At 73.3% G+C, this 115,343-nt stretch carries 99 protein-coding genes and 1 pseudogene (2 of these 100 cut by a window edge); 50 read left to right on the top strand and 50 right to left on the bottom strand.

The features are described from left to right. The 3 genes in view from H7X46_RS18115 to H7X46_RS18125 are tightly spaced (at most 7 nt apart) and all read right to left on the bottom strand, a layout consistent with a single transcriptional unit that may run on beyond the window. Positions 1 to 407, bottom strand: partial view of an alpha/beta hydrolase gene (locus H7X46_RS18115; RefSeq protein WP_186360528.1) — the 5' portion only. Its footprint begins 532 nt before the window's first position; only the first 407 of its 939 coding nucleotides appear in the window; its start codon is at positions 405 to 407; its stop codon lies beyond the left edge, outside the window. 7 nt (positions 408 to 414) lie between these two features. Further along, positions 415 to 1,197 (bottom strand): SDR family NAD(P)-dependent oxidoreductase, encoded by a 783-nt coding sequence (locus H7X46_RS18120; protein WP_186360529.1) that lies wholly within the window; start codon positions 1,195 to 1,197, stop codon positions 415 to 417. Further along, on the bottom strand, positions 1,194 to 3,173 hold the full coding sequence (locus H7X46_RS18125) for an NAD(P)/FAD-dependent oxidoreductase (RefSeq protein WP_186360530.1): 1,980 nt from the start codon (positions 3,171 to 3,173) through the stop codon (positions 1,194 to 1,196). Before H7X46_RS18125 ends, H7X46_RS18120 begins: the two co-directional genes overlap by 4 nt. Before the next feature lie 158 nt (positions 3,174 to 3,331). Between H7X46_RS18125 and H7X46_RS18130 the strand changes: the two genes are divergently transcribed. From H7X46_RS18130 to H7X46_RS18150, 5 genes are all read left to right on the top strand, one after another. Next, on the top strand, positions 3,332 to 4,891 hold the full coding sequence (locus tag H7X46_RS18130) for a long-chain fatty acid--CoA ligase (protein ID WP_186360531.1): 1,560 nt from the start codon (positions 3,332 to 3,334) through the stop codon (positions 4,889 to 4,891). Positions 4,892 to 5,055: 164 nt separating this feature from the next. Then, complete coding sequence (locus H7X46_RS18135) at positions 5,056 to 5,319, top strand: hypothetical protein (RefSeq protein WP_186360532.1); 264 nt, start codon at positions 5,056 to 5,058, stop codon at positions 5,317 to 5,319. Between the two features lie 27 nt (positions 5,320 to 5,346). Beyond that, positions 5,347 to 7,380, top strand: coding sequence for a hydantoinase/oxoprolinase family protein (locus tag H7X46_RS18140; protein ID WP_255426162.1), 2,034 nt, complete (start codon positions 5,347 to 5,349; stop codon positions 7,378 to 7,380). Between the two features lie 11 nt (positions 7,381 to 7,391). After that, positions 7,392 to 9,347 carry a hydantoinase B/oxoprolinase family protein gene (locus tag H7X46_RS18145; protein WP_186360533.1) on the top strand — a complete coding sequence of 652 codons (1,956 nt, stop codon included), beginning with the start codon at positions 7,392 to 7,394 and terminating at the stop codon, positions 9,345 to 9,347. Between the two features lie 50 nt (positions 9,348 to 9,397). After that, positions 9,398 to 10,921 (top strand): class I adenylate-forming enzyme family protein, encoded by a 1,524-nt coding sequence (locus tag H7X46_RS18150; RefSeq protein ID WP_186360534.1) that lies wholly within the window; start codon positions 9,398 to 9,400, stop codon positions 10,919 to 10,921. Position 10,922: 1 nt separating this feature from the next. Here H7X46_RS18150 and H7X46_RS18155 read toward each other — a convergent pair whose 3' ends face one another. Then, complete coding sequence (locus H7X46_RS18155; RefSeq protein ID WP_186360535.1) at positions 10,923 to 11,696, bottom strand: SDR family NAD(P)-dependent oxidoreductase; 774 nt, start codon at positions 11,694 to 11,696, stop codon at positions 10,923 to 10,925. A 121-nt stretch (positions 11,697 to 11,817) separates the two neighbouring features. On the opposite strand from H7X46_RS18155, the gene H7X46_RS18160 reads away from it, so the two are divergent. Then, entirely contained in the window at positions 11,818 to 13,830 is a 2,013-nt protein-coding gene (locus H7X46_RS18160) for a helix-turn-helix domain-containing protein (RefSeq protein WP_186360536.1), read from the top strand. Positions 13,831 to 13,842: 12 nt separating this feature from the next. Here H7X46_RS18160 and H7X46_RS18165 read toward each other — a convergent pair whose 3' ends face one another. Next, positions 13,843 to 14,547: a TetR/AcrR family transcriptional regulator gene (locus H7X46_RS18165; RefSeq protein ID WP_186360537.1), complete on the bottom strand. Its 705-nt coding sequence runs from the start codon at positions 14,545 to 14,547 to the stop codon at positions 13,843 to 13,845. Between the two features lie 156 nt (positions 14,548 to 14,703). Next, a complete protein-coding gene (locus H7X46_RS18170) occupies positions 14,704 to 15,825 on the bottom strand; it encodes a CaiB/BaiF CoA-transferase family protein (protein WP_186360538.1) in 1,122 nt (373 codons plus the stop codon). Positions 15,826 to 15,967: 142 nt separating this feature from the next. Here H7X46_RS18170 and H7X46_RS18175 point away from each other — a divergent pair, with 142 nt between their 5' ends. After that, positions 15,968 to 17,218 carry a TetR/AcrR family transcriptional regulator gene (locus H7X46_RS18175; protein ID WP_186360539.1) on the top strand — a complete coding sequence of 417 codons (1,251 nt, stop codon included), beginning with the start codon at positions 15,968 to 15,970 and terminating at the stop codon, positions 17,216 to 17,218. Here H7X46_RS18175 and H7X46_RS18180 read toward each other — a convergent pair. Genes H7X46_RS18180 through H7X46_RS18210 form a run of 7 tightly spaced genes read right to left on the bottom strand, consistent with a single transcriptional unit; the run spans position 17,166 to position 24,134 of the window. Then, positions 17,166 to 18,722 (bottom strand): AMP-binding protein, encoded by a 1,557-nt coding sequence (locus H7X46_RS18180; RefSeq protein WP_186360540.1) that lies wholly within the window; start codon positions 18,720 to 18,722, stop codon positions 17,166 to 17,168. The genes H7X46_RS18175 and H7X46_RS18180 overlap by 53 nt on opposite strands. After that, complete coding sequence (locus H7X46_RS18185; protein ID WP_186360541.1) at positions 18,712 to 19,560, bottom strand: enoyl-CoA hydratase/isomerase family protein; 849 nt, start codon at positions 19,558 to 19,560, stop codon at positions 18,712 to 18,714. Before H7X46_RS18185 ends, H7X46_RS18180 begins: the two co-directional genes overlap by 11 nt. A gap of 52 nt (positions 19,561 to 19,612) precedes the next feature. Beyond that, the gene (locus tag H7X46_RS18190; protein WP_186360542.1) at positions 19,613 to 21,175 is read right to left on the bottom strand and encodes a long-chain fatty acid--CoA ligase; all 1,563 of its coding nucleotides are present in this window, start codon (positions 21,173 to 21,175) and stop codon (positions 19,613 to 19,615) included. Positions 21,176 to 21,190: 15 nt separating this feature from the next. Continuing rightward, positions 21,191 to 22,312 carry an acyl-CoA dehydrogenase family protein gene (locus tag H7X46_RS18195; RefSeq protein WP_186362748.1) on the bottom strand — a complete coding sequence of 374 codons (1,122 nt, stop codon included), beginning with the start codon at positions 22,310 to 22,312 and terminating at the stop codon, positions 21,191 to 21,193. Between the two features lie 26 nt (positions 22,313 to 22,338). Continuing rightward, a complete protein-coding gene (locus H7X46_RS18200; protein ID WP_186360543.1) occupies positions 22,339 to 22,770 on the bottom strand; it encodes a MaoC/PaaZ C-terminal domain-containing protein in 432 nt (143 codons plus the stop codon). Next, entirely contained in the window at positions 22,770 to 23,204 is a 435-nt protein-coding gene (locus H7X46_RS18205; protein WP_370588837.1) for a MaoC family dehydratase N-terminal domain-containing protein, read from the bottom strand. Before H7X46_RS18205 ends, H7X46_RS18200 begins: the two co-directional genes overlap by 1 nt. 30 nt (positions 23,205 to 23,234) lie before the next feature. Beyond that, a complete protein-coding gene (locus H7X46_RS18210; protein WP_186360545.1) occupies positions 23,235 to 24,134 on the bottom strand; it encodes an SDR family oxidoreductase in 900 nt (299 codons plus the stop codon). Positions 24,135 to 24,596: 462 nt separating this feature from the next. Here H7X46_RS18210 and H7X46_RS30780 point away from each other — a divergent pair, with 462 nt between their 5' ends. The 3 genes from H7X46_RS30780 (at position 24,597) to H7X46_RS18225 (ending at position 28,630) form a co-directional block, all read left to right on the top strand. After that, positions 24,597 to 26,039: an OB-fold domain-containing protein gene (locus H7X46_RS30780; RefSeq protein WP_186360546.1), complete on the top strand. Its 1,443-nt coding sequence runs from the start codon at positions 24,597 to 24,599 to the stop codon at positions 26,037 to 26,039. Further along, entirely contained in the window at positions 26,036 to 27,229 is a 1,194-nt protein-coding gene (locus H7X46_RS18220) for an acetyl-CoA acetyltransferase (protein ID WP_186360547.1), read from the top strand. Before H7X46_RS30780 ends, H7X46_RS18220 begins: the two co-directional genes overlap by 4 nt. A 72-nt stretch (positions 27,230 to 27,301) precedes the next feature. After that, a complete protein-coding gene (locus H7X46_RS18225; RefSeq protein WP_186360548.1) occupies positions 27,302 to 28,630 on the top strand; it encodes an MFS transporter in 1,329 nt (442 codons plus the stop codon). A gap of 49 nt (positions 28,631 to 28,679) precedes the next feature. On the opposite strand, the gene H7X46_RS18230 is transcribed toward H7X46_RS18225, so the two are convergent. The 3 genes from H7X46_RS18230 to H7X46_RS18240 form a co-directional block, all read right to left on the bottom strand. Continuing rightward, positions 28,680 to 31,016, bottom strand: a complete 2,337-nt coding sequence (locus H7X46_RS18230) for a CDP-alcohol phosphatidyltransferase family protein (RefSeq protein WP_186360549.1) — start codon at positions 31,014 to 31,016, stop codon at positions 28,680 to 28,682. A gap of 61 nt (positions 31,017 to 31,077) precedes the next feature. Next, positions 31,078 to 31,839 (bottom strand): FkbM family methyltransferase, encoded by a 762-nt coding sequence (locus tag H7X46_RS18235; RefSeq protein WP_186360550.1) that lies wholly within the window; start codon positions 31,837 to 31,839, stop codon positions 31,078 to 31,080. A gap of 19 nt (positions 31,840 to 31,858) precedes the next feature. Then, a complete protein-coding gene (locus tag H7X46_RS18240; RefSeq protein ID WP_186360551.1) occupies positions 31,859 to 33,229 on the bottom strand; it encodes an amino acid permease in 1,371 nt (456 codons plus the stop codon). Positions 33,230 to 33,402: 173 nt separating this feature from the next. On the opposite strand from H7X46_RS18240, the gene H7X46_RS18245 reads away from it, so the two are divergent. Continuing rightward, positions 33,403 to 34,728 (top strand): MFS transporter, encoded by a 1,326-nt coding sequence (locus H7X46_RS18245; protein WP_186360552.1) that lies wholly within the window; start codon positions 33,403 to 33,405, stop codon positions 34,726 to 34,728. A gap of 15 nt (positions 34,729 to 34,743) precedes the next feature. Here the strand turns inward: H7X46_RS18245 and H7X46_RS18250 are convergent, their stop codons facing one another. Beyond that, positions 34,744 to 36,879: a molybdopterin-dependent oxidoreductase gene (locus H7X46_RS18250; RefSeq protein ID WP_186360553.1), complete on the bottom strand. Its 2,136-nt coding sequence runs from the start codon at positions 36,877 to 36,879 to the stop codon at positions 34,744 to 34,746. A 205-nt stretch (positions 36,880 to 37,084) separates the two neighbouring features. Here H7X46_RS18250 and H7X46_RS18255 point away from each other — a divergent pair, with 205 nt between their 5' ends. Continuing rightward, a complete protein-coding gene (locus H7X46_RS18255) occupies positions 37,085 to 38,065 on the top strand; it encodes a helix-turn-helix domain-containing protein (RefSeq protein ID WP_186360554.1) in 981 nt (326 codons plus the stop codon). A gap of 15 nt (positions 38,066 to 38,080) precedes the next feature. On the opposite strand, the gene H7X46_RS18260 is transcribed toward H7X46_RS18255, so the two are convergent. From H7X46_RS18260 to H7X46_RS18270, 3 genes are all read right to left on the bottom strand, one after another. Further along, on the bottom strand, positions 38,081 to 39,313 hold the full coding sequence (locus H7X46_RS18260; RefSeq protein WP_255426165.1) for a DUF418 domain-containing protein: 1,233 nt from the start codon (positions 39,311 to 39,313) through the stop codon (positions 38,081 to 38,083). Positions 39,314 to 39,432: 119 nt separating this feature from the next. Further along, positions 39,433 to 40,476: a hypothetical protein gene (locus H7X46_RS18265; RefSeq protein ID WP_186360555.1), complete on the bottom strand. Its 1,044-nt coding sequence runs from the start codon at positions 40,474 to 40,476 to the stop codon at positions 39,433 to 39,435. After that, positions 40,476 to 41,189 (bottom strand): DUF4253 domain-containing protein, encoded by a 714-nt coding sequence (locus H7X46_RS18270; RefSeq protein ID WP_186360556.1) that lies wholly within the window; start codon positions 41,187 to 41,189, stop codon positions 40,476 to 40,478. Before H7X46_RS18270 ends, H7X46_RS18265 begins: the two co-directional genes overlap by 1 nt. A 720-nt stretch (positions 41,190 to 41,909) precedes the next feature. Between H7X46_RS18270 and H7X46_RS18275 the strand changes: the two genes are divergently transcribed. From H7X46_RS18275 to H7X46_RS18285, 3 genes are all read left to right on the top strand, one after another. Further along, the gene (locus H7X46_RS18275; protein WP_186360557.1) at positions 41,910 to 42,251 is read left to right on the top strand and encodes a cupin domain-containing protein; all 342 of its coding nucleotides are present in this window, start codon (positions 41,910 to 41,912) and stop codon (positions 42,249 to 42,251) included. A 26-nt stretch (positions 42,252 to 42,277) separates the two neighbouring features. Beyond that, positions 42,278 to 42,619, top strand: a complete 342-nt coding sequence (locus H7X46_RS18280; protein ID WP_186360558.1) for a DUF488 domain-containing protein — start codon at positions 42,278 to 42,280, stop codon at positions 42,617 to 42,619. Positions 42,620 to 42,695: 76 nt separating this feature from the next. Then, entirely contained in the window at positions 42,696 to 43,013 is a 318-nt protein-coding gene (locus tag H7X46_RS18285; protein ID WP_186360559.1) for a PE domain-containing protein, read from the top strand. Positions 43,014 to 43,076: 63 nt separating this feature from the next. Here the strand turns inward: H7X46_RS18285 and H7X46_RS18290 are convergent, their stop codons facing one another. The 3 genes from H7X46_RS18290 to H7X46_RS18300 form a co-directional block, all read right to left on the bottom strand. Further along, complete coding sequence (locus tag H7X46_RS18290; protein WP_186360560.1) at positions 43,077 to 43,511, bottom strand: TIGR03618 family F420-dependent PPOX class oxidoreductase; 435 nt, start codon at positions 43,509 to 43,511, stop codon at positions 43,077 to 43,079. A 49-nt stretch (positions 43,512 to 43,560) separates the two neighbouring features. After that, complete coding sequence (locus tag H7X46_RS30400; RefSeq protein ID WP_186360561.1) at positions 43,561 to 43,941, bottom strand: transglycosylase family protein; 381 nt, start codon at positions 43,939 to 43,941, stop codon at positions 43,561 to 43,563. Between the two features lie 294 nt (positions 43,942 to 44,235). After that, on the bottom strand, positions 44,236 to 45,441 hold the full coding sequence (locus H7X46_RS18300) for an MFS transporter (RefSeq protein WP_370588838.1): 1,206 nt from the start codon (positions 45,439 to 45,441) through the stop codon (positions 44,236 to 44,238). Between the two features lie 122 nt (positions 45,442 to 45,563). Here H7X46_RS18300 and H7X46_RS18305 point away from each other — a divergent pair, with 122 nt between their 5' ends. Continuing rightward, a complete protein-coding gene (locus H7X46_RS18305) occupies positions 45,564 to 46,061 on the top strand; it encodes a hypothetical protein (protein ID WP_186360563.1) in 498 nt (165 codons plus the stop codon). A 72-nt stretch (positions 46,062 to 46,133) separates the two neighbouring features. Here H7X46_RS18305 and H7X46_RS18310 read toward each other — a convergent pair whose 3' ends face one another. After that, complete coding sequence (locus tag H7X46_RS18310; RefSeq protein ID WP_186360564.1) at positions 46,134 to 47,954, bottom strand: NAD(P)/FAD-dependent oxidoreductase; 1,821 nt, start codon at positions 47,952 to 47,954, stop codon at positions 46,134 to 46,136. Positions 47,955 to 48,140: 186 nt separating this feature from the next. After that, entirely contained in the window at positions 48,141 to 48,968 is an 828-nt protein-coding gene (locus H7X46_RS18315) for a hypothetical protein (protein ID WP_186360565.1), read from the bottom strand. A gap of 88 nt (positions 48,969 to 49,056) precedes the next feature. On the opposite strand from H7X46_RS18315, the gene H7X46_RS18320 reads away from it, so the two are divergent. Genes H7X46_RS18320 through H7X46_RS18330 form a run of 3 tightly spaced genes read left to right on the top strand, consistent with a single transcriptional unit; the run spans position 49,057 to position 52,973 of the window. After that, positions 49,057 to 50,928, top strand: coding sequence for a hypothetical protein (locus H7X46_RS18320; RefSeq protein WP_186360566.1), 1,872 nt, complete (start codon positions 49,057 to 49,059; stop codon positions 50,926 to 50,928). Between the two features lie 35 nt (positions 50,929 to 50,963). Beyond that, positions 50,964 to 52,199 carry a DNA polymerase IV gene (dinB, locus tag H7X46_RS18325; protein WP_370588839.1) on the top strand — a complete coding sequence of 412 codons (1,236 nt, stop codon included), beginning with the start codon at positions 50,964 to 50,966 and terminating at the stop codon, positions 52,197 to 52,199. Positions 52,200 to 52,250: 51 nt separating this feature from the next. Next, positions 52,251 to 52,973: a Clp protease N-terminal domain-containing protein gene (locus tag H7X46_RS18330; protein WP_186360568.1), complete on the top strand. Its 723-nt coding sequence runs from the start codon at positions 52,251 to 52,253 to the stop codon at positions 52,971 to 52,973. A 6-nt stretch (positions 52,974 to 52,979) separates the two neighbouring features. Here the strand turns inward: H7X46_RS18330 and H7X46_RS18335 are convergent, their stop codons facing one another. From H7X46_RS18335 to H7X46_RS18360, 6 genes are all read right to left on the bottom strand, one after another. Continuing rightward, the gene (locus tag H7X46_RS18335) at positions 52,980 to 53,423 is read right to left on the bottom strand and encodes a cyclopropane-fatty-acyl-phospholipid synthase family protein (protein ID WP_186360569.1); all 444 of its coding nucleotides are present in this window, start codon (positions 53,421 to 53,423) and stop codon (positions 52,980 to 52,982) included. Continuing rightward, complete coding sequence (locus H7X46_RS18340) at positions 53,420 to 54,856, bottom strand: wax ester/triacylglycerol synthase domain-containing protein (RefSeq protein WP_186360570.1); 1,437 nt, start codon at positions 54,854 to 54,856, stop codon at positions 53,420 to 53,422. Before H7X46_RS18340 ends, H7X46_RS18335 begins: the two co-directional genes overlap by 4 nt. Next, entirely contained in the window at positions 54,849 to 56,324 is a 1,476-nt protein-coding gene (locus H7X46_RS18345) for an HAD-IB family hydrolase (RefSeq protein WP_186360571.1), read from the bottom strand. The genes H7X46_RS18340 and H7X46_RS18345 overlap by 8 nt, the downstream gene beginning before the upstream one ends. Beyond that, on the bottom strand, positions 56,311 to 58,680 hold the full coding sequence (locus H7X46_RS18350) for a glycerol-3-phosphate 1-O-acyltransferase (protein WP_186360572.1): 2,370 nt from the start codon (positions 58,678 to 58,680) through the stop codon (positions 56,311 to 56,313). The genes H7X46_RS18345 and H7X46_RS18350 overlap by 14 nt, the downstream gene beginning before the upstream one ends. 88 nt (positions 58,681 to 58,768) lie before the next feature. Further along, a complete protein-coding gene (locus tag H7X46_RS18355; RefSeq protein WP_186360573.1) occupies positions 58,769 to 60,178 on the bottom strand; it encodes an aspartate aminotransferase family protein in 1,410 nt (469 codons plus the stop codon). Between the two features lie 87 nt (positions 60,179 to 60,265). Further along, entirely contained in the window at positions 60,266 to 61,333 is a 1,068-nt protein-coding gene (locus H7X46_RS18360; protein WP_186360574.1) for a glycosyltransferase, read from the bottom strand. 155 nt (positions 61,334 to 61,488) lie between these two features. Between H7X46_RS18360 and H7X46_RS18365 the strand changes: the two genes are divergently transcribed. Continuing rightward, entirely contained in the window at positions 61,489 to 61,911 is a 423-nt protein-coding gene (locus H7X46_RS18365; protein ID WP_186360575.1) for an ATP-binding protein, read from the top strand. 65 nt (positions 61,912 to 61,976) lie between these two features. After that, positions 61,977 to 62,159: a hypothetical protein gene (locus tag H7X46_RS18370; protein ID WP_186360576.1), complete on the top strand. Its 183-nt coding sequence runs from the start codon at positions 61,977 to 61,979 to the stop codon at positions 62,157 to 62,159. Between the two features lie 13 nt (positions 62,160 to 62,172). On the opposite strand, the gene H7X46_RS18375 is transcribed toward H7X46_RS18370, so the two are convergent. The 3 genes from H7X46_RS18375 to H7X46_RS18385 form a co-directional block, all read right to left on the bottom strand. Continuing rightward, complete coding sequence (locus tag H7X46_RS18375; RefSeq protein ID WP_370588840.1) at positions 62,173 to 62,814, bottom strand: vitamin K epoxide reductase family protein; 642 nt, start codon at positions 62,812 to 62,814, stop codon at positions 62,173 to 62,175. After that, on the bottom strand, positions 62,811 to 63,461 hold the full coding sequence (locus tag H7X46_RS18380) for a thioredoxin domain-containing protein (RefSeq protein WP_186360577.1): 651 nt from the start codon (positions 63,459 to 63,461) through the stop codon (positions 62,811 to 62,813). Before H7X46_RS18380 ends, H7X46_RS18375 begins: the two co-directional genes overlap by 4 nt. A gap of 77 nt (positions 63,462 to 63,538) precedes the next feature. Then, a complete protein-coding gene (locus H7X46_RS18385; protein ID WP_186360578.1) occupies positions 63,539 to 63,856 on the bottom strand; it encodes a hypothetical protein in 318 nt (105 codons plus the stop codon). Positions 63,857 to 64,016: 160 nt separating this feature from the next. Between H7X46_RS18385 and H7X46_RS18390 the strand changes: the two genes are divergently transcribed. Beyond that, positions 64,017 to 64,502, top strand: a complete 486-nt coding sequence (locus H7X46_RS18390; RefSeq protein ID WP_186360579.1) for a cupin domain-containing protein — start codon at positions 64,017 to 64,019, stop codon at positions 64,500 to 64,502. Between the two features lie 9 nt (positions 64,503 to 64,511). Here the strand turns inward: H7X46_RS18390 and H7X46_RS18395 are convergent, their stop codons facing one another. Together H7X46_RS18395 and H7X46_RS18400 are read right to left on the bottom strand one after the other, a co-directional pair. Further along, entirely contained in the window at positions 64,512 to 66,866 is a 2,355-nt protein-coding gene (locus tag H7X46_RS18395) for an acetyl-CoA acetyltransferase (RefSeq protein WP_186360580.1), read from the bottom strand. A 32-nt stretch (positions 66,867 to 66,898) separates the two neighbouring features. After that, positions 66,899 to 67,498, bottom strand: a complete 600-nt coding sequence (locus tag H7X46_RS18400; RefSeq protein ID WP_186360581.1) for a TetR/AcrR family transcriptional regulator — start codon at positions 67,496 to 67,498, stop codon at positions 66,899 to 66,901. A gap of 87 nt (positions 67,499 to 67,585) precedes the next feature. On the opposite strand from H7X46_RS18400, the gene H7X46_RS18405 reads away from it, so the two are divergent. The 4 genes and pseudogenes from H7X46_RS18405 (at position 67,586) to H7X46_RS18420 (ending at position 73,077) form a co-directional block, all read left to right on the top strand. Then, on the top strand, positions 67,586 to 68,716 hold the full coding sequence (locus tag H7X46_RS18405) for a nitronate monooxygenase (RefSeq protein ID WP_186360582.1): 1,131 nt from the start codon (positions 67,586 to 67,588) through the stop codon (positions 68,714 to 68,716). Between the two features lie 67 nt (positions 68,717 to 68,783). Then, positions 68,784 to 69,785 (top strand): methyltransferase, encoded by a 1,002-nt coding sequence (locus tag H7X46_RS18410; RefSeq protein WP_186360583.1) that lies wholly within the window; start codon positions 68,784 to 68,786, stop codon positions 69,783 to 69,785. A gap of 6 nt (positions 69,786 to 69,791) precedes the next feature. Then, positions 69,792 to 70,922: pseudogene (gene mgtE, locus H7X46_RS18415) on the top strand (magnesium transporter); the annotation flags it as partial. 232 nt (positions 70,923 to 71,154) lie between these two features. Next, on the top strand, positions 71,155 to 73,077 hold the full coding sequence (locus H7X46_RS18420) for an HNH endonuclease signature motif containing protein (RefSeq protein ID WP_186360585.1): 1,923 nt from the start codon (positions 71,155 to 71,157) through the stop codon (positions 73,075 to 73,077). Between the two features lie 1,832 nt (positions 73,078 to 74,909). Here H7X46_RS18420 and H7X46_RS18425 read toward each other — a convergent pair. Continuing rightward, complete coding sequence (locus H7X46_RS18425; protein ID WP_255426166.1) at positions 74,910 to 76,706, bottom strand: amino acid permease; 1,797 nt, start codon at positions 76,704 to 76,706, stop codon at positions 74,910 to 74,912. A 140-nt stretch (positions 76,707 to 76,846) separates the two neighbouring features. Here H7X46_RS18425 and H7X46_RS18430 point away from each other — a divergent pair, with 140 nt between their 5' ends. After that, positions 76,847 to 77,500 (top strand): GPP34 family phosphoprotein, encoded by a 654-nt coding sequence (locus H7X46_RS18430; RefSeq protein WP_186360586.1) that lies wholly within the window; start codon positions 76,847 to 76,849, stop codon positions 77,498 to 77,500. Positions 77,501 to 77,530: 30 nt separating this feature from the next. On the opposite strand, the gene H7X46_RS18435 is transcribed toward H7X46_RS18430, so the two are convergent. Continuing rightward, positions 77,531 to 79,393 carry a primary-amine oxidase gene (locus tag H7X46_RS18435; protein ID WP_186360587.1) on the bottom strand — a complete coding sequence of 621 codons (1,863 nt, stop codon included), beginning with the start codon at positions 79,391 to 79,393 and terminating at the stop codon, positions 77,531 to 77,533. Positions 79,394 to 79,644: 251 nt separating this feature from the next. Between H7X46_RS18435 and H7X46_RS18440 the strand changes: the two genes are divergently transcribed. Then, the gene (locus H7X46_RS18440) at positions 79,645 to 80,421 is read left to right on the top strand and encodes a tetratricopeptide repeat protein (RefSeq protein WP_186360588.1); all 777 of its coding nucleotides are present in this window, start codon (positions 79,645 to 79,647) and stop codon (positions 80,419 to 80,421) included. A 15-nt stretch (positions 80,422 to 80,436) separates the two neighbouring features. On the opposite strand, the gene H7X46_RS18445 is transcribed toward H7X46_RS18440, so the two are convergent. After that, on the bottom strand, positions 80,437 to 81,048 hold the full coding sequence (locus H7X46_RS18445; RefSeq protein WP_186360589.1) for a TetR/AcrR family transcriptional regulator: 612 nt from the start codon (positions 81,046 to 81,048) through the stop codon (positions 80,437 to 80,439). 137 nt (positions 81,049 to 81,185) lie between these two features. On the opposite strand from H7X46_RS18445, the gene H7X46_RS30785 reads away from it, so the two are divergent. The 6 genes from H7X46_RS30785 (at position 81,186) to H7X46_RS18475 (ending at position 87,159) form a co-directional block, all read left to right on the top strand. Then, complete coding sequence (locus tag H7X46_RS30785; protein WP_186360590.1) at positions 81,186 to 82,346, top strand: acyl-CoA dehydrogenase family protein; 1,161 nt, start codon at positions 81,186 to 81,188, stop codon at positions 82,344 to 82,346. 25 nt (positions 82,347 to 82,371) lie between these two features. Next, positions 82,372 to 83,118, top strand: coding sequence for an SDR family NAD(P)-dependent oxidoreductase (locus H7X46_RS18455; protein WP_186360591.1), 747 nt, complete (start codon positions 82,372 to 82,374; stop codon positions 83,116 to 83,118). A 2-nt stretch (positions 83,119 to 83,120) separates the two neighbouring features. Continuing rightward, on the top strand, positions 83,121 to 84,305 hold the full coding sequence (locus H7X46_RS18460) for an acyl-CoA dehydrogenase family protein (RefSeq protein WP_186360592.1): 1,185 nt from the start codon (positions 83,121 to 83,123) through the stop codon (positions 84,303 to 84,305). Between the two features lie 38 nt (positions 84,306 to 84,343). After that, complete coding sequence (locus H7X46_RS18465; RefSeq protein WP_186360593.1) at positions 84,344 to 85,804, top strand: class I adenylate-forming enzyme family protein; 1,461 nt, start codon at positions 84,344 to 84,346, stop codon at positions 85,802 to 85,804. A gap of 11 nt (positions 85,805 to 85,815) precedes the next feature. Further along, positions 85,816 to 86,622, top strand: coding sequence for an enoyl-CoA hydratase/isomerase family protein (locus H7X46_RS18470; RefSeq protein WP_186360594.1), 807 nt, complete (start codon positions 85,816 to 85,818; stop codon positions 86,620 to 86,622). A gap of 138 nt (positions 86,623 to 86,760) precedes the next feature. After that, complete coding sequence (locus H7X46_RS18475) at positions 86,761 to 87,159, top strand: hypothetical protein (protein WP_186360595.1); 399 nt, start codon at positions 86,761 to 86,763, stop codon at positions 87,157 to 87,159. 17 nt (positions 87,160 to 87,176) lie between these two features. Here the strand turns inward: H7X46_RS18475 and H7X46_RS18480 are convergent, their stop codons facing one another. The 4 genes from H7X46_RS18480 to H7X46_RS18495 are packed head-to-tail and all read right to left on the bottom strand — an operon-like array spanning position 87,177 to position 90,723. After that, positions 87,177 to 87,953 (bottom strand): TIM barrel protein, encoded by a 777-nt coding sequence (locus tag H7X46_RS18480; protein ID WP_370588841.1) that lies wholly within the window; start codon positions 87,951 to 87,953, stop codon positions 87,177 to 87,179. Continuing rightward, a complete protein-coding gene (locus H7X46_RS18485) occupies positions 87,950 to 88,840 on the bottom strand; it encodes a sugar phosphate isomerase/epimerase (protein ID WP_186360596.1) in 891 nt (296 codons plus the stop codon). The genes H7X46_RS18480 and H7X46_RS18485 overlap by 4 nt, the downstream gene beginning before the upstream one ends. Then, the gene (locus H7X46_RS18490; RefSeq protein WP_186360597.1) at positions 88,837 to 89,832 is read right to left on the bottom strand and encodes a Gfo/Idh/MocA family protein; all 996 of its coding nucleotides are present in this window, start codon (positions 89,830 to 89,832) and stop codon (positions 88,837 to 88,839) included. Before H7X46_RS18490 ends, H7X46_RS18485 begins: the two co-directional genes overlap by 4 nt. 15 nt (positions 89,833 to 89,847) lie before the next feature. After that, a complete protein-coding gene (locus H7X46_RS18495; protein ID WP_370588842.1) occupies positions 89,848 to 90,723 on the bottom strand; it encodes a sugar phosphate isomerase/epimerase family protein in 876 nt (291 codons plus the stop codon). Between the two features lie 179 nt (positions 90,724 to 90,902). Between H7X46_RS18495 and H7X46_RS18500 the strand changes: the two genes are divergently transcribed. Then, a complete protein-coding gene (locus H7X46_RS18500; RefSeq protein WP_370588843.1) occupies positions 90,903 to 91,949 on the top strand; it encodes a LacI family DNA-binding transcriptional regulator in 1,047 nt (348 codons plus the stop codon). Here H7X46_RS18500 and H7X46_RS18505 read toward each other — a convergent pair. Then, positions 91,924 to 92,694 carry a GntR family transcriptional regulator gene (locus tag H7X46_RS18505; RefSeq protein WP_370588844.1) on the bottom strand — a complete coding sequence of 257 codons (771 nt, stop codon included), beginning with the start codon at positions 92,692 to 92,694 and terminating at the stop codon, positions 91,924 to 91,926. The two genes, H7X46_RS18500 and H7X46_RS18505, sit on opposite strands and share 26 nt — an antisense overlap. A gap of 195 nt (positions 92,695 to 92,889) precedes the next feature. On the opposite strand from H7X46_RS18505, the gene H7X46_RS18510 reads away from it, so the two are divergent. From H7X46_RS18510 to H7X46_RS18525, 4 genes are all read left to right on the top strand, one after another. After that, a complete protein-coding gene (locus tag H7X46_RS18510; RefSeq protein WP_186360599.1) occupies positions 92,890 to 93,861 on the top strand; it encodes a substrate-binding domain-containing protein in 972 nt (323 codons plus the stop codon). Between the two features lie 63 nt (positions 93,862 to 93,924). Beyond that, entirely contained in the window at positions 93,925 to 95,004 is a 1,080-nt protein-coding gene (locus H7X46_RS18515) for an ABC transporter permease (protein WP_186360600.1), read from the top strand. Between the two features lie 7 nt (positions 95,005 to 95,011). Then, positions 95,012 to 95,827: an ATP-binding cassette domain-containing protein gene (locus H7X46_RS18520; RefSeq protein WP_186360601.1), complete on the top strand. Its 816-nt coding sequence runs from the start codon at positions 95,012 to 95,014 to the stop codon at positions 95,825 to 95,827. A gap of 15 nt (positions 95,828 to 95,842) precedes the next feature. Further along, positions 95,843 to 96,856, top strand: coding sequence for a Gfo/Idh/MocA family protein (locus tag H7X46_RS18525; protein WP_186360602.1), 1,014 nt, complete (start codon positions 95,843 to 95,845; stop codon positions 96,854 to 96,856). Here H7X46_RS18525 and H7X46_RS18530 read toward each other — a convergent pair. Continuing rightward, positions 96,853 to 97,863: a LacI family DNA-binding transcriptional regulator gene (locus tag H7X46_RS18530; protein WP_370588845.1), complete on the bottom strand. Its 1,011-nt coding sequence runs from the start codon at positions 97,861 to 97,863 to the stop codon at positions 96,853 to 96,855. The genes H7X46_RS18525 and H7X46_RS18530 overlap by 4 nt on opposite strands. 134 nt (positions 97,864 to 97,997) lie before the next feature. Here H7X46_RS18530 and H7X46_RS18535 point away from each other — a divergent pair, with 134 nt between their 5' ends. Genes H7X46_RS18535 through H7X46_RS18545 form a run of 3 tightly spaced genes read left to right on the top strand, consistent with a single transcriptional unit; the run spans position 97,998 to position 101,089 of the window. Beyond that, the gene (locus tag H7X46_RS18535) at positions 97,998 to 99,179 is read left to right on the top strand and encodes a phytanoyl-CoA dioxygenase family protein (RefSeq protein ID WP_186360604.1); all 1,182 of its coding nucleotides are present in this window, start codon (positions 97,998 to 98,000) and stop codon (positions 99,177 to 99,179) included. Positions 99,180 to 99,212: 33 nt separating this feature from the next. Continuing rightward, positions 99,213 to 100,217, top strand: coding sequence for a Gfo/Idh/MocA family oxidoreductase (locus tag H7X46_RS18540; protein WP_186360605.1), 1,005 nt, complete (start codon positions 99,213 to 99,215; stop codon positions 100,215 to 100,217). Beyond that, positions 100,214 to 101,089 (top strand): sugar phosphate isomerase/epimerase, encoded by an 876-nt coding sequence (locus H7X46_RS18545; RefSeq protein WP_186360606.1) that lies wholly within the window; start codon positions 100,214 to 100,216, stop codon positions 101,087 to 101,089. The genes H7X46_RS18540 and H7X46_RS18545 overlap by 4 nt, the downstream gene beginning before the upstream one ends. 39 nt (positions 101,090 to 101,128) lie before the next feature. On the opposite strand, the gene H7X46_RS18550 is transcribed toward H7X46_RS18545, so the two are convergent. Further along, positions 101,129 to 101,884, bottom strand: coding sequence for a GntR family transcriptional regulator (locus H7X46_RS18550; protein WP_186360607.1), 756 nt, complete (start codon positions 101,882 to 101,884; stop codon positions 101,129 to 101,131). Between the two features lie 123 nt (positions 101,885 to 102,007). On the opposite strand from H7X46_RS18550, the gene iolC reads away from it, so the two are divergent. The 8 genes from iolC (at position 102,008) to H7X46_RS18590 (ending at position 111,226) form a co-directional block, all read left to right on the top strand. Further along, positions 102,008 to 102,967: a 5-dehydro-2-deoxygluconokinase gene (gene iolC, locus H7X46_RS18555; protein ID WP_186360608.1), complete on the top strand. Its 960-nt coding sequence runs from the start codon at positions 102,008 to 102,010 to the stop codon at positions 102,965 to 102,967. Between the two features lie 5 nt (positions 102,968 to 102,972). Then, the gene (locus H7X46_RS18560; RefSeq protein WP_186360609.1) at positions 102,973 to 103,887 is read left to right on the top strand and encodes a class I fructose-bisphosphate aldolase; all 915 of its coding nucleotides are present in this window, start codon (positions 102,973 to 102,975) and stop codon (positions 103,885 to 103,887) included. Then, entirely contained in the window at positions 103,884 to 104,780 is an 897-nt protein-coding gene (iolB, locus tag H7X46_RS18565; protein WP_186360610.1) for a 5-deoxy-glucuronate isomerase, read from the top strand. Before H7X46_RS18560 ends, iolB begins: the two co-directional genes overlap by 4 nt. A gap of 2 nt (positions 104,781 to 104,782) precedes the next feature. After that, positions 104,783 to 106,690 (top strand): 3D-(3,5/4)-trihydroxycyclohexane-1,2-dione acylhydrolase (decyclizing), encoded by a 1,908-nt coding sequence (iolD, locus tag H7X46_RS18570; protein WP_186360611.1) that lies wholly within the window; start codon positions 104,783 to 104,785, stop codon positions 106,688 to 106,690. Positions 106,691 to 106,701: 11 nt separating this feature from the next. Then, on the top strand, positions 106,702 to 108,237 hold the full coding sequence (locus tag H7X46_RS18575; protein WP_186360612.1) for a CoA-acylating methylmalonate-semialdehyde dehydrogenase: 1,536 nt from the start codon (positions 106,702 to 106,704) through the stop codon (positions 108,235 to 108,237). 189 nt (positions 108,238 to 108,426) lie between these two features. Beyond that, positions 108,427 to 109,887: a sugar porter family MFS transporter gene (locus H7X46_RS18580; protein ID WP_186360613.1), complete on the top strand. Its 1,461-nt coding sequence runs from the start codon at positions 108,427 to 108,429 to the stop codon at positions 109,885 to 109,887. Next, positions 109,884 to 110,066 (top strand): hypothetical protein, encoded by a 183-nt coding sequence (locus H7X46_RS30790; RefSeq protein ID WP_186360614.1) that lies wholly within the window; start codon positions 109,884 to 109,886, stop codon positions 110,064 to 110,066. The genes H7X46_RS18580 and H7X46_RS30790 overlap by 4 nt, the downstream gene beginning before the upstream one ends. Continuing rightward, entirely contained in the window at positions 110,063 to 111,226 is a 1,164-nt protein-coding gene (locus H7X46_RS18590) for a Gfo/Idh/MocA family protein (RefSeq protein ID WP_186360615.1), read from the top strand. Before H7X46_RS30790 ends, H7X46_RS18590 begins: the two co-directional genes overlap by 4 nt. Here the strand turns inward: H7X46_RS18590 and H7X46_RS18595 are convergent. The 4 genes from H7X46_RS18595 to H7X46_RS18610 form a co-directional block, all read right to left on the bottom strand. Beyond that, entirely contained in the window at positions 111,221 to 112,423 is a 1,203-nt protein-coding gene (locus tag H7X46_RS18595; RefSeq protein WP_186360616.1) for an RNA polymerase sigma factor, read from the bottom strand. The genes H7X46_RS18590 and H7X46_RS18595 overlap by 6 nt on opposite strands. Before the next feature lie 10 nt (positions 112,424 to 112,433). Continuing rightward, on the bottom strand, positions 112,434 to 112,775 hold the full coding sequence (locus tag H7X46_RS18600) for a YciI family protein (RefSeq protein ID WP_186360617.1): 342 nt from the start codon (positions 112,773 to 112,775) through the stop codon (positions 112,434 to 112,436). A 29-nt stretch (positions 112,776 to 112,804) separates the two neighbouring features. Further along, a complete protein-coding gene (locus tag H7X46_RS18605; protein ID WP_186360618.1) occupies positions 112,805 to 113,203 on the bottom strand; it encodes a VOC family protein in 399 nt (132 codons plus the stop codon). A gap of 131 nt (positions 113,204 to 113,334) precedes the next feature. After that, positions 113,335 to 115,343, bottom strand: the 3' portion of a protein-coding gene (locus H7X46_RS18610; protein WP_186360619.1) for a cytochrome P450. Its footprint extends 223 nt past the window's final position; only the last 2,009 of its 2,232 coding nucleotides appear in the window; its start codon lies off the right edge, out of view; the stop codon is at positions 113,335 to 113,337.

The following is a 115,343-nucleotide window of genomic DNA, read 5'->3' on the forward strand; positions in this document are numbered from 1 at the left end:
GCCCACTCGATCGCATCCGTCGTGTCGTCGACGGCGGCGGGGAACCGGTGCCGCGGAGCGCGCCGGTAGTCGACGACGACCACCACCAGGCCCAGCCCGGCGATGTCACGGGCGAGTCGCCGGTGGGTGCTCGGTGCCCCGAGCACCCACCCGCCCCCGTGCAGGTACACCAGCACCGGGAGTGGTCCGGCGGTGGCGGGCCGGTAGACGTCCGCGGTGACGTCCCACCCGGCGACCTGCCGGATCGGGACACGGCGGCCGACGAGGAGGCCGGCGTCGGCGTTCTGGTTCGTGTACGGGTCCGCGGCCGCCAGCACGTCGAGCGCCGTGCGGCCTGCCGGTGGGGCCAGGGTGGTCTGGAACCGGAGCAGGTCCGCCGGGAGCAGGATGTCGTCGGGAGCGGCCATCAGCGGGTCATCGCTTGTCGGGGACACCGCGGTAGGTCCGCCACGTCGGCGCGACGAGCCACCCCGCGTCGACGGGGAGGTTGATGCCCGTGATCGCCGAGGCCGCGTCGGAGGCCAGGAAGCACACGGCGTCCGCGACCTCCTCGGTCTGCACCATGCGTCCGAGCGCGGACGACTCCATCAGGTTCGACGGGTCCCGCTGCCCGTCGTCGATCTGCTCCTGCAGGAGCGGGGTGAGCACGTACCCGGGTGACACCGAGTTCACCCGGACGCCGGAGCGTCCCCACTCGGTCGCCAGGTCCGCGGACATCGCGATGACGGCGGCCTTCGCGGGCGTGTAGGAGTGCAGCGGCATCGACCGCATGCCGGCGATGGAGGCGATCGTCACGATGCTCCCGCCGCCCCGCACCGCCATCCTGCGGCCCACGGCGACCGCGCAGAGCCACGTCCCCCGCAGGTCCACGTCCTGGACCCGGTCCCAGACCGACTGCTCCAGCTCCTCCGGCGGGTGCGGGGGCTGGGTGATCCCGGCCGAGGTCACCAGCACGTCGACCGGACCGGCAGCCTCCTCGGCCGCCGCGACCCCGGCCGACACCGACGCCTCCGAGGTCACATCGAGCTCGAGCGCGTGCCCCCCGACCTCACCCGCGATCTCGCGGGCCTTCGGCACGTCGATGTCGGCGACGACCACCGATGCCCCGGTCGCGGCCGCTCGGCGGCAGACGGCCGCTCCGATGCCGCTCGCGCCACCGGTGACGAGCACGACGCGCCCGGCCAATGTGGAGTTCATGAGACCGCTCCGATCCGTTCGCGGGAGCCGACGTGGAACTCGGCGAGGTCCGGCTCCCTGGTCATGTACCAGTAATCGATCAAGCGCCACGGGGTGTTGGTCACGACCCGCCCGGCCGCGTTGCGGTACCAGGTCGACATGCCCGGGTGCGTCCAGATCATCCGGGAGTGGGCCTCGTCGACGCGCTCGTTGTACGCGGTGCAGACGTCCGCGCGGACCTCGACGCTGTCCAGCCCGGACTCGATCATCCGGACGAGCAGGCGGGTGATGTACCCGACCTGGCACTCGGTGTGGAAGATGACGCTCCCCCCGTGCCCGAGGTTGGTGTTGGGCCCGTAGAGGAGGAAGAAGTTCGGGAAGTCGGGCACCGAGATACCGAGGTGGGCGTAGGCGTCGTCGTCGCCCCAGATCTCGCGGAGCGAGCGACCCGATCGGCCGCGGACGTCCATCGGGTAGAGCATCCGCCGGCTCTGGAAGCCGGTCGCCAGGACGAGCACGTCGGCCTCGTGCCGGCTGCCGTCGGCGAGGACCAGGGTGTTGCCCTCGATCTCCTGCACCCCGGCCGTCTCCAGGGAGACGTCGTCGCGGCGGAGGGTCTCGAACCAGCGGTTGTCGATGAGGATCCGCTTGCCGTAGGGCGGATAGGTCGGCAGCACCTTGTCGAGCAGCTCGTCCTCGTGCCCCACGATCTCGCTCATCAGGTGCTTCACCAGGAAGGCCCGGTGCTTGTCGTTCGTCCTGTTCACCGCCCGATCCGGATGCGGCCAGTCCGGATCGATCTGCAGGGTCGGGTGGAGCTTGTCCTGGTACATCCACAGCAGACGGAGCCGGTACCACGCTGCGTACCAGGGCACCTGGTCCATGAGCAGCTGCGTGGCGGGGCTGAGCTCGCGGAGGTAGTTGTCGTTCGGGACGGCCCACTGCGCGGAGCGTTGAAAGATCGTCGTGTGCGCGGGTGTGCCGGCGATGGCGGGGACGATCTGCATCGCGCTGGCACCGGTACCGAGCACCGCCACGCGCTTGCCCGTCAGGTCGACCTCGTGGTCCCACCGGGCACTGTGGAACACCGGTCCGGGGAAGTCCGCGAGCCCGGGGATGTCGGGCCGGGCCGGCCGGTTGAGCTGACCGACCGCGCTGATCACCACGTCGGCACGGATCTCCTCGCCGGCGTGAGGATCGTCGGCCGGACCGTCGCCCTCCGCGGCGGGTCGCACCGTGACCCGCCAGTTCCGGGCCTCGTCGTCCCAGACGGCGGCCGTGACCTCCGTCCGGAACCGGATGTGCTCCAGCAGGCCCCGGTCCCGTGCACATCGCCGGAGGTACTCGAGGATCTCGGGCTGTTTCGCGAAGTAGCGGCTCCAGCCGTACTGCTGGGCCCAGGAGTACGAGTACAGGTGACTCGGGGTGTCGACGCCCGCTCCCGGGTAGGAGTTCTCCAGCCACACCCCGCCGACCCGGTCGTGCCGTTCGATCACGGTGAACGGGATGCCGAGTGCCTTCAGGGCGGCCGCGGCGCAGACACCTCCTTCGCCGGCACCGATGACGACCACGTGGAGATCCTCGCGGCGAGCCGGTGGCTCGTCGCCCGGCCAGGACGCGGAACGATCGACGAACCCGCCCTCCTCGGCCAGTGCCGGACCGTACTCCGGCGGCACGGTCTCACCGAGGGACAAGGACAACCAGTCGACGATCTCGTCCTGCCCGGGCGGTGCACCGGGTTCCAGAGCGCCGTCCCGCACCGCGGTGAGGACGTCGAAGGCACGCTCACGCACCTCGCGCCGGCGTTCCTCGGGCAACCCGGCCGAGTCGTTGTCGTTGGTCGCCACCGTGCGGCTGGGGCGGTAGGGGCCGTCCAGCCACGACCGGTCACCGGTCAGGTGCGCCAGCACGAGGAGCAGTGTCGGGATGTTGGCGTCCTCGAGCGCCGCTCGCAGCTCACCGTCCTGCGCCGAGATCGTGCGCGTCGTTGCCGTCATGTCGCTCCCTGTCTTGTGAACCACCGCGGCCCGGGCCTAGGCTCGGCATGATTTCATAGAACGATTGGTACACGAAACCCCGCGGCGGTCACAAGCGCGCGGCCGCCACCCGCACAGGGAGGTGCGATGCCCACGCCCGTCCACCGCGAGTACGGCCGATGACCGACCCGGTCCTCAACCTCGCCACCGTCCTGGACCACAACACCGCGCGACGACCTCGGCAGGTCGTCCTCACCGATGGCGACCGCCGGCTGACCAACGAGGAGCTGAGCGAGCGGGTCCACGCCCTCGCGGCCGGGCTCGGTGCGGCCGGGATCGGCCGGGGCGACGTCGTCGCGGTCCTGCTGTACAACCACGTCGAGTTCCTCGAGACCGTGATCGCCGTCAGCCGGCTCGGCGCCGTGCTGCTCCCCCTCAACTACAGGTTGGCCGCCCAGGAGTGGTCGTACATCCTCGGCAACGCGGAGGCCGCCTGCCTGGTGACCGAAGCGGAGTTCCTGCCCGCCGTCGAACCGGTCCTCGGCGGCCTTCCGGCCCTGCGGACGAGGGTGCTGCTCGACGCGGCACGCGACGGCTGGCCGGCCTATCGCGATCTCGTCGACGCGCACCGCGGCGCCCGCGTCCCGATCGCGGAGACGCGCGCCGACGACCTGCACCGGCTGATGTACACCTCCGGGACCACCTCGCGCCCCAAGGGGGTGCAGATCACCCACGGGAACGTGGCGTGGAAGAACTTCGCCCACATCATCGAGTTCGGCCTGAACCGCGACGACCGGACGCTGGTGTGCGGCCCGCTCTACCACGTGGGGGGCCTCGACCTGCCGGGGACGGGAACCTGGCACGCCGGCGGCGCGATCGTCCTGCTCCGGCGCTTCGACGCCGCCGAGGTGGTCGACACGATCGAACGCGAACGTCCGACGGTCGTGTGGCTCGCGCCGGCGATGATGATCGCGATCCTGCAGCTTCCCGGCGTCGCCGCACGGGACCTGAGCTCGGTCCGACTGATCATCGGCGGCGGCGAGAAGATGCCGGAACCCCTCGTCCGGCACGTGCTCGACACCTTCCCCGGCGTGTGGTTCGCCGATGCCTACGGGCTCACCGAGACCGTGTCCGGGGACACCGTCAACGACGCCGGCCACATGCTCGACAAGGTCGGGTCGGTCGGTCGGCCGGTTCCGCACCTGGAGGTCCGGATCGTCGCCGACGACGGCACGGAGGCCGGGCCGGGCGAGGTCGGCGAGATCGCCCTGCGCGGCCCGAAGGTCACCTCGGGCTACTGGCGCGACCCGGAGGCAACCGCACGGTCGTGGCGTGACGGGTGGTTCCACACCGGGGACGTGGGCCGACTCGACGACGACGGCTACCTCTACGTGGAGGACCGCAAGAAGGACATGATCGTCTCGGGCGGCGAGAACATCGCCACCCCGGAGGTCGAACGCGTGCTGTTCGAGCACGCCGACGTCGTCGAGGCCGCGGTCGTCGGCATGCCGCACGAACGCTGGGGCGAGGTCCCGCGCGCCTTCGTCGTCCTGCGGCCCGGAGCCGCTCCCGACCCGGCCGGTCTCCGCACCTTCTGCCGCGAGCACCTGGCGCGGTTCAAGGTGCCGGCCGAGTTCGTCGTCGTGCCCGAACTCCCGCGGACACCGTCGGGCAAGGTCCTCAAACGGGACCTGCGGGCCGTCCCGTCCGCGCAGCGGACCGACGCCACCGGCCCGTGACGGCTGTGGGCGGGAACCCCACCGTCGCGCGGTCAGGAGTGGGTGATCTCCACGTGGTCGCCCGCCGACCGTGCGGCCTATGGTCCCGATCACACGGCCGCCCCAGGGGGCTGTCGTCTTTCCCACCGGATGTCCACGCAGCGACGCGTGCGGAGGAGGTACTCGTGAGCGAAGCCCGATCAGCACCCGCCCCGGGAATCGACGTCGAGCGTGAGTCGGTCACCGCGGACGAGCTCGCGGAGCTCGGCGTCGACCTCGCCGACCACCCCGGTTCGACCGCGGCCGACTTCAAGCGCTACCCGGTTCTCAGCGAGGGTGGCTGGTACGTCGTGGTCAAGCACCAGCCGACGCTGACCACGGTCGACAAGCGGAAGTGGACCCTGCTGGGTCCGGTGAAACTCGTCTCCGAGGGCCTCCACTTCTCCTGAGCCACACGGTCGAGAGGACGACACAGCATGAGCATGATCGGAGTCGACGTCGGCGGGACCTTCACCGACGTGGTGGTCATCGAGGACGGTCGGATCACGACCGTCAAGGTCTCCACCGACGTGCACAACACCCACCTCGGCGTGCTGCAGGGGGCCGAGGAAGCCGGTGCCGGCCGGGCGACCGTCTTCAACCACGCCAGCACGCACGGCCTCAACGCCGTCATCACCCGCAAGCTCCCCAAGATCGCGTTCCTGACCACGCTGGGACACCGCGACATCATCGACATCGGTTCGAACTATCGCCCTCTGACCGCGCTCACCGACGCCGGCTGGCGACGGGGCTTCGGGGACGCGGCCCGGCCGCTGGTGCCGCGCTACCTGCGGCGGGGGATCCGGGAGCGGCTGACCGCCGACGGCGGCGTGCTCATCCCCCTCGACGAGGAGCACGCCCGGGCCGAGCTGGCGGTGCTGCGCCGCTGCGACGTCCAGGGCGTTGCCATCTGCCTGATCAACAGCTATGTCAACCCCCACCACGAGGAGCGGCTGCGCGAGCTGGTGCGCGACGAGCTCGGCGACATCCCGGTGTCGATCTCCAGCGAGACCTCGCCGCTGGCCAAGGAGTGGGCCCGCGCGTCGACCACCACGATCGACGTGTTCATGAAGCTGATCTACGGCGACTACACCCGCAAGCTCGGCGACGGACTCCGTGACCTGGGCTTCTCCGGCAGCTTCAACTACGCGAACTGCGCGGCCCAGCTCATGGACGCCGACATCGCGATGGAGCAGCCCTTCGAGATCGTGTTCGCGGGCCCGGCGGCGGGCACCGTGGCGAGCGCGCACTTCGGCACCCTCATCGACCGCGGCAACCTGCTCTGCGCCGACGTGGGCGGGACGTCGTGCGACATCAGCATGGTCTCCGGCGGCAAGCCCTACGTGAACTCCACCTTCGTCCTCGAGGACGACCTGATCGTCAATGCACTGTCCAACGAGGTCGACAGCATCGGCGCCGGCGGCGGCAGCCTGGTCACCATCAGCCCGCGCGGCGGCGAGGTCCTCGTCGGCCCGGGCAGCGCGGGCGCCGACCCCGGTCCGGCGTGCTACGGGAAGGGCGGTACGCAGCCGGCCACGACCGACACGCTGGTCATGATGGGCGTGATCGACCCGGCGTCCTTCGCCGGTGGCCGCCTCACCCTCGACCCGGCCCTGTCCCGGCGGGCGTTCGAGGACCTCGACACCCCGCTCGGGTTCGACCAGCGTGTCCGGTACGCGTTCAACATCGGGGTCAACAACGTCGCCGAGGGCATCACCAACATCGCGATCAAGCACGGGATCGATCCGCGCGACTACAGCCTCGTCGCGTTCGGGGCGGCAGGCCCGATGCTGCTCCCGGCCTGCCTGGACCTGGTCCACGCCCGCGAGGTCATCGTGCCCCCTCACCCCGGGCTGTTCTCCGCACTGGGCCTGGTCAGCACCGACCAGGTCTACGGCGACAGCCGCAGCTCCTACCTGATCCTCGACGACTCCGCGGCCGAGGCGGTGAACAAGGTGTACGGGCAGATGGAGGACGAGCTCCGTGCCCGCTTCGCCGACCGCGGCGTCGACGTGGAGTTCGTGCGCAGCATGGACGCCCGGCTGGCCGGACAGACCTGGGAGACCCCGTTCGTCTCGGTACCCTCCGGAGAGATCACCCCGGAGAAGGTCTGCGAGATGATCGAGAACTTCCACCAGGTCTACGAGTCGCGCGCCGGTAACCGCTTCGACGGCCTCCCGGTCCAGGGCGTGACCTACCGGGTGGAGGCGGTCATCACGGCCGACAAGGTCGACTACCCCAGGGTCCCCGCCGGCGACGGTGGCGTGGTGGCCCCGGAGTCGACGTTCGTTCTCCGCTACCTCACCGACGAGCCGATCACCGCCGGCCGCCACCGGCGCGAGTCGCTGCGTGCCGGCGACCGGGTCGAGGGGCCGGCCGTGATCCACGAGGCGCTCTCCACCACGTTCATGCTGCCCGGCCAGGTCGCCGTCGTCGGCGAGTACGGCGAGCTCCGGATCACCAGGGCCTGAGGAGGACAACCATGACCGACAACGGCGAGACCCGGATCCGCGATCTCTCCGACGCCGAGTTCCATGCGCGCTACTCGTGCGACCGCTACACCGCGACGGTGCTGTCCAACCGGATGCGCTACATCGTCGAGCACATGTGCACCAACCTGCTGCACCACGCCTTCTCCGGCATCCTGCGGGACTGGTACGACTTCGCCGCCACGATCTCCGGGCCGAAGTCGACCAACTACTCGATGTCCACGGTGTCCAACAGCCTGGTGCTCTTCTCCGGCGCCATGGAACACGCGGTGCGCAACGCCGTGGAGGAGTTCGGCATCGACAAGCTCCGCCAGGGTGACGTGCTGATGGTCAACGATCCCTACCGGGCCGGCAACCACGTCAACGACATCTGCTTCATCCGCCCGGTCTTCCACGACGGCGAGATCGTGACATTCGTGGCACTGCGCGCCCACCAGCTCGACATGGGCGGCGTCGTGCCCGCCGGCTTCTCCGCGGTCAAGAAGGACGTCTACGAGAACGGGCTCGTCATCCCGCCGATGCTCATCTACCGGGACGACGAGCCCATCGACCACGGCTTCCACCTGATCTTCGACAACGCCAGGTACGCCGCGCTCCTGCTCCCGGACATGATCACGATCTACCAGAACCTGCTGCTCGGCGAGCGGCTGATGCGCGAGAGCATCGAGCGCTACGGCGTCGAGGCCTGGCTCGGCGGCATCCGCTACAGCGTCGACGTGCCGGCCGAGTCGATGGCCGAGGCGATCGCCGCAATCCCGGACGGCGTATACACCGGCGGTGACCTGGTCGACGCGGACGGGATCGACGACACCCGCGAGTACGAGATCAAGGTGACGATCACCAAGATCGGCTCGCACATGGAGCTCGACTTCAGCGGGACCTCGGAACAGGCGCGGACCAGCATCAACTGCGGCATGTTCGACACGCTGACCGCCGTGGGTATCGCCCTGAAGTACATGCTCGACCCGACCACGCCGTTCAACTCCGGCGTCTACCGCAACGTCGACGTCGTCGTGCCGCCCGGCACCCTGATCGGTGCGACCCCGCCCGACGGTGCTGTCTTCATCTACTGGGAGGCCTCGCAGCCGGTGCTGCTCTCGGTGTTCCGAGCGCTGCAGGCGGCGGTCGGGGAGGACGCCGTCGCCGGCGACTACGGCTCGCTGTCGATCCACAACGGTCACGGGGTCACCGAGGACGGCACGCCCTGGGTCACGGTGGCGCAGTGCGGCGGCGAGCACGGCCCGTGGGGTGCCACCAAGCACGGCGACGCCGACTCCTACAACGCCATCTACCTGGCCAACAACCTCGACCCGGCGACCGAGGCCATCGAGTCGGACCTGCCGATCGTCGTCCTCCGCAAGGAGTACGTGATCGACTCGGCCGGGATCGGCTACCACCGTGGCGGCGCGGCCGCGTTGCGGGACAGCATGTTCCTGACCCCGGCGAACCACACGTCGAGCCCGGTGCACACCAAGCGGAGCAGCGGTACCGGCGTGGTCGGCGGCGGTGACGGCCGGCCCGGTGCCGTGTGGCTGCTGCCGGCCGAGCACTACGACGTCGCGGAGCGCAAGGATCTCGTCCCGCTCGAGGACCCGGAGGTCTACCGCACGTCCACGCCGATCAGCGGGCTGCTCGACCCCGAGACCAAGGCACCCGACCCCGAGAAGGGCGAGTACTTCTGGTTCGGCACCCAGCCACTCTGGCGCACCCAACCCCGGGACGTCTTCCGCTACATCACCAACGGCGGAGGGGGCTGGGGCAATCCCCTGGAGCGGGAGCCCGAGCGGGTGCTGCGTGACGTCCGCGACGAGTACTTCTCGATCGAGGCGGCGGCGCGCGACTTCGGTGTGGTGATCAGCGGCGACCCGCACACGGACCCGGAGGGCCTCGTCGTCGACGAGGAGGCCACCCGCCGGCGGCGGGCGGACCTGCTCACCCGGCAGGCCTGATCGGACGTACTCATGCCCGGCCCTCCCCCACGCGTCCACGAAGGAGCTCCGTGCTCGCCACCGGAAACCTGACCCTGAACCACCTGCTCGCCCACCGCGCCGAGACCGACGGTGACCGCATCGGCCTGATCTGGGAGTCCGCCGACGGCCGGTGGGCCGAGATGTCCTACGGCGACCTCGCCGAGCGCGCCGGACGGCTCGCCGGCGGTCTCCGGGAACACGGGGTGGGCGCCGGGGACCACGTCGTCCTGCACATGACGAACCGGCTCGAGTTCGTCGTCGGCCTCTTCGCGATCAGCCACCTGGGCGCGATCGCGACCCCGACGATCGCCTCCTACGCCGTCGACGAGCTGCACTACGTGCTCGACCACGCCGAGGTGAAGGTCGTGATCTGCGACCCGGACCGTCGTGGCACCGCCACCGAGGCGGCGGCGCTGTGCTCGGCGACCCCACCGGTCGTGGTCGGCACCGACGAGCTGGAGTCGTGGCTCACCGCGCAACCACCGCCCGCCGCCGACGTCGCCGCCTCGGACACCGCGGTGCTCATGTACTCGTCCGGCACGACCGCGCGTCCGAAAGGCGTGGTGCTCAGCCAGCAGGCGCTGGTCCTGTCCGGCGAGATGAACGCGCAGCACCAGCGGTTGCGGCCCGAGGACCGCAGCCTCTGCGTCCTTCCGCTCTTCCACATCAACGCCCTCACGATCTCGCTGCTCAACACGATGGCCACCGGCAGCGTCCTCGTCGTCACCGAGGTGTTCGACGCGGCGCGCTACTGGAGCCAGGTCCGCACCTACGGGATCACCGTCGGGAGCCTGGTCGCCAACCCGATCCGGCAGCTCATGCAGCTGCCCGAGCGAGCACCGGACGCGCGGCACTCCCTCCGCATGATGATCTTCGGTATGGCGCTCTCGGACACCGAGATCAGCGAGTTCGAACGCCGGTACGACGTGCCGCTGATCAACATCTGGGGCATGACGGAGAACGGGACGATCGGCACGCGGTGCCCGCCGTACCTGCCGCGGAACCCGACGTCGGTCGGCCTGCCGATGCCCGGCATCGACCTCGGGATCTTCGACGCCGAGGACCGGGAGCTCGGCCCGAACATCCCGGGCGAGGCCAGGTACGTCGGGAGCCCCCGCCTCGACGGCTACTACAGGAACGACGAGATCACCCGGGCCACCAACCGGGACGGGCGCTTCTGCACCGGTGACACGATGAGCGTCGACGAGCTCGGCTACTTCTCCTTCCTCGACCGGTCGAAGGACGTCATCAAGGTCAAGGCCGAGAACGTGGCGTCGGCCGAGGTGGAACGGGTCCTCGCGACCCATCCGGCGGTCGCGGACGCCGCGGTCGTGGGCGCCCCGGACGCCTGGCGCGACGAGCGGATCGTGGCCTTCCTCCAGCCGGTACCGGGCCTGTCGATCGACGCGGAGGAGGTACGGGAGCACTGCCTGCGCCACCTCGCCCGGTTCAAGGTTCCGCACGAGATCCATGTCGTCGACGAGTTCCCACGCACGTCGATCGGCAAGATCCGCAAGAACGAGCTCCGGGACAAGGCGCGCGGGAACACCTGAGTCACGGAGCGGCGTATCCGCCGTCCACCACGAGTGCCGATCCGGTCGTCCATCGGGAGTCCGGTCCGGCGAGGTACGAGAACGCTCCGACGAGGTCCTGCGGTGTGCCGACGCCGAGCGGGTGCCGGGCGGTCAGCCCGGGCCGGGCGGCGTCGGGGATGTCCGCGCTCATGGCGGACTCGAACATCCCGGGACAGACGCAGTTGACCCGGATCCGCTCCGTGGCGTACTCGACCGCCGCCACCTTGGTCAGCTGGACCACGGCCGCCTTCGCCGCGCAGTACGGCGCCGCGTACGGCCAGGCCGTCAGTCCGGCCACCGACGCGGTGTTGATGATCGAACCGCCGCCGTCCTGACCGCGCATCACGCGCACCGCCGAGGTCGTTCCGTGGACGGCCCCCAGGAACGTGACCTCGAGCTGCCGGCTCCACTCCTCCGGTGCCAGGTTGTGGATGCGGCCGTTGGACGAGAGCACCGCCGCATTGTTGATCATGACATCGAGGCGGCCGAACCGGTCGACCGCGCCGGAGACCGCGGCATCGACCGCCTCCGGGTCGGCGACATCGGCCACCCGGGTGACGGTCCGGCCACCGACGTGCTCGAGCGTCGCCGCGGTCCGTTCGAGCCGCTCGGCCGACAGGTCGCAGAGGACCAGATCGGTGGGCGCCTCCCCCGCCAGGCGCTGCGCCACCGCCGTGCCGAGCGCACCGGCCGCCCCGGTGATCACCACGACGCGCGGGCGGCCGTCCAGGGCGGCCTTGCTGCTGGTCGGCATACCTGACTCCCCTCGGGAGGACGGGACGTGGCCCTTCACGCCGCTGTCCCTTCTCCGGAGTTTCTTGTACCGTTCGTTCTGCAAAACTAGCGTCCGTGGGCGCCCCGGTCGAGGTGATGGTGTGGGACGCGACGAGGAGGCGATGGTGCCGGACCCGATCGACGCCACGGAACCGTCGCGCGCGGGTCACGGCTCGCTGCTGCTCGACGGCGCCTCGGCCGGAACCCCGGTGGGTGGCACCGTGTGCGCCCACGCCGTCGTGGCACTGCTCGATCTCCTCGACGAGGAGCGGGTGACGGGCCCGGACGACCTCACCGCGCTCCTGGACGGTGCGGGCGTCGACCGCGAGACGCGGGACGCGATCGAACGCCGGGTGCAGCGGCTCCAGGCCCACCTCAGCCGCGCCGGCCGCCGTCGCGACGAACTTGCGGCCCTGTTCGCGTGCAGCCGGGAGCTCGCCGAGCAGCGCGACGTCGAGGCGCTGCTCCGGAGCCTCGTGCACCGGGCGAACGACCTGCTCGGAGCAGACCTGACCTGGCTCGCGGAGTTCGACCCCGCGACCGGCGAGCTGGAGGTGCGGACGGCGTGCGGAGCGGTCTCCGCGCAGCTGGAAGGCGTCCGGGTACCGGCCGGGGAAGGCATGGCCGGTTTCGTCGCCACCCGGCGCAGACCGCACTGCTCCACCCGCTACCACGTCGATCCCGGCTTCACCCACGACCTGGGTGCCGACTCTGCGCTCCTGGCGGAAGGCGTCGTGTCCGCACTCGCGGTACCTCTCGTCGCCGGGGACGACGTCATCGGGACGCTGTTCGTCGCCACCCGGACCGAGACGCAGTTCCACCCGGACCAGATCGGGTTGCTGACCGCGTTCGCCGACCACGGCGCGGTCATCCTCCAGGGCGCGCGCCTGCTGGAACAGGCACGCACGCTCGCCGAGGCCGCCGACGACAGCCGCGACCGCCTGGCGCAGCACGTCGACGAGATGGAGCGGGCGCACCACGACCACGCCGAGCTGACCGAGTGCGTCCTGCGGGGCGAGAGCACGATCCGGGTCGCGGTCACCCTCGCCCGCGCGATGCAGCGCGAGGTCATCGTCCTCGACGAGTTCGGAGCGCCGATCGCGCAGTCGTCCGATCGACTCCCCGTGGACGGCTGCTGGCGCCACCCGGACGTCGCCGGGGCGATCGCCGAGAGCCGCCGGACGGCACGCTTCGTGTCCACCTCCTGCCCGGGAGTCGCGGGGGTGGTGGCCGTCGTCGCCGGGCCGGCGTCGCTGGGCGCGCTCCTGGTGGCACGCAGCGCCACGAGGCCGTCCGCCCGCGAGCAGAAGACGTTGGAGGACGCGGCACGGATCGTCGCGCTGCTCCGGCTCAAGCAGGACGCGCTGGCGGACGCCGAGGACCGCGTGCGCGGGGAGCTGCTGGGTGACCTCGTCGAACCCGGATCCCGGACCACCGACGAGATGCGGGCGCGCGCCCGCGGACTCGACCTCGACGCGCTGAGGCGGATCTTCGTCCTGTCCGTGGGCGACCACCGGCGGGACGCCGTGCGCGCGCTCGCGCGCATGACACCGCGGCCGGTGTTGTCGGCCGAGCACGCCGGCGTCGTCGTCGCCATCTTCGCCGAGTCGCGCTCGGTGGACGCCGATCGTGTCCGCAACCAGGTGCGCCCGCGCATCGGGAGCCCGACCCTGGTCGTCGAAGGGCCCTCCCTGTCGTCCTGCGACGACGTCCCGGGGAGCTACCGGGAAGCGCGACGCTGCCTGTCGCTGCTGCCTGCACTCGGCATCCGCGACCGGGCGGTGACCACGGCGCCCTACAGCCTGTACCTGCGCCTGTTCGAGCCGGAGGCCCGGGACATCGACGACTTCGTGAGGGCGGTGATCGGGCCGGTCCTCGACAGCGACGCCGAGCGCGGGACCGACCTTCTGAACACGGTGAGCGCGTTCGCCGAGTGCAACGCCAGCACCGCACGGGCCGCGCGAGCGCTGCACCTGCACCCCAACACGGTGGTGCAGCGGCTGGACCGCATCACCAAGCTGCTGGGGTCCCGCTGGCGCGAACCGGACGAATTCTTCCGCATCCAGGTGGCCGTTCGGCTCCACGCCCTGCGCCGGCACGCGACCACCTGCTGACTCCGGGCGACCTCACGCGGGAGCGGCGGCGCCCGAGAGATCCGGCGTGAAATCCAGTTCCGGATGCTCACTCCGGAACCGTCCAACCTGAGCCTCGATCCCCGACGGATCGAAATCGGCGCTCGCGAACCCACGGAACAGCGTGCCGCAGTACTCGGCCGCGAGATGGGCGACCGGCCACTTCTCGTCGCCCGGACGCGCCCATTGGTAGGTGTGGTTGTGCAGGTTGAGGAACTGCAACATCCCGAGCTGCAGGTCCATCGGCCGGAACTGGCCTTCACCGACCGCGGCCGCGAGCAGATCGATCACGATCGCCTCGAACTCGTGACGTTGCGCCACGACCACCTCACGATTCCTCGCCGACAGCTGCCGGTAGTCGTGCTCGTACACCCAGATGTGGTCGAGACGCTGGAAGATGATGTCGAGCAGCACCTCCGACAGCAGGCGGAGCCGCACCGCCGGCGACGCCGGCGCCTCGACGATCCGCCGCGCGACGGCAAGAAGCGGCCCGAGCACGGCAGCCTGGATCTCGACGAGCAGGTTCTCCTTGGAGCCGATGTAGTAGTACAGGGCTCCGCGCGCGAGACCGACCGCCCGGCAGATGTCGGTGATGCCGGTGGCCGCGTACCCGCGACGCGCGAACAGGGACGCCGATATGGAGATGATCTCCTGACGGCGCGGCTCGAATCCGCTTCCGTGACCCGGTGGCCGGGGCATTGCTCCCTCCCGGCTCGTCGAGTGGACGTCGCTCCCGCGGATCGAGTTTACGCACGACGGGCGACGCCACGGGCACCGCGTGTCCGCCGTGGGCGGCGGGGCGGCACGCCGACGCCGGGCCCTCACGAGATCCCGTCGTTCATCACCGCTCCGGATTCACCGATCGAGCAGCTGATCCACCTCGCCCTCGGTGAAACCGCAGTCCGCCAGCACGTCACGGGTGGCCGAACCGACGGGACGGGTGTCACCCGGCTCGTCGACGGGTGAGGACCGGAAGCGCGGCGCCGGCATCGGATGGATGCTGTCACCCGCGACGTGGAAGGTGCGGCGACACACGTTGTGCGGGTGAACCGCCGCCTCACGCATCGACAGGACCGGTGTCACGCACGCCTGCGAGCCGGCGAAGTGGGTCTCCCAGTCCGCACGTGACCTGGTCAGGAAGATCGCTTCCAGCCGGGCCGCGATCCGCGGCCACCGGGCGCGCTCCTCGCGCCTGTCGAAGTCCGGGTCGGAATCCGTGCCGAGCAGACGGCGGAACTCGGCCCAGAACTGCGGTTCCACGCAGCCCACCGCGACGTGCGCGCCGTCCGCACAGCGGTAGGTGCGGTACCAGGGGGCGCCGCCGTCGAGGAGGTTGGACGCGCGCTCGTCCTGCCAGACGCCCTCGTTCAGCAGGCCCAGCGTCATGGCGTTGAGCAGCGCTGCGCCGTCGACCATCGCGCAGTCGATCACGTCGCCGCACCCGGTGCGACGGGCCTGAAGGATACCGCTGAGCACACCCAGAGCGAGCAGCATCCCGCCGCCACCGAAGTCACCCACGAGGTTGAGTGGCGGTACCGGCCCGCTGTCGGCGGTGCCGATCGTGTGCAGCACCCCGGACAGGGCGATGTAGTTGATGTCGTGTCCGGGCGTCCGGGCTTCGGGACCGCTGTTGCCGAAGCCGGTCATCCGCCCGTGGACCAGCGCCGGATCGGACGTCCTCAGGTCCGCCGGGCCCAGGCCGAGGCGCTCGACGACGCCGGGCCGGAAGCCCTCGACGACGGCGTCGCAGGTTGCGGCGATCCTGCGCGCCGCATCGCGTCCGGCCGGGGACTTCAGGTCGAGCACGACCGACCTGCGACCCCGATGGAGCACGGTGTGGACCTTCTGCTCGGGCCGGTCGACACGGATGACGTCGGCCCCCAGATCCGACAGGAGCATCCCGCAGAAGGGGGTCGGCCCGATACCACCGAGTTCGAGAATCCGTGTCCCGGTCAGGGGGCCGTGTGATCGGGTCATCAGAGGAAAACACTCCGTCTCGCGTTCACGGGCGCCGGGTGACGGCCGCCGCAGGAATCCTGATATCATCTACACAAGTCAATGATCGTTAACTTTGGTGTGCCGAAGCAGGCGCTCGCCGAGTCGGCGGGTGGAGGTTCCGATGACGACAGCTCCGCAGGTGAGAGATCTGACGGACAGGGAGCTCGAAATCCTGTCGGTGACTGCGAACCTGTTCCGCCACCGTGGGTACGCGGGAGTCGGAATCGACGACATCGGTGAGGCACTCGGTGTCACCGGACCGGCACTCTACCGCTACTTCCCCACCAAGCAGTCGTTGCTCGGGGCCATCGTCGAGGACTTCGTCCACTCGGTCGAGAAGGAACGTGGGATACAGGCCGCCAGGGTGGGGACCGAGCACGGCGCACATGTGGTCGAGGCCGCCTTGACCGTCGGGTTCGCGAAGGCGGACGCCCTCCTCGTCTATCTCCGTCAGTTGCGCCGGCTCGACGAACCGATGCGCACCGAGATGCGGGTACGGGCCCGGAGGCTCGAGGAGGGCTGGGACGCGACGCTCTCCCGCCGAGGTGGCGATCACGCACGATCCGATCACGGGGTGCGGACACACGCGATCGGTGGCGCGATCGCCCATCTGTCGCTCACTAAGCACCTCACATCGACCGCTCGGCGCGCCATGGCACGCGACGTCGTCGACGCGATCCTCGAGACGGATCTCGGCGACGGCCCCGCGGGACCTGACCCCGTCGGGCACGGCGACGGCCCGCCACTCATCGCCAAGAATCGGCGTGAAGCAATTCTGCAGGTGGCGACGCGCCTCTTCCGCGAGCGCGGATACAATGGTGTCTCCCTGCGGGAGATCGGCCAGGAGGTCGGAATCGGTCCGTCCGCTGTCAGTCGCCAGTTCGACAGCAAGGACAGGATCCTCGCAGTGGCGTTCGACCGGGCCAGCGCACAGATCATGGGTGGCATCATTGCCGCGATCAATCGCTCCGCAACGGCGGAGGAGGCTGCCCTGAACACCATCCATACCTACGCTCGCACCGCGATGGAATGTCGTGACCTCATCGCGATCAGCGCGACCGAACGCCACTTCCTGCCGGACGCCGAGCAGCGCCGGAGGAGTCAGGGCGCGTACATCGTCGAGTTGGCGCACCTGCTCCGACAGGCGCATCGGGACACCGACGAGACGCGGTCCCGCGCCCGGGCGGGCTGTCTCTTCAGTGTGATCAACGAGGTGATCCTCGACGACCGACTCGTCCGGCGACCGGCCCTCCTTCACGAGCTCACCCGGCTCGGCGCGGCCATCGTCGGTCTCCCGGTGACACGACAGGGCACGGCCCTCATCCCGGGGTGTGCAGTTCGAGGAACCGGGTGCGGGCGACCGAGCGATTGACCTTTCCCGATTCCATCCGGGGGACCTCGTCGACGAAGTGGAGATACCGGGGGCGTTTGAAGGACGCGATGCTCGTCCGGAGATGGCGGTCGAGCTCCTCGTGAGCCTCCTGATCGGCGGCGCGCCCCCGCCAGGCGACGAGAGCGGACACGACGGCGCCCCATTCCTCGTCGGGCACACCGAACACGACCGCGTCCGTCACCGCAGGATGGCTGAGCAGCGCCGCCTCGACCTCTGCCGGATAGATGTTGACACCGCCGCTGAGGATGAGGTCTGCGCGCCGGTCCAGCACGAAGAGAAATCCCGCCTCGTCGACCCGGCCGATGTCGCCGAGCAGGCAGTAGCCGTCGACGACGGCCGCGGCCGTCTTCTCGGGGTCCCCCAGGTAGCAGAAGGCCGGCCCGCCCTTGATCGCAATTTGTCCTTCGGTCCCAGGTGGCAACGACTCTCCCGCCGAATCGACGATCTTGACGTCATACCCGGCTCGGGCCCGTCCCACCGTCCCCGGCGCCTCCAACCAGGTCCGGCTGTCGACGATCGTCGCGATGCCGGTCTCCGTGCCGCCGTAGAACTCCACGAACACCGACCCCCACCAGTCGAGCATGGCCCGCTTCGTGGCCACCGGGCAGCCGGCGCCGGAGTGGACGACCGTATCCAGGCGGGAGGGATCGAAGGCCGCTCTGGCGTCATCGGGTGCCCGCAGGAAGCGGTGGAACATCGTCGGGACCATGAACGTGTCGGTCACGCCATGGGTCGTCATCGTCGCGAGGACCGCTTCGGCGTCGAAGGGACGATGTGGCGTCAGGAGCACCTGGTGTCCACGGTGCAGCGCCTGGAGCATCATCGAGTTCGGACCGGAGTGGTAGAGCGGGGCGACGGCGTAGTGCACGCCCGCTCCGGGGCGCAGGCCGAGTTGCTCGCCCGTGGTCCGCAGCGCCTCGGCCACCACTTCGGGGGTGGCCCCGGGGAGCGGTTGGAGGATCCCTTTCGGCCGCCCCGTCGTGCCCGAACTGTAGAACAGCCGTGCTCCGGCAGTGCGGTCGTCCGGAGCGGAAGCGGGTTGCCGCGTCCACAGGGCCTCGAAGGACTCACGACCGAAGGCGGATGTCGTCGTCGAGAAGGCCCGTACGGTACCGGCGGGGGTCAACGCCTGCTCGGCGACCTCGACGAGATCGGGGCCGACCACCAGCACGCTCGCCGCCGAGTTCTCCAGCACGTAGGCGACCTCGCCCGGGGCGAGATGCCGGTTGATCGCCGTGAAGTAGAGGCCGATCTGGCTCGCGGCGAGCTGGAGCCCGGTGAACTCCCAGGTGTTGGTCATCATGGCCGCGACACGATCGCCACGCACGACGCGGAGCTCCCGGAGGGCGTGGCAGATCTTGTTCACCCGCTCGGCCAGCTCGCCGTAGGTGAGCGCCACCCGACCGGCCTCGACCACGGCCGGCCGGTCGGGGTGCGAGCGAGCGCGGTCCCAGAAGTTCCACGGTTCCCGGTCAGCGGCCACGGCGCGCCCCGATCCCGGCAACGTAGTTCTCGACGGAGGCCCGGGCCCCCGGGGTGTGGAAGGCCGACGTCTGGGCAACCACCTCCGCCGCGACGCCCGCCGCGAAGTCCGTGGTGCTCGATAGGTGCGCGAGCCGCTTCGTCTCGGCGACCCCGAAGGAGGGCACCCCGGAGATCGAGGTCGCCAGGTCGAGCGCCTCACCGACCGGGTCCCCGACCAGCCGTGAGACGAGTCCCAGCCGCAGCGCCTCCCCCGCCGCCACCGCGCGGGTGGAGATCGAGATGTCCAGTGCCGCCGACGCACCGACGGTCTGCGGCAGCAACCAGCTGGCGCCGTAGTCGGGAACGAGCCCCATCCGGACGAAGGGGGCCTTGAAGAAGACGTCGAACGAGCCCAGTCGGATGTCGCAGGCCAGCGCCAGCCCCATGGCGCCGCCGACCACGCCGCCGGTGAGGGCACCGATGACCGGCTTGCGCATCTCACGCAGCGTCAATGACGCCCGGAAGCAGGAGGTGAATCGTTCCTCGAGTTGCCGGGCCGTCATCCGGGGCAGTGATCGGATCACGTCCACGTCACCTCCGGCGCTGAAGTGGCCGTGCTCACCGGAGATCACGACGGAGCGGACGGTATGGTCGTCGGCCAGTTCGCGGAAGAGGCCGGCCAAATGCCGTCCCGCATCCCGAGCCAGGGCGTTTCGTTTCCCCGGTCGGTTCAGTACGACCCAGGCGACGCCGGGTGCCGGTCGGCGGATCTCGATGCCCGCGCCCGTATCGGGGCGCGGGTCGCCATCGGGGAGGGCCTCGTCCCGGATTCCGTCAGTCATGCGTCCCCCTCCCACAGGTCGGTGCCCGTCCCCCGGCGGCAGTTCGACGTACGGCAGGTGGCGATGCTCATCGTGCTGTCGCCGGCGGAGCCGGGGCGGCCCGGAGCTGCTCCCGGATGGTCCGCTTGAGGATCTTGCCCACGGGCGAGCGGGGCAGGTCGTCGACCATCTCGATCGAACGCGGTGCCTTGTAGCGGGCGATGCGCTCGGCCACGAACTCGCGAACCTCCTCGAGCTCCGGTGAGTGTCCGGGCCGGCTGACGAGGACCGCATGGACCCGTTCCCCCCACGCCGGGTCGGGGACGCCGACGACGGCGCAGCTGTCGATTCCCGGGTGCTGGTGGAGGACGTTCTCGACCTCGACGCTGTAGACGTTCTCGCCGCCGGTCACGATCATGTCCTTCAGCCGGTCGACGACGTAGAGATAGCCGTGTTCGTCGAAGTACCCGACGTCGCCGGTGTGCATCCAGCCGTTCCGGAGTGCGTCCGCCGTCGCGTCCGGCTTGTTCCAGTAGCCGAGCATCATGTTGCCGCCCTTGACGACGATCTCGCCGACCGCGCCGGTGGGGAGCTCGGCGTCGTTCTCGTCGACGACCCTCACCTCGGCGTGCAGGGCAGCGCGACCGGCGGATCGCAACCGCTCCGGATGAGCCGGGTCCCGGTGGTCCTCGTCGCGGAGAACCGTCGCGACCGGGCCGAGCTCGGTCATGCCGTAACGCTGCGTCAGCCGGACCGCCGGCAACATGGCGATCGCCTTCTCCAGCACCGCCGTGCTGATCGGAGACGCGCCGTAGCCGAGCTGGGTCAGGCTCGTCAGGTCGGCGCCGGTCCGCTCGGCGTGGTCGAGCATGCGCTGGATCATGGTCGGGACCAGCGTCGTCGACGTGATGCGCTCCGTCTCGATCATCTCCACCAGTGCCTCGGGGGTGAACCGCGGCAACAGGTAGTGGGTCGATCCGAGCATGACCTGCTGGAACGCCGACCCCAGCGCGGCCAGGTGGTAGAGCGGGGCCGCGTGCAGGAACCTCTCGGAGCGGTTGGGCCCTCCGGCGCCGGCCAGCGCCCCGAGCATCGAGGTCTGCAGCTGGCCGCCGCTGAGCATGACGCCCTTCGGCTCACCGGTGGTGCCGCCGGTGTAGAGGAGGCCGACCATCCGCGTGCCCGGAACCCGCACGTCGTCGACGGGCGTTCCGGCACCGACGAGCTCCTCGTAGGACCGGAACCCGGCAGGCACCTCGCCCTCGCCGCAGTACACCAGCTCGCGCAGGCACGGCGACACCGCCTGCAGCGCACGCGCGTCCTCGACCCCGTCGCCGTCGACGACGACGACCTCGATGCCGGCGTCCGTGACCTGATACGCCATCTCCGCAGGGCTCCAGCGATTGTTGATCGGGGCGAAGACGTAGCCGCCCCAGGCGCAGGCCAGTGCGTACTCGATGTACTCGACGGAGTTCGCCGCGAGCATCCCGACGCGGTCGCCCTCGTCCAGGCCGAGCGCACCGAATGCCCCGGCCAGGCGCGCGACCCGGTCGGCGAGTTCACGGAAGGTGCGGCGCACGGAGCGGTCGACGACGGCGACGGCGTCCGGGTCGGTCTGCAGGCTCCGGTGGAGTCCTTGGGTCAGGTACATGCTGGTCCCCTCTGGTCACAGCGAGCGGGCGACGAGCTCCTTCTGGATCTCGTTCGTGCCGCCGTAGATCCGTTGCGCACGTGCGTCGGCCCAGAGCCGGGCGATCGGGTACTCCTCCATGTAGCCGTAGCCACCGAACAGCTGAAGGCACTGGTCGACGACCTTGTTCTGGGTGTCGGTGAGCCACCACTTGCACATGGCCGCGGTCGGGGTGTCGAGCCCTTCCGTCATGTGTCGCCGGATGCAGTCGTCCAGGAAGATCCGGCCGACCCGCGCCGACGTCGCGGCCTCGGCGAGCTGGAAGCGGGTGTTCTGCAGTGTGATCAGGGGGCTGCCGAAGGCCGTCCGCTCCTTGACGTAGTCGGTGGTGAGCCGGACGGCGAGTTCCATGGCCGCGACGGCGGTGATGCCGATGATCAGCCGCTCCTGCGGGAGCTGGCTCATCATGATCGTGAAGCCGGATCCCTCCGCACCGAGCAGGTTCGTGGCCGGGACCCGTGCGTTCTCGTAGAAGAGCTCCGAGGTGTCCGCACCGTGCTGTCCCACCTTGCGGAGCACCCTGCCGCGGACGAACCCGTCGGTCGCGGCGGCCTCCACCATGATCAGTGAGATGCCCTTGGCGCCCCGGTCCGGCTGCGTGACGCAAGCGGTGAGCACCAGGTCGGCGGTGGAACCGTTGGTGATGAAGGTCTTGGAGCCGTGGATCACGTAGCTGTCACCGTCGTGCACCGCGCGGGTCCGGATGGCCTTGAGATCGGTTCCGGCAGACGGCTCGGTCATGGCGATCGCCGCCACGAGCTCCCCGGTGGCCATCCGCGGAAGCCACCGGTGCTTCTGCTCCTCCGTGCCGAAGGCCAGGATGTAGTGGGCGACGATCCCGGAGTGGACGCTGTTGCCCCACGACCGGTCGCCCTGGGCCTGGTAGGCCTCCTGGATCGCGGCCTCGTGCAGGAAGGTCCCGCCACCGCCGCCGTACTCCTCCGGGATCGAGGCGCAGAGCAGGCCCAGCCGGCCGGCCCGCTGCCAGAACTCCCGGTCGACGAAGCGCTGCTCGCGCCACTTCTCCCCGTTCGCCGACGCCTCGGCCGCGAAGAAGTCACGGGCGACGCGGTAGAGGTCGGCGACGTCACCCGTCATCCAGTCCCCGGGCAGGTCCGACGGGCTCACGCGCGCTCCTCGGTCTCGACCACGGCGCTGCCGCGAAGGGTCACCGTCCCGTCCGCGAGCGTCGTGGTCACCTCGATCGTCGCCAGCTCGGTACCGGTGTCCTGGCTGACGTCCGTCACGACTCCGCGGAACATCGGAGCACCGTGGACCGGGGTGATCGCGACGAACCGCACGCCGAGGCTGCGGATGGTGCGGGGTCCGATCCACTCCTGCACGGCCCGGGCCAGGTAGGCCATCGACAGCATCCCGTGGGCGAACACGTCGTCGAGCCCCGCCGACCTCGCGACGTCGAGATCGATGTGGATCGGATTGTGGTCGTTCGACGCGCCGGCGAACAGGGCCAGCGTGGTTCGGCTGATCGGCTCCAGCTCCAGGACGCCGATCTCCGAGCCCACCGTGAAGGCGGGGCCGGTGGTGGTTGCCGTCATCAGCTCAGCTCCAACCGTCGCGCGACCAACGTGTTCTGCAGGGTCGCCACGCGCTCCCCGCCACGGGTGACCTCGGTTCGCCGCACCACGAACCGCAGGGCGCCGCCCTTGCGCTCGTAGTAGTCGACGACCTTCATCTCGAAGGTCAGCTCGTCGCCCGCGACCGCCGGCGAGTGGTAGGTGAAGTGCTGCTCCCCGTGGAGCACCTCGCGCTGGTCGATGCCGAGGTGGCGGAGCACGGCGGCCGGATCGGGCCGCATGAGCTCGAGGGTGAACAGGAAGGTCGGCGGCAGGAGCAGGTCCCGGTAGCCTGCGGCCCGGGCGGCCTCGACGTCGGTGTGGACGGGACTGGTCTCGCCGATCACCGTGGCGAACAACCGCAGCTGGCTGCGGTCCGCCGACGTGGTGAAGCCCGGCAGCTCGAGATCGGTCACGCTCTCCGGATTCACGTGCACCTCCGGCCGTCAGATCGAGGAACGCCAGGCGGGCGGACCGGCGGGAAGGTGTGCCAGCGCGTCGGCGAGCTCGGCCTCGGTCCACGCCCGGTCCATGTCGAACGCCTCCTGCTCGACCCATCCCTGCTGCCATCCGACATGGCCACCGGCGATGCTGAAGACCTGGCCGGAGACGTGGCACTTCTCCTCGGCCAGCCAGGAGACGAGCGGCGTGACGTTCGCGGGTGACCAGATGTCGAAGGTGCCGTCGGTCTCCTCGGCGATACGGTCACCGAGGCCGGGGGCGGCTTCGGTCAGGCGGGTCCGGGCCACCGGTGCGATGGCGTTGACCCGCACGCCGTAGCGCTCGAGCTCGCGGGCCGCGACGACCGACATGATCGCGATGCCGGCCTTGGCCGCCGCGTAGTTGAGCTGGCCCGGGTTACCGCGCAGCCCCGACCCCGACGATGTGTTGATCACCGAGGCGCGCACGTCCTTCCCGGCCTTGGACTCGCTGCGCCAGTAGCTCGCCGCATGCCGCAGGGGGCAGAAGTGCCCCTTGAGATGCACGTCCGTCACCGCGTCCCACTCGGCCTCGCTCATGTTGACGATCGTGCGGTCACGGAGGATGCCGGCGTTGTTGACGAGGACGTCGAGACCACCGAAGGTCTCGACCGCCAGTTCGACCATCTCCCTGGCCGAGTCCCAGCTCGAGACCGAGCCGATGTGCGCGACCGCGTTGCCGCCCTTCGCGACGATCTCCCCGACGACCTCGCGGGCTGGCGCGGTGTCGTCGCCCGCACCGTCGGGCCCGGCGCCGTTGTCGTTCACCACGACGTTGGCGCCCCGCTCGGCGAACCGGAGCGCATGCTCGCGGCCGAGGCCGCGGCCACCGCCGGTGATGATCACCGTCCTGCCTTCAAGTGTCACTGTCGTGCCCCTGTCGTCCCCGCACGTCGTTCTTCGGGTGCGGACTTGCTCGGATGTGACGGGGGCGAGCCTAGAGCGATATCTTCGCAAGAGTCAACTATCGTTAACTTCGGACGCTCCCCCGGGAGTGAACGGCGCGTCACGCCGGGTCCGGACGCGCGGCGTCCGGGGTTCGAGGCGCGGTCGCGCGACCGATCGCGCCTGCGGATTTCTCCGTTACCGCCCTCGGGCGATCACGCCGACCGGAATCCGACCCGTTGCGCCGGACTCCCTCGAGACGTCGACACCGGACGACGGGAGCCGTGGGCGCCGCCCAGCCGGTTCGTTAACGGATCAACCTCCTGACGAGGTGGTGGGTCTACCGCGTCGAGCAGGGGTTACATACTGGTAGATCCACGATCTCTTGCTTCAGCAGTTAACGTCCGTCTACTCTTCCTGGCGCACAGAGAGGACGGTGGACGGGTGACGGACATCCTGACGTACGGCGTCTACGTGCCGTACTGGCGACTCCCCGGCTCGACGATCGCGACGGTGCTGGGTTCGGCGGGGGCGAGGGGCACGCGCGCGGTCGCGTCGTACGACGAGGACACCACGACGCTGGCGGTCGAGGCCGGCCGTCAGGCCGTGCGGGACGCCGCGGTGCGGGCGCGGGTCGACGCGGTCCACCTGGCGACGTCCCAGCCGGCCTACATGGAGAAGACTAATGCAACGACCGTTCACGCAGCCCTCTCGATGGACCCGCGGGTGCGCTGCTGTGACACCGGCGGCGCGGTGCGATCGGGCTTCGCGTCCCTGATCGCGGCGGCCCACTCCACCGAGACCACCCTCGTGCTCGCCTCCGACACCCGGACCGGTGCTGCGGGTGGGGTCGACGAGGCCACCACCGGAGACGCGGCGGCCGCGTTCGTGGTCGGCAGGGCTTCCGCGGGCCCCTCGGCCGCAGAGGTTCTCGGATCGGGCTCGGCGAGCGCCGAGTTCCTCGACAGGTGGCGCGAGCCGGGGGACCGCTGGAGCCGGAGCTGGGAGGAACGGTTCGGGGAGTCCCACTACCTCCGGCTGGCGGCCGAATCCTTCGAATCGGCCCGGAAGTCGGCCGGGATCGAGGTAGATGCGGTCACCCACCTGGCGGTCACCGGTCTCTCGCCGCGTGCCGCTGCCCGGTTCGGCCGAGAGTCCGGCGTGGACCCGTCCCGGATCGTCACGGACCTGTCCGGCGAGATCGGCAACGCCGGGACCGCCCATGCGGGACTGATGCTGGCGGAGCTCCTCGACCGGGCACACCCCGGCGACGTCCTCGTCGTGACGTCCCTGGCCGACGGCGCCGACACGCTGGTGCTCCGCGCATCCCCGTCGATCGACCGGGCACGTCCCGCACGCACGGTCCGGAGCTGGATCGACGCCGGGAACCCCGGCCTCGGCTATGCGGACTTCCTGACCTGGAAGGGTCACCTGGCCCGGCAGAGCCCGCGTCGCCCCGAGCCGGACAAGGCCGCGGCCCCGCCGTCGATGCGGCGCGCCGAGTGGAAGTTCGGTTTCGCCGGGAGCGCCTGCAGCCATTGCGGGAGCCGCCACCTGCCGCCGCAGCGGGTGTGCCTGCGGTGCGGGTCCGTGGATGCCATGGAGCCCGTCCCCCTCGCCGACACCCCCGCCCGGGTCGCGACGTACACGATCGACCACCTGGCCTACTCGCCGGCTCCCCCGGTGATCGGTGTCGTGCTCGACTTCGAGGGCGGGGGCCGCTACGCCTGCGAGCTGACCGACGCGACACCGGCCGGCGTCTCGATCGGCATGGACGTGGAGATGACCTTCCGCCGGATCTCGGAGAACTCGGGGATTCAGAACTACTTCTGGAAGGCGCGACCCGTGGTCGTGGCCGCCGGGGAACCGACGGGGGGATCCGCATGAGCTCGCACGGCATCAAGGACAAGGTCGCGATCGTCGGCATGGGGTGTACCCGGTTCGGCGAGCTGTGGGACAGGTCGGCCGGCGACCTGGTCGTCGAGTCGACGCAGGCCGCTCTCACGTCCGCCGGCATCACCAAGGACTCCATCGACGCCTACTGGCTCGGAACCCTCATCTCCGGGTATTCGGGCATGACCCTGTCGACCGCGCTCAAGATCGACTACAAGCCGGTGACCCGCGTCGAGAACCTCTGTGCCAGCGGCTCGGAAGCGTTTCGCAACGCGTGCTACGCCGTCGCATCGGGCGCCTACGACATCGTGATGGCCGTGGGGGTCGAGAAGCTCAAGGACACCGGCTACTCGGGGCTCGCCCGCCCGAACCCGGCCGACGACGGCACGGGTACCACGCTCACGGCGCCGGCGCGGTTCTCGATGCTCGCGCCCGCCTACGCCGACAAGTACGGGGTCGCGCGCGACGACTTCAAGGAGGCGATGACCCACGTCGCCTGGAAGAACCACTACAACGGCGCGCGCAACGAGCGCGCCCAGTTCCGGGCGGAGGTGCCGAAGGAGAAGATCCGCAACGCACCGGCGGTCGCCGGTGATCTCGGGGTCTTCGACTGCTCGGGGGTGAGTGACGGCTCCGCGGCGGCGATCATCGTGCGCGCGGAGGACGCGCACAGGTACACGGACAAGCCGCTCTACGTGAAGGCGCTGTCGTTCGCCGCCGGCCCCGGGACCGGTCCGTTCGACCCCACCTACGACTACACGACCTTCGAGGAGGCGGTCCGGTCCGCGGCGGACGCCTACCGGCAGGCCGGTGTCGAGTCGCCTGAGGACGACCTGATGATGGCCGAGGTCCACGACTGCTTCACACCGACGGAGCTCGTGCTCATGGAGGACCTGGGTTTCTCCGCGCGCGGCGGAGCTTGGACGGACTCCCTCGCGGACAAGTTCTCGCTCCACGGGACGCTGCCGGTCAACCCGGACGGCGGTCTGAAGAGCTTCGGCCACCCGATCGGGGCCTCCGGGCTGCGCATGCTGTACGAGTGCTGGCTGCAGCTCCGCGGTGAGGCACCGCGCGAGCGTCAGATCGCGGCCAAGGGACTGAGGTACGGCCTCACCCAGAACCTCGGTGGGGGTCCGGGTGAGTGCGTCTCCTTCGTCTCGATCGTGGGAGCCGACGTCGGCTGACCGGCGCCGTCCGCGGCCGCCCGTCCCCTCCCCATTCCTTCCCTGCTACGCCAATGACGACGGGAGCAGTTCATGACGACCGAGAGAGACCTTCGTCCGCCGACGGTGTCGGACGGTCCCGAATCGCGTACCACGGCGTGGGGGTTCACCAGCCTCCTCCTGCTGCTGTATGTGATCAACTGGGGGGACAAGACCATCCTGGGGCTCGCCGCCCAGCCGTTGCGCGAGGAGCTCGGCCTCACCACGACCCAGATCGGCCTGCTCGGCAGCGCGTTCTTCCTGGCGTTCGCGGTCGGTGGGTTCTTCGCGGGCGGACTGGCGAAGCTGACGACGCTGCGCTGGGCGCTGGTGCTGCTGTCGCTGATCTGGGCGGCCAGCATGCTCCCGGTCGTCCTGTCCGCCACGTTCACCGTGCTGCTCGTCGCGCGGATCGTCCTCGGCTTCGGGGAGGGACCGTCGAGCGCGCTGATCCACACCGCGGCCTACACATGGCACCCGCCGGCGCGGCGCGGTCTGCCCTCCGCGCTGATCTCCGCCTCCGCCTCGGTCGCGAAGATCGTGGTCGCGCCGGCCCTGGCCGTGATCATGGCGGTGTGGGGATGGCGCGCCGGGTTCCTGGTCCTCGCGGGAGTCGGCGTCCTGTGGTGCGGGATCTGGCTGCTGACCTGGAAGGAAGGACCGTACGGATCCGCGAAGGCCACCACCGGGACCACCCCGGAGAACGCGGCCGGTGACGACACCGAGCGCACCGTGCCCTGGCGGTCGATCTTCCTGACGCCGACCTTCATGGGCGGCGCGGCCGGGATCTTCGCGATGTACGGCATCGTCACGGTCGTCCTGACCTTCCTCCCGTCCTACCTCGAGGTGGGACTCGGGTACTCCCGCGTCGAAGCGGGTGTGATGTTCGGCTTCCCGAGCATCGCCGGGATGGGCCTGATGGTGCTCAGCAGCGCGATCAGCGATCGCCTGATCGCGCGGGGCGCGAGCTCGCGGACGCTGCGCGGGGTCCTGCCGGCGCTCGGCCTGCTCGTCTGCGGCACGCTGCTCGCGATCGTGCCGCTCCTCGGCACACCCTGGCTGGTGGTCCTCGCGATCTCGGTGGGTTACGGCGCCGGCGCGATCGCACTCCCCCTGTCCAACGCCGCCGTCTCGGAGATCTGCCCACCGAAGCAGATGGCCGGTACGCTGGGGGTCTTCCTCGCCGTCATGTCACTCGGCGGCCTGGCGGCCCCGTACCTGACCGGTGTCATCGTCGACGCCGCGGCGACCCCTGCCGACGGCTACGCCCTGGCCTTCCAGCTCTTCGGACTCGTGGCGGTGGCCGGCGGGCTCCTCGCCCTGGTGAGCATGAACCCGCCCCGCGACGCCGCACGCGTCGCGGCCGTGCCCTCGAAGACCTGACACGCAGCGGTGGTCGTGCTGCCACGTGTACCTCCAGCGGCGGCCCCGCTCAGTCACCGAACGTCGCCAGGAACCGGTCCCGGAACCCCTCCATGGGCTGCACCGGCGCCGACGGCGGCGGCCGGAGTCCGGGCGTCCACCCCCAGCCCGCGACCCGGTCGAGCACGGCCCGGTCCCGGGTGACCACCGAGACGGGCACGTCACGGCTCGCATCCGGCCCGGTGACCGTCGACGCCGGCTGGTGGTCCCCGAGGACGATCACGACGAGGCGGTCGTCGCCGGCGCGTTCGACCCATCCGAGCACGCTCTCCAGCGCGTACGCGGTCGCGTCCACGTAGTGCCGGCGGGTCTCCGCCGGATCGCCCCCGAAGATCGACTCGAAGGGCCGCTGGCCACCGGCGAACGGGGCGTAGACCGACCCGTCGCCGACCGCGTCCCAGGCCAGCAGCGGCGGCACCGGCGTCCACGGCGCGTGGCTGGAGGTCAGCGCGACCTCGGCCAGGAGCGGTCCCCGGTCGGTGCGGTCGTGCTCGAGGCGGGAGAACGCGGCCAGCGCGTACTGGTCGGGCATCGGGGACCAGCTGAACGGCGGGCCGCGGTACCCGAGCCCGTCGGCGCCGTGGACCCGCTGGTGGCCGTAGAACGTGGCCTCCGGCCACGCCCGGGTCGTGCCGGGCATGACCGCGGTCGTCTCCCACCCAGCGTCGCGGAACGCCCGGATCAGGGTCAGCCGGTCGGAGCTGACGAGCTGCCGGTACCGGCCCTGGCCGTCGATCCGGAGCCCGGAGAACAGGGTGGCGTGGGCCAGCCAGCTGCCGCCACCGGCGATCGGGGCGGTGAGGAACCCGCTGCGGGACGCGAACCCGGCGCGGTCCAGGCGCCGGTCCCCGCCGGCCAGCACCGGGCCGATCCGGGGCGCCATCGCCGGATCCTCCAGGGCGGACCGGCCGTAGCTCTCCACGACGGCGAACACGACGTCCTTGCCCCGCAGCGCGCCCAGCAGCCGGTCCGGCGGCACCCGGGCCCACGGGTCGTCGGCGGCCTCGGCGGCGAAGGCGCGGTGGTCGCGGATCGAGGCCGGGATCCCGGTGGCCCGGTCCCGCAGCTGGGCCACGCCGTCGGCCGCGGCGACCGGGACCCCGCGCACGGCCTGGCCGCCCACACCCGCCCACAGCACCAGCCACCCGGCGCCGAGCAGGGCCGCGGCCGCGAGCGTGGCCCGCCGGTGCCGGGCGGCGATGCGCCCGAGCCGCACGACCGCGCCCGCACTCCCGGCCAGCAGCCCGACGACCAGCAGCCCGGCGAGCACCGCGACGACGACCGCGCCGGCCCCGCCGGCGGCGCCGCGCAGGAACTCGTGGGCGTTGCCCAGCAGCACCCAGTCCGCGACCGGGTCGAACGGGCGGGCCAGGACGGTGCGGAACCCGAGATCGAGGACCTTGAGCAGCCCGATCAGCGCCAGGACGAGCCCGGCCGCGACCGCGACGACCCGGCGGGGGCGCGGCGGCAGGACCGCGAGCACCGCGGCGCCGACGACCAGCTCGATCGGCAGCCGCAGGAACCCCACCGGCACGAGCCCGGCGGGATCGCCCGGCACGACGAGGACACCGGCCACGAGCGCACCGGCGGCCACGGTGAGCAGGCCGGCCGCCGCGGCCCGCCGCCGGAACGGGTGCTCGTCGGTGACCCGCCACCGGTGCGCGACCGACCGCCCGAACGACCACAGCAGCGCGACGAGCGCCACCGCGAGCGCCGCGGACTCCGCCGCCGGGGGCAGAACCCGCGCGGCCGCGACGACGAGCACGATCCCCTGCACGGCCGCGACGACCTTCGCCGACCGCCGCACCGGCAGCGGCCCGGCCAGCCACGGCAGCACCCGGGCCGCCGCGACGTAGGCGTAGCGCAGCAGCCCGAGCGCCGTCACCCACCACGCACCCGAGGTCGCGGCGACGTGCACCGAGAGCACCAGCAGCAGGAACGCGTCGGTCTCCATGTCGAAGCGCGCGCCCAGTGCGGTCACGGTGCCGGTGCGGCGGGCGACCGGGCCGTCCACGCCGTCGAGGACGAGCGCGACGACCGTCAGCGCCACCAGCGCGACCTGCGCCGGGCCGTCCCGGCCGATCAGCGTGGCGACGCCGACGACGAGCACGCCGCGGGCCAGGGTCACCGCCCCGGCCGGCCCGAGCGTCGTCTCGCCCGACCGCCGCGCCGCGCGGGCCAGCAGCGCCGCCGCGGGCACGGCCAGCAGCACGCCGAACAGGACGCGGCTGGTACCGATCCCGGTCGTCGCCACCAGCCCGGCCAGCACGCCGGCCAGCAGCGCCGCCGCGGCGGTCAGCTGCCGGGCGACCGGGAGGGCCGCGGCGTCGCGGAACCGGGGGGTCACGGCGGTCCAGGGTGCCCGAGAACGTCCCGGCCGCCGCCGGTCACCCGACCGCCGATCCCGGTTACGCCGGCCGGTCGAGGGCGGGACGGGCGTAGACGTCGCCCGAGCGGCCCAGCGGACGGCGCCGGTCGAGCACCTCCACCAGCTCGGCGGCCTCCAGCCACCGCCCGCCGGGGGTGGGTTCCCAGCGCATCGTCTCGACCGGGGAGTAGCGGTAGACGTGCCGGCCCAGTGCCTCCACCCGGGCGAGCGCGGCCAGCGCCGCGTCGTGCGCGGCGGGGAGGTACTCGAACGAGAGCGCGGGCAGCGGCCGCGACAACCCGGCGAGGACCTCCGCCTCGAACCCCTCGACGTCGATCTTGCAGAAGGCGGGGACCCCGTGCGCGGCGACGAGCTCGTCGAGCGTGGTGACCGGCACCGGGACCGCGTCGTCCCAGCGGACCCGGGCGAACCCGGCGTCGCCGGCGACGGTCGCGCGCCACTGCGCCGACAGTGACGACACCGTCGGGGTGGCGCGGGAGATCCCGAGCCGGGCAGTGCCGGGCCGGGCACCGACGGCGGCGGGCACGACGGTCACGCCACCGTCCCGGCCGAAGAACAGCCGCAGCATCCGGACGAAGTCCGGCTGGGGTTCGACGGCGACGACCCGCGCGCCGAGCCGGCGCCACGCCCGGACCCGGTTCCCGGCGTGCGCGCCGATGTCGAAGGCGAGATCACCGGGGCCCAGGAAGGCGGCGTAGAAGGCGCGCATCCGGCGCTGCCGCCCGGGGATCCCGTGGTAGGTCACGAGCGACCGGGCGAGGCCGTACGCGCGGGTCAGCACCGCGCCGAGAGTAACGCCGTCACCGCCGCCGGACGACCAGGTAGGCCACGACGAGCAGGGCCAGGAACGGCAGCCCGGCCTTCCACGCGGTCGAGAACTGCTCGGTGAACGGCGTCGTCGCCAGCACCGCCGCGACGAACAGCATCGCCGCCACCGTGGTGTACGGCGCGCCGGGCAGCCGGACCGGGGAGCGCTCGCCCGCGGTCCGGCGGCGGAACGCGATGTGGCTGGCGAAGATCAGCAGCCAGGTGGTGAGCGCGCCGAACAGCGCCAGCCCCACCAGCAGGGGGAACGCGGTGGCCTCGGCGAACACCGACACGACCGCGGCGAGCGCGAGGCCGGCCGCGGACAGCAGCAGGGCACGCTGCGGGGCGCCGTTGCGGCCGGTCCGGGCGAGTGCCCGCGGGGCGTAGCCGTCGATCGCCAGCGAGTAGGTCATCCGGGCGGTGACGTAGAGGTTGGTGTTCATCGCCGACAGCGCCGCGGTGAGCACCACGAAGTTCATCACCGCGGCCGCGGCCGGCACCCCGGCCTGCGCGAACAGCCGCACGAACGGCGACTCGGTGACCTCCTCGCCGGTGCTCACGGTGTTCCACGGGAGCAGGGTGACCACCACGAGCATCGCGCCGACGTAGAACAGGGCCAGCCGGAGCACGGTCCGCCGGGCGGCGCGCGGGATGTCGCGGCCCGGGTCGCGGGACTCTGCGGCGGTGACCGCGACCGCCTCGGTGCCGAGGAACGAGAACGTCACGATCGTCAGCGCGAGCCAGATCGCACCGAGCCCGTTCGGGGCGAATCCGCCGTGCTCGGTGAGCGCCCCGATCCCCACCGGGGCCTGGCCCGGGAGGCCGAACACGATCGCCGTCACCCCGACCACGATGAACGCGACGATCGTCACCACCTTGATCATCGCGAACCAGTACTCGGTCTCGCCGAACAGGCGCACCGCGCCCGCGTTGAGCGCCAGCATGACGACCGAGAACCCGATCACGGGGACCCACAGTGGCAGCTGCGGGTACCAGAACTGCAGGTAGAGCCCGGCCGCGACAACCTCGCTGCCGATGTTGACGACCTGCGCGGCCCAGTAGATCCAGCGCTGGACGAACCCGGCGCCGTCGCCGAGGTAGCGCTGCGCGATCGGGCCGAACCCGCCCGCCTCCGGGTGCCGGACCACCATCTCGGCGAGCGCGTAGGCCAGGGTGAGCGCGACGACGGCCGCGACCGCGTAGGCGACGATCACCGCGGGGCCCGCGACGGAGATCGCGAGCCCGGACCCGAGGAAGAGCCCGGTCCCGATCGCGCCACCGACGGCGATCATGCCGATCTGCCGGCCGTTCAGGTCCCGGCGCAGCCCCTGTTCCTGCTGCGACGCCGTGCTCCCGCGTTCCACCGTGTCCCCCCGTGCGCGCTGGTCCCGGCCCGGTCGCGCCGTTCCGGTGATCACGTGCGCGGCGCAACGGCCGGGGATCTTCGCACGGCAGGGGGTGGGACCCCGCGGGCCGCCCCGCGGGATCGCACCGAATCACGATGCAACGGAGGGGCCGCGCGGGTGAGGATCGAGGGGTGACGACCACGCCCGCACCGCCCCGCCACCGGATCGGTCTGCTCTCGGTGGTGCTGGGCCTGCTGTTCGGCCTGGCCGGGACGTCGACGTCCGGGGTGACGGTCGCGCTGCCGGGGCTCGCCGACGGCCTCGGTGTGACGACGGCGGCCGCGACCTGGATGGTCAGCGGCTACGCGGTGGCGCTGGCGGTCGCGGTGCCGGTGCACGGGCGGCTCGCCGACGCCGTCGGGATCCGCGGCCCGCTGTGCGCCGGCACGGCGCTCCTCGGGATCGGGGCGCTGGCGGCCGCGCTGGCCCCGTCGTTCCCGCTGCTGATGATCGCGCGGGTGGTCCAGGGGCTGGGGGCGGCATCGGTCCCGGTCCTGGCGCCCGCGCTGCTCACCGCCCGTCTCCCCGACGGCCGGCGCGGCGCGGCCCTGGGCCGGCTGGCCGGGACGTCCGCGGTGCTGGCCGCGATGGGTCCGCTGATCGGCGGAGCGCTGACGACCGCGGGCGGCTGGCGCGCCGCGGTCGCCCTCCCGGTGGTCGGGCTGCTGGCCGTGCCGTACCTGTGGTGGCGCTCGGCCGTCCCCGGGGACGGTGCCCGCCTCGACCTGGCCGGGGCGGCGATCGTCGCGACGGCGGTCTCCGGGCTGGTGCTGCTCATCCAGTCGCCGAGCGCGGGGACGGCCGCCGCGGTGACCGGGGCGGTGCTGCTGGTGCTCGGGGTCCCGGCGACGGCGGCGTGGGTCCGGTTCCGGCCGGACGGCTTCCTGCCCCGCGCGGTGATCTCGAACGTGACCGTGGTCCTGTCGTCGCTGTGCGCGATGGCGATCCCCGCGAGCTGGTTCGCGCTGCTGCTGGGCATCCCGCTGGCCCTCGCCGAGCGCGGCTGGACGCCGCTGACCACGGGGCTGGTCCTGGTCCCGTCGGCGGTCGTGGCGCTGGCCTGCCCACCGTTGTCGGCGCTGCTGCAGCGCCGGCTCGGCCCGACCCGCACCCTGCTCGTCGCCTGCGTGGTGACGACGGTCGGGCTGTTCGCCGCGGTCGCGGGCGTCGCGTGGCACCAGCCGTGGGTCCTCGCGATCGCGCCGACCCTGGTGACGCTGGCGTTCGGCACCGGGCAGCCCGGCATGGTCGCCGCGGTCGGCGGCGCGGTGCCGGAGGAGCGCCGCAGCGGCGCGATCGGCGTCGCGACCCTGTGCTTCCTCACCGGGGCCGGCATCGGTGCCGCGGTGATCGGCGGGTTCGCCACCGTCCTCGGGCTGGCGCCCGCACTCGCGCTGCTCCTCGTGCTGCCGGTCGCCGGGGCCGTCGCGCTGCTCGTGAGTGGGAAGCAGGGCTAGGGCCCTACTCTCCACTCACGAGCGTTCGACCTGCACCTTCGTGTCGGAGAACGTCGGCGCGTGGCCCAGGTCGGCGAACCCGGTCGGGTTGATCGCGTTCACGGTCGCCTGGCCCTTCGCCTGCGCACGCCACGCGCCCATACTCGCCATGACCACGCCACGGGTGACCTCCTCGGTGACCACGGCCCGCACCAGGATCTCGCCGCGGTCGTTGAACACCCGGACGAGGTCGCCGTCGACGACGCCCCGGTCCGCCGCGTCGGTGGGGTGCAGCCATGCCGACGGCTCGCCCTGCACCCGTTGCTGCGCGGCGAGGTTGGCGTAGCTGGAGTTGATGTAGGCGTGCGACTTCGGGGAGATCAGGCACAGCGGGTGCGCACCGTCGGTTCCGGCCGGAGGCACGTACCGCGGCAGCGGATCGACGACGCCACCGGGCTGGGCCTCGTTCGACCCCTGCCGGAACAGGGGCAGCACGAAGTCGCCGCCCGCGGCGGCACCGGAGAGGAACTCGTGCCGGCCCGAGGGCGTCGGGAAGCCGCCCTCGGCGTGCGGGGCGTAGTCGTCGGGGCTCGGCAGGTTCAGGCGTGCCCAGCCGGTCTCGGCCAGGGTCTGCGGGGTGATGCCCTGCAGCGCCGGGGCCGACCAGTCGTAGGCGGCGGCGATCAGCTCCTCGTCGGTCATCCGGAAGCAGTCGTCGTCGTAGCCCATCGCGGCGGCCAACCTGCGGAACAGCTCGGTGTTGCTGACCGCCTCGCCGACCGGCGGGATCGACGGCCGGTTCAGCCCGATGTAGAAGTGCCCCCACGAGAACATGACGTCGGTCTGCTCGAGCTGGGTCGCCGCCGGTAGCACGATGTCGGCGTACTGCGCGGTGTCGGTCAGGAACTGTTCGGAGACGACGGTGAACAGGTCCTCGCGGGCGAGCCCGGCGAGCACCTTCTCCTGGTCCGGGCAGACGACGACCGGGTTGGAGTTGTAGACCATCAGCGCGTGGATCGGCGGGCCGTCGACCTCGCCGTTCAGTGCCCTGCCGAGATGGAACTGGTTGATGATCCGGGTGCCCTCGGGCCGCAGCTCCGGCCGGGACAGCGCGTCCCAGTTCACCGGGAACGCCCACAGCGGCAGCGCCAGCAGCCCGCCGCCGGGCCTGCGCCAGGCTCCGACCAGGCCCGGCAGGCAGGAGATCGCGCGCACGGTCGAGCCGCCGCCCGGATGCCGCTCGATCGCGACCCCGATCCTGATCATCGACGGCTGCCCTGCGGCGTACTCGCGGGCCAGGGTGCGGATGTCGTCGGCCGGGATCCCGGTCTCCGCCTCGGCCCACTCCGGGGTGCAGCCTGCGACCCGCTCGGTGAGCTCGTCGATGCCGAGGGTGTGGTCGGCGACGTAGGCGTCGTCGGTCAGCCCCTCGCCGATGATCACGTGGATCAGCGCCATGGCCAGCGCGCCGTCGGTACCCGGGCGGATCGGGACGTGCCAGTCGGCGCGGGCGGCAGTGCGGTGCCTGACCGGGTCGATGACGACGACCTTCGCCCCGCGCCGCTGCGCCTCGGCGACGAACGGCCACAGGTGCAGGTTCGTCGAGATCATGTTGCAGGCCCAGATGACGATGTAGCGGGAGTGCACGAGGCTCTCCGGGTCGACGCCTGCGGTCGGGCCAACGCTCATCACGTACGCGGTCGACGCCCCGGAGTCGCAGTAGGTGCGCTCGCTGACGGTGGCGCCCATCCGGTTGAAGAAGGGGTCGCCGACGTTGAGACCGTTCAGTGTCCCCTGGGTGCCGAGGTAGCTGACCGGCATGACGGCCTCGGCGCCGTGCTCGGCGATCACCCGCTTCCAGGTGCTCGCGATCGTGTCGAGGGCCTCGTCCCAGGTGATCTGCTCGAACCGGCCGGAGCCCTTCGGCCCGGTGCGTCTCAGCGGGGTCGTGATCCGGTCCGGGCTGTAGACCCGGTCGACGTAGTTGTTGACCTTGACGCACAGGCCGCCCCGGGTGAACGGATGATCGGGGTCGCCGCGGACCGCGGTGGCACGCCCGTCCTCGACGGTCACGGTCATCGCGCACCCGTCCGGGCAGTCGTGCGGGCAGATGGCCCTCCGGGTGCCGGATCCGTTCAGGTCGATCACGGGCAGCTCGGGCGTGGTGGTCACGGGACGCCTCCGGGTGGTGGTCCGGGTGTTCCGCCCAGGCTGCCCCCACCGGTGCGGGCACGGGTTCGCCCCGCGCGCCACACCGTTGGCAGTGCGTGCCAGCCTGCAGTCGGTCCGGGCGCCGACCGAGGAACCGGGGGTTGACCCGGAGCACACCGGGCGGTGAACTCGGACCACCGTGTCCACGTCAGCAGCGGAGGGGCCCGTGGTCCTCGCTCCCGGCTCGGCGCCCGTCGCGTCCACCACCCGGCGCTGTGACGAGTGGCGGGAGGCGCTGCGGCACGACTTCGTCGCGCTCGACGTGGCTCCGGACCGCAGGCGAGGCGGCGCGTTCAGCGGTTCCGTGCACAGCGCGACGCTCGGACACCTGCAGGTCTCGGAAGTGGTCTCCGTACCGCAGGTCTGCCGGCGGACCCGGCAGCTCGCGGGACGGGACGACGGCCGCTTCCTCCAGGTGGGCATGCTGACCCGCGGGGCGGCGGTGCTGGAGCAGGACGGTCGCCGCGCGGTCCTGCACCCGGGGCACCTGGTCGTGTACGAGACGTCGCGGCCGTTCACCTGGAGCCTCTCCGCGGACTGGGCCCTGCAGGTGTTCACCTGGCCACGGGAGTCGATCGACCTCACCTCGGGCGAGTCCGCTGCCGTGACCGCACACCGGTTCGACGGCCGGGCCGGGCTCGGGCGGATCGTGGCCGGTGTCCTGCGTGGGCTCCTCGACGTCCCGGCGCTCAGCCCGGCAGGTGCCACCCGGCTCGCCGACGAGGCCGGTGGTCTGGTCGTGACGCTCACCGGCGAGCTGGCCGGACCGGAGGCCGTTGCCACCGGCGGCGGCACACGGGCCCGGGCCGACCTGCGCGGACGCGTCGAGCGCTACATCAGCGAGCACCTCGCCGACCCCGAGCTGGGACCGCAGACGGTCGCCGCCGCCCATTTCGTCTCGGTCCGGCAGCTCCATCGCCTGTTCGCCGCGACCGGGGAATCTGTGGCCGGCCGGATCCGTCGGGAACGGCTCACGGCGGCCCGGCGCCACCTCGCCGATCCCCGCCTCGCGGACGTGCCGGTCGGCCAGGTCGCGCGCAGCCACGGCTTCACCGATGCGGCCGGCTTCAGCCGGGCGTTCCGCCGCGCCTACGGCGTCTCCCCCAGCGACCTGCGCGCTGCGCTCGTGAGTGGAAAGCAGGGCTAGAGCCCCGCTTTCCACTCACGAGCGGTACGCCAGCCGCCGAAGCAGGGTCTCCGCCGGCCCGGGCCTCCCCCGCCGTTCCAGCCAGACGGCGTACGCCACCGTCACCAGCCACACCCCGACCGCGAACAGCGCCATGGTCACGCTGCCGAACACCGCTCCCAGCCCGAACCCCCACGCCGCGAGCAGCGGCGCGCACAGCACCGACTGCCCCAGGTAGCTGGTCAGCGACCGCTTCCCGACCGCGGCCACCGCCGCGCCGACCGGCCCGAGCGGCCGCCGTGCGACCCGGTCGCCGACCAACCCGAACAGCGCGACGTAGCCGATACCGCAGGCCAGGCCGGTGAGCATCTGCGTTCCGCCGAACACCCACATCACCCGCTCGAACCCGTCGAGCACCCCGATGTGTGCCAGCGCGTGCGGCAGGCCGCCCGCCCAGCCGACCGCGATCCCGCCGACCGCGGTGATCCGCAGCAGCCTGAGGTGCTCGCCCGGTCGTTCCAGGATCCGCCGCCGTGCCGCCCAGAACCCGAGCAGGATCGCGATCGGCACGGTCATGCCGAGCAGCCCCTGCGCGACGACGAGGAACACCCACAGCAGCAGCCGGTACCCGGCCGCGACGAGCGGGTTCTCCGCGGACGCGCTGCCCGTCATGAACTCGGGGAGGGCACCGCCGGCCTGGACCGCACCATCGGAGGCGAGCACGGCCGCCGCACCGATCACCGAGAACACCGCGAGCACCAGCAGCACCGCCGTCCCGATGCCGGCCCACACCAGCAGCGTCCGGTCGGCGCGCCGGACGAACAACCAGACCAGCAGCAGGCCGCACAGCCCGTAGGCGCCCAGCACGTCACCGCCCCAGAGCAGCGCCGCGTGCACGACGCCGAACACCAGCAACCAGAGGTTGCGCCGCTGCAGCAGCCGGAACGCCTCCCGCTCCGGGACCCCGGCCTCCCCCTGCCGCCGGTAGATCACGGCGAGGCCGTACCCGAAGAGGAACGCGAACATCGGGTAGACGCGCAGGTCCACACCCGTGATCAGCACCGCCTGCACGATCTTGTCGGCGAGCGACCCGTCGACCGGGTGGAACCCGACGACGGCGTGCGCACGCCCGTAGAGGTAGAACGGCGTGTTCGCGAGCGCGATCAGCAGGAGCATGAAGCCGCGTGCCAGGTCGGGGGCCGGCGCCCGCCCGGTCAGCCCCAACGGCCCCTGTACGTGCGGGTGCCGGTCCTCGACTCGCATGGTCATCCCCCCGTCGTGTCCCCCGCACCCAGCAGAGCGGTACGAGGCGGGACGGTCAACGGCAAAAAGGACGAAAGGCGCGGTCCGAAGGGCGAGTCCGTCGGCTGCTCTCGCCCCGTGAGCGGTCACCGGGCACTGCGCAGCACCTTCCGGAGCTCGTCGGAGAACCGGCGGCGCAGTTCCGCCGCCCGCCCGGCTTCCGGCCACTGCGCGTCGGCGTCCGGGTGGTCCCGCGTGCCGACCTCGTCGGCGTAGACCCGGAAACACCCCTGGAGGCCGCGGATCAGGCCGTCGACCAGGCAACGGCCGGGTTCCGCCGGGTCGAGGACGGTGGTCACCACCTGGTGGGAGTGATCGTCACCGTCACCGGAGTCGATCGGTTCGGCCCGGTCGGGGCACACGACGAACTGGCCGCGCCCGGCCAGCACGGCCTCCTGGAGCACGAGCCGCACCACCTCGTCGTCGTCCGCCGTCGAGGTCATCTCGAGCACCTGCCGGGTGACCGTCAGGTCTTCGTGCCCGATCGCCTCGGCGAGCGCGACGACGTCGGAGGTCGTGTGCCCGACGACCGCGGCGGTGAGCGTGGCGGCGGCCCGCAGCCAGCGCAGCACGGCGACCGCCGCCACGGTGGGTTCGACCGCGGTCAGGAGCGCCCAGGGCGCGAGCGGTTCGTCGTGCAGCAGAGCGTGCGCAGCAGCGAGCTGATCGTCCGGGACGACCGGGCGGACGTGGGCGAGCGCCTGCCGGGCGCGGCCGGCGAGGTCCCCACCGTCGGCGGCCAGTACGGCGTCGATCTCGGCACGGACGTCCTGGACGACCGCGTCGCGGAACGCCCGCCCCGGCGCCCGCGACACGATGCTGCCCAGCAGGCGTGCGGCCTCGACACGGTCGTCCTCCCCCATGATCGTCGGCGGCTGCTCCCCGATCGGTAGCTTCGGGTACCGGACGGCCTCCACGATCCGGAAGGGCCGGATCTCGTCCACCTCCAGCTCGGCGTAGGCGCACCAGAGGTGCGTGGACAGCCGGGTCAGGACCCCGGCGGTGCGGCGGGCGAGCTCGCCGTCCCAGTTGCGGGGCACCCGGGCGACCCGGTGGGCGACGGCACCGTCGCCCGTCGGCCAGGAGGCGACGATCGTGGACGCGGCCGGGTCGTGGGCGTAGGTCGTCATCAGTCCCACCAGAAACCCCACGAGCGGGCACCGCGGACCATCCCGGCGTAGCGCCGTAACGAGTAGTAGTCGCCGTTCTGGGGGTCCGGCTGGTCGGGGCAGAACGCGAAGTGCTCGGCGGCGACCTGCTCGCACTCGTCGTCGTGCATCGGTGGGCGGGCGACCGACAGCGTCATCCGCGAGCGGGTCAGGCTGACGACGACCGCACCCCAACGCGCCTCCCAGTAGCGCAGCACCGCGGACAGGGCCACCAGGTCCTGGTGCGGGTAGTTGCAGATCCCGGCCCAGCCGAGCACCGCCGGGACGTCGGAGGGCCGGTAGGCGTCGACCACCGCCAGCGAGCCCTGGTAGCCGGCCGCGAGCTCGACGGCCGCGTCGAACGTCTCGGGGCGCAGTGACAGGTCCGGTGCGGGCCGCCCGAGCCAGGCCCGCGGGATCGCGTCCGGCAGCGGATCACCACACGGGCACTCGGCGCGACACGGTCCGGGCCACCACCGGTCCAGCACGGCCTCGCCGCCGGTCACGTCGATGGCGTCGGCCAGATCGTCGGGGTCCTCCGGACGGTCGAGGGTGTGCTCGAGGTCGTCCGGGTGCACCCAGACCGGGCATCGCCCCGTCACGTGGGCGCGGCGGAGCAGGCGTCCGTACAAGGTGGCGTCGGGGTCGTCGGGGAAGGTCGCGGGGCCGGCCGGGCCGGTGTCGGTGAGACTCATGCGGCTTGGACGACCCCCACGCCCCCGCGGTTCCGGCGACTTCCCGGTCGGGCACCGAGCGCCGCGGTCCGGCCGTCCGCGCATCGACTCGGTCGCTGCTGCGCGCCGAGGTGGCGCCGGTGGCGCAGCACGATCCCGCCTCTACTGCGGTAAGAACGCGCACGTCGAGCAGCCGCTTCCCATCGATCCGCACGGTGTCGCCCCGACACGGGCGACATCGTGCACCTCGGGCGCCGACCCAGTATCGATCAGCACGGATCTGCCCAGGGAAGGGCGACAACGCGCCTCCCGAGGACCGGGCGCACGTCGATCAACACGAATCCGTCCCAGGACGGGCGACTACGCGCCTCCCGAGCCCAGGACCAGGTCGATCAGCACGATCCTGGCCCGATCGGGCAGCACCGCGCACCTCGGGCGCGAACACGGGTCGGGCGCGCCCGGTGAGGTCGCCGTCGACCCCGGCGAGAGGCGGCCGTCCCACGCGGCGCGTGTCCGAACCGGGCAGTTCCGGTCGGGTCCGGTACCAATTCACACGACTCCGTTCGCCATCGCGAACGTCAGCGGGACGACCATGCCGCCGTGCACCGCCCGACGGCCGACGGTGCGATCGGACAGGGTTCGGCCCGGCCGCTGCCTCGCGTGACCGGGTGGGCCGCGCGTACCGTGCCGGGTTCCGGTGGTCGCGCGACGAACCCGCCCGCGACCTGGGCAGGAGGGCCGATGCAGAAGATCTCGCTCGAGGCGATGGTCCGCACCCAGCTCGCGGCCGCGGCGGACAGCGGGAACGGTCGTGCGGCGCGCACGGTGTTCGGCGGCCACGAACACCGTCTGCGCCAGACGCTGATCGCGCTGCGGGCCGGTGCGAGCCTGGCCGACCACGAGAGCCCCGGGGAGGCGACCCTGCAGGTCCTGCACGGCCGGGTCCGGCTCACCGCCGGTGACGACAGCTGGGACGGGCGGCGCGGTGACCTTCTGATCATCCCGCCGGCCGTGCACCGGCTCGATGCCGTCGAGGACGCGGCCGTGGTGCTCACCGTCGTCATGCCCCGCGACGTTTCCTGACCCGACCCCGGCGGTACCCCGCGCCCATGACGGTCCAGGTGCGGCGGATCTACGACCCGCCGGAGAAGGACGACGGCACCCGGGTGCTCGTCGACCGGGTGTGGCCCCGCGGGTTGCGCAAGGAGGACGCCCGGTACGACGAGTGGATCAAGGATGTCGCGCCCAGCACCGAGCTGCGGAAGTGGTACGGCCACGACCCGGACCGGTTCGGCGAGTTCCGCCGGCGGTACCGGGCCGAGCTCGACGGCTCGTCGGCCCTGGAGCGGCTACGGGAGTGTGCCCACCACGGGAATCTCACGCTGCTCACCGCGACGCGGGACCCCGAGTACAGCCAGGCCGAGGTGCTGCGCGAGGTCCTCGACGGTTGACCGCTTCGCCGACCTGGCGCGTTCCGCGGAACGGCCCCGCACCGGCCGGGCCGTGACCTCACCTCGGTCCGTGCCGATGAGCCCGGAGCAGCAGCGTTCGATCGCCGACCTCGTCGCGCAGGTCGACGCGGACAACGTCCTTCAGGTCGCCGCCCGCCTTCAGCAGCACGCGAACGAGATCCAGGACGCGCTGAACGCCGCCACTCCTTCCCTGACCCTCCAACCGTGCGGTCGTGACCCGGTGTCGCGGCGTGCACCGTCCTGGTCCTCGCCGGGGCGGCTGGTTGCGGGTCCGGGGACGGAACGACGCCGTTTCCCGCACGACCGTATGAGCTCGACGTCGCCGCCATCGATCCGTGTTCGGCACTCACGGCAGGGCAGCGGGCCGATCTGAACGTGCGAGACGGGCGCGCCGGCACCAGCCACGGCGAGACCTCGCGCAGCTGCACCTGGAGGGTCAGTAGTTCCCCACCACCCGCACCGGCTCCACGAGCACCGCGGCCCGCCGCTCCTCGGCCATGACGCGGTCGTAGGTGTCCCAGTCGTCGTGCGTGCCCCCGCAGGCGGTGAAGACGTCGCGCAGCAGCTGCGGGACGTCGACCCCGTCCCGCGGGTCGTCCGGCCCGATGATCTCCGACGTGCCCTCGACCGCGACCCAGGTCCAGCCGGACCGCCAGTGCAGCGACGTCGCGGGTCGCGCACGCAACGCCCGCAGCTTCACGGGACCGTAGGTGACGTAGGCGGCGACCGGTGCGCCGCTCACCGGGTGGTCGAGGACGCCCGCGTTGACCAGCGAGGTGTGCGGGCTCCCGTCGCGCCGGACGACGGCGACGGTGCACAGCCCCTGGTTCTCGGCCACGATGCGCCGGACGGCGTCCAGATCGGCACTCATGGTCCAGGAGTGTGCTCGGGCCGGCGCCCGGACGCACGCCGGGTCGCGGTCAGCGCCAGCCGAGCTTCTTGGTGCAGGCCGGCCAGGCCTTCCAGCCCTGCGCCTTCTGGACCTTCTTCGCGATCGCGATCTGCTCGGACTTCGAGGCCTGGTCCGCGCTCGGCGCGAACTGCGTGCCGCCGAACTCCTCCCAGGTGGACGGCGTGAACTGCAGCCCGCCCTTGAACCCGTTGCCGGTGTCGGCGTCCCACTGACCGGTGCTCTCGCAGTGCGCCAGCTTGTCCCAGGTCGCGGTGCTGTTCACCGACGGCGCCGAGGCGGCCGAGGCGGTGCCGACGATGCCCAGCGGCGCGGCCGCCATCGCGGTGAGCGCGCCGATGCGGGCGACCGTGCGGCCGGTCTCGGTGGGCTTGCGGTGTCGTCCTGCCATGTTCGCGTTCTCCGTGCTGATGGGGAGCGTTTCGGTCGCCGCGCGAGCCGGAGGATCGGGGAGGACCCGCGAGGCGGCGCACACCGTAATCACGCCGAGACCGTCGTCATCAACCCGTGGTGGCCGCTCGCCGCGGAACACACGGTGAGTGGTTGATCATGCGCGGCCGACGACGGCGAGACCGGGCGAATCGGGCATACGGTCGCATCGGGCCCGCATCACCACCGACCGATCGTGGGGAACGGCTCGCCGCGGGATCCCGTGCACCGGCCGCCGGCGCGTGTCAGCCGGCCCTCACGCCGGCACACGCTCGGGAGCGGCGGTCGCCGCGACCCGCCGTCCCAGAACCGTCGCGACGGCGGCCAGCATGACGACCACCCCGCCGTAGACCAGCGCGGTCGGCCGCAGCCCGCCGGCAGTCGCCGCCACGCCCGCGATCATCGCGGGCACGCTGAACGCCAGGTAGGCGAGCGTGTAGGTCGCCGCGAACAGCTCGCCGCGCTCGTGCGGCCCGGCCAGCGCGGACAGCGTCCCGAACGTCGCGAACGACGCCGACCCGAAGCCGACGCCGGCGACGAACGTGCCGGCCGTCGCCACCACCAGCAGCCCGCTCACCGCGCCGGCGAGCGTGACCAGGGTGCCCAGCGCGAGCAGCGCCGCGGCCGGGGTGAGCACGCGGGCCGGCACCCGGCCGCGGAGCAGGAACGCGGTCAGCGCGCCGGTCAGGCACAGCGCAGCGACGACCAGGCCGCCGACCATGTGGTTCCGGACGCCGAACAGTTCGATCACGACCGACGGGCCCAGCGACATGTACAGCCCGCCCAGCGACCAGCTCGCCAGCAGGATCGGCACGATCCCGGCGAACCCGGGCCGCAGGCGCGGCGGCACGCCGACCCGCGGGCGCAGCGACGCCAGCGCCCCCGGCCGGCGCTCGATCGTGTCGGGGATCAGCGCGACCCGGAGCGCGGCGACGAGCAGTCCGCCGAGCAGGAGCACCCACACCAGCCGGGTCGGCGCGGGCGCGAACTCGACGAGCGCGCCGCAGCCGAGGGCGCCCAGGCCGAGCCCGGTGAGCGGCGCGGTGCCGTTCACCAATCCGGCGCGCGCCGGTCGCGGGGCGAGGTCGACCAGGGTCGCGGGCAGCGTGGCGGTGGCCGCGCCGGTCGCGACACCCTGGACGATCCGGGCGGCGAGCAGCCAGCCGACACCGTCGGCGACCAGGAACAGCACCAGCGAGGCGATCTCCAGGGCGATGGCCGCAAGGAGCACCGGCCGGCGTCCGACGTGGTCGGACAGCGCACCGACGACGAGCAGCGCCGCGATCAGCGCGAGGACGTACACCGCGAACACCGCCGTGAGCGTGAACTCGGTGAACGCGAAGCGCTCCTGGTAGACGACGTAGAGCGGCGACGGCGCCGACGACGCCGCGAGGAACCAGACGAACGTGGCCGCCACCGCGGCGAACGCGACCGGCGGGGACAGGCGCAAGCGGGCGGGCACGGCGCTCCTCGGGGACGGACGGCTCCTGAGCGTTGCCAACGACCGCGGGGGGCCGGGCATTCCCGCGAGGGCACGGGGCCGGTCCGCATGCGCCGCGGGCCCGGGACTGGCAGGCTCCGTCCGTGCCGGCGACGACCTCCGTGTTGCGTGCCACGACGTCGTGGGCCGGCCCGTTCCGGGTGCGCCACGAGGTGACCCGGGACGGCCGCCCGGTCGCCGGATGGATCGCCCGGACCTGGCAGGAGCACCGCGACCTCGTGATCGACGGGCAGCCGTACGCGCTGCGCGCGGAGGGGATCGCCGTCTTCACGCTGGAGGGCGAGGTCCGGGCGCACATCCGGCGCACGGTCGAGCACCGGTACCGCCTGCCGGCACCGCACTGGACCGTCGAGGCCGGCGACCTCACCTACCGGCTCGCAGGATCCGGTGCCGGGCGCCGGTTCTCGCTGCTCACCACCGGGGACCCGGCCGGCGAGGCCGGGCAGGTGTGGCGGACCGGCCGGCTGCGGCCGTCGTACGCGGCCCGGCTCCCGGACGCGCTGGAGCTGCCGGTGCAGGTGTTCGTGCTGTGGTCGGCAATGGCGATCTGGCGCGCGACCGTGGCCGCCGCAGGTACGTGACCCGGCCCGCACACCGGACGGGCCCCCGGGGGAACGAGTTCCCACGGGGGCCCGCCGGGCGAGGGAGCGGCGTCAGGCGAGGTGGTGGCGCTCCTGCAGCGCGTACACCGGTGTCGGGATGCCCGCTTCGCGGGCCTTGAGCTGCAGCGCGAGGTACAGCGAGTAGAACCGGCTCTGGTGCAGGTTCCCGCCGTGGAACCACAGGTTCGGCTGCTGGGTGGGCTTCCACATGTTGCGCTGCTCGCCCTCCCACGGACCGGGGTCCTTGGTGGTGTCCGAGCCGAGCCCCCACACCTTGCCGACCTTGTCCGCGACCTCCTGCCCGACGATGTCGGCGGCCAGGCCGTTCATCGAGCGGTACCCGGTGGCGAACACGACCAGGTCGGCCTCGAGCTCGGAGCCGTCGGCGAGCCGCACGCCCTTCTCGGTGAACTCCTGCACCTGCCCCCGGACGAGCGCGACGTCCCGGTTGGCGACCAGATCCGCGGCGCCGACGTCGATGTAGTAGCCCGAGCCGCGGCGCAGGTACTTCATGAACAGGCCGGTGTCGTCGTCGCCGAAGTCCAGCTCGAAGCCGGCGTCCTCCAGCCGCTTGTAGAAGTCCGCGTCGACCTCGCGGGCCTTGTCGTAGGCCGGCTTCAGGAACTGGCCCATGATCCGGTACGGCAGCGACGCGAACACCATGTCCGCGGTGTGCGTGTCGATGCCGTTCGCGACCGCGCGCTCCGAGTACAGGTCGCCGAGGGCGTGCTCCATGAGCGTGTCCGACTTGATGATGTGGGTCGAGGACCGCTGCACCATCGTGACGTCCGCGCCCACCTCCCAGAGCGCGCCGCAGATGTCGAAGGCCGAGTTGTTCGACCCGACGACGACGACCTTCTTGCCCGCGTAGGCGTCCGGCCCGGGGTGCTCGGACGAGTGCTGCACCTCGCCCTGGTACTGGTCCCGGCCCGGCAGGTCGGGCATGTTCGGCTTGCCGGAGACGCCGAGCGCGATCACGAGCTGGCGCGGCCGCAGCGTGATCTCCCCTTCGCCCGCGCGGTCGACGACGACCTCCCAGCGGCCCGCCGCCTCGTCGAACCTCGCGGACCTCGCGGTCGTGGAGCCCCAGTAGTTCAGCTCCATGATCCGCGTGTAGAACTCCAGCCAGTCGCCGATCTTGTCCTTCGGCGCGAAGACCGGCCAGTTGTCCGGGAACTTCAGGTAGGGCAGGTGGTCGTACCAGACCGGGTCGTGCAGGGCGAGGCTCTTGTAGCGCTTGCGCCAGGAGTCCCCCGGCCGCTCGTTGCGCTCGACGATGATCGTGGGCACGCCCAGCTGGCGCAGCCGGGCACCGAGCGCGATGCCGCCCTGACCGCCGCCGATGATGACGACCTCGGGGTCGCGGGTTCGGCCCAGCTCGTGCAGCTCCGCCTCCCGCTGCTCCTTCCACACCACCCGGTTCGGGTTGGCACCGTGCTCGGTGCCGAACGGGCGGTTCTCCCGCAGCGGTTCCTCGTGGCCCTTGAGCTCGTCGAGCGTGGTGAGCAGCGTCCACGCCTTGGGGGTGCCGGAGTCGGAGACGATCCGGACGTGCCCGGAGCCGCGGCCCACCGCCGTCTCGAAGGCGAACCAGGCGTCGGTGACACCGTCGGCCTCGCTCGGCTCCTTGGTGAGTGTCCAGTTCGACGGGTCCGTCGACTCGAGGGTGTGCGTGAGCAGGTCGCGGACGCCGTCGTGGTGCTCGACCGTCTTGAGGTTCCAGGTGAAGGACACCAGGTCACGCCAGTAGCTCTCGTCCGCGAAGAGGGACACGGCACGGTCGATGTCGCGGGCGGACAACGCGTCGGCGAACGCCTCGAGCCAGCCCTCAGCGGTCGTGCGGGCCACTGACTTCTCCTGAGCGATGGTCACGGGCAACCTCCTGCGAGCGGGTTCACCACGACCACGGGCGGGCGCTCGCCGGCCTGCCGCGGTCGTCGGGGCAACGTCACGAAGTGAACCGCACGACCGTGACCCAGGACACGGGTTGCCGCGACGTTGCAACCCGTCCGGGGCAGGTAACTCAGTGCCGATGCTTCGGCCCTCGACCGCCGGGCCTCAGTGCACCCTGCGGTGGACCGAGTCCGGGTCCGCCCGGGTCAGCGCGATCACCCCGCCCAGTGCGGCGACGACGCCGAGCAGCGCGCCGCCCTCCCACCCCGGCCGGATCCGGTCGCCGAGCAGCGCGATGCCGACCACGCCCGGGACGACCACCTCGGTCACCGACAGGACGGCCGTCGCCGGGCCCACCGCCCCGTCCTGCAGTGCCTTCGCGAACGCCAGCACGCCGAGCACGCCGAGCACGCCGACGCCGTACACGAGCGGGTCGCGCAGCAGCTCGCCCACCGCCTCCCAGCGCATCGGTCCGGGGTGGATGGCGCGCACCGCCAGCGCGGTGCCGCCGAAACCGAGCCCGGCCAGGAGCGCCAGCAGCATCGGGCGCCGGGCGCGCCACAAGAACGGGGCCGCGACCAGCACCAGCCCGAACGAGACGAGCAGGATCGGCGTCGCGATCGGGGGCAGGGCCGCCGGACGCTCCGGCACCGCGCTGGCCGCGACCAGTACCAGGCCGGTGAGCACGGCGAACACCGCCCAGCGGTCGCGCCGGCCCAGGTTCAACGGGTTCCACCCGTAGTCGGCCAGCGTGGTCAGCGCGATCGCGCCGGCGAGGATCGACTGCACCGCGAACACCGGCAGGTACCGCAGCGCGAGCACCGTGAGCACCCAGGCCCCGACGTCGGCGACCAGCCCCGTCAGGAACCACGGCTGCAGCCACACGGGCCGCCCGTACTTCGCCAGCCTGCTGCCCTTGGCCTCCCACAGCGCAGCGACGGTGTTGCCGACCATCGCGGCGACGGCGATCAGCAGCGCGAACAGGGTCGTCATGTCACCGCCCATCCTGCCCGCTCCGGCGGAACCCGGCTCCGGACACGCCGATCCCCGCACCCGGCGCCGACGGTGCACACTCGGGGCCATGCGGATGCGGTTCGGGGTGGACGAGGACGACGCGTTCCGCGCGTGCGCGGACGAGCTGGTCGGCGGCTTCGCCCTGTGGGTCGAGGAGCACGACCTCGTGGCGGAGCCGAGCTCGGCCGACCTGCTGCTGCAGTTCAAGTGGCTCGCCATCGACGGTGACCTGGCCGACTGGCCGCTGGAGCAGATCGAGACCTTCCTCGACGGCTGGTGCCCGCGGATGATGACCGAGCACGGGCTGCAGCTGCGCCTGGTCCCGCTGACCGTGTGCCTGTTCCTGGAGTACCTCCACGAGCGCGCGCTGCTCACCCCGCAGAGCGCACGGCCGGCCCAGATCCAGCGGCTGTGCACCGCCTACGCCGACGACTACGACGAGCTCGAGGCCCGGCCGCTGCACCCGGTGCTCGCGGAGTTCGAGACCCCTCCCGACCCGGTGCGGATCCCGGCTGCGGCGCAGCGGGCCTCGTCCGCGGCCCGGGCGCGGATCGTGCAGGACGCCCGCGCGCTGGCCGAGTGGTGCGGGGAGAAGGGCCGCGCGCTCACCCGGACCGGGAACCTGCGGCTCGCCGACGCCCGGCACCTCGCCGAGCAGCTGGGCACCGACGACCTGGCTTCCCCCCGGTACGCGCGCCTCGGCCGGGCCGACCGGCTGGACAACCTGACCTGGGTGCTGGAGGCGGCCGTGCACGCGGGCGCGGTCCGCCGGGACGGCGGCCGGCTGGTGGCCGGCGAGCGGTTCGCCGCGCTCGACGACACCACGGCGCACGAGGACCTGGTGCTGGGCGCGCGGGACGCCGGCGCGCTCACCGTGTCCGTGCACGGGCGGCGCGCGAGCGACGACGGTCTCGACGACGACCTGCTCGAGACCCTGCTCGACACCGACGGCAACCACGGTGACCACAGTGACCTCGAGGACCTCGAGGACCTCGACAACCTCGACGACCTCGACGACCTGCACGCCGACGGCGGCGTCCCACCGGCCGAGCCCGCCGACGACGCCACGCCCGCGTTCCTGGCCCTGCTCCGCCACCCCGACGACGGGATGGCCTACGACGACCTCGTCGTGCTGCTCGACCTGGTCCTCGGCTGGGACGGGTCCCGCCTCGCCACGATGCAGACCCGGCGGCTCCTCGAGCGCCTGGACCGGCTCGGGATCGTGGACTGGACGGACACGACGACCGAGCGGGACCGGGACGGCGAGCCCGTCCGGACCGGTGGGCGGGTCACGCTCACCGCCGGCGGGGTCGCCTGCGGGCTGCTGGTGCTCGCCGCCGAGGGACTCGGGTTCCCCAGCCGTCCCGACCCGGCCGTCGCGAGCGTCACCGAGATCGTCGGCCTGGCCGGCGACGTCCCGCCCGACGAGTGGCGCCGCGACATCGACGCCTGGCACGCGGCCCAGCCCGACCCGGACGCCGCGGTCGCCGCGTTCGTCGCCCGGGCACTGGCCCCCGAGCAGCCGCTCGTCATCGTCCTGACCGCGACGAGCGTCGCCGCGGAACGGTTCGGCGCCGACGTCGTCGACGACCTGCTCCGCGCGCACCTCGACGGGCCGCACCGCGGGCAGGTCGCCCGCCGGCTGGTGGCCCGCGGCCTGCTGGACCCGACCGCGGTCGAACCGGACCTGCTGATGCACGCCTCGGTCGACGTCCTCGCCGTCACCGTCGACACCATCGAGTCCGACGAGTGGCCGACGCTGTTCGCCCGCGAGTTCCCGCCGGAGACCGTGCCGGTGTTCGACGACCTGTGGCGGCTCGACCACCCGCGGCTCGGCGAGGTGCTCGCCGAGCTCGGCGGGTTCCACCCCGACAAGGCGGTGGCGAAGGCGGCGCGCACGGCGCTGGTGCGCTGGCAGAGCCGCACCGGCGGGAGCTGAACGGCCTCGCCCCGCCGCCGGCCGCATGCGAACATGTGTTCGTGCGCGGCCTGGCCACCATCCTGCATGCCGACCTGGATGCGTTCTACGCGTCGGTCGAGCAGCGGGACGACCCGCGGCTGCGCGACCGGCCGGTGATCGTCGGTGGCGGCGTCGTGCTGGCCGCCAGCTACCAGGCGAAGGCCTGCGGTGTCCGGACGGCGATGAACGGCCGGCAGGCCCGCGCGCTCTGCCCGGCGGCGGTCGTCGTCCCGCCGCGGATGGGCGCGTACTCGGCGGCGAGCAGGGCCGTGTTCGCGATCTTCCGGGACATCACGCCCGAGGTGGAGGGGCTCTCGATCGACGAGGCGTTCCTCGAGGTCGGCGGGCTGGCCCGGATCGCGGGGACCCCGCGGGAGATCGCCGCCCGGCTCCGGGCCCGGGTGGCGGCCGAGGCCGGGCTGCCGATCACGGTCGGCGTGGCGCGCACGAAGTTCCTCGCCAAGGTCGCCAGCGGGGTCGCGAAGCCGGACGGGCTGCTCGTCGTCGAGCCGGGCCGGGAACGCGAGTTCCTGCACCCGCTCCCGGTGGAACGGCTGTGGGGCGTCGGCGCGGTCACGGCCGCGAAGCTGCACGCGCTCGGCGTCCGGACGGTCGCCGACGTCGCCGGGCTCGGCGAGGCGCCGCTGGTGTCGTTCCTGGGGCCGGCCGCCGGGCGGCACCTGCACGCGCTGGCGCACCTGCGCGACCCGCGGCCGGTCGACACCCACCGCACCCGGCGCTCGATCGGCTCGCAGCGGGCCCTGGGCCGGCGCCCGCGCACCGACGAGGAGCTGGACGCGATCCTCGCCGGCACCGTCGACCGGCTGGCCCGGCGGTTGCGGGCACCGAAGGGCGAGCGCGCCCCGGGCACGCCCGGCGCCGGCCGGACCTGCCGCACCGTGGTGCTGCGGCTGCGGTTCGCCGACTTCACCCGGGTGACCCGCTCGCACACGCTGCCGGTCCCGACCGCGCACACCCCGACGATCCTCGCCGCGGCCCGGCGGCTGCTCGCCGCCGCCACCCCGGAGATCCACGACCGCGGGATCACCCTGCTCGGGTTGTCGCTGACCAACCTGGACCGCGACGACGCCCAGCAGCTCGAGCTCCCGCTCGACGCGCACGCCGGGCCGGCGCTGGACACCGCCCTGGACGCGGTGCGCCGCCGGTTCGGCGCGGACGCGGTCGCCCGGGCCACCCAGCTCGGCCGGGACCCGGGCATCGAGACCCCGCTGCTGCCCGAGCACGAGTGACCGGTCAACCCGTGGTTGACGATCCGCCGTCGTCAACCTAGGGTTGACCGCATGACCCCCGTCGCGAACACCGTCCGCCTCGACGACCTCATCACCGCCATCACCACGGTCCACGACGACCCGCTGGACCAGCTCTCCGACGCCGTCCTGGCCGGGGACCACCTCGGCGAGGTCGCCGACCACCTCATCGGTCACTTCGTCGACCGGGCCCGGCGGTCGGGGGCGTCCTGGACCGAGATCGGCCGCAGCATGGGCGTGTCCAAGCAGGCCGCGCAGAAGCGGTTCGTCCCGAAGGCGAGCGAGCCGGTCGACCCGCAGCAGGGGTTCGAGAAGTTCACGCCCCGGGCCCGCAACGTCGTGATCGCCGCGCAGAACGAGGCCGCGGCCGCCGGCAACGACACGATCACCCCGGCGCACCTCGTGCTCGGCCTGCTCGCCGACCCGCAGGCGCTCGCCGTCGTGCTGCTGTCCCGGCAGGGCATCGCCCCGGAGGCGGTCCGCGAGGCCGCCACCGCCGCGCTGCCCGCACCGGCCGGCCCCGTGCCCGACCTGATCCCGTTCGACGCGGCCGCCAAGAAGGCCCTGGAGCTGACCTTCCGGCAGGCGCTGCGGCTGGGGCACAACTACATCGGCACCGAGCACATCCTGCTGGCCCTGCTGGAGCAGGAGGACGGCGACGGTGTCCTGTCCGGGCTCGGCGTGGACGGGCCGCGCGCCGAGGAGGCGGTCACGACGGCGGTCTCGGCGGCCCTCGCCCAGCAACAGCAGCAGTAGACGCGGTCAGCCGGGACGGTGCAGCGGCAGCTCGCGCAGCGGGTCCCCGCCGTCGACGAACAGGCGCGCGTGCGGCCGGGTGGCGGCCGCGATGCGCTCGAGTGCCACGGCCCCGGCCCGGGGGTGGCGGCCGTCGAGCGCACCGACCCGGACCGCGAAGACCAGGTCGAACGGCTCCTCGTCGTCGGCCAGGGTGAAGTCCTCGATCGCCACCTGGCGGGCACGTAGCCGGCCGGACGCGAGGTGCTCCGGCGACCCGGCCCGCAGCGCCGCGATCGCCGCGGCGGACCGGTCGACGGCCAGGATCTGTCCGGTGGTCAGCCGGTCGGCGACCGCGCGGGCCGCCGCTCCCGGCCCGCAGCCGATCTCGAGCACCCGCAGGTCCGGCCGGAGCGGGAGCGCCGCGACGATCGCGGCGAGCCGGGGCGAGAGCGACGGCACCGGGGTCATCCGGCGACGACGGGCTCGGCCGCGCCCGGGTGCAACGCGAGGACCTCGGCGAACCCGGCGGCGAGGCACCCGGCGAACAGCTCCCGGTCGGTGATCGCGGCCGCGTCGAGGTTCGCGCCGACGCAGCAGGTGTCGCCGTGCGTGACCACCGAGATCATCGCCGCGCAGCCGGGCAGCGGCGCGAACGGGTACACGCGCTCGATGCGGGCACCGCACAGGAACGCCTCGGACCGCAGCCCCGGCACGTTCGACGCCTGCAGGTCCGTCCCGCCGGTCGTCCCGCCGGCGACCAGGGCCAGCAGCGGCCCGGGCAGCCGGGCGAGCAGCGGGGCGACGACGTCGGTGCTCTGCAGCGCGGGCTCTTCCCGGGCGGCCCGCATCTGCGCGCCGACCGCGCGGATCCGCTCGGCCGGGTCGGCGATCCCCATCGGGGCGCGGAGCCGGGCGGGCGCCCACCGGTTGCCGCCCGCGGCGTCCTCGGGGCGGCGCACCGACACCGGCACCGACGTCCGCAGCGTGGTGTCCGCCGCGACCGGGTGGCCCATCCGCTCGTGGTAGGTGCGGAACCCGCCGAGCAGCGCGGCCAGGTAGGCGTCGTTGAACGTCCCGCCGGCCGCCTTCCCGGCCGCGCGCAGGTCGGCGAACGCGACGTCGAGCGCGGCGAACCGCCAGGAGCTGCCGCGCGGGCGCAGCAGCTCCGACGCGCCCCCGGCCGGCGGCGACAGCACCCGCGCCGCCGAGTTGAGGTAGTGGGCGGTGTCGCGGACCGCGGACAGCGGGTGGCCGAGCGCGCCGAGCACGTCCCGGGCGGCGCGGACCGTGGCCGGCACGACCCCGACCTCCCGGCGGACCAGCCGGTCGACCTCGTCGAGCGGGTCCGGCGCCACGGTCGCGGGAGCGGGCGGCTGCGGCTTGGTGTCGTCGTGCTCGCGCCGGCGGCTGTGCAGCTGGGACAGCAGCTGGACGACGCCGAGCCCGTCGGTGAGCACGTGATGGAGCTTGATCAGGAACGCGGCCCGGCCGCCGGGCAGGCCCTCGACGAGCATCGCCTCCCACGGCGGCCGCGTCCGGTCGAACGGCGTCATCATGAACTGCTCGGCGATCGGCCCGAGCTCGTCCCAGAACCCGGGGCCGGAGCCGGGCAGCCGCACCCGGCGGAGGTGGTAGTGCAGGTCGAACTCGAGGTCGTGGATCCAGTACGGCGTGCCGACGCCGGCCAGCGGCTCCCGCACCCGTTCCCGGAACCGCGGCACCATGCGGGTCGCCCAGTCGACGGCGGCGGCGAGCCGGTCCCGGTCCGGGGTGGTGTCGAGGATCTCGACGGCGAGCACCGGCGAGCGGAAGCGGGCGTCACCGGCCTCGGCCCGCCACATCATGACCTCGAACGGCGCCATCTCGCGGACGCGGCCCCAGGCCATGGGGGTGTCACTCACCGGGCGGGCCCTTCTCGCGCTCCGGCCAGTGCGTCAGGGTGTCGAGGAACAGCCCGCGGACCTCGTCGGCGTACTTGCCGGCGTCCTCGGGCACCCAGTGCGCGGTGTCGATCGGCGGGAGCACCGCCACCTGGACGGTGCCGCCGCGCAGGGTCTGCGCGCCCCGCCACATGATCTCGCCGGCGTTGCGGATGACGACCGGGACGACCGGCACCGCGGCCTGCATCGCGATGTGGAAGGCGCCCTTCTTGAACGGCCCGAGCCGCGGCGTCGGCGACCGGGTGCCCTCCGGGGCGATCGCCAGCGAGATGCCCTCGTCGCGGAGCTTGTCGACGGCCGGCTGCAGCGCCTCCCGGGCCTGCCGGGTGTTGCCGCGGTCGATGAACGCGACGTCGGCGATCGAGAACAGCTGGCCCCACACCGGGATCTGGGCCGCCTCCTTCTTCGCGACGCCGGTGAAGCTCTCCCGGAGCAGCTTCATCAGGATCGGCACGTCCAGCTTGGACTGGTGGTTGAACACGAACACGCACGGCCGGGACGACACGAGGTGCTCGGCCCCGGTGACCTCGACGTCGATCCCGGCCAGCCCGAAGCCGAGGTCGGCACCGACCCCGGCGGCCAGGTCGACGAACGTGCGGCGCGACCCGCGCAGCAGCCCGGCGCCGGCCGCGGCGGCCACCCCGCCGACCATGCCGCCGTAGAACGCCGCGGTGCGGGCGACGTCGGTGACGTCCGGGAGCAACCCGCCGCGCGGCGCGCAGTCCAGGACCGGCCAGCCCTGCTCGGCCGCGAGCGCGCGCAGCGAGTCGGTCGGCGAGACCGCGACCGGGTGGCCCACGGCGGAGAGGAACTCGGCGTCCTCGGTGCCGTTGGCGTAGCCGAAGCAGTCGCCGAGGTCGACGCCCTGGGCCGCGGCGTCCGCGCGGACGGCGTCCGCCTTGCCCGCCCCCCACAGCGAGACCCCGGCGACGCGGCCGGTCAGCACGCCGTCCTCGACCTCCAGCTCGGTGCACAGCACCCGGTCGGCGCCGAGCTCGTCGGCCATCGGCTGCACCTGGAACCGGGTCGCCGACGACGCCATGACGACCTGGTGGCCCTGCTCGATGTGCGCGGCGACGAGCTCCCACACCTCGGGGTGCAGGGCGCCGGCGATCTCCTCGCGGAACAGAGTCCGGCCCAGCTCGTGCAGCTCCTGCTCGCTGCGCCCCGTCCAGGTGGCGAGGGTGATCGCGAGGAACTCCTTGAAGTCGTCGTCGGTGCGGATGCCGCGCATCCCGGACAGCACGGTGCGCACCATCTCCAGCGGGCCGACGTCGAACTCGCGCAGCCGCTTCCGGTAGAAGGCACCCGCCGAGTAGCCGTCGATCACGGTGCCGTCGTAGTCGAAGTACGCGATCGTGCCGGGCCCCGGCGGGGCCTCCCGGACCGCGCGCAACCGCTCGGCCCGGGCCGTCTCAGCTCGCGACACCGCTGTCCCCCTCCGCCCGCTGCCTCGCCCCGGCCGGTGGGGCCGGTGGGACGTCGTCGCCGGTCCCCAGGACCACCTCGAGGCGGGCCCGCTCCAGGTCGCCCAACCGCCCGAGATCGTCGATCACCGCGGTCACCTCGTCCAGCCAGGCACGCCGTGCCTCCGCGAGCGGCGGTCCCGCGGTCACCGGGCCGGCGGTACGGATCCCCCGGTTCTCCGCCTGCCGCAGCGCGGTCGCGTACAGCTCGCGGGACACCGAGTCCGGCCGGTCCAGGCGGCGCTGCATCAGCATCTGGCGCCCGACGCCCAGGCAGTCGTCGAGGAACTCCTTCTCCTCGGGCAGCGGGGCGTCACCGAGGGCCACGAGCCGGTCGGCGACGACGAGCTGGGCGTCCAGGAACGACCGGAGCACCCCGGGCGCGACGAGCAGCGGTGCCCGGCGCAGCGCCGCGCGGACGTCCGCGGGTGCCCCGGCGCGCTGCCGCCAGTCCGGGTCGAGGAGGTCGAGCTCGTGCAGGATCTCGTCGCGGAACCCGCGGCGGGTCGGGAAGAAGAACTCGAACTTGAGCAGGTCCCGCAGCCGGGCGAGCTCCCGCCAGGCGAGGTCGACCAGGTCGTCGCCGTCGCCGGCGTCGCCCACCCGCAGCAGCGCCACCTCCAGCAGCGCCCGGGTGAGCAGGTGGTGCAGCGTGCCGTTGCGGTAGAACGCGGCCACGTGGTGGCGGCCCGAGCTGATCGAGAAGACCGGCTCGGTGCCGCCCTCGTAGATCGTCACGACCCCGGCCTCGGCCAGCCGGTCCAGCGTCATCCGCAGTCCGTGCCGGGTCCGCAGCTCCGCGATCGGGACCGGGACGCCGCGTGCCTCCAGGTAGTCGGCCAGCGGGGCGACGACGTCGCGGACCTGCTGCAGGGTCAGCGCCCGGTCCCGGGCCGAGAGCAGCGCGAACGTGGCCAGCGACGTCGCGGTCGCCGGGGTGACCGCGTTGATCCCTGTGCACACCCGGAACGCGACCTTCTCCAGCTGCGCGGGCCCCTCCCCCGCCTCGTCGAGCGCGGCGCGCAGCGAGAACGGCTCGGCGATCCGGACCCGGGCGGCGCCGATGTGCCGGCTCTGCTCCCGGAAGTAGCGGTAGAGCCAGGCGAGCCCCTCGGCCTTCTTCGGGTCGCCCCGCTGCTCGGCGGCCATCGCGCCGACCTCGTGCAGCTGGTCGTAGGCGATCGAGACGGGCACGAGGATCGCGTCCAGCCCCGGCCGGTCCTCCAGCGCGGCGACCAGGTAGCGGAGCAGCCCGATCCGCGGTGGCCGGAGCTTCCCGGTCCGGCTGCGGCCGCCCTCGATGTACCACTCCAGGTTGAACCGCTTGGCGAGCAGGTGCCCGAGGTACTCCTGGATGGCGGCCTTGTAGACGGTGTCGCCGCCGAAGCTGCGCCGGATGAACACGACGCCGGCCCGCCGCCCGAGCGCGCCCATCGGCCAGAACGACAGGTTGTTGCCGCCGAGCACGTGGTTGCGCGGGAAGTTGCGGTCGTGCAGGACCTCGGCGAGCACCAGCGGGTCGGCGTACGACCGGTGGCTGGGCAGGAACACCAGCGCGTGCTCCTTGTTGAGCTCGCGCAGCCGTTCGAGGCCGGACTCGTCGACCTGGACGTCCCAGGCCTTGGCGTGCATCGGCCCCATCATCGCGCGGAAGACGTCGATCATCGGGGGGCTCTGCACCGCGGCCATCTCGTGCAGGCAGGAGGTGAGCCGCTCCTCGATCTCGGCCGCGGGCCGGCCGGTCCGCCCGGCGAGGCGGCCCACCAGCGCCGGGAACCGGGCCGAGGAGGTGATCTGCTCGACCATCCGGCGCGGCACCTTGTAGCGGTCACCGAGGATCCGGCGCTCGGCGCGGTCGCAGGCGAGCACGGCCTGCCGGGCGACGAACCGGGCGAAGCCGTCGGAGTGGGGACGCACGTTCTCCTGGGCGGCGAACCGGGTCTCCAGCTCGCCGACGGTCGCCGGCTCGCCGACGACGACCCGGGCGGCGTCCGGCCGGTGCCGGGCCATCGTCGGGTGCAGCGGCGACCAGGCCATCCGCATGACGGCGGTGGTGGCGAGGCCGCGCAGCTTTCGGACCGCACCGGACTGGTCGGCCTCCGGGGTGACCCAGGTGACGCGGGCGGGCACGATCAGGGTGTCCTCGCCCCGCAGCACCGCGCCCAGGGTGGCCGGTGCCTCGGACCGATCGCTGATCAGGACCACCGCGGCCCCCGGGTGGTGGTCCTCGGCCCAGCGGCGCAGGATCCCGCGCTCGGTGTGGGACCGGGCCTGGACCACCACGACCTCCGAGGTCCCGATCAGCTCGTCGGTCGTCATGGAACCCCCGTCCGGACTGCCCGTCGCGGCGCGACGCCTGCCCGTGACAACGTAGTTACCGGCGGGTTGGGGAACAACCACAGGTACGTCAGCCGCGGCCGAGCATCGTCGCGGCCTCGGTGAAGGTGTGCCGCAGGATCCGTTCCATCTCGTCGAACTCGGCCTGACCGGCGATCAATGGCGGCGCCAGCTGCACGACGACGTCGCCGCGGTCGTCCGGCCGGCAGTACAGCCCGTTGTCCAGCAGCGCCCCGGGCAGGAACTGCTTGACCAGCCGCTCCCGCTCGGCCGCGTCGAACGTCTCGCGGGTGCCGGGGTCGCGGACCAGCTCGATCGCCCAGAAGTAGCCGTCACCGCGGACGTCGCCGACGATCGGCAGGTCCAGCAGCTTCCGCAGGGTCGCCTCGAAGGCGCCGGCGTTCGCGAGCACCCGGCCGTAGAGGTCCTCGCGCTCCATCAGGTCGAGGTTCGCCAGCGCCACCGCGGCCGAGACCGGGTGCCCGCCCCAGGTGTAGCCGTGCGGGAAAGTGACGCCCGGCGCCAGGAACGGCTCGACCACCTTCTCCGAGGCGATCATCGCGCCGAGCGGGCCGTAGCCGGAGGTCATGCCCTTGGCGCAGGTGATGATGTCCGGCGTGAAGCTGAACTTCGCGCAGGCGAACGGGTGGCCGTGCCGGCCGAACGCGTTGATCACCTCGTCCGAGACGAGCAGCACGTCGTGGCGGTCGCAGATCTCCCGGACCCGGGCGAAGTACGACGGCGGCGCGGTCAGGCAGCCGCCGGAGTTCTGCACGGGCTCCAGGACGACCGCGGCGACGGTGTCGGCGCCCTCGAAGAGGATCGCCTCCTCGACCCGGTCCGCGGCCCAGCGGCCGAGCGCCTCGGCGTCGCCGTCGAACTCGGGGTGGCGGTAGAGGTTGGTGTTCGGCACCCGGAACCCGCCGGGGGCCAGCGGTTCGAAGTCCTTCTTCATGGCCGGCAGCCCGGTGATCGCCATGGCCCCGTGCGGGGTGCCGTGGTACGCCGTCATCCGGCTGACGACCTTGTGCTTGGCCGGCTTGCCGCGCAGCTTGAAGTACTGCTTGGCGACCTTCCAGGCGCTCTCGACGGCCTCACCGCCGCCGGAGGTGAAGAACACCCGGTTCAGCTCGCCCGGGGCGAGGTGTGCGAGCCGCTCGGCCAGCTCGGCGGCCGGCGGGGTCGTGTAGCCCCACACCGGGAAGTACGCCAGCTCGCTCGCCTGCTTCGCCACCGCCTCGGCGAGCTCGCGGCGGCCGTGCCCGGCCTGGACGACGAACAGCCCGGCCAGCCCGTCGAGGATCCGCCTGCCCCGGTCGTCCCACAGGTGCATCCCCTCCCCCTTGGTGATCACGGGGACGGGGCGCGCGCCGTCCCGGCCGTGCATCCGGTCGAAGTGCGTCCACAGGTGCTTCCCGGCGGACGCGGCGGCCGGGGACGGGACGGCGGTACCGGTCGGCTCCTCGGCGAGCGTGGTCATGGGTGGCTCCTCCTCACGGGCGGCGGACACCCGATCGTCACACCGTCCGGCCCGGTGGGCGACCCGGTTCCGCGCGCCGCCGGGACCTCAGCCGGCGGCGCCGACCGGCTCCCGGTCCCCCGGCTCGCCGTCCGCGGTGCCGGTCACCTCCGCGTAGATCCTGGTCAGTGCCTCGGCGATGCGGGCGACGTCGAACCGGGACACCGCGCGGTCCCGGCCGGCCACGCCGTAGCCGATCCGCAGGGCCTCGTCGGTGAGGATCTCCCGCACGGCCGCCGCCAGCTCGTCCGGGTGCCCCGGGCGCACGTGGCCCCCCGTCACCCGGTCGACGACGGCGTCCCGCAGCCCGCCGACGGCGGTCGCGACGACCGGCCGGGCGCACGCCATGGCCTGCAGCACCGGCCCGGCGGGGATGTCGTGCTCCGGCGCGGTGACGACGACGTCCGCCGACCGCAGCAGCCTCGGCAGTGCCGCGTGGCCGACCGGGCCGAGGAACCGCACCCGGCCGGCCACACCCGCCTCCCGGGCGATCGCGAACAGCCGTGCCCGGTCCGGGTCGTCGCCGGCGGCCCCGCCGCCGACCAGCAGCTCGGCCGCCGGGATCCGCGCGAGTGCCCGGATCGCGGCGTCGGCCCCCGCGCCGGTCGCCAGCGACCCGACCGTGACGAGCCGCGGGTGCGTGCGCCGGGCGAGCGCGGGCCCGTCCGGGGTGAAGGTGCCGGTGTCGACGCCGGCCGGGACGAGGCGCAGGCGGGCTCGCGGCACCCCGGCGCGCAGCAGCACGGCGTGCTGGTCCTCGCTGGACGCCAGGACCCGGGCGGCACCGGGCGCTGGTGCACCGGCGGGCATCCCGGTGTCGTCCACCGGACAGGCGACGACGAGCGGGAGCCCGGTGGCCGCGGCCGCGCAACCCGCGACCGGGCCGATCGCGTGCACCACCTCGGGCGGCTCGTCGGCCCACGCGGCGGCCATGTCTCCGGCCGGGTCGTCGATCCGCAGCGTGCCCGGCCCGTCCGGCGGGGCCACGAGCTCCGGGGCGCCGGGGGCGTCGGTGACGATCCGGACCCGGTGGCCGGCGGCGGCCAGCGCGCTCGCGGTGAGTGCGGCACCGCAGCCGGCGGGCGCGCCGGGGGTACGGACGATGGCGATGCGCAACGCGGCCTCCTCGTCGTGCACGCGGGTGCGGGCACGCGCAGGTGGCTCTACGCGTCGGGGCCGTGACGGTACCGGCTCCGGGCGTCCCCGCACAGACGTGTGCACCGCGAACGCCGCGGGTAACCCGCTTCCGCCACGACAGGGGAGGTCGGAGAATGAGCCGTCACGCGTGGACGCTCCGGGTCCCGGCCGTGCCCTCCGCGTGCCGGGCCGCCCGCCGTGAGCTGAGCCGGTTCCTGGATCCGCTGGTGCCCGAGCCGGTCGTCCACGACGCGGTCCTGGTGCTGCACGAGCTGGTCGAGAACGGCGTCGACCACGCCCGCACCCCGATGCGGCTCACCGCCCGGGTGCAGGACGGGGCGGTTCGCGTCACCGTGCGGGACGGCTCGCCGGTGCCGGTGCGCGAGCAGCCGCACGACCCGGCGGCCCGCCGCGGCCGCGGCCTGCAGATCGTCGCCTCGGTGTCCCGGAGGTGGGGGGTGCGCCGGCACCCGGCCGGCAAGACGACGTGGGCGGAGATCGGCCCGCCGGGATCCGCCCCGGTCGTCCCCGACCTGCGTCCGGTCGGCCGGGCCTGACCGGGAGCGGTTGGGCACCGGCCCGGGCGGGTAGGTTCGCGCCGGACCCGACGGAAGGAGTCAGCATGCGCCCCGACACCCCGATCTCCGAGACCGATCCGGCCGACGCCCTCGAGCAGCAGCGCGAGGTCGGCACCGAGCCGGAGGAGGACTCCCGTCCGCAGTCCGGGGCGGAGGCCGACCCGGCCGACGTCGCGGACCAGCACCGCGACGCCGCCCAGGACGACGAGGACTACCGGACGGACTGACCGGGGCCGGAGGTCAGAGCAGGCTCGACCAGTAGGTCCAGAACCGCTGCAGCGCCAACCCGATGATCACGACGAACCACAGCACCACCGGCACCGCGTGGTAGCGGCGCAGCCCCTCGTAGAGCCCGCGGGCCGCTCCGCTGCGGTCGAGCGTCGCGAGCGCGGAGTACCAGAAGATCGGGATCGTGACCGCCCACACGACCATGCAGTACGGGCAGAGGGCCCCGATCCGGTACAGGCTCTGGACGATCAGGTAGTGCACGAACACCGTGCCCAGCGCCGCGCCCGCGGTCAGCCCGGCCCACCACCAGAGCGGGAAGCGGGCCGCGGCCAGCAGCGCCACCCCGGTCGTCACGACGACGGCGAACGCACCGATCCCGAGCAGCGGGTTCGGGAACCCGAAGAACGCGGCCTGCTCGGTGGTCATCACCGACCCGCAGGACAGCACCGGGTTGATGCTGCACGACGGCGTGTAGTTCGGGTCCTGCAACAGCTGGAGCCGCTCGATGGTCAGCGTGAACGCGGCCACCAGGCCGACCGCGCCCCCGAGCGTCAGCAGCCACGGCAGGAACCGGGGCAGCGGGCCGGGGACGCCGCCGGCCGGCGCCGGCTCGTCGGTCACGCGGGCGATCTCCTCGGTCGGGGCGGCGGTCACCGGTTCACCGCCGCGTCCAGGGCGTCGGTGATGTCCTTCACCGAGCTCACCTCCACCTGCTCGCCGTTCACGAAGATCGTCGGGGTGCCCTGCACCCCGGCGGCCTCGCCGGCCGCCCGGTCGGCGCGCACCCTCTCCAGGGTCGCCGGGTCGGCGACCGCCGCGTCGTAGGCGGCCATGTCGAGGCCGAGCTGTTCAGCGTAGCCCCGGAACAGGGGCGCCGGGTCGGCCTGCTCGGCCCACTCGTGCTGGGCCCCGAACAGCCGCTCGTACATGGGGACGAACCGGCCCTGCTGGTGCGCGGCCTCGGCGGCGACGGCGGCCGGCTCGGCGTTGCGGTGCATCGGGAGCGGGAAGTCGCGGATCACGAACTGGACGCGGTCGCCGTACTGCTGGGCGATCTGGCCCATGATCGGCTGCAGCTGCCCGCAGCCGGGGCACTGGAAGTCGAGGAACTCGACGAGGGTCACCGACGCCCCGGGGGCGTCGTTCAGCCGTGGCGCGTCGGCCGGGGCGAGCGCGTCGGCGGACGCGGTGCCACCGGCGCCGGACGGCGGCTCGGCCGGCCGGGTGGCGAACAGCAGGCCTGCCACCACCAGCGCGAACGCGCCGACGACGAGCAGGGAGATCTTGACGTTGCGGGTCATCGGGAGGTTTCCTCCACGCAGGGCCCGGCACGGTGCCGGGATCACGGGTACGGGACGGTCGTGGGGCGGGGTCCCGATCAGTTCCGGTCCACGCAGAGTTCCTCGACCGGCGACGGTGTGCACGGCGCTCGTTGCGGTGACGGCGGCGCAGCGGTGCCGGCGGCCCCCGCCGTGAGGACGGCGACCGGTGTCGTCGGCGGGCCCGCGGGCCCGGGCGGGTCGTCGCCACGGCGCGGGACCTGCTCGGAGTCACAGGGGTGCAGCGTCGTCGGCGGCTGGTAGGGGCACTCCACCGCACCGAGCGAGGACTCGTGGTGCGCGGACGCCGCCGCGGCGGGCCCGGCGCAGACCAGCAGGGCCAGCAGCAGGAGCAGCAGCGAGGAGAGGACGCGCACGGACCTCACCTCGTTCCTCTCACCGGGTTCCGTGGCGGACGCCGGTGCCCGACGATACCGGCGCGGCCGGACGCCCTCGGCGTGCCCCCGACCTGGCCGTCCGTGCCGACCGACCGTCGCATCACGACGGCCGGTCGCCGAGCCGCTACCGTCGGTGGGCATGAGCTTCCCCGAACCGTCCGCGGTGTGGCGCCCGGCCGGCGACACCGAGCGGGCCGTCACCTCCCGGACCGGGTCCTGGACGCGGTTCGCCGCGCCCGGCGACGCCGTCGGCGGCGGGTTCGGCCTGTTCGAGTCCTCGATCCCGCCGGACTCCCCCGGCGCACTGCCGCACTACCACACCGGGTTCACCGAGAGCTTCTACGTGATCGACGGCCGCCTGCGGATCATGAGCGGTGCCGGCTGGGCGGAGGCCGGCCCGGGTGACCTGGTGCACGTGCCGCCGCACGGCGTGCACGCGTTCCGCACCGGGCCGGAGGCGGGCGCCCGGTTCCTCATCCTGTTCGTCCCGGGCGCACCGCGGGAACGCTACTTCCGCGGGCTCGCCGAGTTCGCCGCCCGCCCGGAGCCGCCCACCCCGGAGGAGGTCGACGCGTTCGCGCGGGCCTGTGACCAGGTCAACCTGCGCGACCACCCCGGCTTCTGACCCCGTTGCTCAGTACCCGCGCCAGACCGGGGCCCGCTTCTCGGCGAACGCGGTGACGCCCTCGATCGTGTCCGCCGCGAGCATCAGCTCGTCGAGCGCGCCCGAGGGGTGCGCCGCCGCGTCCGCGGTGCCGGGGATCGCGTCGGCCTCGTCCATCATCCGCAGCGACAGGCGCACCGAGGTCGGCGAGCCCTCCAGGATCTCCCCGGCCAGCGCCCTGGCCTCTTCGAGGGCCTTGCCGGCGCCGGCCACCCGGTTGACCAGCCCGGCCTCGAGGGCCTCCGCGGCGCTCAGCCGGCGCCCGGTGAGGATCATCTCCGTGGCCAGCCGCCTGCCGACGATCCGCGGCAGCCGGGCCGTGCCCCCGGCACCGGCCACCAGCCCGACCCGGACCTCGGTCAGCCCGAACGACGCGGACTCGTCGGCGACGGCGAGGTGGCAGGCCATCGCGATCTCGCAGCCGCCGCCGAGGGCGTAGCCGTTCACGGCGGCGATCACCGGCTTGTGCATGCGCGGTCGCGCGGTCAGCCCCGCGAACCCGTTCGTCGGCACCCACATGGGCTTTCCGGACGCGGTCCAGCGCAGGTCGTTGCCGGCGGAGAACGCGGCGTCGCCCGCGCCGGTGAGGATCGCGACCCACAGGTCGTCGTCGGCGAAGTAGGCGTCGAACACCTCGTCGAGCTCGTCGTTGGCCGGCGGGTGCAGGGCGTTGCGGGCGTCCGGACGGTCGATCGTCACCTCGAGGACGTGCCCGTCGCGGTGCACCCGGACGTGCTCGTAGCCGCCGGCCCGGAACCCCGCGGGCCGGCGCGGGCACAGCGAGTCCATCCGCTCCCGGCTGGTGGTGACCCGGTTCCCGCGGCCGGACGAGCGCACGTACACCGGGGCGCCGGCGGGGTCGCCGGCGAGCAGGTCCATGGTCTCGGGGTCGCCGTCCGGGACGCGGGCCAGGAACCGGCGCCCGTCGGCGTCCAGCCGGCCGACGACGACGCCGGTGCGCCCGTCTGTCCCGTGAATGACCGTCCAGCTCTCCACCGTCGCCGGGCCGTCCGGGTGCTCCGCCCGCGGCACCGCCGGGACGGCGTCCAGCTCGGCCTGGCGGGTGGCGTCGTCGTGCGCCCGCCACGGGACCGGCGTCGTCGAGTAGACCCCGGCCGAGTACTTGCTGGCGATCCCGCCGTTCGCCCCGACCAGGCCGAACGTCCCGGGGGCTGCGCGGCAGCGCTGCACGGTCTCGGCGATCGCGTGCGTCGAGTAGTCGTTGCCGGGGCCGCCGAAGAACGGCAGGCCGCCGGTGAGCGTCAGGCCGCGCGGGTCGGCGGGGTCGAGGCCGAGCGCGTCGCACGGGCCCCACACCGCGATCGGGAAGCAGCTGTACAGGTCCAGGGTGGACAGGTCGTCGAGCCCGATCCCGGCCCGGTCCAGCGCGGTGCGGACCGCGGCCGCCGACGCGGGCGTCGCGGACAGGTCGGGCCGGTCGAGGAGGTCGCGTTCGCGCAGGTCACAGGCGCCGTGCAGGAACACCCAGCGGTCGTCGGCGACGCCGAGCCGCCGCGCCGCCGCCACCGAGCACATCAGCACCGCCGCACCCTGGTTCACCTGGTCGCGGGCGACGAGGTAGCGGGTGTAGGGGTCGGCGATCGGGCGGTTGCGGTCGTCGGGGGTGGCGAGCTCGGCCGCGGTGCGCGCGAGCGGCGCCGCCGCGTGCGGGTTCCCCGCCGCGACCTCGCTGAACGGCGCGAACAGGGCGCCCATCTCCGCCGCGTACTCCGCGCCGGTGCGGCCGAGCCGGGCCCGGCGGGCGTTCTCCATCAGGGCGTAGCGGTGCGCGGGCGTGGTCAGCCCGTGCGCGAGCTCGGCCCGGGTCGCGACGCCGGCCAGGCCGTAGCCGCGGTCCTCCAGCCGGCCGCCGACGGACTCGGCGTGGTCGGGCGCGTCGTCGCGCCCGGACAGGTGCCGGGCGGTGGAGATGGCCTCGCCGCCGACCAGCAGCGCCACCTCCCACTCGCCGGCGGCGATCCGGCCTGCCAGCTCGGTGACCAGGTGCTGCGGGGACTGGCCACCGGTCACCTCGAGGATCGCGTGCGCCGGGTCGGCGCCGATCCGGGCCGCGACCGAGCGCGGGTAGTTGTCCGAGCGCCCGAGCGGGGCGTGCGAGAACGGGGTGGACACCTCGAACTGGCGCACCGCGGCCACGACGTCGACCGCGCGGGCCGCCGCGGCACCGGCCCCGCTGTCGCGCAACGCCTCGCGGGCCGCCTCGGCGCCCAGCTCGACGGCGGACAGCGCGCGGTAGCCGGGGTCGTCGATCCGTTCGGAGGCCTGCCCGACCCCGACCAGGACCGGCGTGCTCGGGTCGATCATGTATCCCCATTCCTGTACGGCATCCGTCCGTATCAACGGTAGCCGTGGACCGCCCCGATGAGGAAGTCGACGAGCTGCTCGGCGTAGGCCTCGACGTCCGCGGCGATCCGGGCCCGCAGGTGTTCGGGCGCCGACCAGACGTGCATGAGCACCCCGCCGCACAGCGTGTCCAGCACCATCGTGACCGGGGCGTCCTCCGGGATCTCGCCGCGGGCGATCCCGCGCCGGACCATCGCCCGCGCGGCGAGCACCTGGGACTCGCGCAGCGACTCCCACCGCGCCTCCAGGCCCGGGATGTCCGGGGACTCGACGATCAGCCGCAGCACCGCACGCCCGCTCTCCCCGCGGTAGATGTCCAGGAGCTGGCGGGTCAGCCGCACGAGGTCGCCGCGCAGAGTGCCGCTGTCGAAGTCGGCCACGTCCACCAGGCGCCGGGCCAGCGCGTCCCCGAGCAGCTGCTCCTTGGACTCCCAGCGCAGGTAGATCGACGCCTTCCCGACACCGGCGGCCCGGGCGACGCCCTCCACGCTGAACCCGGCCCACCCGGTGCGGCCGAACAGCGCGACCGCCGCGTCGGCGATCCGGCGATCGACCTCGGGATCCCGGGGCCGCCCGGCGGCCGTCGTGCGCATCGGACCTCCCGGGCCTTGCCGAACGGAGATCGTCACCCTATCGTCCGGCCCATTACTGACGATCGTCGTTCAGGTATGGAGTCTCCGATGCGTACCGCCCTCACCGACCTGCTCGGCGTCGAGGCCCCGCTGGTCGGGTTCAACCGCTCGCCCGGCGTGGTCGCCGAGGTCACCCGGGCCGGCGGGTTCGGCGTGCTGGCCGCGACGATGTACACCCCGGAACAGCTCGACGCCCAGCTCACCTGGGTCGAGCAGCAGGTCGGCGGGCGGCCGTACGGGGTGGACCTGCTCGTGCCCGGCAACGTCGCGCTCGGCGACCCGGCCGACCTGCTGGCCAGCCTGCGCGCGCAGATCCCGGACGAGCACGTCCGCTTCGTCGACGAGCTGCTGGAGCGCTACGAGATCCCGCCCGCGCCCGCAGGGTCCACACACGACGGCGGGCTGCTCGCCAACTTCGACCCGACCGGGGTCGAGGCGCTGCTCGACGTCGTGTTCGCCCACCCGGTCTCGCTGGTCGCCAACGCCCTCGGGCCGCCCCCGGAATCCCTGGTCGCCCGGGCGAAGGCGGCCGGGGTCGCGGTCGCGTCGCTGGTCGGCAAGCCCGAACACGCCCGCAGGCAGCTCGACGCCGGGGTGGACGTGCTGGTCGCGCAGGGCACCGAGGCCGGCGGGCACACCGGAACGATCGCCACCATGGTGCTCACCCCGGAGATCGTCGACCTGGCCGGGGACGCGCCCGTGCTCGCCGCGGGCGGGATCGCCTCCGGGCGCCAGATGGCCGCGGCGCTCGCGCTCGGCGCGTCCGGCGTCTGGTGCGGGTCGGTGTGGCTGGCCAGCCACGAGGACATCACGCCGGATCCGGTGAAGCGCAAGTTCCTGGCCGCGAGCAGCGCGGACACCGTGCGCTCCCGGGCCCGGACCGGGAAGCCGGCCCGCCAGCTGCGCAGCGCCTGGCACGACGAGTGGGAGCGCTCGGGCAGCCCGTCCCCGCTGCCGATGCCGCTGCAGCCGGTGCTCACCGGCGAGGCGTGGGACCGGATCGACGCGGCCGCCGCGTCCGGGCACCCCGGGGCGACGGCGCTCGAGTCGTACTACATCGGGCAGGTCGTCGGCGGGTTCGCGGAGCTGGAACCGGCCGGGGACATCACCCGGCGGATCGTCGACGACTGTTCCGCCCGCCTGCGGGACCTCGGGGCGCTCGCCGACACGCCACGGTGACGCGCGGCCCGGCGGCGTGATCCGGGACACTGGCGCGGACCGATCCGCGCGCCGCGAGGGAGAACCGATGGACACCGCCGCTTCCCGTCTGATCGGCATGGTCCAGGCCCACTGGATCACCGACACGCTGTGCGCCGCCGCCGAGCTCGGCGTGCTCGACGTCTTGGCCCACGGCCCCGCCGGCACGGAGAAGATGGCCGCGGAGACCGACACCCACGCGCCGACCATGGACCGGCTGCTGCGCGCGCTCGCCGCGCTGGGCCTCGTCACCCGGGGAGCCGACGGGTGGGCGAGCACCGAGCTGGGCGACGCGCTGCAGCGGGACGCGCCCGGCGGGGCGCACGCCCGCGCCCTGCTCACGTCGCGGTTGTGGCGCCCGCTGTGGGACGACCTCACCGAGTCGGTCCGCACCGGGGAACAGGCCTGCCGGCGGGTGACCGGGCGCCCGATCTTCGCCCACCTCGAGCACCGGCCGGAGCTGGGCGCGCTCTACGACGTCACGCAGCGCGGGCTGGTCGACGAGGCCGGCGCCGCGTTCGTCGACGCCTACGACGTGCCCGACGGCAGCACGGTCGTCGACCTGGGCGGCGGCACCGGGGCGCTGCTGCGCCACGTGCTCGCGGCCCGGCCGGCGTGCCGCGGGATCCTGCTCGACCTGCCGCACGTGGCGCAGCGGGCGCACGACGAGCTGGTCGCGGCCGGCGTCGGGAACCGGTGCGACGTCATGCTGGGCGACTTCTTCGAGTCCGTCCCGGGCGGCGCCGACGTGTACCTGCTGTCGTTCGTCCTGCACGACTGGACCGACGACGAGTGCCGTGCGCTGCTGCGCAACGTCCGGGTCGCCACCCCGCCGGAGGCCCGGGTGCTGGTGCTCGAGCAGGTCCTGCCCGACGACGCCCCCGGCGAGCCCGGGCCGGTCCTCTACGACCTGCATATGCTGGTGGGGACCGGCGGCCGCGAGCGCACCGCCGCCGAGTACACGGAGCTGCTGGACGACGCCGGGTTCCGGGTGGAGGCCGTCGTCCCGACCGCGGGACCGCGGAGCGTGATCGACGCGCGACCCCGCTGACCCGCGCGGGTGCTGGACGGCATGCGCGAGGAGACCGTCACCGAGCTCGTCGAGGGGCTCGACCCCGACGACCGTGTCCACCTGCTCGGCGAGATGCCGGCGTCGGTGGCGCACCGGGTGCTCGCCGGCCTGGACCCGCAGCGCCGCCGCGCCACGGCGGCGCTGCTCGGCTACCCCGCCGGGTCGGCGGGCCGGCTGATGACACCCGAGGTCGTGAGCCTGCACGCCGGCGGCACGGTCACCGACGCGCTCGCCAGGGTCCGCCGCGCCGGCCGCGGCGCCAAGACCGTCTACACGCTGCCGGTCGTCGGCCCGGGGCGGCGGGTGGAGGGCGTGGTCACCTTGCGCGAGCTCGTGCTCAGCCCGCCGGACACCCCGCTCGACGAGCTCGTCGACACCGACGCGCCGTGGGTGCGGGCCACCGACGACGGCGAGGAGGCCGCGCGACTGCTCGGCGACTCGGACCGGATCGCGCTGCCGGTCGTCGACGGTGAGCGGCGGCTGCTGGGGCTGCTCACCATCGACGACGCCGTATCCGAGCTGGAGCGGGCCGAGTCCGAGGACGTCGCCCGCCAGGCCGGTGCGGCCCCGTGGGCCGGGCACTACATGACGGCGGGCGTGCTGTCGCTGGCCCGGTCGCGGATCGTGTGGCTGCTCCTGCTGCTGGTCGCGGCCACGCTCACGGTCAACGTCCTGCAGTACTTCGAGGACACGCTCGCCCGGGTCACGGCGCTCGCCCTGTTCGTCCCGCTGCTGATCGGCACCGGCGGGAACGCGGGGTCGCAGGCCGCGACCGCCAGCGTCCGGGCACTCGCGGTCGGCGAGGTGCGCCCGTCGGACGTGCTCGCGGTGATGTGGCGCGAGGCCCGGGTCGGTGCTGCGCTGGGCACGATGCTCGCGGTGGCCGGGCTGGTGATCGGGACCGCGCTGGTCGGCGCGGAGATCGCACTCGTCGTCGGGGTCTCGCTGGTCGCCATCTGCGCCTGGGCGGCGACCATCGGGGCGACGATGCCGCTGGTCGCGCGCCGCCTGGGCATCGACCCGGCTGTCGTGTCGGCTCCCGCGGTGACCACCCTGGTGGACGCCACGGGGCTGGTCATCTACTTCACCGTGGCACAGCTGGTACTGCAGTTCTGAGCGTCGGGCCGAGGCGCGGTCCGGGGCCGGTCGGCGGCGCCGTCAGCAGCTGCACGGGGTGACGACTCCGAGCTACCGTCCGACCGAACCCGGCGCCAAGTGCGCATGCCGGCGAGCGGCGCGGCGCGCCGGCCAGGCGACTCTGCTTCCTCGTCGCCAGTCTCCACAGCGCCCTGCGCCCCGTGGACTCCACCGAGCCGAAAGTGTCGGTGGTCGATTGTATGTTCTAGATATGGCCGTTGAGCAGGTGGTTCCGGAGGGTCTGGCGGGGTTGCCCGTCGGCCCCGGGCTGGCCGCCGCGCTCGCCGGGCTGGACCTGGCCCGGGTACCCAACGACGACATCGTCGACGTCCTGCTCGCCCAGTCCCGGCAGCTGGCCCACGAGCAGGCCCGGATGCTGGCCGCGCTGACCGAGGTGGTCCACCGGCGCCCGTTCGCCGGCCCCGGGCAAATCCACCGCGCCGAGACCCCCGACCCGTACGCCGCCGACGAGGTCCGGGCCGCGCTGGCCTGGACCCGGCGGGCCGCCGAGGCCGAAACCGACCTGGCCGTCGCACTGGTCCACGACCTACCCCAGGTCTGGACCGCCCTGGACCAGGGCCGGATCGACCGGGGCAAGGCGACGGTGTTCGCCACCCACCTGGCCGGCCTCCCCGCCACGCTGCGGGAACGGGTCTGCACCGAGGTCCTGCCACACGCACCACGGCTGACCACCGGCCAGATCGCCGAGCGGATCAAACGCCTGATCCTGGAGGCCGACCCGGCCTACTTCGAGCAGCGCTACCGCCGCGCGATCCGCGAACGCCAGGTCGTGGCCTACCTGGCCGAGGACGGCACCGCCGTGCTGACCGCCACCGGACTACCCGCCGACGAAGCCGCCGCCGCCTGGGAACGACTCGACACCCTGGCCCGCGCCGCCCGCCACGACGGCCACCCCGGCACCCTCGACCAGGTCCGCGCCGACCTGGTCCTGGGCCTGCTCGACGGATCCCTGCACGGCCTCAGCCGGGCCGAGATCCTGCACGCACTGCTGGAACGCTTCGCCGGCCACCCCGACACCCCCGACACCCCCGCTTCCCCGGACAGGACAACCGACAGCAGCCCCACACCCACCGCACCCGGATCCGCGTCCGCTCACTCCGGTGCCCCCGGCTCCGACGGTGCCGACTCCAACTCCAGCAGCCCCGGCTCCGGCGGCCCTGACTCCGGCGGCCCCAGCGATCCCGGCTCCCGCGGCTCGGGCACCGGTGATCCCGCCCGACCGAACCGCCGCCGACGCCGCGGAGTCGGCGTCGAGGTCCGAGTCCCGCTGAGCACCCTGCTCGGCCTCGACCAACGCCCCGGCGAGATCCCCGGCTGGGGACCGATCCCCGCCGAGGTCGCCCGCCGGATCGTGGCCCGCCAACACCGCGCCCAATGGCGCTGGGTCATCGTCGACACCGACGGCCACCTACTCGCCGAAGGCCTCACCCGCCGCCGACCCACCACCGGCATCCACAAGAAAGACCGCGACCGCAAGGGCGACCGCGAGCACAAGGACGACGGCCCGGCCGGGGGCATCGTCGAGATCCACATCCCGGAGACCCTGCTCACCGAACTGGCCGCCGGCGCGGCCCACCCCCGGTGGGCCCGGGTGATCGCCGACATCGCCGCCCGCTACACGCACCACCGGCAGCAGGCCGCACCCGGCGCCGACCTCGACGCCCACCCCACCGCCCGCTTCCCCCGGGCGGCGCTACGCCGCCACACCCAGGTCCGCGACCGCAGCTGCACCTTCCCGACCTGCCGGACCCCGGCCCGACGCTGCGACCAGGACCACACCACCGACCACACCCACGGCGGCCCCACCACCCGCGACGATCTCGGACCGCTGTGCCGCCACGACCACACGCTCAAAACCGAAGGTGGCTGGGACCTCGACCAGCCCGAACCCGGCCGGTTCGTCTGGACCAGCCCCCTCGGCAAGACCTACCCGGTCGACCCCGAACCGATCCTGCCACCGCCGATTTCCCCCGCTACCGCCCGACGACGACCCCGGCGGCGAACCTCCGGACGCCGACACCGACCAGGACGACCTCGACCTGCGCCGACGCGACCGCGCCCCGCCCCAGGACGACACACCACCCGACGACACCGCACCCGGTGGTCCTCGTGACGACCCCACGCCGTTCTGATCCGGCTGGATGGTGTGCTGCACGGCACCGGCAGGTCAGCGCGCCGACGACCCGCTCGCGGCGGGTGCGAGCGCACTGCCGGCCTGCGCTGCGCTCTCAAGAGGGCGCAGCGCCACCGGCGGCCCCCGTCCGCCTGTCCGGTCCGCGGTAGGCGGAGGCTACGTCCCGGGCGCTGCCGTGCTTTCGCCTGGCGGAGCCCCGCCCGGTGCGGCACCACCGGGCGCAGCCCCACCCGGTGCGGCACCGCCGGGCGCAGGCCCGGCGGGCGCGGTCCCTCCGGGCCCAGAGCCGGCGGGCGCGGATCCAGCAGGCGCGGGACCGTCCGGCGAGGATCCGGGGGCCGTCCCGCTCCCACCGGGCGGTGTCGCGTTCCCGCCCGGCGCCGTACCGGCGCCACCGGGCGCGTCCCCACCCCCACCCGGTGGCGTCCCGTTGCCGCCAGGTGCCGCGCCGGGTTCGCCGGGAGCCGCGCCGGGTCCGCCGGGGACCGGACCGGGACCGCCGGGAGCCGACCCCGGAGAACTGGGAGCCGCCCCGGGACCGGCCGGGGTAACCCCGCCACCAGGCTCCCCTCCGGTCGCCCCGGGTCCCCCGGGCGCAGGCCCGGCCCCGGCAGGCCCAGGCCCGGTTGCGGCAGACGCCGATCCGCCAGCAGGCGGATTCCCGCCAGGCGCCGCCCCGTTCTGGCCAGGACCAGTGCCGTTTCCACCCGGGCCACCCCCGGGTGCCGTCCCGGGCCCGCCAGCACCGGCGCCGTGCCCGCCGGCCTCGGGTCGGCCGGCCGCAGGTGTCCCGCTCCCCGGTCCTGCACCGTGTCCATCGCCCGGGCCGCCCGGCGCCGACGAGGCGCCCGCACGCGCACCGCCGGATGCGGCCGGACCGTCGCCACCGGGCGAACCGGCAGGGTTCCCGACGGAGCCACCTCCGCCCGGAGCAGGCGGGGCGGACTGCAGACCACCGTCCGAAGGGGAGCCGCTCGGAACCGCGTCCGCTCCGGACGACGCCGGATCCCCGGCCGGCGACGGCGCGCTCCCGGGATCGGCACCGCGCAGGCCCGTGACGGCCGCCGGGTCACCGAGCGAGGGCCACCCACCGTCGGTCTGCACCGCGGCAACCGCGGCGACACCCGCGGCCGCGGCACCCGCAGCAGCCAACACCGCACCTGCGACCCCGAGCGCGACCATGCGCGACGCCGACCGGCCCGGTGCCGGCCTGGCCTTCTCGGCGTGCAATGTGGACGCCGGGCCGTTCTTGGCGGGGTCGACCGCGGCGGGGCCGGCCGTAGCCGGGGCGGCCGCGGCGGGGCCACCCGGGGCCGGGGCGACCGCGGCGGGGCCGGTCGTGGCTGGGCCGGACCTCGGCGAATTCAGCGCGGGACGCGGCGGTGGAGCGCCGGACGGACGGCGGTGCCGGGCACCGCCCGGGCCACGGGGCGCCACCTCGGTCGTCCCGGCAGCCGCGGCACCCACCGGCTCCGGTGAGCCCCCGGAGACTCCACCCGTGGCGAACGCCCCCGACGCGACGCTCGCCTCCGTGTCCTGGTCCCGTCCCGCGACGGTGCCGTCCGCGGCGGCCCCGGCGGGTGGCTCGTACGGATCACCTCCGGACGGAGGCCCTGAACGCTGCTCTCCGGCACCCCGTCCGAGGTCGCCATCGCGGTCGCCGCTCGTCGACACCGCGCCCCCCTTCACCGACCGGACCGACCCTCGATCCTCGGCCGTCCGATGTGCACGGCTCCAGACCGGACGGACGAGTCCACCCGTGAGGACGCCGGAACCGCACGACCGGGTGACCCCGGCGGGCGCGGGGGCGTTCAGTCGCGCAGGTCGGGCCGCCGGAACTCGGTGGTCTCGTCCTCCGCGCGGGCGGTGGACCGCTCCGGCATGGTGAAGACGGTCGTCTCACGTTCCTCGAGCGGTGCAGCCGAGGTGGTACCGCCCTCCGCCTGCTCGGCGGCGTCGCCCGCGGAGCCGGTGGTGCCGGTTCCCACCTCCTCGGCGCCGTCGCCCGCGGAGTCGGCGGTACCGGCGCCCGCCCACGGCGCGGAGCCGCTTCCGGAGTCGGCGGTGCCTGCACCCGCCCAGTCGGCGGGACCGGTCTCGCCGGCCCGGCGCCAGTAGACCGTCGGCGCACCGGCCTCGGGGGCCACCCCGTCGGGGGCCGGTGCGCCGCCGCCGATGCCGTCGTAGACGTCGGGCCGGGCGCTGCGCAGCCACAGCGCCCACCCCAGCCCGCCGAGCGCGGCGATCAGGACGATCCCCGGCAGCACCCACCGCGCCGGCGACGACGGGTCGGTGCCCAGCAGGGCATCGAAGTTGCCGACGAGCACGACCAGGACCGCCGCGAGCAGCACCGCGGCCAGTACCGGCGCGATCAGCCGGGCCCACACCGACGCGGGCGCCTTCCGGTTCCGGCGGAAGAACCCGACCACGGCGACCGACGTGCCGGTCATCAGCAGCACGACGCCGAGCGCGGACAGCCCGGAGAACCAGCTGAACAGCGAGAGCATCGGATCGGCCGCGGCGAGCACGAACCCGAGTACGACGACGAGCGCCAGCACCGACTGGGCCAGCGAGCCGGCGACCGGGCCGCCGGAACGCGCGCCGACGGTGGCGAGCGCGGAGGGGAGCACCCGCTCGCGGCCGAGCGCGAACAGGTAGCGGGCCACGCCGTTGTGGAAGCTGAGCAGGGCGGCGAACACGCTGCTGAGCAGCAGGACCGTGGTGACGTCGGCGACGACGGTCCCGAACATCTCCGCCAGCGGCCCGAACACCAGGCCGGGCCCCTCCTCGCCGGCGCGCGCCTGCAGCTGCGACGGGCCGGTCGCGGCCACCATCGCCCAGGCGGACAGCGCGTAGAACACGCCGGTGAAGGTGACGGCGACGAACGTCGCGCGGGCCACCGTCCGCCGCGGGTCGCGCGCCTCCTCGGAGTAGATCGCACCGGACTCGAACCCGGTGAACGACGCGACGGTGAACGCCACGACCGCCCCGATCCCGCCGGCGAACAGGGTCTCCGGCAGCAGCGGGTCGAGCGTCACGGCGCCCTCGGCGGGCCGGGTGAACCCGGCGACGTCGAACGCCACGACCGCGGCCACCTCGACGATCAGCAGCACCGCGAGGACCCGGGCGTTCAGGTCGACGCGGAGCAGGCCGAGCCAGCCCACGGCGACCATCGCGAACAGCGCCCAGCTCCACCAGGCCAGCCGCAGCCCGGCGGTCTCGGCGACGAAGTCGGACATCGCCGCGCCGAACAGCCCGTACAACGCGATCTGGATCGCGTTGTAGGCGACCAGCGCCACGAACGAGCCGGCGACACCTGCCGGGCGACCGAGCCCGCGGGCCAGGTAGGCGTAGAACGCACCGGCGTTCGCGACGTGCCTGCTCATCGCGGCGTAGCCGACGGCGAACAGCACGAGGACGGCGGCGACGCCGAGGAAGGCGAGGGGGACCGCCTGGTTGCCGCTGACCGCGTAGGCGGTGGTGACCCCACCGGCGAGGACCGTGAGCGGGGCGGACGCGGCGACGGTGAAAAACACCAGGTGCACCACGCCGAGTCGGCGGCGGCGCAGGCCGGGGACCTGCCGGTCGTCGGTCGCGAGCGGGGGCATACGCGACTCCTGATCTCGAGGAGGATCGATAGTCGGGGCGGAATGCTAACGTCACGTCACATCCGACGCGCAATCGGCGCAATATCCTGGCGCATTGCGCCGAATCAGTTACTGAGAGTGAAAACCCGGGAGGATGCGGCATGGAGCAGGGCGCGCTCGCGAACGGCTTGTTCCTGATCGCGTACGACGAGGCCGCCGGCCGGTCCGGGCTGGCCCCGGACCTGCTCGCCTGCGGACTGGTCGGCGCCCAGCTCGCCGACCTCGTGACAGCGGGAGCGCTGACCATCGACCCGGACCACCGGGTCGTGGCGACCCGGTCGGCACCGGCGGGCGCGGCCGCCGGGGAGGCGGCGACGCTCGTCATGGACAGCGTCGCCCACGAGCCGCGGGCGCACCCGGTCCGTTCCTGGATCGACGCGCTCGGGGGGTTGCTCCTCGAGGTCGTCCAGAACGATCTCGTGCAGCGCGGCGTGCTGCGGCAGGCCTCCGAGCGGACCCTGCTCGGCCGGCGCCGGACCAAGCTGGCCGTGGCCGACTCCGCCGCCGTGCACGCGCCGGGCATCGCGCTGCGCGGCATGGTCCGGCACCCCGGCACGTTCACCCTGCAGGGCGCCGTGACGCTCGTCGTGATCGCCGCGCTCGGCGTCGAGCAGGTGCTGGAGCCGGAGGTCGACCGGGCGACCGCGCGGCGTCTCGCCCAGGACGCCGCCGACCACCTGCCCGAGGCGATCGCCCGGCTGCGGGCCGGGCTGGCCGAGACCGCCGCCGCGGTCAGCGTCGCGGTCCGGCGCTGACCGCAAGGCCACGGGGATGCGCCCCGGGACTCAGTGCCCGGGCGGGACGTCCAAGGTCGGGTTGCGGTCGAAGAACCCCGACGGCGCGAGCCGGAACCCGCAGGACGCGGTCGGCATGACCGGCCAGTCCTCCGGCCGCGGGAAGTGGGTGACGCCGAAGGTGTGCCACAGGGTCAGCTCGGCACCGTCGAGGTCGCGGTCCTCGCCGACCCACTCCGGCAGGCCCGCGTGGCCCGCGTGCTGGTTGACCAGCTCTCCCGCCGGGTACCGGCGCGCCGGGTCGTAGGCGGTGACCCACAGGTGCTTCGTCGCGAACGCGGCCCGCCCGGTGATCGACGCGTCGTGGTCGGCGAGCAGGGTCGGGCCGTCCTCCGGCTCGAGCACGTACGCCGTCGGCTCGCCGAACCGGTTGCGGCCCCGGGCCGACGACACACGCCACACGCGACCGTCCTTCTTGGAAGCGAGCCGGCCCGCGTCCCGTTCGGAGGCGATCCGGGTGACCGACCGCGCGAACGCGTTGCCGTACGGGTTGTCCGCCGAGACCGGCAGCCGCTGCACGTCCAGCTCGTCCACCCACGACTCGGGACCGTCGACGGTCAGGTCGATGCGGGCGCAGAACAGGTGCTGGTGGTACGGCGCGCCCAGCCCCGGGGCGATCTCCGTCGCCCAGCGGGAGGCCCGGTCGTCGTGGGCACCGGTGAAGACGACACCGGTGGACTTGACGTCCAGCTCGATCGCGCCGTCCTGGTGGAGGTGCCAGTAGAAGCCGTAGTCGTAGTTCCCGATCGTCGCGAAGAACGAGACGACGAGCCGGCGGCGGCGCCGGACGGCCTGCTTGCCGGTGAAGACGTCGGTGTGCTTCCAGAGCACCCCGTCGTCCTCCTCGTGCAGGCAGATCGCGTTGCGGATGGTGCGCGGCCGGGCGTCCGGGTCGGCGAGGACGGCGTCGAAGTAGTGGATCTCGCCGACGCAGTCGCAGCCGAGCTCGAGGGAGTTGGCCTGCTGGCCGAGCAGGTACTCGCCGGCGTCGAAGTAGTTCTGCCAGAACCGCACCGGCCCCGGGTCGGCGTACGGGACGACCATCTCGGCGATCGACAGCCGGTGCGCGACCGGACGGTCCTCGATGGACAGCTGGTGCAGGACGAGACCCTCGCGCGGGTCGAATCCGACGCGGAACCGCCAGCCCTCCCACTCGACGACGTCGTCGTCGGAGACCGTGAAGCTCGGCCCCTCGGGCTGGGTGACGTGCAGCGGCTTGCGGGTCTCCCGGTACGGCCCCTCGCCGAAGTTGCCCTCCTCCTCCGGGACGGCGACGACGCCGGTGTCGATCAGCTCGATCACCTTGCGCTCCAGCAGGTCCACATAGGCGACGACACCGTCGACCGGGTGCGCCCAGGGGCTGTCGTCCGGGCGGTGCTGGAGGAACGAGAGCACGCGCAGCATCCGGCGGCCCCGCTCCCCCGGCAGGTCGAACGATCCGGCCGAGAGCGGGCATGCGGCGACGAGCGAGACGTCGGTGATCCCGCGCCGCGCCATCGCCTCCCGCCAGCCGGCGTCCGCCTTGACGATCTCGTCGACGCCCTCCATCTCCTCGCCGGTGATCGGCGGCTGGCCGTCGGTCGTGGGGTCGTGCTCGACCCGCTCGTCGATCTCCTTGCGGGTCAGCGAGGCGATCACCGTGCGGGACGTCCCGCTGGCCGGGTCCAGCAGGACCGCGCGGACCCGGCGGTCGACCGGGTCCCCGTCGCGGTGGGCCACGACCGTCGCGCGCGGCGGCTCCTCCAGCGCCAGGACGGGGACCCGCACACCGGGGCCGAGCAGGCCGTGCTCGGCCAGGAGCGCACGTGCGTCGTCGATCTCGTCGGCGGTCAGCCGGGACAGCGGATGGGGCATCGGATTCTCCAGACGTACCAGGTGCGGCGCCGACGATGCCACGGTCGGCCACGCGGGCACGGCTCCCCCGCCGTCCACGACCAGGGGTCCGCAGCTCGCAACTCTCTGTAATCAGACGGAAGATCCGCATCGCAGATTAGCCCATGTGCTGCTCAGCGCCGGCGACTTAGGGTACGCTCCGTGGCAATCAGCTAGGCTGACCGGGTGATCGAGTGATGACTGTGCGTATCGAGAGGGAGGAACGGACCGATATGAGTGACAGCGTCTTCGCCGGCTCACCGTTCCTGCGGGAGAGCGCTGCCGTCGACCACCGCGCCGCCGGCGCCCGGGACGAGCTGCGGGAGCGGCACGACCGGGCCGCCACCGACGTCCGGACGGCGGGCCGCGCGGGCGACGAGGACGGGCTGCTCGACGCGACCCGGCGGCTGGAGCAGGTGCTCGCCGCCGCCCGCCGCGACCTCGGCCCCGGCGACCCCGACACGCTCGTCGTGGAGGGCAGCCTGGCGGTCGCCTACCTGCTCGGCGACGACGAGACCCGCGGCCTCGCGCTCGCCGCCCGCAACCTCACCTCCCGCGAGGAGGCGCTCGGTCCCGACCACCCGGCCACGCTGGCCGCCGCCGACGCCGTCGCCGCCGCGCACCAGCTCGTCGGCCGGCCGGCGGAGGCCGTCACCCGGCACGAGGACGTCCTCATACGACGGACACGCGTGCTCGGCGAGAGCCACGCGTGCACGATCGCATCCCGCGCCGCGCTCGCGGTGGCCCGGGTGGACGCGGGCGACCGGCGTGACGGCGCCGCCCTCCTGTCGTCCACGTTGGATACCGCGGACCAGGTCCTCGGCGCGGCGCACCCGGTGACGGCGGACGTCCGCGCGCTGCTGTCCGAGTGCCTCGACGCGCAGCGTCGCGCCGAGCTGGCCGCGCAGGCCGACATGACCTCGCAGCTGCCCCGCATCCCGCGGCGGCGCGAGGAGGGACGGCGGGCGCTCTTCGACCGCCCGTCCGGGCCGCTGCCGGTCGTCTCCTGACCGCGCTCCCCCGGCTCAGGTGGGGGTCACCAGCTTCATCAGCGTGTCGGTGAGCTCGTCGATCGCGCGCTCGCGGGCCCGCCCGCGCAGCGCGCCGCACCACTCGGGTGCCTGGCTCATCGACGCATGCATGCACTGCAGCGTCGCGTCGGCACTCACCACCGCGAAGTCGCCGCCGGCCAGCCCCTCCTCGAGGACGGTGCGGAACACCCGGTCGTGCCGCCTGCGCAGATCCTTGATCCGGGCCCGTTGGGCGTCGGGCCACGTGCTGGGCACGAGGAACAGCCGCAGTGCCGCGGGGTACTCCCGCACGGCGATGCCCACGTGCTCCCGGACGAGCGCCCGCAACCGCTGCGCAGGCGTCCCCTCGCGGCCCGCCGGGAGCTCCTCCAGGCGGCTGCTCCAGTCGTCGCCGAGGGTCTCGATCGCCGCGGTGATCAGCTCGTCCTTGCCGGGGAAGTAGTAGTAGAGCGACCCCTTGGTGACGTCGAGCCGCTCCGCGACGTCCTCCAGGCTGACCGCCTCGAACCCGCGCTCGCCGACCAGCTCGGCCGCCGTGGTGAGGATCTGCCGGACCCGCCGGTCCCGCTTGCGCCGGACCCGGCCGGCCGGTTCTGCCTGCGTCACCCGACACCTCCTCGACGGCCCCAGTGTCGCACCACCCCGGGCGATGTCGACCGTCGGGACAACTATTGACTTGTTAGTCAAATTTTGTCACGGTCGTCAGTGTTCGACGCAGTGGTCGATACCGAGAGGACGGCGAAGTGGACCTCGCCCGCAGCGACACCCAGCGTGCGTACCGCAGCCGGGCGGCCGACTTCGCCGTCACGGAGCTGCTGCCCGGTTACCGGGAGCGCGAGACGGCGGGCCGGATCGCCCCGGAGCTGCGCCGGGAGATGGGTCGACTCGGCCTCATCGCGCCGCAGCTGCCGGCCGAGCTCGGCGGCGGTGGCACCGACCGGGTCACCACCGGGCTGATCGTCGAGGAGATCGGGCGCGGTGACATCAACGCCGGTTACCTCGTCGTCGTCGGGGCCCTGACCGGGCAGCTCCTGGCCGCCCACGCGACGGCGGAGCTCGCCGCGCACTGGGTTCCGCGGATCTGCTCGGGCGAGGAGATCGTCGGGATCGGGCTGACCGAGCCGCACGCCGGCTCCGACGCGGGAGTCCCCCGGCTCACCGCGACCCGTGACGGCCCCGGGGCCGACGCCGACTGGGTGCTGCACGGCGTCAAGTCGCTGTCGTTCGCGGCCGACGCCTCCGCGGTCGTCGTGTTCGCGCGCACCGACGACGCGGCCGGGCGCGGACGCGGCATCTCTGCGTTCCTCGTCCCGCTCGACCGCCCCGGCGTGACCGTCGAGCTCTACCCGGACATGGGCACCCGGGCCGTCGGCCGGGGTGCCGCGCACCTGGACCGGGTCCGCGTCCCCGCCGACCACCTGCTCGGCGCGGAGGGCCAGGGCTTCGGCAGGGTCATGGCCGGCTTCGACTTCTCCCGGGCGTTGATCGGGCTGCAGTGCATCGGGTGCGCGCAGCAGACCGTCGACGAGACCTGGGAGTACGTGTCCACCCGGGAGGCGTTCGACCGGCCGTTGTCGGCCAACCAGGGCGTCTCGTTCCCGCTCGCCGAGGCCGACACCCTGCTCGCCGCCGCACGCGCGCTGTGCCACCGTGCACTGTGGCTGGCCGACACCGGCAACCCGCACACCTCCGAGGCGGCGATGTGCAAGTGGTTCGCGCCGAAGACCGCCCACGACCAGATCAACCAGTGCCTGCTGCTGCACGGCCAGTACGGCTACCGCACCGAGCTGCCGATCGAGCAGCGGATGCGCGACGTGCTCGGCCTGCAGATCGGCGACGGCACCGCACAGATCATGAAGCTCGTCATCACCCGCCACCGGCTGGGCCGCGAGCTCGCCCCGTGAACGACCAGCGATCGAAGGAGATCCCATGGGCAGGATGGACGACCGGAGCGTGATCGTGACCGGTGCCGGGCGCGGCATCGGACGCGCGATCGCCGAGCGGCTGGCCGCCGAGGGCGCCGCCGTGGCCGTCACCGACGTCGACGAGGACACCGCGACCGGCACTGCCGCCGAGATCGGAGGGAAGGCCGTCGGGATCCACGCCGACGTCACCGACCCCGGGTCCGTGCGGGCGATGGTGCAGCGGGCCCGCGAGGAGTTCGGCCGGATCGACGGGCTGGTGAACAACGCCGGCTGGGACAAGATCGGGCCGTTCGTCGACTCCGACCCGGCCGACTGGGACCGGATCATCCGGATCAACCTCTACGGAGTCCTGCACACCTCGCAGGCCGTGGTACCGGTGATGATCGCCCAGGGCGGTGGCACCGTCGTGAACATCGCCTCGGACGCCGCGCGGGTCGGCTCGTCCGGGGAGGCCGTCTACTCGGCGGCCAAGGGCGGGGTCATCTCCTTCACCAAGACCCTGGCCCGCGAGGTCGCCCGGCACGGCATCAACGCCAACTGCGTGTGCCCCGGTCCCACCGACACCCCGCTGTTCTCCTCGCTGTTCGAGGGCAACGACCGGCTGCGCGACGCGCTGGTCAAGGCGATCCCGTTCCGCCGGCTCGCCCGGCCGGACGACCTCGCGGCGACCGTCGCGTTCTTCGCCTCCCCGGACGCCACCTACCTCACCGGGCAGACCGTCAGTGTCAGCGGCGGCCTGTCGATGGTGTGACCATGGAGCCGTCCGCCGCCCCGCACGACCTGCTCGACCTCGACGACCTGCTCTCCGACGGCGAGCGCGCCTGGCGCGAGCACGTCCGCCGGTTCGTCGCCGAGCACGTCACCCCGTACGTGGCCGACTGGTTCGAGCGCGCGCACCTGCCCCGCGAGCTGATTCCCGAGCTCGGCCGGGCCGGCCTGCTCGGCGCCCACCTGCACGGGCCGGGCTGCACGGGCCGCAGTGCCGTCGAGTACGGGCTGGCCGCGGCCGAGCTGGAGGCCGCCGACTCCGGGATCCGGACGATCGTCAGCGTCCAGGGATCGCTCGCGATGACCGCGATCGACCGCTTCGGCACCGACGCGCAGAAGGAGGCGTGGCTGCCCGGCATGGCCGCCGGCGAGCTCGTCGGCTGCTTCGCCCTCACCGAGCCCGAGGCCGGCAGCGACCCGGCGAGCATGCAGACCCGCGCCGAGCCGGACGGCGACGGCTGGGTGCTGCACGGCGCCAAGCGCTGGATCGGTCTGGCCACCGTCGCCGACGTCGCCGTCGTCTGGGCCCGCACCGCCGAGGGCATCCGCGGCTTCCTGGTCCCCACCGCGACACCCGGGTTCACCGCGACCCCGATCGAGCCGAAGCTGGGCCTGCGCACCTCCGTGCAGGCCGACGTCGTGCTCGACGCGGTCCGGCTGCCCGGCGACGCGCTGCTGCCCGGGGCGACCGGCCTGCGCGGCCCGTTCACCTGCCTCGACGAGGCCCGGTACGGGATCATGTGGGGTGCCATGGGCGCCGCCCGCGACGCCTGGACCGTCGCGCGCGACCATGCGCTGGCCCGGCACCAGTTCGGCAGCCTGGTGGCGGCGTTCCAGCTCACCCAGCAGAAGCTCGTCGACGCCGCCCTGGAACTGCAGAAGGGCATGATGATCGCGCTGCGCACCGGCCGGCTCAAGGACGCCGGCAGCCTGCGGCCGGAGCAGATCTCGGTGGGCAAGCTGAACAACGTCCGCGAGGCGATCGACATCTGCCGCGCGGCGCGGACCGTGCTCGGCGGCAACGGGATGAGCGCGGAGCACTCACCGCTGCGGCACGCGACCAACCTGGAGGCGGTGCGCACCTACGAGGGCACCGACGAGATCCACACCCTGATCCTGGGCCGGGCGCTCACCGGGATCCCGGCCTTCACCGCGGGCGGTGCCCGATGACGGGGACCGACGGCCGGACGTGCTCGGAGGAGGAGCCGATGTACACCTACGACCCCGCCCCCTTCCGGGAGTGGTTCGAGCGCGACTTCACCTACCTGGCCGGGTTCCGGCGCACCGTGCGCCGGTTCGGCCGGCGCACCGCGATGGTCGACCCGGACACCGGCGTCGCGGAGACCTACGCCGAGCTCGGCGACCGGGTCGACGCGCTGGCCCGCGGGCTGCGCGCGGCCGGTGTCCGTCCCGGCGACGTCGTGACCCATCAGCTCTACAACTCAGCCGACTTCGCCCGGCTCTACCTGGCCACCCAGGCGGCCGGCGCGGTCGGCTCGCCGGTCAACTTCCGGCTGGCCGCCGGGGAGGTCGCGCACGTCCTCGACGACAGCCTGCCGCGGGTGTTCGTCTACGACACCGAGCTGACCGCGACCGTCCGGGACGCGCTGGAGATCGCCACCCACCGCCCCGAGCTCGTCGTCGCCTCCGGTGGGGACGACCCGTTGCCCGGAGCCGTCCGGATCGCCGAGCTGGAACGGACCGGCGTCGACGCTCGGCCCGCCGACGCCGCTCCCGGCGACCCGCTGCCCGATCCCGGGCGCACCGCGTACGACGAGACCACCCGGCTGTACATCTCCGGCACCACCGGCCTGCCCAAGGGCGTCCCGCTGAACAGCATGGTCGAGGTGTTCAGCGCCCACGACGTGATCATGCACTTCCCGCTGGGGCCGGAGGACCGCACGCTGAACATGACGCCGTGGTTCCACCGGGGCGGGTTGTACTCGGGCGGGCCCAACCCGGTGTTCTACGTCGGCGCCGGCCTGGTGCCGCTGCGCACGTTCGACCCCCACCGCGTCCTCGACCTGGTCGGCGAGCACGGCCTCACCTACCTGATCGGGGCGCCGACCAACCTGGAGATGCTGGCGCGGGCCCAGGCCGACCGGCCGCGGGACCTGTCGTCGCTGCGCGGGATCGTGACGATGGGTGCCCCGCTGGAGCGCGAGGCCTGCCTGCGCTACCAGCAGGTGCTCACCCCGCGGATCTTCAACGGGTACGGGACCACCGAGACGTTCTGGAACACGTTCCTGCGACCCGACGACCTGCCCGAGCACGCCGGGTCCGCGGGTCGGGCCTGCACCGACGACGACGTCCGGGTGGTCCGCATCGACGACGCCGGCCACTCCGATCCGGACTCGGTGGTCGCCCGGGACGGCACCGAGGTCGGCGAGGTCGTCGTGCGCAGCCCGAAGTGCGGCTACGCCTACAGCGGCGACGTCGACCAGTCCAGGTTCGCCGGCGGCTGGGTCCGGCTCGGTGACCTCGCCACCTGGGACTCCGACGAGTTCGTCACCATCGTCGGCCGCAAGGACGACATGCTCGTCTCCGGCGGCGAGAACGTGCACCCTCCCCTGACCGCGACCGGCAAGAAGATCCACTACAAGGCGGCCGAGCAGGCCGCCGACGACGACGCCCGAGGCCTGTTCGAGCCCACGGGTGCCCACCGGTGAAGGAGACGACGATGACCCTCGACCCGAACGCCTACTCCCAGCTGCTGTTCGAGCGCCGCGACGACGGCGTCCTGCTGATCACGATCAACAACCCGGCCAAGTACAACGCGGCCGACGAGCAGCTGCACGGCGAGCTGGCCCGGGTGTGGAACGACGTCTCCCGGGACCCCGGGACCCGGGTCGCGGTGATCACCGGGGCCGGGAAGGCGTTCTCCGCGGGCGGTGACCTGGGCATGGTCGAGCGGATGGCCGGGGACCACGAGCGCGTCTCGCACATGCTCACCGAGATGAGCGACCTCGTCTACAACATCATCAACTGCGAGAAGCCGGTCGTGTCCGCGATCAACGGCGTCGCCGTCGGTGCGGGTGTCGTGGTGGCGCTGCTGGCCGACATCGCAATCTGCGCCGAGGACGCCAAGCTCGGCGACGGCCACGTCAAGCTCGGCGTCTCGGCCGGCGACCACGCCGCGATCATCTGGCCGCTGCTGGCCGGGATGGCGAAGGCCCGCTACTACCTGCTCACCGGCGAGATGCTCACCGGCGCCGAGGCCGAGCGGCTCGGCATGGTCGCCAAGGCGCTGCCCCGCGACCAGGTCCTCGACGAGGCGCTGCGGGTCGCGCACCTGCTCGGCACCGGCTCGCAGCAGGCGATCCGGCTCACCAAGCGCTCGCTGAACAGCTGGCTGCGCAGCGCCGGGCCGACCTTCGACCAGTCCGCCGCCTACGAGATGCTCTGCTTCATGGGCCCGGACGTCGTCGAGGGCGCCGCCGCGCTGCGGGAGAAGCGGGCACCGGACTTCCCCTCGGCCCGCGGCTGACGGCCGGCGTCGCGCACGCAGTGAGATTGCGTGAACTGTGACGATTCAGATCTTGTTTGAATCGGGTGATCCCGGGAAAGAATCGGCTGACCGCGCACGTCCGACGGAGGGGGTGCGCCGCGGAAGGAGCCCTGGGACGTGAGCGTTGTGAGCACCCCGACACCGACGAGCGCCGTGATGGCCGTCGTCCGCGTCGAGGCCCCGGCGGGGGTGGATGCGCACACCGTCGAGGCCGAGCTGACCCGGGCCCTGCACGCGCACGAGAAGCGGCCGATGAGCGTCGAGCTGTCCCTGGCCGACGGCACCGGCCCGTGGCCCCGCCGCGGCCCGGCGCGGTACGCGTTCGTCGCCGTGCTCACCCTGGCCGGGCGCACCGTCCCCGACCGGCTGGCGTGCCAGGTCGAGAAGATCGCCCGGAAGGCGATCCGGCGCCGGTTCGGCCGCCCCGCCGACGCGCAGGTACGCACCGAGCTGTCCGACGCCGAGGCCGGCGCCTACTGGTACAGCCTGCGCGGCACCCCGCACCGGCCCGGCTGACGCGAACCGCGGACCGGCTACGCCGAGAACGCGGCGACGAACGCGTCCAGCGCGGCGCCCGGGTCGGCCGCGGCCCACCCCTCCAGGCCGACGACGCCGTCGTAGCCCAGCTCGCGCAGCGCGGCCGCGACCGCCGGGTAGTGGATCTCCCCCGTGCCCGGCTCGCAGCGGCCGGGCACGTCGGCCACCTGGATCTCCCCCACGTACGGCAGCGACTCCCGGACGAGCTCGATCAGGTTCCCCTCGCCGATCTGGGCGTGGTACAGGTCGAGGTTCATCCGCAGGTGCGGGCTGCCGACCGCACGGACGAGTGCGCGGGTGTCGCGGGCGAGCGCGAACGGTGTCCCCGGGTGGTCGACGGGCAGGTTGAGGTTCTCCAGGGTGAACACCCGACCGGCCCGCTCCCCCAGCTCCGCGACCCGCCGCAGGGTGTCGGCCGCGGTCAGCCACATGTCCGGGGTGACCACCTCGACCGGGTGGACGGGCAGCCCGCCCGGGCCGAGCCCGGTGCCGTGCAGGTTGAGGCTCGGGCAGTCGAGCCGCTCGGCCACCGCGAGCGACTTCTCGGCCGACGCGAGCAGCGCGGCGACCCCGTCCGGTGTCACCAGGTCCCCGGTGAGGTAGCCGGTCATCGACACGATGTCCGCGCCGGCGCCGGCCAGCGCGTCGACGTCCTTCGTGGACCAGTCCCAGATCTCCACCTGCAGCCCGCGCGCGGCGATCCGCCGGACCCGGTCGGTGAACGGCAGGTCCAGGTACAGCATCTCCGCGCTGGCGGCGAGGGTGTAGCTCACGGTGCGAGCTCCCTTCCCCGGCCGGCACCGAAGTGCTTCTCCACCAGCGCGACGGCCTTCCCCCGCTGCCGGACGCTGATCTCCTCGGCGTGCTCCTCCCAGCCGAACACGCAGCTGGACAGGACCCCGTCGAACCCGGAGGCGGCGAGCGCGGCGAAGACCTCGTCGAAGTCGACCTCGCCACGCCCGATCTCGGCGTGCTGGTGCACCCGCACGGTCGAACCGGGCGGGTTCACGATGTAGCGCAGCCCGTTCGAGGCGGTGTGGTCGAGGGTGTCGGCGAGGTGGACGTAGGCGAGCTTGTCGCCGGCCGCGCCGATGATCCCGGTGGCGTCGTCGCCCTGGTGGAACGTGTGCGGGGTGCAGTAGAGGAAGTCGATCCAGTCCGCGTTGAGGCCGCGGACGAGGTTCAGCGCGGCGTGCCCGTCCTCGACGAAGTCGTCCGGGTGCGGCTCGAGCACGAGCCGCACGCCCTCCCGCTCGAACTCCGGCGCGAGCTCCTCGAGCGAGCGCAGGAACTGGCTCTCGGCGTGCTCCGGGGACTCCGGGCGGCCGTTGAACTCGGAGTTCATCACGTCGACGCCGAGGTCCACGGTCATCCGGATGGCCCGCTTCCAGGCGCGGACCGCGGCCTGGCGCTCGTCCTCCCCGGGCCCGGACCAGCGCAGCACCGGCAGCACCGACGCGATCCCGACCCCGGCATCGGCGGCCCGCTTGCGGAGCGCGGCGACCGTGGCGTCGTCGGCGCGCGGGTACCGGAAGAACGGGATGAAGTCGTCCTTCGGGGAGATCTCCATCCAGGCGTAGCCCATCCGGGCGACGACGTCGGGCAGCTCCAGCACCGAGTGCGTCGCGTAGAACATCTGCGGATCGAGAGCGAGTTTCACGGCTTCTCCCCCAGGCGGACCTCGACGCGCTTCCCGCTGGTCACGGCCTCGACCCCGGCGGCGCAGACGGCGACGGCGGCGTAGCCGTCCCACGCGCCCGGCCCGGTGACGGTCCCCTGGGCCGCGGCGTCGACGAACGCCTGCATCTGCGTGTCGTAGGCCTGTCCGAACCGGACGACGAAGTCCGGGGACAGCTCGCCGCCGCAGCGGCCGTCCCGGCGCAGCACCAGGCCCTGGTCCAGCCCGATCGTCGCCATGCCGCACTCGGCGACGAGCTCGGTGCGGACCTCGTAGGCCACTCCGGTGCGGACGAACGACTCGACGTCGACCAGCCGGCCGGACTCGGTCTCGAACAGCACCAGCATCGGGTCGGCGTTCCCGGCCGGCGACGACGACGTCGCCCCCGGCTTCAGCGCGGTGACCGCGACGATCTCCTCGCCGAGCAGGAACCGGGTGCTGTCGACCTCGTGCACCACCGAGTCGGCCATCGCGAACACCGAGGTGAAGTGCTCCGGCACCGCGGGGTTGCGGTGCACGCAGTGCAGCAGCAGCGGGTTGCCGAGCTCTCCGGACTCGACCAGCGCGCGCAGCCGGGCGTACTCGTGGTCGAAGCGGCGCATGAAGCCGACCTGGATCAGCCTGCGGCCGAGCGCGGCCTCGGCCTGCACGACGGCCAGCGCGCTCGGCTCGTCCATCGTCAGCGGCTTCTCGCAGAGCACCGGCTTGCCGGCCTCCAGGCAGGCGAGCACCTGCTTCTCGTGCGCGAACCCGGGGCTGGCGACGACGACGGCGTCCACGTCGGACGCGCCGATGGCCGCGATCGGGTCGGGCTCGACCCGGGCCCCGACGCCGGCCGCGACCTCGGCCCCGCGATCGGCGTCGGCATCGCTGACGACCGTCACCCGCGCCCCGCGGACCCGCTTCGACAGCGAGTCCACATGGAACGCACCCATCTTGCCGACGCCGATCACGGCGACACGCAGTTCGGACATCTCCGTGCTCCTTCCTCAGCCGCGCGGGCGGCCGATCTCGACGGCGCCGTTCCCGCAGCCGCCGAGGTAGGTGTGGGTGCGCCGGGCGATCGGCAGCGGGTCCTCCGGCGCGCAGGGGTACATGTCCTGCTCGACGATCGCGTAGACGTCCCGGCCCAGCCCGGCCACGGCGTCGAGCAGCGGCTCCATCTCGGGGACGCCACGCGGCGGCTCGCACATCACCCCGCGCCGGACCGCCTCGGGGAAGGTCAGGTCCTCGGCCTCGACCTCGTCGAGCACCGCCGGGTCGACCTGCTTGAGGTGCAGGTAGCCGATCCGCTCCGGGTAGCGGCGGATGAGCTCCAGGTTGTCCCCGCGGTAGTAGGACACGTGCCCGGTGTCCAGGCAGAGGTTCACGTGGCGCGGGTCGGTGTCGGCGAGGAAGCGCTCGATGTCGCGCTGGTAGCCGACGTGCGAGTCGGCGTGGCTGTGGAACTGCACGTGCAGGCCGTACTCCTCGAGGATCCGGCGGCCCAGCTCGTCCATCCCGGTGGTCAGGTTGCGCCACTGCTCCGGGCTCAGCTCCGGGCTCTCCAGCGCGGCCCCGGTCTTGTGGTCGCGCCACGGTTCCGGGATCACGATGATGTGCCCGCCGCCGACGGCCCGGGTCAGCGCGGCGACGTCGGTCACCTGCTTCCAGACGTCCGCCCAGGAGTCCGGGCGGTGCAGGTGCTCGAACACGGTGCCGGCGCTGACCCGCAGGCCGTGCCGCTCCAGCTGGTCGGACAGCTCGTTCGGGTCGGTGGGCAGGTAGCCGTAGGGGCCGATCTCGATCCAGTCGTACCCGGCGGCCGCGACCTCGGCGAGGAACCGGTCGGCCGGGGTCTGCTCCGGGTCGGACGGGAACCACACCCCCCACGAGTCGGGGGCGGAACCGATTCTGATCTTGGGTGTGACCACGTCGTCATCTCTTCCGAACGTCGGTGCGGGCACAGTCGAGGCCCAGCGATCTAGAGCGCTCTAGTAGCGTCTGACCGGGTACTATCCTGACTTGATCGCACTATGTCAAGACAAAGATTCGAGGAGGCGGGGTGCGCGGCAGGCCGACCATGAGCGACGTCGCCGCCCGCGCCGGGGTGTCCCGCGCACTGGTGTCGCTCGTGTTCCGGGACCGGCCGGGGGCGTCGGCGAGCACCCGCGCCCGGGTGCTCGCCGCGGCGGCCGAGATCGGCTACCGGCCGGACGGCGCGGCCCGGCTGCTGGCCCGGGGCCGCAGCCGCACCGTCGGTGTGGTGACGACCGTGGGTGAGCCGTACGAGGCCGGCCTGCTGGAGTCGATCTACGACGAGGCCGGGCGGCTCGGCTACGACGTCCTGCTGTCCGCACGCACCGCCACCCACCCCGAGGCCGACGCCGTCGGGGAGCTGCTGGCGCACCGCTGCGAGGCGCTGGTGCTGCTCGGCCCGCACCTGGACGACGCCGTCCTCGCCGACCTCGGCCGGCGGGCCGCGGTGGCCGTGGTCGGCCGGGCGGCACCGTGCACCGGAACCGGGTCCGCGACCGTCGACGCCCTGCGCACCGCCGACGACGACGGCCTCCGGCAGGCGGTCGACCACCTCGTCGGGCTCGGGCACCGGGTGATCGTGCACGTCGACGGTGGTGACGGGCCGAACGCCGCCGTCCGCCGCGACGGCTACCGGGCCGCGATGACCGCGCACGGCCTGGCCGACCACATCCGGGTCCTGCCGGGCGGCTACGACGAACGGGCCGGGATCGCCGCGGCCCGCACTTTGCTGGCCGACCCGGCACCGCCCAGCGCGGTCGTCGCGGCGAACGACCGGTGTGCGCTCGCGCTGCTGGACACGCTGCGCCGGTCCGGTGTGGACGTCCCGGGCCGGGTGTCGGTCGTCGGCTACAACGACGACCGGCTGGCCGGGCTGGCCCACATCGACCTCACAACGGTCCGGCAGGACGCCGACGCGCTGGCCCGCGGGGCCGTGCGGGCCGTCGCGGCCCGGCTCGACGACGGGGGCACCGCCCCGGCCGACCGGTTGCTCCCGCCGCACCTGGTCGTCCGGGGAACGACGGGCCCGCCACCGGAGGTGGTCGCGGTCAGCCGTGCGCCGTCCCGGCGGTGAGGGTGAGCTCGAAGGCGTAGCGGGCCGGCCGGTAGAGGTGTGCGCCGTACTCGACCGCGGTGCCGGTGCCGTCCCACGCGGTGCGGACCATGGTCAGCACCGGCGCACCCCTGGCCTCACCGAGCAGCTGCGCCTCGGCCCGGGTCGCCGCCCGCGCCCCGACCACCTGGCGGGCCCGGCAGGGCGCGTGCCCGGCGTCGCGGAGCAGGTCGTAGAGCCCGCGCGCGGCGAGGTCCTCGGCACGCAGCGCGAGCACGTCGACCGGCACGCAGTTGGTCATCAGTGCCAGCGGCTCACCGTCGGCGAGCCGGAGCCGCTCGAAGCGGGCGACGACGGTGCCGAACGGGACCCCCAGCGCCGACGCGACGGCGTCCCCGGCCGGGCCCACCTCGAACGAGCGCAACCGCGTGGCCGGCACCCGGCCGGCGCGGGCGAGGTCGTCGTGCAGGCTGGTCAGCTCCACTGGGCGTTCGACGCGGCGCGGCAGGACCCGGGTCCCCGCCCCGCGCTTGCGGGCCAGGACCCCCTGTTCGACCAGGTAGGAGACGGCGCGGCGCAGCGTCGGTCGGCTGACCCCGAGCCGGTCGAGCAGCTCGGCCTCGTTCGGCAGCCGGCTCCCCACCGGGAGCTCCCCGGTGTCGACCATCGCCTGCAGGCGGCGCGCCACCTGGAAATACAGCGGGACCGGGCTCCCCCGGTCCAGCGCCGCCCGCGGCGGGGCCCCGGCATCGCGGGCATCGCCCACCGCGCCTCCTCAATTCTGATGATGAAGCAGATTGGTCGAGCTTTGTCATGACAAACCATTGACCTGATGAAGTGAAAAGCGTACACCTGACGTGGTCCGCATCACCCCTCGATCGGTCGGGGCCCTGCGAGGGGAGACCGCCCCACTCACAACGCGGCCCGCGGGGTCGCGACACACAGAGAGAACTGATGCTCGATGAGGAGTATTCGGAAGGTCCTCGCCGTCGCCGTCGCCTCGGCCGCGGTGCTGGCCCTCGCCGCCTGCAGCAGCCAGGGCGGGGCCCGCAACGAGTCCGCCGCCGAGGGCCAGCGGTACACGATCGCGATGGTCACCCACGAGCAGGCGGGTGACACGTTCTGGGACAAGATCCGGGCCGGGGCCGAGGACGCCGCGCGGCTCCACAACATCGACCTGAAGTACTCGAACAACGAGCAGGGCCCCGAGCAGGCGACGCTGGTGCAGAACGCCGTCGACTCGAAGGTCCACGGCCTGGCGGTGACGCTCTCCAGCGCGGACGCCGTGATCCCGGTGGCGAAGAAGGCCGCCGACGCGGGCATCCCGGTCGTCGCGTTCAACCAGGGCCTCGACCAGTACAAGCAGGCCGGCGCGAAGATGTACTTCGGCTCCGACGAGTCCCTGGCCGGCCAGACCGTCGGCCAGAAGCTCACTCAGATGAACCCGGGCGGCAAGACGCTCTGCGTCATCCAGGCCCAGGGCTCGGTGGCGCTCGAGACCCGCTGTGCCGGGGTGAAGAAGGGGTACGCGAACACCGAGAACATCCAGGTCAACGGCGCCGACCTGCCGTCGGTCCAGCAGACGTTGAACGCCAAGCTGGCCGAGGACCGCTCGATCTCCAACATCGTGACCCTCGGTGCGCCGATCGCGATGGCCGCGCTGCAGGCCCAGCAGGGCACCGGCTCGACCGCCCGGATCGCCACCTTCGACCTCAACCAGGACGCCGCGAAGGCCATCCAGGACGGCAAGATCGCGTTCTCGGTCGACCAGCAGCCCTACGTGCAGGGCTACCTGGCGGTGGAGTCGCTGTGGCTGAACCTGTCCAACGGCAACGACATCGGCGGCGGAAAGCCGACCCTCACCGGTCCGTCGATCGTGGACTCTTCGAACATCGGGCAGATCCTGCCCTACACCCAGGCCAACAAGCGCTGACCGGGTCCCGGGGGCGGCCGTCGCACCGGCCGCCCCCGGGTGGTCACTCCCCCAGGAGCCACCATGAGCACCCCCACCGCCGACGCCGGCCCGGCCGGCGCGCCGTCCCCCACCGCCGAGTCACAGCCACCACGCCCGTCCGAGGCCCGCTCGGTCTCCGCGCGGCTGTTCGCCCGGCCCGAGACCGGCACCGTCGTCGCCGCGGTCGCGATCTTCGCGTTCTTCTTCGCGATCGCCGAGCCGTTCCGCACGTTCGACTCGTTCGCCACCGTCCTCTACGCCTCCTCGACGATCGGGATCGTCGCGGTCGGCGTGGCGCTGCTGATGATCGGCGGCGAGTTCGACCTGTCCTCCGGCGTCGCGGTCACCACCTCCGCGCTGACCGCCGCCCTGGTGACCTACCAGCTGTCGCTGAACATGTGGGTCGGCGTCGTGCTCTCGCTGGCCATGGCCCTGCTGGTCGGGTTCATCAACGGCTGGCTGGTCGTCCGCACCGGCATCCCGAGCTTCCTGATCACCCTGTCGATGTTCTTCATCCTGCGTGGCGCCAACATCGGCGTCACCAAGGGCCTCACCGGCACCGTCGCCACCGACAACGCCTCCGAGCTCGACGGCTTCGCCTCCGCGCACGCCCTGTTCGCCTCGGACATCCCGCTCGGCTTCATGACCGTCAAGATCACCGTCCTCTGGTGGATCGTGCTGGCCGCGGCCGGCTCCTGGATCCTGTTCCGGACCCGCCTCGGCAACTGGATCTTCGCCGCCGGCGGCAACGCCGCCTCCGCCCGCGCCGTCGGCGTCCCGGTGAACAAGGTCAAGATCGGCCTGTTCATGGGGGTCGGGTTCGTCGGCTGGATCCTCGGCATGCACATCCTGTTCAACTTCTCCTCGGTCCAGTCCGGCCTCGGCGTCGGCAACGAGCTGATCTACATCGTGGCCGCGGTGGTCGGCGGCTGCCTGCTCACCGGCGGGTTCGGCTCGGCGATCGGCGCCGCGCTCGGCGCGTTCATCCTCGGCATGACCACCCAGGGCATCGTGTTCGCCGGCTTCGACCCGAACTGGTTCTTCACCTTCCTGGGCGCGATGCTGCTGCTCGCGGTCGTGCTGAACCTCTACATCAAGAACTACGCGAGCACCCGGAAGTGAGCCCGAGATGACCGACTCGATCACCGCGCACGCCGCCTCCGACCTCCGCGCCGGCCAACCTTTGGTCCGGATGAGCGGCGTCGGCAAGACCTACGGCGCCATCCGGGCCCTCGAGGGCATCGACCTGACCGTCCACGCCGGCGAGGTCACCTGCGTCCTCGGCGACAACGGCGCCGGCAAGTCCACCCTCATCAAGATCATGTCCGGGCTGCACCCGCACACCGAGGGCACCATGACCGTCGACGGCCAGGACACCACGTTCTCCTCGCCGCGCCAGTCGCTCGACCGCGGCATCGCCACCGTCTACCAGGACCTCGCCGTGGTCGGGCTGATGGAGGTGTGGCGGAACTTCTTCCTCGGCTCCGAGCTGCGCAAGGGCAACTACCCGCTGGCCCCGCTCGACATCAAGGGCATGCGCGAGATCGCGAACGCCGAGCTGGCCAAGATGGGCATCCACGTCAAGGACATCAACCAGCCCATCGGCACCCTGTCCGGCGGCCAGCGCCAGTGCGTCGCGATCGCCCGAGCCGTCTACTTCGGAGCACGCGTGCTGATCCTCGACGAGCCCACCGCCGCGCTCGGGGTCAAGCAGTCCGGCGTGGTGCTCAAGTACACCGCCGCCGCCCGCGACGCCGGCCTCGGCGTCGTGTTCATCACCCACAACCCGCACCACGCCTACCTGGTCGGCGACCACTTCATCATCCTCAAGCTCGGCCGCCGGGTCCTCGACCGCAAACGCTCCGAGGTCACCCTCGAGGAACTCACCGCCGAGATGGCCGGCGGCCAGGAACTCGCCGAGCTGGCCCACGAGCTCGAGCGCTGAGGCAGGAGGAGAGCCATGCCGGTCGCCCCCCTGCGGATCGGGATCCTGGGTGCCGCCCGGATCGCCGCCGAGGCACTGTGCGCACCCGCCGCCGTCACCGGCGACCGGGTTGTGGCCGTGGCCGCCCGGGACCGGCCCCGGGCCGAGGCGTTCGCCGCCGCGCACGGTGTCGAGCGGGTGCACGACGACTACGCGGCCGTGCTGGCCGATCCGGAGGTCGAGGTCGTCTACAACCCGCTGGCCAACGCCCTGCACGGACCCTGGAACCTCGCCGCGATCGCCGCCGGCAAGCACGTGCTGAGCGAGAAGCCGTTCGCCGCGAACGCCGTCGAGGCACGCGAGGTCGCCGCGGCCGCGCGGGCGGCCGGGGTCGTCGTCCTGGAGGCGTTCCACCACCATCACCACCCGGTGCTGCAACGGCTGCTGGCGATCGCCGCCTCCGGCGAGCTCGGCACCGTGCGCCGGGTCGAGACCACGTTCCTCATGCCTGCCCCGCCGGACGGCGACCCCCGCTGGTCCGCCGACCTCGCGGGCGGGGCCGTGATGGACATCGGGTGCTACGCGCTGCACATCCAGCGTGCGCTGGGGCGTGCCGTGCTCGGTGGGGAGCCACAGGTCGTCTCCGCCGAGGGTGCCGAGCGGTCGCCCGGCGTGGACGCCCGGCTCGCCGCGGAGCTGGTGTTCCCGTCCGGCGCCACCGGACGGGCGCACTGCGACATGGAGGCCACCGGGTGGGCCGTCACGGCCCGGGTGGCCGGGGACCACGGCGAGGCGCTGGCCCGCGACGTCACGCTCCCGCACCGCGACGACCGGATCGAGGTCACCGCCGGCGGGCGGTCCCGCACCGAGCGGCTCGGCACCCGGCCGACCTACCTCTACCAGCTGGAGGTGCTGCGCGCGCACCTGCGCGCCGGGGCCCCGCTGCCCCTGGGTCTCGACGACGCCGTCGCGAACGCCGAGCTGATCGACGCGGCCTACACGGCCGCCGGTTTCGCACCGCGACGGCGGTTCGCACCGGCCGGCGCCTAGCGGGGAGCGGCCGTGCTGCCGCGCACCACCAGCCGCGGCGGGATCACCACCTCGCGGGCCGGGCGCCCGGCGTCGTCGAGCCGCTCGGCCACCAGCTCGAGGGTGTGCGCGGACAGCTCGGCCACGTTCTGGCTGACCGTGGTCAGGTCCACGTGCGCCATCCGGGACAGCGGGCTGTCGTCGTAGCCGGCCACCGAGACGTCGCCGGGCACGTCCACCCCGGCCCGGACCAGCGCGTCCAGCAGGCCGACGGCAGCGTGGTCGTTGAACACCACGACCGCGGTCGGCAACGCGTCACCGGCCAGCAGCTCGGCGGCGGCCCGCGCACCGTCCTGCTCGCCCTTCCCGCCGCGCAGCACCCGCGCCCGGTCGCCGAGGCCGGCCCGGCGCATCGCGGCCCGGTACCCGCGACGCCGGTCGGTGGCGATCGCGTCGCGGCCGCCGTCGACGTAGACGATGTCGCGGTGCCCGGCCGCGACCAGGTGCCCGACCAGCTCGGCGGTGCCCCGCTCGTCGTCCACCCGGACGACGTCGACCTCGGCCCCCGGCAGCCGCCGCCCGACTGCGACGACCGGCACCTGCCCTCCCAGCTCAGCCAGCCGTGCCGTCGGTGCCTCGGTGCCGAGCAGCACGAGAGCCTCGCACCGGGAGTCGATCAGCGTCTCGACCGCGCGCCGCTCGTCGCGGACCCGGGTGCGGGCGCCGAGCAGGACGTCGTGTCCGCGCCGGTCGGCCACGACGAGCAGCTCCTCGGCCAGCTCGGCGTGGAAGGTCGACCGCACCTCCAGCACGACGCCGATCAGGCCGGTCCGCCGGGACGCCAGCAGGCTCGCGGCCCGGTCCGGCCGGTAACCGAGCCGGCGCGCCGCGTCGAGTACCCGTTCCCGGGTGGCCGCGCTCGGCCCGGGCACCCCGCGCAGCACCATCGACACCGACGCGGTGGACAGCCCGACCTCGGCCGCGACGTCCTCCAGCCGCAGCCGGCGGGTGGGCGTCCCTCCGGTCACGGGTACGGACGCTATCAGGACTTCAAGCGCTTCAAGGGATCGGCGACTTTGTCTTGACATTCAGACTTGAACCGCCGGAGACTCGATGTCCGTCGGAGCACCCCGTTCCGCTCGACGACGAGCCAGGAGGACCCATGACCGGTACCGCGCGGCAGCGGCCCACGACCTGGCTGGACCCGGCGGCGGCACGGGTCGAGGACCTGGCCGGCCTGCCCGGCACCACCCCGGCCGACGTCCCGCACGCCGACGAGGTCTCCTCCGGCGTACCGGTCTACGCCGCGGCCCGGCTGCGGGACGCCGCCGCGACGCCGGAGGGGCGGCGCGCCGTGCAGGCGGAACTGGTGGACGTCCTTCACGACGGTGCCGGCATCGTCGTGGTCGCCGGCGCGTTCGGCCGGTCCGAACTGGACGCCGTCACCGCCGTGTTCGAGTCGATGATCGCCGCGCAGCGCGCCGCCGGCACCGCCGCGGGCGACCACTTCGCGCCACCGGGTGCCAACGACCGGGTGTGGAACGCGCTGGAGAAGCTCGCGCTGCGCGACCCGGACGCGTTCGCCGCCTACTACGCCAACCCGGTCCTCGCACTGGCCTGCGAGGCCTGGCTCGGGCCCGGCTACCAGGTGACGTCCCAGGTCAACGTGGTCAACCCGGGTGGCGCCGCGCAGCAGCCGCACCGCGACTACCACCTCGGGTTCCTCACCCCCGCCGGTGCCGCCCGCTACCCCGCGCACGTCCACCGGCTGTCGCCGGCGCTGACGTTGCAGGGCGCCGTCGCGCACGTCGACATGCCGGTCGAGTCCGGGCCGACGATGTACCTGCCCGGCTCGCAGACGTGGTCGCACGGCTACCTGGTGGCCGACCGCGAGGACGTGCGGGAGCACTTCGCCCGGCACCACGTCCAGCTCCCGCTCGCCGCCGGGGACGCGGTGTTCTTCAACCCGGCGCTGCTGCACGGGGCCGGGCACAACCGTTCCGCCGGCGTGCGCCGGACGGCGAACCTGCTGCAGGTCTCCTCGGCGTTCGGGCGGGCGATGGAGCGCGTGGACCGCTCGGCGACCGCGCGCGCCGTGTTCCCGGCGCTGGTCGCGATGCGCGAGCGCGGTGTCCCGCCCGAGCTGATCGACAACGCCGCCGCGGCGGCCGCCGAGGGCTACGCCTTCCCGACCGACCTCGACGCCGACCCGCCGGTCGACGGCCTCGCCCCGCCCTCTCCGGCCGACCTGCTGCGGCGCGCGGTGCACGAGGGCCGGTCGGCCGCCTGGTTCGACACCGCGCTGGCCGAGCGCGAGGCCCGCCGCCGCGGCGAGCGCGACTGACACCCACCGCACACCACAACCCGAGGATCCCGCATGAAGATCGGACTGATCGGACTGGGCCGGATCGGCGCGTTCCACGCGCGGACGCTGGCCGGCCTGGACGCCGTGGACGAGCTGGTCGTCACCGACGCCCGGCCGGAGGTCACCGCGGCCGTGACCGGCGAGGTGGGCGGCACCGCCGTCGCCTCCCCCGAGGAGCTGCTGTCGTCCGGGGTGGACGGTGTGGTGATCGCCGCGGCCACCCCGGCGCACCCGGAGCTGCTGCTCGCCGCGGTCGACGCGGGCCTGCCGGCGTTCTGCGAGAAACCGGTCGCGGGCCGGATCGACGACGCCGTCGACGTCGCCGCGAAGCTCGCCGGCCGCGACGACCGGGTGCAGATCGGCTACCCGCGTCGGTTCGACGCCGGCTACGCGGCCGCCCGCGCCGCCCTGCAGGGCGGCGAGCTCGGCCGGGTGCACACGATCCGGGCGACCACCCTGGACCCGGCCCCGCCGCCCGCGGACTACGTCCGGGTCTCCGGCGGGATCTTCCGCGACTGCTCGGTGCACGACTTCGACGCGATCCGCTGGGTGACCGGCCGCGAGGTCGTCGAGGTCTACGCCACCGGCGACACGCACGGCGACCCGGTGTTCGCCGAGATCGGCGACGTCTCCACCGCGCAGGCGATCCTCGCCCTGGACGACGGCAGCCGGGCCGTCGTCTCGAACTCCCGGTACAACCCGCGCGGCTACGACGTCCGCCTCGAGCTGCACGGCGACGCCGACTCGGTCGCCGCCGGGCTGGACGCCGGCCTGCCGCTGCGCTCCGCCGAGCCCGGGGTGACGTTCCCGGACGGCACCCCGCACGCGTTCTTCATGGACCGGCTGGCCCCGGCGTTCCGGGCCGAGCTGACCGCCTTCACCGAGCTGGTCGCGGGCACCCGGCCGACACCGTGCTCGGTCGCCGACGCGATGGCCGCGGGCTGGATCGCCGAGGCCGCCACGCTGTCGTTGCAGTCCCACCGCCCCGTGCGCGTCGAGGAGGTCGTCCGCCGATGACCGCAGCGAAGATCGCCGGTGCGCCTATCTCCTGGGGCGTGTGCGAGGTCCCGGGCTGGGGCTACCAGCTCGAGCCCGCCCGCGTCCTGGCCGAGATGCGCGAGGTCGGCCTGGCCGCGACCGAGTTCGGGCCGGACGGCTTCCTGCCCGACGCCCCCGCGGCGAAGGCCGCGACCCTGCAGCAGCACGGCCTGCATGCGGTCGGCGGGTTCACGCCGACGCTGCTGCACGTCCCCGGCCACGACCCGCTGCCCGGGGTCGGGACGCTGCTCGCCGGGTACGACGCCGCGCACGCCGGGACCCTCGTGCTCTCCGCCGACTCGGGCGGCACCGGCTACGACTCCCGCCCCGAGCTCGACGACGCGGGCTGGCGGCTGCTGCTGTCCAACCTGGACCGGATCACCGAGTACGCGGCGACCCGCGGCGTGTCCGCCGTGCTGCACCCGCACGTCGGCACCATGGTGGAGACCGGCGACGACGTGCAGCGGGTCCTGGAGGGTTCACGGATCCCGCTGTGCCTGGACACCGGCCACCTGCTGATCGGCGGGACCGACCCGGCCGCGCTGGCCCGGCAGGCGCCGGAGCGGGTCGCGCACACCCACCTCAAGGACGTCGACCTGGGCCTGGCCCGGCAGGTCCAGGACGGCCGGATCACCTACACCGAGGCCGTCGGCAAGGGCATGTACCGCCCGCTCGGCGAGGGCGACGTCGACCTCGACGGCGTGCTGTCCCACCTGACCGCCCGCGGCTACGACGGCTGGCACGTCCTGGAGCAGGACACGATCCTGCACGGCCCGCCGACCGGCGAGGGCCCGGCCGCGGACGTGCACACCAGCGTCGTGAACCTGGTGGCGGCGCTGCGCGGCTCGTGAGTGGTTCCGAGGGCCCAGGCCCTCGGAACCACTCACGAGTCAGACGACCAGCGAGGTCTGCACCGTGTACCGGTCGGAGCGGTACAGGTGCCGCCCGAGCTCGACGAGGGCGCCGGCGTCGTCGTAGACGGTCCGCTCGGCGGTGACGCAGGCCAGGGGGCGGGGCTGTTCGAGCAGCCCCGCCTCGTCGGCGTCGGCGAGCCGGGCGCCGATGACCTGGTGCGCGATCGCGATCTGCGCGCCCTGTTCCCGGAGCAGGTCGTAGAGGCTCCGCCCGGCCAGGGCGGCGTCGTCCAGCTCGAAGCGGGCCGGAAGGTAGTTGGTCATGATCGCGAGCGGCTCGCCGTCGGCGCGGCGCAGCCGGCGCAGCATCTGCAGCGGCTCGTCGGGCGGCAGCAGCTCGTGCAGCACGGGGACGCCCGCGGTGGCCGGGGTGCACGCCTCGTGCGCGAGCACGGTGGTGTCCGGGGTGCGGCCGGACGCGGCGAGGTCGTCGTAGAGGCTGCTCAGCCGGACGTCACGGTGGATCGCCGGGCGCACGACCTGGGTGCCCAGCCCGCGCCGGCGCACGAGCAGGCCCTTGCGGACGAGCTCCTGGATCGCCTGCCGGGCCGTCGGGCGGGCCAGGCCGAGCCGCTCGGTCAGCGCCACCTCGTTCTCCAGGCGGTCCCCCGGCCGCAGCGAACCCGAGTCGATCGCGGCCTCGATCGCCTGCGCCAGCTGGTGGTAGAGCGGCACCGGGCTGGACCGGTCGAGCCGGACGTCGACCTGCACGGCGTCGGAGCGGGTGGCCATGACCGCAGAATACACGCGAAAGTTCAGTTGTCCTTATGTCTGTACAAACTATTGACCCGCGGGCGTCCTCCGGCATACCGTTTCCCCGTCGCCGTCACACCACAGGAGAGGTCACCGAGGACCATGAACGCCCCCGCTGAGATCCTGACCTTCGGCCGCGCCGGGGTGGACATCTACCCGCTGCAGGTCGGAGTCGGGCTCGAGGACGTCACCTCGTTCGGCAAGTTCCTGGGCGGGACGACGGCCAACGTCGCGGTCGCCGCGGCCCGGCTGGGCCGGCGCGCCGCGATCATCACCGGTGTCGGGGACGACCCGTTCGGCCGGTACGTGCGCCGCGAGCTGAACCGGCTCGGGGTCGACGACCGGCACGTCGTCACCAGCACCGAGTACCCCACGCCGGTCACGTTCTGCGAGATCTTCCCGCCGGACGACTTCCCGCTGTACTTCTACCGCAAGCCCACCGCACCGGACCTGCAGGTCGCGCCGTCCGATCTGGACCGGGACGCGATCGCCGCGGCCGGGCTGCTGTGGCTGTCGGTGTCCGGGTTGTCCGAGGAGCCCTCGCGGTCGGCACACCACGAGGCCCTCGCGGCGCGCGGCCGGCGGCCCACCGTGCTCGACCTGGACTACCGGCCGATGTTCTGGGAGTCGGCCGCGGCCGCGACCGAGCAGGTGCAGAAGGTGCTCGGCCAGGTCACGGTCGCGGTCGGCAACCGCGAGGAGGCCGAGGTCGCCGTCGGCGAGACCGACCCGGAGCGGGCCGCCGACGCGCTGCTCGACGCGGGGGTGGAGCTCGCGGTCGTCAAGCAGGGCCCGAAGGGGGTGCTGGCCAAGACCCGCCACGAGCGCGTGGTCTCCCCGCCGATCAGCATCACCCCCTACAACGGCCTCGGCGCCGGCGACAGCTTCGGCGGCTCGCTCGCGCACGGGCTGCTCGCCGGCTGGCCCCTGGAGGACGTGCTCAGCCGGGCCAACGCCGCGGGCGCGATCGTCGCGTCCCGCCTGGAGTGCTCCACCGCCATGCCCACGGCCGCCGAGATCGACATCCTGCTCGCCGGTGGCGACCCGAACGAGAGCCGGTGAGGACCATGACCCCGACACCCCAGGGTTTCGCGACCTCCTACGACGAGGTCCGCGACATCCGGGCGTTCACCCCGGAACGCATCCCGGCGATGCTGGCGTCACGGCGCAGGCGCCCGTTCGTGCCCGCCGACGGCCGGCTGATGATCGTCGCCGCCGACCACCCGGCCCGGGGCGCGCTGTCCGCCCGTGGCCGCGCCGACGCCATGGCCAGCCGCCCCGAGCTGCTGGACCGGCTGGTCACCGCGCTGGGCCGGCCCGGCGTCGACGGGGTGCTGGCCACCGCCGACATCCTCGAGGACCTGCTACTGCTGGGTGCCCTGGAGGGCAAGGTGGTGGTCTCGTCGATGAACCGGGGCGGCCTGCAGGGCTCGGTGTTCGAGATGGACGACCGGCTCACCGGCTACGACGTGCGCGGCACCGTCGACGCCGGGTTCGAGGCCATCAAGATGCTCACCCGGATCGACCCGGCCGACCCGGCCACGGTGTCCACACTGGAGACCTGCGCCCGGGTGGTCACCGACGCCAACCGGGCCGGGCTGGTCGCCATGGTCGAGCCGTTCCTGTCCCGCCGGGTGGACGGCCGCGTCGTCAACGACCTGTCCCCGGAGGCCGTGATCCGCTCGGTGCACATTGCCCAGGGACTCGGCTCGTCCAGTGCCTACACCTGGATGAAGCTGCCGGTGGTCGAGGACATGGCGCGGGTGATGGAGGCGACCACGCTCCCGACCCTGCTGCTCGGTGGCGACCCGACCACCCGGCCCGAGGAGACCTACGCGTCCTGGAAGGCCGCCCTGGAGCTGCCCTCGGTGCGGGGCCTGATCGTGGGCCGGGCGCTGCTCTACCCGGAGGACGGTGACGTCGCCGCGGCCGTCGACACCGCCGTCTCGCTCGTGCGGCCGCAGGAGGTGCGCGCGGCGTGAGTGAGCGTGCGAACGAACCATCAGCACCGGGCCACGAGTACGTGATCCCCGCCGGGTCCGCCCCGGCCGACGGCTACGAGCTGGAGATCACCCCGAAGACCGCGGGCTGGGAACACTCCAGCCTGCGCATCCTGAACCTCCCGGCCGGGGGCACCCGGACCGTCGACACCGGCGGCGAGGAGTTCTTCCTGGTCCCGCTGTCCGGGTCGGCCACGGTCACCCTCGGCGACGAGACCCATGAGCTGGCGGGCCGCGCGCACGTGTTCGAGGGGCCCTCGGACTTCTCCTACCTGCCGGTGCGGTCGAGCGTCACGATCGCCTCGGCGGCCGGGGGCCGGTTCGCGCTCTGCGGGGCCCGCACCGACACCGTGCTGCCGTTCCGCCACGGCGCCCGCGAGGACGTGCCTGTGGAGCTGCGCGGCGCCGGGCAGTCGTCGCGGCAGGTCCGCAACTTCGGTGCGGCCGGGGTGTTCGAGGCCGCCTCGGCGATCTGCGTCGAGGTGATCACCCCCGGCGGGAACTGGTCGAGCTACCCCGCGCACAAGCACGACGAGGCCGGCCCGCACGAGTGCGAGCTCGAGGAGATCTACTACTTCGAGATCGCGCCCGGGCCGCAGGGACAGCCGGGGCTCGGGTTCCACCGGACCTCCAGCTCGCCGGGCCACGAGATCGACATCATGGTCGAGGTCCACGACCGCGACACGGTGCTGATCCCGTGGGGCTGGCACGGGCCGTGCGCCGCCGCACCCGGGCACGACATGTACTACCTCAACGTGATGGCCGGCCCGGGCGAGGAACGTGCCTGGAAGATCACCGACCATCCCGACCAGGCATGGGTCCGCGAGACGTGGGCCGACCAAACTATCGACTCTCGCCTTTCCGGAGGGCAGTGAGCATGGGTGAGACCGTCAGGCTCACCGTCGCGCAGGCGACCGTGAAGTTCCTCGGCGCGCAGTACAGCGAGCGCGACGGGGTGCGGCAGAAGCTGTTCGAGGGCTGCTTCGGCATCTTCGGGCACGGCAACGTGGCCGGGCTGGGGCAGGCGCTGCTGCAGGCCGAGCTGCACGAGCCGGGCCTCCTGCCGTACGTGCTGGGCCGCAACGAGCAGGCCATGGTGCACACCGCGGTCGCCTACGCCCGGGCCAGCGACCGGCTGCGGACCTGGGCGGTGTCGTCCAGCGTCGGGCCGGGTGCGACGAACATGGTCACCGGCGCCGCGCTGGCCACGATCAACCGGCTGCCGGTCCTGCTGCTGCCGGCCGACACCTTCGCCGACCGGTCGGCGTCGCCGCTGCTGCAGGAACTGGAGAACCCGGCGGCCGGGGACGTGACCGTCAACGACGCGTTCCGGCCGGTCTCGGCCTACTTCGACCGGGTCTGGCGGCCCGAGCAGCTGCCGGCGGCGCTGCTGTCGGCGATGCGGGTGCTCACCGACCCGGCCGCCACCGGCGCGGTCACCGTCTGCTTCCCGCAGGACGTGCAGGCTCAGGCGCACGACTGGCCGGTCGAGCTGTTCGCCGAACGCACCTGGCACGTCGCCCGGCCCCGCCCGGAGACCTGGGCCGTGGAGCGGGCGGCCGAGCTGATCCGGTCCGCGGAGCGGCCGCTGGTCGTCGCCGGCGGCGGGGTGCACTACTCCGGCGCCACCGAGGCCCTGGCGGCGTTCTGCGCGGCCACCGGGATCCCGGTCGGGCAGAGCCAGGCCGGCAAGGGCACCCTCGCGTGGGACCACCCGCAGTGCCTGGGCGCGATCGGCTCCACCGGCACCACCGCGGCCAACGCGATCGCGGCCGACGCCGACCTGGTGATCGGGATCGGCACCCGCTACTCGGACTTCACCACGGCCAGCCGCACCGCGTTCCAGAACCCGGGCGTGCGGTTCGTCAACGTCAACGTGGCCCCGATCGACGGCGTCAAGCACTCCGGGATCTCGGTCGTCGCCGACGCCCGGGAGACGCTCACCTCGCTCGCCGCGGAGCTGGCGGGACACCGGGTCGCCGAGGACTACGTCGCCGAGTACACCCGGCTCGACGCCGAGTGGGCGGCCACCGTGGACGCCGCCTACCACCCGGCGGTACCGGCCGCCGGCGCCGGCGGCCGGCTCACCCAGAACGAGGTCATCGGGATGGTCAACGACCTGTCCGACCCGCGCGACGTCGTCGTCTGCGCGGCCGGGTCGATGCCCGGCGACCTGCACAAGCTGTGGCAGACGCGGGATGCGAAGGGCTACCACGTCGAGTACGGCTACTCCTGCATGGGCTACGAGGTCGCCGGCGGCCTCGGCGTCCGGCTGGCCTGCCCGGACCGCGACGTGTTCGTCATGGTCGGCGACGGCTCCTACCTGATGATGGCCACCGAGCTCGCCACCGCGGTGCAGGAGGGCATCAAGGTCATCACGGTGCTGGTGCAGAACCACGGCTTCGCCTCGATCGGGGCGCTGTCGGAGGAGCTCGGCTCGCAGCGGTTCGGCACCCGCTACCGCTACCGCTCGCCCGAGTCCGGGCGGCTCGACGGCGGCGTGCTGCCCCTGGACCTCGCGGCCAACGCCGAGAGCTTCGGGCTGCGGGTCATCCGCACCCACACCCCGGACGAGTTCGCCGCCGCGATCCGGACGGCGAAGGCCGCCGAGGACTCCACCGTCATCCACGTCGAGACCGACCCGCTGATCGGTGCCCCGGACTCGCGCTCCTGGTGGGACGTCCCGGTCTCCGAGGTCAGCGAGCTCGACTCCACCCGGGCCGCCCGCAAGATCTACGACGAGCACAAGGCCACCCAGCGGTCGTTCCTGCGGCCCAGCTCCTGAGAAGAGGACAGATGACTTCCACCATCGACGACCGGGCCGAGACCACGCCCGGCACCGTTCCCACGCTGTACCACTGGGCCGGCGGTGCCCGGCTCGAGGGCGCCTCCGGGCGCACGTCCGAGGTCACCAACCCGGCCACCGGCGCGGTCACCGCACACCTGCCGCTGGCCTCCGACGACGAGGCCGCCGCCGTCGTGGCCGCCGCGAAGGCCGCCTTCCCCGCCTGGCGCGACACCTCCCTGACCAAGCGCACCCAGATCCTGTTCCGGTTCCGCGAACTGCTCAACGCCCGCGCCGGCGAGCTCGCCGAGATCATCACCAGCGAGCACGGCAAGGTCCTCTCCGACGCCGCCGGCGAGGTCGCCCGTGGTCAGGAGGTCGTCGAGTTCGCCTGCGGCATCCCGCACCTGCTCAAGGGCTCGGCCACCGAGAACGCCTCCACCAAGATCGACGTCCACTCCATCCGCCAGCCCCTCGGCGTGGTCGGGATCATCTCCCCGTTCAACTTCCCGGCCATGGTCCCGATGTGGTTCTTCCCCATCGCCATCGCCACCGGCAACACCGTCGTGCTCAAGCCCTCGGAGAAGGTCCCCACCGCCGCGCTGTGGATCGCCGAGCTCTGGCGCGAGGCCGGCCTCCCGGACGGGGTGTTCAACGTCCTGCACGGCGACAAGACCGCCGTCGACCACCTGCTCACCAACCCCGACGTCAAGTCGATCTCGTTCGTCGGCTCGACCCCGATCGCCCGCTACGTCTACGAGACCGGCACCGCCCACGGCAAGCGCGTCCAGGCCCTCGGCGGCGCCAAGAACCACATGGTCGTCCTGCCCGACGCCGACCTCGACCTCGCCGCCGACCAGGCCATCAACGCAGGCTTCGGCTCCGCCGGCGAGCGCTGCATGGCCGTCTCCGCCCTGGTCGCCGTCGGCGACATCGCCGACACCCTCGTCGACAAGATCGCCGAACGCGCCCGCGGCCTGCGCACCGGCGACGGCACCCGCAACACCGACATGGGCCCCCTCGTCACCAAGGCCGCCCAGGAACGCGTCTCGGGCTACATCGACGCCGGCGAGCAGGCCGGCGCCACCGTCGTCGTCGACGGCCGCACCGGCACCTACGACGCCGACGGGGACGGGTTCTTCGTCGGCCCCACCCTGCTCGACCACGTCGGCACCGACATGACCGTCTACACCGACGAGATCTTCGGCCCCGTCCTGTCCGTCCTCCGCGTCGACACCTACGACCAGGCCGTCCAGCTCGTCAACGCCAACCCCTACGGCAACGGCACCGCCCTGTTCACCCACGACGGCGGCGCCGCCCGCCGCTTCTCCAACGAGGTCGAGGTCGGCATGATCGGCATCAACGTGCCGGTCCCGGTCCCCATGGCCTACTACAGCTTCGGCGGCTGGAAGAACAGCCTGTTCGGCGACACCCACGCCCACGGCAGCGAAGGCGTCCACTTCTTCACCCGCGGCAAGGTCGTCACCACCCGCTGGCCCGACCCCAGCCACGCCGGACTCAACCTCGGCTTCCCCACCAACACCTGACCCGGCCGGGGCGGCCGCCGGACCCGGTGGCCGCCCCGGGGCGGTCGGCGCCGCGTGCGGTGTCCCCCGGGGACGTCCGTGTACGCCCGCCCGGACCCCGCGCATCCGTGCCCGCGGCCCGGTGCTCAGGCGTGCCCGCCGCCCGGCCGCATCTCCCTCCGGCAACCCGGGAAACAAAGGAGTTCTCCGATGACACATCCGGCACGTGAGGGCGAGACGACCCTTCCGCCGCTCGTGCACGGTCCGTACCGCAAGCGGATCGGGCTCATCTCGATCGTCGCCTGCTTCGGTGGGCTGCTGTTCGGCTACGACACCGGCGTCAGCAACGGGGCCGAGCAGCCGATGCAGGCCGAGCTCGGCCTCTCCGACCTCGCGGTCGGGGTGGTCATCAGCTCGCTGGTCTTCGCCGCCGCGTTCGGTGCCCTGTTCGGCGGGCAGATCTCCGACCGGTGGGGACGCCGCAGGACGATCATCCTGCTCGCCGTCCTGTTCTTCGTCGGCACCCTGTGCGTGGTCCTCTCCCCCGGCTTCGGGCTCCTGGTCACCGGGCGGATCCTGCTCGGGCTCGCCGTCGGCGGGGCCTCGACCGTCGTCCCGGTCTACCTCGCCGAGCTCGCCCCGTTCGAGATCCGCGGGTCGATCACCGGCCGCAACGAGCTGGCCATCGTCACCGGCCAGCTCGCGGCGTTCGTCATGAACGCGATCATCGGCACGGTCCTCGGCCACGTCGACGGCGTCTGGCGGATCATGTTCGCCGTCTGCGCGCTGCCCGCAATCGCCCTGTTCATGGGCATGCTGCGGATGCCCGAGTCGCCGCGCTGGCTGGTCGAGAAGGGCCGCCGGGACGAGGCACTCGCCGTGCTGGAGTCCGTCCGCCCGCACGACCGCGCCGCCGCCGAGCTGGCCGACGTCGAGCGCATCGCCGCCGAGGAGAAGCAGGAGCACCAGATCGGGCTGAAGGCGATCCTGGCCAACAAGTGGCTGGTCCGGATCGTGCTGGTAGGGATCGGGGTCGCCATGGCCCAGCAGCTCACCGGCATCAACTCGATCATGTACTACGGCCAGCGGGTGCTGATCGAGGCCGGCTTCACCGCCGACGCCGCGCTCGTCGCCAACATCGCCTCGGGCGTCTTCTCCGTCATCGGCGGCGTCATCGCGCTGTACAACATGGACCGGCTCGACCGGCGCAAGACCTTCGCCATCGGGCTGTCGCTGACCACGACCTGCCACGTCCTGATCGGGTTCGCGTCCCTGCTGCTGCCGGTCGGCAACCCGCTGCGCCCCTACATCCTGCTGTTCCTGGTCGTGGCGTTCGTGTTCGCCATGCAGACCTTCCTCAACGTCGCGGTGTGGGTGTGGCTGGCCGAGGTCTTCCCGCTGCACATGCGCGGCCTCGGGATCGGCGTCGCGGTGTTCTTCGGCTGGACCACCAACGCCGTGCTCGCGCTGTTCTTCCCCTCGCTGGTCGCGGCGATCGGCATCACCGGCGCGTTCTTCCTGTTCGCCGGCGTCGGCGCGGTCGCGCTGGTCTTCGTCGTCACCCAGGTCCCGGAGACCCGCGGGGTGTCGCTGGAGAAGCTGGAGCACGACGTCACCCACGGCACGGTCTACGGCTTCCGGGCCGCGAAGGCCACCAAGGCGGTGGGGTGACCGTGCACACCGGTTCCCTGCTCGACCGCGACGACCCGGCCGCCCAGCGGTTCTGGGCCCTCCTGATCTCCATGACGTCCGGGTTCGCGGCCCGGGCGGGCGTGCCGCTGGTCGAGCTCGGCCACGGCACCCCTGCCCCGGTGCCGCAGGTGCCCCGGCCACGGGACGGGCGGTCGTGAGCACGATCGGCGTCGGCGTCGTCGGTGCCGGCTGGATGGGGCACCTGCACGCCCGGGCCTACGCCCGGCTGCCGCACCACGTGACCGACCTGCCGTGGCGGCCGCGGCTGGTCGCGGTGGCCGACCCGGTGCGGGCTGCGGGCGACGAGCACGTGTCCCGGTACGGGTTCGGCCGCGCCGTCACCGACTGGCGGGAGCTCGTGGCCGACCCGGAGATCGCGGCGGTCAGCGTGACGTCCCCGAACAGCACCCACCGCGAGGTCGGTGTGGCTGTCGCCGCGGCCGGAAAGCACCTGTGGATCGAGAAACCGGTCGGGCTCACCTCGTCCGACACCGCCGCGGTCGCCGCCGCCGTGCACGCCGCCGGGGTACACGCGACGGTCGGGTTCAACTACCGGATGGTCCCGGCCGTCGCCCGGGCGAAACGGCTGATCGACGAGGGGACGCTGGGCAGGCTCACGCACGCCCGGTTCCGGCTGCTCACCGACTTCGCCGCCGACCCGCACGGCGTGCTGAGCTGGCGGTTCACCCGCGAGCACGGCGGGTCCGGGGTGCTCAACGACCTCGCCGTGCACGGCGTCGACCTGATCCGGTTCCTGGTCGGCGACCTGAGCGCGGTCGTGGCCGACGGCGACCGGTTCGTCCCGCGGCGGCCGCTCGCCGTCCCGGGTGCGAGCCAGTACGCCCGCGGCGACGCGGACTCCCCCGCCGGCGAGGTGGAGAACCTGGACTACGTCTCGGTGCTCGGCCGGGCCGGCGACGGGGTGATCGTGACGCTGGAGGCCAGCCGGGTCGCCGTCGGCGACCAGAACGACTACGGCTTCGAGATCCACGGGACCGAGGGCTTCGTCGCGTTCGACTTCCGCCGTCCGGGAGAGCTGCAGGTCGCCGCCGGGAGGTCCTACGTGGACCAACCGGTCACCACGCACGCCGCCGCGCCCGGCGACGGCGACTTCGCCCTGTTCCAGCCCGGCGCCGGGAACCCGACCGGGTTCGACGACCTCAAGGTCTCCGAGTGCGCCGCCTTCCTGCACGGCATCGCCGGGAACCGTTCCGGCGGCGCCACGATCGACGACGCCCTGGCCGCGGCCCGCGTGCTCGACGCGGTGGAGGGGGCGCTTCGCGCCCGTGAGTGGTTGGCAGTGCCAGAGCCCTCATGACCACTCACGAGCGTCGAGGCGCCGCTCGAGCACGGCACGTTGGGCGGGGTTGGTCGTGAGCTCGAGCGCGCGGAGGTCGGCCTCGCGGGCCGGTCCGGGGTGGCCGAGCGCGCGGAGCAGTTCGGCGCGCGTGGCGTGGTAGAGGTGGTGGTCGGCCAGCGTCGCGGCGAGTCCGTCGAGCTCGCCGAGCGCGACGGCCGGTCCGGCGACGTGGCGCAGCGCGACGGCGCGGTTCAGGCGGACCACCGGGTTCGGCGTGTGCTGCAGCAGCATGTCGTAGAGCACCAGGATCTGGGCCCAGTCGGTGTCCGCCCAGGTCGGCGCCTCTGCGTGGCAGGCGACGATGGCCGCCTGCAGCTGGTAGGGACCGGCCCGGTGCCGGGCGGCGGCCTGGGCGAGCAGCTGGGTGGCGGCGTCGATCGCGTCGTGGTCGTACCGGCTGCGGTCCTGGTCGGGAAGCAGCACGATGCGGCCCTCGTCGTCGAACCGGGCCGCGGCGCGGGCCTCGTGCAGGCGGATCAACGCGAGGAGCCCGAGGACCTCGGGTTCGCGGGGCATCAGCCAGGCCAGGGAGGCGGCCAGCCATTCGGCGTCCTCGGCGAGCCTGCGGGAGTGTGCCCGGTCCGGTGTCGAGGACAGGTAGCCCTCGTTGAACAGCAGGTAGACGACGGTGAGGACCTCGTCGAGCCGGTCGGGAAGCTCGTCGTCGCCGGGGATGCGGTAGGGGATCCCGGCGTCGGTGATCTTCCGTTTCGCCCGGGTGATGCGCCGGGCGACGGTCGTCTCCGGGACGAGGAACGCGGCGGCGATCTGCCCGGTGGTCAGACCGCACACGACGCGCAGCGTGAGGGCGATCTGGGCCTGGCGTGGCAGGGCCGGGTGGCAGCAGGTGAACACGAGCCGGAGCCGGTCGTCGGGTTCACCCGGGACGGGCCACTGCAACTGCGCGAGCTTGTCGCGGTACCGGGTCTGGCGGCGCAGCACGTCGAGGCCACGACGCCGGGCGACGGTGAACAGCCAGGCGTCGGGACGCTCGGGGATGCCTTCGGTCGGCCAGCGCCGGAGGGCGGCCTCGACGGCGTCCTGGACGAGGTCCTCGGCCGCGGCGAAGTCGCCGAGCAGGTGCACCAGTGACGCGGCGAGCCGGCCCGCATGCTCGCGGACGACGCGGGCCAGCTCGTCGTGGGTCGTGCTCATCGCAGGCCGGTCACGACGCGGCGGGCCGGATCTCGACGATCGGGCACGCCGGCCAGGAGCGGGCCATCGCGAGCGCCTCGTCCAGGTCGGCGACCTCGACCTCGACGAAGCCGCTGACGATCTCCTTGCCCTCGACGAACGGGCCGTCGCTCACCTCCGCGCGGCCGTCCTGCAGGCGCACCGTGGTCGCGGTGTGCGCGGGTTGCAGGTGGACGTGACGGGTGATCCGGGCGTCGTGCTCGGCGAACCACCGGCCCACCTCGTCGTACGCGGCTCCCCGCTCGGCCTCGCCCATCGCGGCCAGCTCGTTCGCGTAGTCCTCGGTCTCGACGAACATCAGCACGTACTTCACCTGATCCGCCTCTCTCCTCGCGATGTCGCTCAGCGTGCCGGGAGGGTGGCGTACAGGTCGATCCCGTTGCCGTCCGGATCGGCCACGGTGGCGTAGCGCATCCCCCAGAACGCGTCGAACGGTTCCTGCAGGCCCTGGTGGCCGGCCTCGGTCAGCTCCGCGTACGTCGCGTCGACCGCGGCCGGGTCCGCGCACTCGAAGGCGAAGAACGCACGGGGGCCGCCGGAGGCGGGGCTCCAGCCGGCGATCGTCTTGCCGCGCAGGTTCTCGGTGTCGAGCATCAGGTGCATCCCGCCCGGCAGGTCGCACTGGGCGTGCTCGGAGGTGTGCGCGTCGATCTCGAACTCCAGCCCGAGCCGCCGGTAGAAGGTGATGGAGGCGTCCAGGTCGGACACCACGAGGTCGATCGCGTTCATCGTCGGGGTCATCGTCGCTCCTCGGTCGTCGATGCGGTGGCGGCCGGGAGCCCGTCTCCCGCGCCTCACCAGGAAGACGTCCGGCGGGGCGGCGGATACGACAACCCGCGAGAGCAATTTCGCGGCGGGGGAACGCGCGGCTCCTACAGGTCCAGCACCAGCCGCCCCGAGCGGGCCCGGGACACGCAGATCATCATGCAGTCGTTCCGGTCGCGTTCCCGGTCGTCGAGTACCGAGTCGCGGTGGTCGACCGCGCCGTCGACCACCCGGGTCTCGCAGGTGCCGCAGGTGCCCTCGGCGCACGACGACAGCACCGCCGCCCCCGCGGACTCGACGACGTCGAGCACCGACCGCTCCGGCGGGACCTCCAGGACCAGCCCGCTGCGGGCCAGCTCGACCTCGAAGGCCTCGGCCCGCTGCGGCGCACCCAGCGGCTTCGGGCCGAACCGCTCCACGTGCAGCGTCCCGGCCGGCCAGGACGCGCAGCGCTCCTCGACGGCCGCCAGCAGCGGTTCCGGCCCGCAGCAGTAGACGAGGGTGTCCTCGCGCGGCGTCCCGAGGACCGCGTCGAGGTCGAGCAGGCCGAACTCGTCCTCCGGCCGGACGGTGACCCGGTCGCCGTAGCGGGCGAGCTCGTCGAGGAAGGCCATCGACGCCCGCCGGCGGCCGCCGTAGAGCAGCTGCCAGTCCGCGCCGAGCCCGTCCACGGCGGCGATCATCGGCAGGATCGCCGTGATCCCGATGCCGCCGGCGACGAACAGGTAGCGCCGCGCGCACTCCAGGGGGAAGTTGTTGCGCGGGCCGCGGAGCCGGACGGTGTCGCCGACGGAGAGCGCGTCGTGCACGTGCCGGGAGGTGCCACGGCCGTGTGCCTCGCGCAGCACGCCGAGCCGCCAGGTGGTGGTGTCGGCCGGGTCCCCGCACAGCGAGTACTGCCGCGTGGGCGCGCCGCCGCACAGCAGGTCGGCGTGCGCGCCCGGCGTCCAGTCCGGCAGCGGGCTCCCGTCGGCGGCGCGCAGCGACAGGGTGACGACGCCGTCGGCGACGGTCTCCTTCGCGACCACGGTCGCCTCGGTCTCGACCTCGGCCCGCGGGTCCCGGCGGCGCTCCGGCTCCGCGGCCGCGGGGGCGGCCGGGACCGGCTCGGCGAGGGTGAGCGGCATGGTTCTCCAGACGTACATGTTCGGCGAGCTGGCGTAGAACCGGGGCTCGCCGTCCAGCGTGAACCGGCCGAGCAGCGGCAGCGCCTCTTCCAGGGCCACGCGTGCCTCCAGCCGGGCCAGCGGGGCGCCGAGGCAGCCGTGCACGCCTTCCCCGAACCCGACGTGCCGGCCCGGCGGCCGGGTGATGTCGAACCGGTCCGGGTCGGCGAAGCGGCGCTCGTCGCGGTTGGCCGCGCCCGGGATCAGCACGACCCGTGAGCCGGCCGGGAGCGTGACACCGTGCAGCGTGACCTCCCGCGAGGTGGTGCGGGCGGTGAGCTGCAGCGGCGTCGCCCAGCGCATCGCCTCCTCGACCGCGGCCGGGATCAGCGACGGGTCCCGGTGCAGCAGTGCGAGCTGGTCCGGGTTCTCGGCGAGCAGCTTGAACAGGGTCGTGACCAGGCCCGCGGTCGACTCCACCCCGCCCAGGAAGAGGATCATCATCAGGCCGCTGATCTCGGACACGGGGGTGATCTCGCCGGGGACGAACGGCTCGCCGTCGATCTCGGCGTTCACCATCGTCGTCATGAGGTCGTCGCGGCCGTGCCGCCGCCGGGACTCCAGCACGTCGATGAAGTACTGCTGGATCTTCGGCGTCGCGGCCTTCGCCTTCGGCCCGAGGTGCGGGGTGCCGGGGATCCGGTCCTTCAGCTCGTGCGTCCAGTGTTCGAGCTGCACGCGGCGCGCCCGCTCGTCCTCGGTCGCCTCGCTGCGCGCGGGGAAGCCCATGAGGTGGAAGAACACGTCGAACGGCATCGGCCAGGCCAGCTCGGCACCGATGTCGATCCGGTCGCGGCCGGCCCAGGACGCGACGAGGTCGCGGACGACGCCGCGGACGCCGTCCTCCAGCCGCGCGACCCGGCGGGGGACGAAGAACGGCTGCACCACCTGGCGCACCTGGTCGTGCCGGGGGTTGTCCATGCTGCCGATCGAGCCCGGCGGGACGTGCT

The organism is Pseudonocardia sp. C8 (assembly GCF_014267175.1).
Classification (GTDB): domain Bacteria; phylum Actinomycetota; class Actinomycetes; order Mycobacteriales; family Pseudonocardiaceae; genus Pseudonocardia.

Excerpts from the sequence above, each read along its gene's own strand:
- H7X46_RS18370 (WP_186360576.1), top strand. The coding sequence starts at position 61,977 with ATGCGCCCCGACACCCCGATCTCCGAGACCGATCCGGCCGACGCCCTC.
- H7X46_RS18455 (WP_186360591.1), top strand. The coding sequence starts at position 82,372 with ATGGGCAGGATGGACGACCGGAGCGTGATCGTGACCGGTGCCGGGCGC.
- H7X46_RS18330 (WP_186360568.1), top strand. The coding sequence starts at position 52,251 with ATGACCCCCGTCGCGAACACCGTCCGCCTCGACGACCTCATCACCGCC.
- H7X46_RS18155 (WP_186360535.1), bottom strand. The coding sequence starts at position 11,696 with ATGCCGACCAGCAGCAAGGCCGCCCTGGACGGCCGCCCGCGCGTCGTG.
- H7X46_RS18405 (WP_186360582.1), top strand. The coding sequence starts at position 67,586 with ATGCGTACCGCCCTCACCGACCTGCTCGGCGTCGAGGCCCCGCTGGTC.
- H7X46_RS18195 (WP_186362748.1), bottom strand. The coding sequence starts at position 22,312 with ATGACGGGTGACGTCGCCGACCTCTACCGCGTCGCCCGTGACTTCTTC.
- H7X46_RS18525 (WP_186360602.1), top strand. The coding sequence starts at position 95,843 with ATGCCGGTCGCCCCCCTGCGGATCGGGATCCTGGGTGCCGCCCGGATC.
- H7X46_RS18315 (WP_186360565.1), bottom strand. The coding sequence starts at position 48,968 with ATGACGACCCTGTTCGCGCTGCTGATCGCCGTCGCCGCGATGGTCGGC.
- H7X46_RS18265 (WP_186360555.1), bottom strand. The coding sequence starts at position 40,476 with ATGACGACCTACGCCCACGACCCGGCCGCGTCCACGATCGTCGCCTCC.
- H7X46_RS18120 (WP_186360529.1), bottom strand. The coding sequence starts at position 1,197 with ATGAACTCCACATTGGCCGGGCGCGTCGTGCTCGTCACCGGTGGCGCG.
- H7X46_RS18125 (WP_186360530.1), bottom strand. The coding sequence starts at position 3,173 with ATGACGGCAACGACGCGCACGATCTCGGCGCAGGACGGTGAGCTGCGA.
- H7X46_RS18490 (WP_186360597.1), bottom strand. The coding sequence starts at position 89,832 with ATGTCCGAACTGCGTGTCGCCGTGATCGGCGTCGGCAAGATGGGTGCG.
- H7X46_RS18545 (WP_186360606.1), top strand. The coding sequence starts at position 100,214 with ATGACCGCAGCGAAGATCGCCGGTGCGCCTATCTCCTGGGGCGTGTGC.
- H7X46_RS18145 (WP_186360533.1), top strand. The coding sequence starts at position 7,392 with ATGACCGACAACGGCGAGACCCGGATCCGCGATCTCTCCGACGCCGAG.
- H7X46_RS18410 (WP_186360583.1), top strand. The coding sequence starts at position 68,784 with ATGGACACCGCCGCTTCCCGTCTGATCGGCATGGTCCAGGCCCACTGG.
- H7X46_RS18140 (WP_255426162.1), top strand. The coding sequence starts at position 5,347 with ATGAGCATGATCGGAGTCGACGTCGGCGGGACCTTCACCGACGTGGTG.
- H7X46_RS18320 (WP_186360566.1), top strand. The coding sequence starts at position 49,057 with ATGCGGATGCGGTTCGGGGTGGACGAGGACGACGCGTTCCGCGCGTGC.
- H7X46_RS18200 (WP_186360543.1), bottom strand. The coding sequence starts at position 22,770 with ATGACGGCAACCACCACCGGCCCCGCCTTCACGGTGGGCTCGGAGATC.
- H7X46_RS18395 (WP_186360580.1), bottom strand. The coding sequence starts at position 66,866 with ATGATCGACCCGAGCACGCCGGTCCTGGTCGGGGTCGGGCAGGCCTCC.
- H7X46_RS18575 (WP_186360612.1), top strand. The coding sequence starts at position 106,702 with ATGACTTCCACCATCGACGACCGGGCCGAGACCACGCCCGGCACCGTT.
- H7X46_RS18580 (WP_186360613.1), top strand. The coding sequence starts at position 108,427 with ATGACACATCCGGCACGTGAGGGCGAGACGACCCTTCCGCCGCTCGTG.
- H7X46_RS18175 (WP_186360539.1), top strand. The coding sequence starts at position 15,968 with ATGACGACAGCTCCGCAGGTGAGAGATCTGACGGACAGGGAGCTCGAA.
- H7X46_RS18440 (WP_186360588.1), top strand. The coding sequence starts at position 79,645 with ATGAGTGACAGCGTCTTCGCCGGCTCACCGTTCCTGCGGGAGAGCGCT.
- H7X46_RS18290 (WP_186360560.1), bottom strand. The coding sequence starts at position 43,511 with ATGAGTGCCGATCTGGACGCCGTCCGGCGCATCGTGGCCGAGAACCAG.
- H7X46_RS18510 (WP_186360599.1), top strand. The coding sequence starts at position 92,890 with ATGAGGAGTATTCGGAAGGTCCTCGCCGTCGCCGTCGCCTCGGCCGCG.
- H7X46_RS18220 (WP_186360547.1), top strand. The coding sequence starts at position 26,036 with ATGAGCTCGCACGGCATCAAGGACAAGGTCGCGATCGTCGGCATGGGG.
- H7X46_RS18550 (WP_186360607.1), bottom strand. The coding sequence starts at position 101,884 with ATGGCCACCCGCTCCGACGCCGTGCAGGTCGACGTCCGGCTCGACCGG.
- H7X46_RS18420 (WP_186360585.1), top strand. The coding sequence starts at position 71,155 with ATGGCCGTTGAGCAGGTGGTTCCGGAGGGTCTGGCGGGGTTGCCCGTC.
- H7X46_RS18540 (WP_186360605.1), top strand. The coding sequence starts at position 99,213 with ATGAAGATCGGACTGATCGGACTGGGCCGGATCGGCGCGTTCCACGCG.
- H7X46_RS18430 (WP_186360586.1), top strand. The coding sequence starts at position 76,847 with ATGGAGCAGGGCGCGCTCGCGAACGGCTTGTTCCTGATCGCGTACGAC.
- H7X46_RS18390 (WP_186360579.1), top strand. The coding sequence starts at position 64,017 with ATGAGCTTCCCCGAACCGTCCGCGGTGTGGCGCCCGGCCGGCGACACC.
- H7X46_RS18560 (WP_186360609.1), top strand. The coding sequence starts at position 102,973 with ATGACCCCGACACCCCAGGGTTTCGCGACCTCCTACGACGAGGTCCGC.
- H7X46_RS18465 (WP_186360593.1), top strand. The coding sequence starts at position 84,344 with ATGTACACCTACGACCCCGCCCCCTTCCGGGAGTGGTTCGAGCGCGAC.
- H7X46_RS18365 (WP_186360575.1), top strand. The coding sequence starts at position 61,489 with ATGAGCCGTCACGCGTGGACGCTCCGGGTCCCGGCCGTGCCCTCCGCG.
- H7X46_RS18460 (WP_186360592.1), top strand. The coding sequence starts at position 83,121 with ATGGAGCCGTCCGCCGCCCCGCACGACCTGCTCGACCTCGACGACCTG.
- H7X46_RS18260 (WP_255426165.1), bottom strand. The coding sequence starts at position 39,313 with ATGACCATGCGAGTCGAGGACCGGCACCCGCACGTACAGGGGCCGTTG.
- H7X46_RS18515 (WP_186360600.1), top strand. The coding sequence starts at position 93,925 with ATGAGCACCCCCACCGCCGACGCCGGCCCGGCCGGCGCGCCGTCCCCC.
- H7X46_RS18535 (WP_186360604.1), top strand. The coding sequence starts at position 97,998 with ATGACCGGTACCGCGCGGCAGCGGCCCACGACCTGGCTGGACCCGGCG.
- iolC (WP_186360608.1), top strand. The coding sequence starts at position 102,008 with ATGAACGCCCCCGCTGAGATCCTGACCTTCGGCCGCGCCGGGGTGGAC.
- H7X46_RS18380 (WP_186360577.1), bottom strand. The coding sequence starts at position 63,461 with ATGACCCGCAACGTCAAGATCTCCCTGCTCGTCGTCGGCGCGTTCGCG.
- H7X46_RS18270 (WP_186360556.1), bottom strand. The coding sequence starts at position 41,189 with ATGAGTCTCACCGACACCGGCCCGGCCGGCCCCGCGACCTTCCCCGAC.
- H7X46_RS18130 (WP_186360531.1), top strand. The coding sequence starts at position 3,332 with ATGACCGACCCGGTCCTCAACCTCGCCACCGTCCTGGACCACAACACC.
- H7X46_RS18435 (WP_186360587.1), bottom strand. The coding sequence starts at position 79,393 with ATGCCCCATCCGCTGTCCCGGCTGACCGCCGACGAGATCGACGACGCA.
- iolD (WP_186360611.1), top strand. The coding sequence starts at position 104,783 with ATGGGTGAGACCGTCAGGCTCACCGTCGCGCAGGCGACCGTGAAGTTC.
- H7X46_RS18400 (WP_186360581.1), bottom strand. The coding sequence starts at position 67,498 with ATGCGCACGACGGCCGCCGGGCGGCCCCGGGATCCCGAGGTCGATCGC.
- H7X46_RS18425 (WP_255426166.1), bottom strand. The coding sequence starts at position 76,706 with ATGCCCCCGCTCGCGACCGACGACCGGCAGGTCCCCGGCCTGCGCCGC.
- H7X46_RS18285 (WP_186360559.1), top strand. The coding sequence starts at position 42,696 with ATGAGCCCGGAGCAGCAGCGTTCGATCGCCGACCTCGTCGCGCAGGTC.
- H7X46_RS18355 (WP_186360573.1), bottom strand. The coding sequence starts at position 60,178 with ATGACCACGCTCGCCGAGGAGCCGACCGGTACCGCCGTCCCGTCCCCG.
- H7X46_RS18605 (WP_186360618.1), bottom strand. The coding sequence starts at position 113,203 with ATGACCCCGACGATGAACGCGATCGACCTCGTGGTGTCCGACCTGGAC.
- H7X46_RS18170 (WP_186360538.1), bottom strand. The coding sequence starts at position 15,825 with ATGACCCGATCACACGGCCCCCTGACCGGGACACGGATTCTCGAACTC.
- H7X46_RS30400 (WP_186360561.1), bottom strand. The coding sequence starts at position 43,941 with ATGGCAGGACGACACCGCAAGCCCACCGAGACCGGCCGCACGGTCGCC.
- H7X46_RS18275 (WP_186360557.1), top strand. The coding sequence starts at position 41,910 with ATGCAGAAGATCTCGCTCGAGGCGATGGTCCGCACCCAGCTCGCGGCC.
- H7X46_RS18350 (WP_186360572.1), bottom strand. The coding sequence starts at position 58,680 with ATGACGACCGACGAGCTGATCGGGACCTCGGAGGTCGTGGTGGTCCAG.
- H7X46_RS18470 (WP_186360594.1), top strand. The coding sequence starts at position 85,816 with ATGACCCTCGACCCGAACGCCTACTCCCAGCTGCTGTTCGAGCGCCGC.
- H7X46_RS18190 (WP_186360542.1), bottom strand. The coding sequence starts at position 21,175 with ATGTACCTGACCCAAGGACTCCACCGGAGCCTGCAGACCGACCCGGAC.
- H7X46_RS18595 (WP_186360616.1), bottom strand. The coding sequence starts at position 112,423 with ATGAGCACGACCCACGACGAGCTGGCCCGCGTCGTCCGCGAGCATGCG.
- H7X46_RS18520 (WP_186360601.1), top strand. The coding sequence starts at position 95,012 with ATGACCGACTCGATCACCGCGCACGCCGCCTCCGACCTCCGCGCCGGC.
- H7X46_RS18335 (WP_186360569.1), bottom strand. The coding sequence starts at position 53,423 with ATGACCCCGGTGCCGTCGCTCTCGCCCCGGCTCGCCGCGATCGTCGCG.
- H7X46_RS18225 (WP_186360548.1), top strand. The coding sequence starts at position 27,302 with ATGACGACCGAGAGAGACCTTCGTCCGCCGACGGTGTCGGACGGTCCC.
- H7X46_RS18280 (WP_186360558.1), top strand. The coding sequence starts at position 42,278 with ATGACGGTCCAGGTGCGGCGGATCTACGACCCGCCGGAGAAGGACGAC.
- H7X46_RS18165 (WP_186360537.1), bottom strand. The coding sequence starts at position 14,547 with ATGCCCCGGCCACCGGGTCACGGAAGCGGATTCGAGCCGCGCCGTCAG.